This is a genomic window from Aquamicrobium sp. YD-1-mutant5 (assembly GCF_059509755.1).
In genome coordinates this window covers 1-113,684 of sequence record NZ_JCAKKP010000004.1, presented here as the reverse complement: position 1 = coordinate 113,684, position 113,684 = coordinate 1, and the positions used below count along the sequence as shown (strand labels likewise).

Below are 113,684 nucleotides of genomic sequence, written 5' to 3'. Positions count from 1 at the left end.
CGCCAGCGTGCTGTAATAGATCGCCTTCATGTTGACCGCCGTGATCAGATCGAAGGTCGGCTCGTCGACATTCAGAAGATCGCCGTTGCGATGGGTGAAGCCAGCATTGTTGACGACGATGTCGACCCGGCCGAAGGCGTTCTTGGCGGCATAGATCATCTGCTCGACATCGGCGCGCTTGGAAACGTCGGTGGTGACGGCGATCGCGTCGTTCCCGATGTCATCGGCCAGCTCGGCCGCGCCGCGCGCATTGAGATCGGCGACAACGACTTTCGCGCCCTCTTGCGCGAACCGCCGGGCGATGCCCTCGCCAAATCCTGCTGCTGCCCCGGTCACCACCGCGACCTTGTCCTTCAATCTCATGTCCTGCTCTTTCATTCTGACTGACGATTATTCATCGACTGCTGCACGCTGCTACTGGCACCATGTCGCACGTTTTCTCTGGTTCCGGCCTTGCCGCGCCCTAGAATAACAGGATGACCGGATCGCGCCGGCATCCGCTATCATCGAATTCGCTCAGCGGGATTCGTAACAATCGCAGCAATGCGACGCCATGGCACTGGCCAAATTAAATCGATTAGATTATATCAGCGTAATCGCCCGACGCGAGACAGAACGGATATGTCATGACCAGTCAGATCATCCCCGTCGATCCCTTCGATTTCATCATCTTCGGCGGCACCGGCGACCTGTCGGAGCGTAAGCTCCTGCCCTCGCTCTATCACCGGCAGCGCGACCACCAGTTTTCCGAGCCGACGCGGATCATCGGCACCTCGCGCACGAAGATGAGCGACGACGAGTTCCGCACCTTTGCCCGCAAGGCCATCGAAGAGCATGTCGCGCCCGAATATATCGACAAGGCGGAACTGGACGAGTTCCTTGCCCGCCTCTCCTATGTAGCGGCTGATGCAGTCAGCGGCGATGGCTTCGACGACCTGAAGGCCGCAATCGGCGACAGCAAGACGATCCGCGCCTTCTATCTGGCGGTGGCGCCGTCCCTGTTCGGCGACATCTCGCGCAACCTGAAATCACACGACCTCATCACCCCTGCCTCGCGCATCGTGCTGGAAAAGCCGCTCGGACGCGACCTCGATTCGGCGCGGGAGCTCAACGACCTCGTCGGCGAGAACTTCCGTGAAAGCCAGATCTTTCGTATCGACCACTATCTGGGCAAGGAGACGGTCCAGAACCTGATGGCGCTGCGCTTCGCCAATGCGCTCTACGAGCCCCTGTGGAACTCGGCCCATATCGACCATGTGCAGATCACCGTGGCCGAGACGGTGGGGCTTGAGGACCGGGTCACCTATTACGACAAGGCCGGCGCGCTGCGCGACATGGTGCAGAACCATCTGCTGCAGCTGCTCTGCCTTGTCGCCATGGAGGCGCCCGCCTCGATGGAGGCCAATGCCGTGCGCGACGAGAAGCTGAAAGTGCTGCGCGCGCTGAAGCGCATCAACGGCAACGAGGCCCCAAGGCACACGGTGCGCGGACAATACCGCGCCGGAGCTTCCGCCGGCGGTCCGGTGAAAGGCTATGTCGAGGAGCTGGGCAGCGAGAGCGGCACCGAAACCTTCGTTGCCATCCGTGCCGAGATCGAGAACTGGCGCTGGGCGGGCGTGCCCTTCTATCTCCGAACCGGCAAGCGGCTGGCCACCCGCGTCTCCGAGATCGTCATCGAGTTCAAGCCGATCCCGCATTCCATCTTCGGCGACGGGGCGGGACCGATCTTCGCCAACCAACTCGTCATCCGCCTGCAGCCGGACGAGGGCGTCAAGCAGTTCATTATGATCAAGGACCCGGGTCCGGGCGGCATGCGTCTGCGCCAGATTCCCCTCGACATGAGCTTCGCCCAATCCTTCAAGGGCCGCGCCCCGGACGCCTATGAGCGCCTCATCATGGATGTTGTGCGCGGCAACCAGACCCTGTTCATGCGCCGCGACGAGGTCGAGGCGGCGTGGAGCTGGATCGATCCGATCCAGCAGGCATGGGAAGGCTCGCGGCAGGAGGTGCAGGGCTACACCGCCGGCACCTGGGGTCCGTCCGCCTCCATCGCGTTGATCGAGCGCGACGGGCGCACCTGGCATGAAAGCACCTGACGATGACGGCGCAGGAGATAGCACAAGCGGCGACACAGGGCTACGACTGGACCGCCTTTTCGGACCGCGAGGCACTGGCCGAAACTCTGGCCGATCGGGTGGCGCAAACACTTAGCGCAGCCATCGAACGCCGCGGGGCTGGTTTTCTCGCCGTCTCCGGCGGCACCACGCCGGGGCGCTTTTTCGCAGCACTTTCCAGCCGCCCGATCGCATGGGACAAGGTGACGGTGACGCTGGTGGACGAGCGCTTCGTGCCGCCATCCTCGCCGCGCTCCAATGCGGCGCTGGTGGCCGATACGCTCCTGCGCAATGCGGCCTCCGCCGCCCGCTTCGCGCCGCTTTATCATGCCGCAGACAGTGCGGACGCGGCGGCGATTGCCGCCGAAGCGGAACTCGCCGCGCTGCCATGGCCGCTCGACGCAGCCGTGCTCGGCATGGGAACGGACGGCCACACCGCGTCGTTCTTCCCCGACGCCGACACGCTCCCAGACCTGCTCGACCCGCACAATGCGCGCATCGTGCTGCCGGTCGAAGCAGCCAGTGCGGGCGAGCCGCGCCTGACATTGTCCATGCCCCAGCTGACCGGAGCAGGCTTTCTCGCCCTGCACATCGAGGGACCCGAAAAGCGCGCGGTCTTCGAAGCGGCCATGCAGGCGGCCATTCAGGGCGACGACAGAAAACCGATCCGGGCGGTGATCGAGGCATCGCCGCGCCCGGTCAACGTGTTCTGGGCCCCCTGACCGCGACAAGGGCCAGGTGCATGCCGCCGGCACAGGGCGGCCCACGAAAGGATCAATCCGATGACAGCCAGAAGCGACATCCAAGCCATCACGGACCGGATCAGGGAGCGCTCGCGCGCCAGCCGCGAGGCCTATCTCGGCCGCATCTCCGACGCAGCCGGCAAGGCCGCCAACCGTTCGGTGCTCTCGTGCGGCAACCTTGCCCACGGCTTCGCCGTCTGCAGCCCGCAGGAAAAGACCGCGCTTTCGGGCGACGTGGTGCCGAACCTCGGCATCGTCACCGCCTATAATGACATGCTCTCCGCCCACCAGCCTTTCGAGACCTTCCCCGCGCTGATCAAGCAGGCGGCCCGCGAGGCCGGCGGCATCGCACAGGTGGCGGGCGGCGTGCCGGCCATGTGCGATGGCGTGACACAAGGCATGCCCGGCATGGAGTTGTCGCTGTTCTCGCGCGACGTGATCGCCATGGCGGCGGCCGTCGGCCTGTCGCACAACATGTTCGACGCCGCCGTCTTCCTCGGCGTCTGCGACAAGATCGTGCCCGGCCTGCTGATCGCGGCACTCACCTTCGGCCATCTGCCGGCCGTGTTCATTCCGGCCGGACCGATGACCTCGGGCCTGCCCAATGACGAGAAGGCGCGCGTGCGCCAGCTCTATGCAGAAGGCAAGGTCGGCCGCGCCGAGCTGCTGGATGCCGAATCAAAGTCCTACCACGGGCCCGGCACCTGCACCTTCTACGGCACCGCCAATTCCAACCAGATGCTGATGGAGATCATGGGCCTGCACACGCCGGGCGCCTCCTTCGTCAACCCGGGCACACCGCTGCGCGACGCACTGACCAGGGAAGCGGCCAGGCGCGCGCTCGCCATCACCCGGCTCGGCAACGACTATATTCCGGCCGGGCGCATGATCGACGAGCGCGCCATCGTCAACGGCGTGGTCGGACTGCACGCCACCGGCGGCTCGACCAACCACACCATTCACCTCATCGCCATGGCGGCGGCGGCCGGCATCCGGCTGACATGGCAGGACATTTCCGATCTTTCCGAAGCCGTGCCGCTCTTGGCGCGGGTCTATCCGAACGGGCTTGCCGACGTGAACCATTTCGCGGCCGCCGGCGGCATGGGCTTCCTGATCCGCGAGCTGCTCGACGCCGGCCTGCTGCACGAGGACGTGCAGACCGTGTGGGGCGAGGGTTTGCGCGGCTATACCGTGGAGGCCCGGCTCGGTCCCGACGGCTCGGTGGTGCGCGATCCCGCCCCGCGCGACAGCGGCGACGAAAAGGTGCTGGCCCCCTTCGCCAGGGCATTCCAGCCGACCGGCGGCCTCAAGGTTCTGGCCGGCAATATCGGCCACGCCATCATCAAGACCTCCGCCGTCAAGCCGGAACGGCATGTGATCGAGGCGCCGGCGCGCGTCTTCGACAGCCAGCAAGGCCTCAACGACGCCTTCAAGGCCGGCGCGCTGACCGGCGATTTCATCGCCGTCATCCGCTTCCAGGGCCCGAAGGCCAACGGCATGCCGGAACTGCACCGGCTCACCACCGTGCTCGGCATATTGCAGGACCGCAGCCAGCGCGTCGCGCTCGTCACCGACGGGCGCATGTCGGGTGCTTCCGGCAAGGTGCCGGCGGCCATTCACGTCACGCCCGAGGCGCTGGAAGGCGGGGTGATCGGAAAGATCCGCGACGGCGACGTCGTGCGACTCGACGCGACCACTGGCACGCTGGAGCTTCTGGTGTCCGCCGCCGATCTGGCACTGCGGCCCGAACCGCATCCGGACCTGTCCGGAAACGAATTCGGCTTCGGGCGCGAGCTGTTTGCCGGCTTCCGGCATCTGGCCGGACGCGCTGATCAGGGAGCCAGCGCCTTCGGAAACGCGGCCTGATCGGACAGATCAGAATTCCGGCCGGGCAAGCCCCGCAGCGAGACAGGCCGACACCACCGTGTTGGCCATCAGCATGGCGATGGTCATCGGGCCGACGCCCCCCGGAACCGGCGTGATCGCGCCCGCGACTTCTGCGGCTTGCGCATAGTCAACGTCTCCGACCAGTCTTGTCTTTCCCTCGCCCTTTTCGGGCGCGGGAATGCGGTTGATGCCGACATCGATCACCGTGGCGCCGGGCTTCACCCAGTCGCCCTTCACCATTTCCGGCCGCCCGACCGCCGCCACCAGAATATCGGCCGTGCGGGCAAGCGCGGGCAAATCCTTCGTGCGCGAATGCGCGACCGTCACCGTGCAATTGGCGGCCAGCAGAAGATTGGCCATCGGCTTGCCGACTATGTTGGAGCGGCCGATGACGACCGCGTTCAGGCCGGACAGATCCCGGCCGCGCACGCGCTCGATCAGCAGCATGGAGCCGGCCGGGGTGCAGGGCACGAAGGCGGTCGCCGATTCGCCGGCACCAAGCTTGCCAACATTGACGTAGGTGAAGCCGTCGACGTCCTTTTCCGGCGCGATGGCCTGAATGACCTTGCCGCTGTCGATATGGCCGGGCAGCGGAAGCTGCACCAGTATGCCGTGGATGGCCGGATCGGCGTTCAACTCGCCGATCAGCTTCAGCAGATCGGCCTCGCCTGTGTCGGCGGCCAATGTATGCTGCACCGAATGGAAGCCGCATTCCTTCGCGGTGCGCGACTTGTTGGCGACATAGACCTGACTGGCGGGGTCTTCGCCGACGATCAACACTGCAAGTCCGGGCACCACGCCAAGACCGGACGCGGAAAACCCTTTCGCGGCGAGATCACTGGTCAGCGCCTTCACCTTTTCGACCACCTCGGCCGCCGTTTTCCTGCCATCGATGACTGTGCTCATGCCCTTCTCCACTGGTTCGGCCGCCGGTCGCGCCAGGATGCAGCGCGACGCAGTGCCGATGCGTCGGGGGATGCCTAAACCCGAAAGGCGTGTTTCGGAAGACCGGAAATCAGCGCGGGTGGCGCCGGCGGGCCAGATCCTGCGTCGCTGCGCGGAACTGGCGCAGGCTGGCACGGATTTCTTCCACGGAAGGCGGTTGTGCCGTGGCATAGGCGGCCCTGCCGGATGTGTAAGGTTCGTCACCGACCGGCTGAGGGCGGAAAGCGCTCGCCAGGCCGGATGATTCGTCGTCGCCAAGAGGCAGCGGCGGCACAGATCCGGGGGAGGACGGCATGGCGGGCGACACGCTCAAAGGCTCTGCCTCTTTTTGCATTCCGCGCACGATTGCAAGCAGGAGCCCGGCGGCAAGGCCGATGATCACGCCCAGCAGAGGCAGAAACGCCATCAGCGCTCCATATTGCTTCCACAGCAGCACAGCACAGGCCACGCCGAGGACGGCTCCCAGCAGCGTCAGCCGATAGATTGCCGGCTTCGAGCGGAAAATGCCCTCCCTGAGGCCGATGCGCCGCACGCTCTCCGCCTGCGCCGGCGGTGGAGCGGCAGGCTCCCGAGGGGCATCGCGGTCCCCGGAAGCCGGATTTTCCGGCGCCACCCCGTCGGCGCTCTGCACTTCGGCAACGGAGGCTTCGGAAAAAGGCGGCTCAGGAACAAAGGCACCTGTGCGAAACGGTGGAACGGACGCTTCGTGATGGTGAGAACGAATCGGCTCTTCGGCATCCGCCACCGGCTGCCCGGTGTCGCTGCGGCCGGCCTCGCGCCGCAGGCGCGCCAGACGATGGCGTTCGGCAGCCATCGCGCGCCACTCGGCATCGTCTTCCATGGCCGTTTTCGCTGCCTCCGCAGGCGGAGCCATCGACAGAAGCGAACCCGTCGACGGAGGCTGCCCCTTCTGCAGAACCGAACGCTCGGGGCTGTCATCGTCCTCGCCACGCATGGCGCGTGCCAGCGCCGCCAGGGCGCGCTCGCGTCTCCAGTCCTCGGGGCTCAGTCGGTCACTCATCGCGCTTGCCAGTTCATGACCGTCCGCAGCGGCCGGCCAAAGGTTAAGACACGCTAAATGTACAGGGCAAATAAAAGGTTAATTTTTGACGGAACATGCTCAAGGCACCACTTTCCGATGCCCGACCGGACAATCGCAACCGACTTTGCGCATCCTTCCATCCACGTCACCGGCTAAATCTCGCCAAGGTCGAAAAAGCGCGTTGACAGGATCATCCGGCCCGCTTACATGAGCGCCACCAGCCCAGATGGCGGAATTGGTAGACGCGCACGGTTCAGGTCCGTGTGCCGCGAGGCGTGGAGGTTCGAGTCCTCTTCTGGGCACCATTCCCTTTTCAACCGACAGGTGCGGAACTGCACCTTGAAGTAGTTGAAGGTTTCTCCCGATCTTAGTTCTGAAAGACGACTGAAGGCTTCTGCCCAAAAGGGAAAAGCATTTCAGCCCGATCGCCCAGCTTTCCTCCTTACAGGTGGGGATTGCGCGATCGATATCGCGCGATGAGGCTTTCGTTGACCTCCGCGGCGCCGGGCATGTTGGCGCTGAGATAAACGGGTGCTGCCGCCTGCGCGGATTGCACGCGCACGGAAACCTCCGCGAATACCGCATTCAGAAGCGCCGCGCCGATGGACGTGGAGATCGGCCCGACCCGCAGCTTCGAGCCGGGGACGCCGACGACGGCATCGCCGGGCGGTGCGCCATTGTCGAGCACGATGTCGGCAATGTCGGCAACGCGCACGCGCCCATTTGCCGCCTGCCGGGAATAGTCCTGCGAGGTTATGGCAATGACGATTGCCCCGTGCGCCTTGCCAATCTGGGCCGCCTCGATGGTGGCCGCGTTGACGCCGCTGTTCGACACGATGAACAGAACATCCTTCTCACCGATCGGATAGCGGCTCAGAACCGGCGCAACCGCGCCCGGCAAACGTTCCAGCGCCGTGCTGGCAACGGCCCCTTCATGCAGCATCATCGATGACGACAGAATCGGCACCGTCAGGGCAAGACCGCCCGCGCGGTAATGCGCCTCCTCGGCCAGCATATGGCTGTGGCCGGTACCGAAAATATAGGCGAGCCCATCGGCCATCGCGGTGCGCTCCACGGCATCGGCGGCAGCGTCTATGGCATCGGCATTGAGATGCATGAGCTGCGCCATGCGCTGGGCAAGCTCGGCAAGATAGGCGGCGGCAGTCGGCGTGTTGCTCATGAAATTTCCGCGTCCGGCATTTCACGGCATAGTGTGCTGAATGGCACACGCCATCAAGAGGCGGGCGAGATCAGTTTCGCCATCTGGAGCCAGAAAAAGCAGCGGGACGGCACGGCCTCCTGAACCATCCTTCCTTGCCGGAGTTGCGCCATCACCGGAAAGGAACCCGGCTTCCGGGCTATGATCTGCGCAAAAACAACAGCCTACGGCGTGAAGAGCGAATCTGAAGAACCGCGGGATGCTTCGATAAAAGAGAGGACGACCTGCCGGCAGCCTCTGTCATGGGAGACACAAAATAACCGGAGCGTATTCATATTTTACTGGTTTCTAATACGACTTCCGTCTCATAAGCCGTTTCCGGTGGCGGCTGCCGCCTTCATCCTTCCCTCAGGAGGTGATTCATGCGCAAGACACTCGCCATCTGCATCGCCTTCTGCTTCGGGCTTCTGGCCTCCCCGCTTATCACTTCTGGACAATCCATGCAGGAAACTGAACTTTTCATCGCCGCCGCCGGCAACGACACGGACACCATCGACCGGCTGCTCGGACAGGACGTCGACATCGATGCGCGCGACAGCGAAGGGCGCACCGCGCTGCTGGCCGCGACCCATGCTAACGCCATCGAGGCTGCACAGGTGCTGATCGAGGCGGGCGCCGACGTCAACGCAAAGGACCGGATCGACGACAGCCCCTATCTCTATGCAGGCGCGCGTGGCCATCTGGAGATCCTCAAGATGACGCTGGTGCACGGAGCTGACCTGAAAAGCACCAACCGCTTTGGCGGCACAGCGCTTATTCCGGCGGCCGAGCGCGGTCATGTCGAAACGGTTCGCACCCTGATCGAGGCCGGCGTCGATGTCGATCATGTCAACAATCTCGGCTGGACCGCCTTGCTGGAGGCGATCATTCTCGGAGACGGAGGTCCGCGTCACCAGCAGATCCTCGACCTGCTGGTCAGGGCAGGCGCCGATGTCAACCTCGCGGACGGAAACGGCGTGACGCCTTTGCAACATGCCCGCAACGCCAGCTACCGGGAGATGGAGCAGGCGCTCGCCGCAGCGGGCGCGCGGTAGGGCAACATTGCGACTAAGGAAAAGGCCGGGACCGGCGCTTCAGTTCCCGCTGTCGCGCAGATAGTTGTAGACGGTCGCCCGGCCCATCTGCAGCACCCGCGAGATATAGGCGGCCGCATGCTTGCCGCTGAAGGCGCCGTCCTGAGCCAATTCGCGCACAAGCTGCTGCTTCTGCATGCGGGTCATGTCCGCGATGGCGACGCCATGGCGGCGCGTCCAGCCGCTGACATATTCGTTGATGCGCTCGTGCCAGTCGTCCTTGAACAGCGCCGTGGGCTTGCCCTGATCGGTCGCCACGCCGGAAAATGTGCTCAGCATCTCGATGGCGGCGTGAATGTGCGACACGTCCATGTTGATGCACAGCACGCCGACCGGCCTGCCTTCCGGCGACCGCAGGACCGCGCTGATCGACTTGATGCGCCTGCCGTCCCAGTTGACCTTCTCATAGGGGCCGATCATCCGGTCTTCCGGGCGAAAGTCGATCTCCTGCAACAGCGACGGCTCGCCCAGCGCGCGGCGGGAGAAGTTGTTGGCGATGTAGGCGACGGTCTCGGTGGCCAGATCGTGCAGAACCACTTCGGCATGCGGCTGAAGCAGCAGCGCAAACGCGTCGCAGACGGGATGGAAGATGGCGAGATGCCCTGCCGCGTCGGAAGAAGGTCGTGGCGCTTGCGGCATGGTTTTCGTCCTGAATTCGCCCTTGCCCGCCCCGAACGCGCTATGACATGCAGCCATAGCGGGATCGCGGACGATGCAGGCATCGGCTTGGATTTTGTACCCGTATATGCAAATTGGACAGAAAAGTACATCCGGAGTTGTTCCCGTGTCTCACCCGCCCATGTCTCACCCGCTTGCCGAAGATCGTGAAAAACTGGTCGCCATCCGCCATGCGCTTCACGCCCATCCGGAGATCGCGCGCGAAGAGGCATGGACCGCCGCCTATGTGGCCGACAGGCTGCGTGAAGCGGGCATTCCGTTCGAGGCGAATATCGGCGGCCACGGCATCGTCGCCACGATCAGGGGACGGGGCGAGGGACAGGGCGACGGGCAGGCAGTGGCCCTGCGCGCCGACATGGACGCGCTGGAAATCACCGAACTGTCACAACTGCCCTATGCCTCGCAACAGGCAGGAAAGATGCATGCCTGCGGGCATGACGGCCACATGACCATATTGCTGGCGGCCGGCATGCATCTGGCGCGCAGCCGCGCCTTTGCCGGCAAGGTGCATCTGGTCTTCCAACCCGCCGAAGAGCGTTACGGAGGCGCGCGCGAAATGGTTGCGGCCGGCATGCTCGACCGTTTTCCGGTGCAGCGCATTTTCGGGCTGCACAACTGGCCGGGGCTGACGGCTGGCGAAGTCGTGGTGCATGACGGTCCGGTGATGGCCGGCACCTGCGAATTCACCGTCACCTTCCGGGGTGAAGGCGCGCATGGCGCGATGCCACACATGGCGGGCGACCCGCTGCTTGCCGGCGGCCACTTCATGACCGGCATCCAGCAGGCGGTGGCACGCGCCGTCGATCCGCATGAAAGTGCTGTGGCAACTGTCGGCTCTTTTCAGGGCGGTCATGCCCAGAACATCATCCCGCAGGAAGCGCGGCTGACCGGGACGCTGCGCGCCTATCGCACCGAAACGCTCAAACTTCTGCGCTCGCGCGTCGAAAGCGTCGCCGCCGCTGCCGCCGCCATTGCCGGCTGCCGCAGCGCGGTCGAATTCGATGAGTTCCTGTGCCCGCCCGTGGTCAACACAGCGGCCGAGCGCGACATCATGCGGCAGGCGGCCAGCGCTGCCGGCCTCACCCTTGCGCCCGGCGACACGCGACCCAGCATGGCGGGCGACGATTTCGGCGACTTCCTCGTCCATCTGCCCGGCGCCTATGCGTGGATCGGCAACGGGCCGCTCAGACAGGATGCCGGCCTGCACCAGCCGCTCTACGACTTCAATGACGACATCATTTTGCCCGCAGCCATGCTTCTGGCTCGCTCGGCCGAACTTGCCCTGTCGCAGGCGGGATAATGGACTAAAAAATTTATTATAGACAACTTAGTCCAAGACTTGTTAGAAACTGTGTGCAAGGGAGGCACGGGCTCTGCAAGAGCCGATTTTTCAATCATCCGGGACCATCATGATCCAGCTTTCGCGCGCCGAAATCGAACAACTCGTCACGGTCGATGAAGGGGCCGTCGCCGCCGTGCGCGACGCCTATGTCGCCATCACCGACGGGCGCGGCAACGTTCCTCCTGTCGGTCACATCGCCTTCCCCGCCACCAATGGCGATTGCCACATCAAGTATGGGCACATTGCCGGCGACCCGATTTTCGCGGTGAAGATTGCCGCCGGCTTCTACGACAATCCGGCCAAAGGCCTGCCCTCCTCCACCGGCATCATCCTCGCCATCTCGGCCGAGACCGGCGAAGTGCGCGCCATCCTCAATGACGAGGGCTACCTGACCGATCTGCGCACCGGCATCGGCGGCGCGGTGGCCACGCTGGCGCTGGCGCGCGCCGATGCCGGCAACGTGCTGATCGTCGGCACCGGCATACAGGCGCGCTACCAGAGCCGTGCGCTGGCAGCCCTTGCCGGCCGGCCGCTCTCCTTCCGCATCTGGGGCCGTTCGCCTGAGAAAACCGCTGCGATCGTCGCCGAACTGGCGCAGGACGGGCTCGATGCCGCGCCCGCCGCCGACCTCGAAGCCGCCTGCCGCGCGGCCGACATCATCGTCACAACCACCCCGTCGACCGAACCGCTGGTCAGGTCGGACTGGGTGCGGCCGGGCACCCACATCACCGCCATGGGCGCCGACGGCCCCGGCAAGCAGGAACTGGAGACGGCGCTCGTCGCGCGCGCCGACATCCGCGCATCCGACATGAAGACGCAGAGCCTGGGGCACGGTGAGTTTTCGCATGCCTGTTTAGCGGGTTTGATCGGCCGTGACGATTGCATCGAGCTCGGCGCCGTATTAGCAGGAACGACAGCGGGACGCCGCGCGGCAGAAGACATCACCATTGCCGACCTCACCGGCGTCGCCACACAGGATATCGCCATGGCCCGGACCGTTCTGGAACGAGCCACGGCGACGCAGCACGGTCGGAGCTGACCGACGTTTCAACAGGAACCAGATCATGAAGACGCTTGCCCTTTCTTCCCTTCTCGCCTGCCTGCTGGCCGGCACCGCGATGGCGGACAATCTGCGTGTCGGCACCAGCGCCGACTTCCCGCCATGGGAATCGGTCAATGAGGCCGGCGACGTCATCGGCTTCGACCGCGACGTGATCGATGAAGTGTGCAAGCGCATCGAAGCCGAGTGCACCGTGACCAACCAGGCGTTCGACGGCCTGCTGCCGGCTCTCCAGGTCGGCAAGTTCGACATGGTCATCTCCGGCATGTCGATCACCGAGGAGCGCGCCGAACAGGTCGATTTCTCCAGCGCCTATGCCGAGCCGCCCTACCGCTTCGCCGTTGCCGCCGGCAGCGACCTCGCCAAGATCGAAAAGCGCGAAGACCTTGAAGCAGCACTTGAAGGCAAGGTCATCGGCGTGCAGACCGGCTCCACCCACGAAGCCGTGGTGCGCACCAATCTGCCGAAGTCGGAGCCGCGCCTCTACGAGCGCAACGAGCAGATCGCCGACGACCTCAATGCCGGCCGCATCGACGCCGGCCTGCTGGAGCAGTCGGTCTGGGAACAGCTGATGGAAGCACGCAAGGACCAGCTTTCGCTCGCGGGTCCGCTGCTGTCGAGCGCCGACTACGCCGAGTTCGGCAACGGCACCGCCATCGCCATGCGCAAGGGCAGCGACGAGCTGAAGAAGCGCGTCGATGATGCCGTGACTTCCATGCTGGCAGACGGCAAGATCGCCGAGCTGTCCAGCAAGTGGTTCGGTTACGACCTCTCCTACAAGGCCAAGTAATCCTTGCTGCCTGCGCCGCCTTCACGGCGGCGCAGGCACGGGACAGGAGCGCCGATGTCCGTGATCCTCACCTATCTGCCGCACCTTCTTCAGGGCCTGGTGGTGACCCTGCAGGTTGCCGCCGGCAGCTTCGTGATCGGCCTGCTGATCGCCGTTCTCGCGGTGTTCGGCTGGAATTTCGGTCCGCGCCCGCTCAGATGGTTCATCTCCGCCTATGTCACCATCGTGCGTGGCCTGCCGGAGCTGCTGATCATCTTTCTGGTGTTCTACGGCGGCACGGTGCTGCTGAGCGGTGCCTTCGGCACCTATGTCGAGGTCAATGCGCTCACCGCCGGCATCTGTGCGCTGTCGGTGGTGTCCGGAGCCTACCTCACCGAAATCCTGCGCGGGGCGCTGCTGACGGTGCCGCAAGGCCAGTGGGAAGCCGCCACCAGCCTTGGCCTCGGCCGCATGACCGCCTTCCGCGACGTGGTGCTGCCGCAGATGCTCTCCTACGCGGTGCCGGGACTTGGCAATCAGTGGCTGGTGATCCTGAAGGAAAGCGCGCTGGTGTCGATCATCGGGCTGGAGGAACTGATGCGCAAGGGCGTGGTCGCAGCCGGCGCAACCCATTCGCCGATGACCTTCTATCTGACGGTCGGCGCGCTCTATGTCGCCATCACCGGCGTTTCGACACTGATCATCGGCGCCGCCGACCGGCGCGCGGCGAGAGGCAGGTAGACGATGTCGCCGGATATTTTCATCAAGGCCGCGCCGGTCGTCCTGCAGGGGCTGCAGCTCACCCTGATCATAACGATCGCCTCTTTCCTGCTCGGCCAGATCCTCGCCCTGCCGCTGGGGCTTGCGCGTCAGGCCAGCTCGCCGCTGCTGCGCTGGCCGGCCGCCATCTACACATTTCTCATCCGCGGCAGCCCGCTGCTGGTGCAGCTCTTCATCATCTATTACGGGCTCGGCCAGATTCCGGCGATCCGCAACAGCATTCTGTGGCCGATCCTGCGCGAACCGCTCTATTGCGGCATCATCGCCATCAGCCTGAACTCGGCCGCCTACATGGCCGAAGTCGTTGCCGGTGCGCTGCGCCGCGTACCCAAAGGCCAGACTGAGGCCTGCATTTCGCTCGGCATTTCACGCCGGCATCGCTTTACCGACGTGCTGCTGCCGCAGGTCTACCGGGAACTTCTGCCCAATATCGGCAATGAAATCATTCTGGTTCTGAAATCCTCGTCGCTGGCAAGTGCTGTCACCATCATGGAGATCACCGGCGTGGCGCGGGCGTTTACCGCGCGCACCTTCGCACCGTTCGAGGTGTTCATCACCGCCGGCATTCTCTATCTCGCCATCGGCTTCGCCTTCACCTTCCTCTTCCGCCTGCTCGAACGCCGCTACGGCATAACCGGCACACGCACCCCCGCACCGGAGGCCAGCGCATGATCAAGGTCCGCAACCTCGTCAAATATTACGGGCAGACAAAGGTGCTGGACGGCATCAGCCTCGAGGTCGCCAAGGGCGAGCGCATCGTGCTGTGCGGCCCTTCCGGCTCGGGCAAATCGACGCTGGTTCGCTGCATCAACGGGCTGGAGCAGCGCAGCGCCGGCGACATCGAAATCGCCGGGCACGTGCTGAAGCCGGATTGCTCCAACGTGCTGGAACTCGGCGGCGATGTCGGCATGGTGTTCCAGCAGTTCAACCTGTTTCCGCACATGAACGTGCTCGACAATCTCACGCTGGCCATGCGCCGGGTGCGCAGGACGCCGCGCGCGGAAGCCGAAACACAGGCCATGGCGATGCTGGAGCGCATGCAGCTCGGCGCCAAGGCGAAATCCTATCCGCGCGAACTGTCGGGCGGGCAGCAGCAGCGCGTCGCCATCGCACGCGCGCTGTGCATGAAGCCGAAGGTGATGCTGTTCGACGAACCCACCTCGGCCCTCGATCCGGAAATGGTGCAGGAGGTGCTGGACGTGATGACCGCCCTCTCGCGCGAAGGACTGACCATGATCGTCGTGACCCACGAAATGGGCTTCGCCCGCAACGTGGCCGACCGCATCGTGTTCATGGATGGCGGCGTGATCCTTGAGGAGGCGGCTCCCGATGCCTTCTTCGACCACCCGCAACACAACCGCACCCGCGAATTTCTACGTCAGATCGGGCCGCGGACACACTGAAGGACCATTGCAATGACCGACATCGTTTTCGCCTCGGCGGCGCGATCCATGCAGGCGCGCGCCCGCATCCGTGACCACGTCTACCGCACCCCGCTGATTCCGGCACGCGGCAGCTATGGCCCCGAAGGCACACAGCTTCTGTTCAAGGCGGAGAATTTCCAGCTGACCGGCTCATTCAAGATCCGTGGCGCCGCCTCGGTAATGACCGCCGCCGCACCCGGCCAGAAGCTGATCACCGCCTCCTCCGGCAATCACGGCATCGGCGCTTCGCGCGCCGCCCGCTCGCTCGGTCAGGATCTCGTGGTGGTGCTGCCGGAATCGGTGGTGCCGTCCAAGCTGGAAAAGATCCGCTCCTACGGCGTCGAGGTCATCCTGCATGGCGCCGAGACCGGCCTTGCGGAACTGCATGCCCAGAAGCTGGCCGCAGAAAAGGGCTGGCGCTACATCTCGCCCTACAATGACGCCGACGTCATCGCCGGCCAGGGCACGATCGGCATCGAGTTGCTCGAACAATGCGCCGGCGTCGACAACGTCTTCATCGCCATGGGTGGCGGCGGCCTGATCAGCGGTATCGGCGCTGTGCTGAAAGCCTTCAGCCCGCGCACCCGCGTGTGGGGCGTGGCAGCAACCCATTCGCAGGCGCTGGCCCTGTCGATGGCGGCGGGACGCGTGGTCGAATGCGAGCATCTCGACACGCTGGCCGATGCGGTCGCCGGCGGTATCGACGATGACACGCTGACTCTGCCGATGGCGACAGCCGTGGTGGACGAGGTCGTAGCCTGCTCCGAGGACGAGATAGCGGCAGCGCTGCGCGTCATGGCACAGGATGAGAACATGCTGGTCGAAGGCTCGGCGGCGCTGGCGCTGGCAGGTTTCAGCAAGGTAGCGGAACGCTGCGCCGGCCAGACCAGCGTGGTGCTGCTGTGCGGTGCGAATTTCGATCGCCAGACCATCCATCGCGTCGCGCTTGGCTGACCCGGAAGGGATGCCGCAACGGCAGCCCGCCTGAGCATCGCAAACGTCAACCTTTTCCGAACTTGCCGGCGACGAGGCGGGCCTGACTGGCCCGCCTCTTCTGCGTTTTGTGGCGGCTTGTCCCCAATCGGGACGGTCTGAGCGTCAGGACCATCGATATTTTGCGACTGCGGGCCTCTCAGGAAGGACCTGTTAACCATCGGTTCCTATTGCTTGGGGTGCAGTCAATCGGCGAGTCTTGAAATGTCATCCATGCGTCTATCCCGGGCTAACTTTTCGAACATGGTTTCGCAGGATGAAGATCCGCAGCCCGTTCGGCAGGAACAGCGCGCGCCCGCATATCAGCAGGCCGCCCCGCAGCCGCAGGCGCCGCGCATGACCAGTCTGCACGGCACCGGCACCAGCTACGTTCAGGCGCGCGGCAACGGAGAGGTGTTCCCGACCTTCGGCGCAGCCGATGGCGAATTCGCCCGCCCCACCTATCAGAACTATTTCTTCCTCGCCCCCAATGTGCGCTTCACCCGCACGCCGGATCGTGAAATCCGGAAGATTCGCGATGACGAGGACCGCACGTACCCTGAAGCCCACGCGGCGGAGTCCCGGCAGCCCGCACCCGTCGCACCAGCACGTGCGCCGGAGCCCCGGCCCGCACCGCAACCTGCCGCTGCGACACCTGCCGTGAACACCCGTCAGGCCGTGGCCGCCGGTCGGATCGTCGAGCCGATCCCGGACATGGCCCCGGCGCCGCAGCCGGTCGCGGGTGAGCCACAGACGCGGACTGAGCCGGAACCCACACAGGCCGGTGTCTGGGCTCATCTATCCGACCACGCCTTCTTCGAGTTCGCGGCTGAATTCCCCGCAGGCGAAAGCACCGGCGGCGCGGCAAGACCCCACGCGGCTGCACCAGCCACCGCATCCGCTGCACCGTTCACACCGATGGCGCGCAGACAGCAGCCCGAACGTGCTCACATCACCGCTTCCGCGCTGCGCAATGCCGACATCACCACGCTTTATCGGGTGATCGAATGTGCGGTGACGGCCAACACGTTCAACGTTCAGTTCCAGCCGGCCGAAGCACCGGCGGAACAGGTTGCGGCCCCTGCCCCCGTGGCTGTGTCCGCTGAGCCCGGCGCCGTGGCTCCCGTTACTGTGGAAGCGGCACCCGCATCGCCGGCTGAAGCGGCATCAGAGCCCGTCGCGAAGGCTGCCCCGCAGCCTGCGGCATCGGTGCAGGAAGCGCCTGCCCGCACGCCGCGCTCGGTCGAGATCACCATGCCGGCCCCGCGCGCACCGACGCTGCCGATGGCCGGGCGCGTGACGCAGGCAATCTCCGGCGATGTCTATGAGTTCCCCTCCGAGGATCTGCTGCAGGAAGCGCCTGAAGGTCAGGGCTTCTACATGTCGCAGGAGCGTCTGGAGCAGAATGCCGATCTTCTCGAAAGCGTGCTGGAGGATTTCGGCGTGCGTGGCGAGATCATCCATGTCCGCCCCGGCCCGGTCGTCACGCTGTATGAATTCGAGCCTGCGCCGGGCGTGAAATCTTCCCGCGTGATCAATCTCGCCGAGGACATCGCGCGTTCGATGTCGGCCATTTCCGCGCGCGTCGCCGTCGTTCCCGGCCGCAACGTGATCGGCATTGAGCTGCCCAACGAAACCCGCGAGACGGTCTATTTCCGCGAGATGATCGAATCGGAAAGTTTTCGCGAGAGCAGCGCCAAGCTGGCGGTCTGCCTCGGCAAGACCATCGGCGGGGAACCGGTGATCGCCGAGCTTGCCAAGATGCCGCATCTGCTGGTCGCCGGCACCACCGGCTCCGGCAAGTCGGTGGCCATCAACACCATGATCCTGTCGCTGCTCTACCGGCTGAAGCCGGAGGAATGCCGCCTCATCATGGTCGATCCCAAGATGCTCGAACTGTCGGTCTATGACGGCATCCCGCATCTGCTCACCCCGGTCGTGACCGACCCGAAGAAGGCGGTCACGGCGCTGAAATGGGCCGTGCGCGAGATGGAGGACCGCTATCGCAAGATGGCGAAGCTCGGCGTGCGCAACATCGACGGCTACAACCAGCGCGCCGCCGCCGCCCGCGACAAGGGCGAAAGCGTGGTCATGCAGGTGCAGACAGGCTTCGAGAAGGGCACGGGCGAACCGACCTTCGAGGAGCAGGAGATCGACCTGTCGCCGATGCCCTATATCGTCGTCATCGTCGACGAGATGGCCGACCTGATGATGGTCGCCGGCAAGGAGATCGAAGGCGCGATCCAGCGCCTCGCCCAGATGGCGCGCGCCGCCGGCATCCACCTGATCATGGCGACGCAGCGCCCCTCGGTGGACGTCATCACCGGCACCATCAAGGCGAACTTCCCGACCCGCATCTCCTTCCAGGTCACCTCGAAGATCGACAGCCGCACCATTCTCGGCGAGCAAGGCGCGGAACAGCTGCTCGGACAGGGCGACATGCTGCACATGGCAGGCGGCGGGCGCATCGCGCGCGTGCACGGCCCCTTCGTCTCCGACGACGAGGTCGAGCAGGTCGTAGCTCATCTGAAGACGCAGGGCCGTCCCGAATATCTGGAAACTGTGACCGCCGACGAAGACGAGGAAGAACCCGAGGTCGACGAAGGCGCCGTCTTCGACAAGAGCGCCATGGGTGCGGAAGATGGCGACAGCCTGTTCGAAGAGGCGGTGAAGGTGGTGATGCGCGACAAGAAGTGCTCCACCTCCTATATTCAGCGCCGCCTCGGCGTCGGCTACAACCGCGCCGCCTCGCTGGTCGAACGCATGGAAAAGGAAGGGCTTGTCGGTGCGCCGAACCATGTCGGCAAGCGCGAGATCCTGATGGGCAAGCGCGACCATGCCGATCAGGGCGGCTTCGACTGATCCGCAACACGCTGCGAGAAACAGTTCGGCCGGAAGCGCTTCACCGCTGCCGGCCGAATTGCTTTCAGAGCATTTTGCAGTCGGACGGAAGCGTCTGACGTCGCACAAATGCGGCGGGAGAAAACAAGCTGGAGCAGCGGGGTTGCGTTCGTCAGAACGCCCGCTGCTCTAGCGGGCGGCGAGGATCATGTCGGATGCCTTTTCGGCGATCATCACCGTCGGCGCATGGGTGTTGCCGGAAACGATAGTGGGCATGATCGAGGCGTCCACGACGCGCAGCCGTTCCAGCCCCCGCACCTTCAGCTGCGGATCGACCACGGCGTCGTCATCGCTGCCCATGCGCGCCGTGCCGACCGGATGGAAGATGGTGGTGGCGATGTCGCCGGCGGCGCGCCACAATTCCTCCGGCGTCGAGATATGCGCGCCGGGCTTGAACTCCTGCGGCCGGAATTCGCTCATGCGTTTCGTCGCCATCAGCCTTCGCGCCTGCTGCACGCATTGCACCGCCACTTCGCGGTCGCCATCGGTGGACAGATAGTTCGGCGCGATCCGCGGCGGCTGGCGCGGATCGGCGGAACTGATGCGCACATGGCCGCGTGATTCCGGGCGCAGATTGCACACCGAAACGGTGACCGCCGGGAAATCGTGCAGCGGCTCGCCGAAGGTCTCCAGCGACAGCGGCTGGATGTGGAATTCGATGTTGGGCGTGTCGAAGCGCGGATCGGAGCGCATGAAGATGCCGTACTGGCTGGGGGCCATCGCCATCGGGCCCGCGCGCTTCAGCGCATATTCCAGCGCGATGCCGGCCTTGCCCCACAGGCTCGCCTGCCGTTCGTTCAGCGTGCGCGCGCCCTCGATGCGAAAGGCCGTGCGGATTTGCAGATGGTCCTGCAGATTTTCGCCGACGCCCGCCATCTCGTGACACACCTCGATGCCGTTGGCCTTCAGCAGCCCCGCCGGGCCGACACCGGACAGTTGCAGAAGCTGCGGTGAGTTGATCGCGCCCGCCGACAGAAGCAGCTCGCGCCCGATGCGGGCGCTGCAAAGCCGCCCGTCGCGCCCCCGATAGAGGAGCGCCGTTGCCTTCTTACCGTCGAAGAGGATGCGCTCGGCGGCTGCGTGGGTAACGATGCGCAGATTGGGCCGCTTGCGGATGGGCTTCAGGAAGGCGCGGGCGGCGCTGAAGCGCACGCCGTTCTTCTGGTTGACCTCGAAGTAGCCGGCGCCCTCATTGTCGCCGGCATTGAAATCGTCGCTTGCCGGAATTCCCAGTTCGGCGGCGGCTTCAGTCACCGCATCGAGGATCGGCCAGCTCAGACGCTGGCGCTCGACGCGCAACGGCCCGCCACGGCCGTGGCTTGCATTGTCGTGGAGATAGTGATCCTCCGAGCGGCGAAACAGCGGCAGCACATCGTCCCAGCCCCAGCCGGGATTGCCCATCTGGCGCCAGCGGTCGTAGTCGCGCGCCTGCCCGCGCATGTAGATCATGCCGTTGATGGAGGAACAGCCGCCCAGAACCTTGCCCCGCGGGTAGAGCAGCGAGCGGCCGTTGAGGCCTGCCTCTTGAGCCGTGCGATAGCACCAGTCGGTGCGCGGATTGCCGATGCAGTAGAGATAACCGACCGGGATATGCACCCAATGGTAATTGTCGCTGCCGCCGGCCTCCAGCAGCAGCACCCGGTTTTTCGGATCCGCGCTCAGCCGGTTGGCGAGGACGCAGCCGGCCGAGCCGGCGCCGACCACGATGTAATCCCATTCCCCTTGGTCGGCCCCCTGGTCGGCAGCATCGAGGCCGCCCGGCATGCGATCTGTTTCCATGCCGAATTCTTGGTCGAGAACCGATCATCGCGCAAGCCGAAGCGCAACGGAATTCAGCCGCTGGCCCATAACGGGCACCGTCTTCCGGCATCTTCATTTCTGTCCGGAGCGCAGCTTCCATATTATTTTACTTTTGGATGGTAAAATTACCATAAGGTAAGTAAAGTGCGCTGAATGGCCGAAACGAGCGCGGAATTCCAGCGATCAGAAAGACCGCTCACGGCTAATATTCCACAATGCGGAATTAAATTCCGCAATATTGACGAAAAGTCGGTTCGTTTCTATAGAACCGTCTGAAGCCATAGGGAGAAGGCGAACAGCCATGGATAATCCGGTCAGTTTCGAGCGCCGCGCGCGCATCGGCATCATCACCATCGACAGCCCCCCCGTGAACGCGCTTGGACATGCGGTGCGCGTGGGACTGGTCGCCGCGCTGGAAGAAGCCGAACGCGACCCGCAGGTCGAAGCCATCGTGCTCAACTCGGCCGGACGCATCTTCACTGCCGGGGCCGACATCCGCGAGTTCGGCAAGCCGTCGCAGACGCCCACCCTTCCCGAGGTGATCGCCGCTTTCGACCGGAGCGCGAAGCCGATCGTGGCGGCATTGCATGGAACCGCTTTCGGCGGCGGCCTTGAGCTGCCGATGAGCTGCCACTACCGCGTGGCGCTTGCGGGAACCAAAATCGGCTTGCCTGAGGTGAAACTCGGCCTATTGCCGGGAGCCGGCGGCACGCAGCGTCTGCCACGCCTGACCGGCGTGGAGCGCGCACTGGACATGATTCTCACCGGCAACCCGGTCGAGGCAAATGAGGCGCTGGGCCTCGGCATCCTCGATGCCGTTTATCCGCAAGGCAGCGCGCTGGATGCCGCACTCGACTTCATCGAAAAGACCGGGGTGGACAAGTTGACGGCTGCGCCGGTTAGCAGCCGCAGCGACAGGATCGCCAACACCGATCCGGCCGTGTTTGCCGCCGCCCGCGCAAAGCTCGCGAAGGAAAAGCCGAACCTGTTTTCGCCACAGCGCTGTGTCGATGCGATCGAAGCGGCTGCAACGCTTCCCTTCGCCGAAGGCATCGCCCGTGAGCGCGCCCTGTTTCAGGAATGCATGGCCTCGCCGCAGCGCGCCGGCCTCATCCACGCCTTCTTCGGCGAGCGCGAAGTGGCCAAGATCCCCTCGCTGCCGGCCGGAACGCCGCTGCGCAAGGTGGAAAAGGTCGGCGTCATCGGCGCCGGAACCATGGGCAGCGGCATCGCCATGTGCTTTGCCAGCGCCGGCATTCCCGTCACGCTGGTCGACGCCAAGCCCGAAGCACTTCAGGCAGGCCTTGCCAATGTGCGCCGCACCTATGAGGGCAACGCCAAAAAGGGCCGCATCAGCGCCGAAGAGGCGGAGCGCCGCATCGCACTCGTTCAGCCGGCGGAATCGGTCAATGCGCTGTCAGACGCCGATCTGGTGATCGAGGCCGTGTTCGAGGATATGGAGCTGAAGAAGAAAATCTTCGCCGCGCTCGACAAGGTCTGCAAGCAGGGCGCGATCCTGGCCACCAACACCTCGACGCTCGACGTCGACGCCATCGCCGAAGCCACCTCGCGTCCGCAGGACGTGTGCGGCATGCACTTCTTCAGCCCGGCCAACATCATGCGCCTGCTGGAGAACGTGCGCGGCGAAAAGACCAGCGACGATGTGATCGCCACGATCATGGATGTGGCCCGCCGCATCGGCAAGGTCGGCGTTCTGGTCGGCGTCTGCTACGGCTTCGTCGGCAACCGCATGCTGCACCAGCGCGGTCGCGAGGCGATGGCGCTGGTCGAGGAAGGTGCGGCACCCGAGCAGGTCGATGCCGTGCTCAAGGGCTTCGGCTTCCCCATGGGCCATTTCGCGATGAGCGATCTTGCCGGCGTCGATGTCGGCTGGCGCATAAGGCAGGAGCGCCGCAAGGCCGGCGCGCCGGACGCCATCGCCCCCAACTGGCTGGACCGGATCGCCGAACTCGGCCGCTACGGCCAGAAGACCGGAGCCGGCATCTACCGCTACGAGCAGGGCGACCGCACGCCCCGCCCCGACCCTGAAGTGGCGAAGATACTGGAGGATTACCGCCGCGAAGCCGGCATTGCACCGCGCCCGATCGACGATCAGGAAAGTCTCGAACGCTGCCTCTACGCAATGATCAACGAAGGGGCACGCATCCTTGAGGAAGGCGTCGCCCTGCGGGCGGTCGACATCGACGTCATCTGGCTGCACGGCTACGGCTTCCCGGCCTATCGCGGCGGACCGATGTTCTGGGCCGATCAGGTGGGTCTCGGCAAGATCCATGACACGCTTGTGGCGCTGCATGAGAAGACCGGCGAGCCGCACTGGAAGCCATCGCCCCTGCTGGAGCGGCTTGCCAAGGCCGGCCAGACCTTCGCCTCGCTGTAACCCTCGCCGGAGCCACATGCCATGACCGAAGCCGTCATCGTTTCCACTGCCCGCACCCCGCTCGCCAAGTCGTTCCGGGGCGCGTTCAACAACACCCACAGTCTCGAACTGGGCGCGCATGTCGTCAGCAATGCCGTGGCACGCGCAGGCATCGACAAGGATGAGGTCGAGGACCTCGTTCTCGGCGCCACCTTCCATGAGGGGCCGCAGGGCAAGAACATGGCGCGCCTGTGCGCCCTGCGCGCCGGACTGCCCGATACCGTTGCCGGGCTCAGCATCAACCGCTTCTGCTCGTCGGGCCTGCAGGCCATCGCCATCGCCGCCCAGCGCATCATCGTCGACAAGGTGCCGGTGATGGTCGCCGGCGGTCTGGACTCGATCAGCCTCATCCAGAACGACGTCAACAAGCATCTCGGCATCGAGCCGTGGCTCGGCGAACACCGGCCGGACGTCTATCTGCCGATGATCGAGACCGCCGACATCGTCGCCGAGCGCTATGGCGTAAGCCGGCAGGCGCAGGACGAATACGCCCTCGTCAGCCAGCAGCGCACGGCCGCCGCGCAGCAGGCCGGGCGCTTCGACGACGAGATCGTGCCGCTCGCCACCACCAGGCTGGTGTTCGATAAGGCAACCGGCACCACCTCGCAGCAGGAGGTCATGCTCCATCAGGACGAGTGCAACCGGCCCGACACGACCATCGAGGGTCTCGCAAAGCTGGAGCCGGTGCGAGGGCCCGAAAAATTCGTCACCGCCGGCAATGCCAGCCAGCTGTCCGATGGCGCATCGGCCTGCGTGGTGATGGACGCGAAGCTTGCCGAGAAGCGCGGCCTGCAGCCGCTCGGCATCTTCCGTGGCTTCGCCGTCGCCGGCTGCAAACCTGATGAAATGGGCATCGGTCCCGTCTATGCGGTCCCCCGCCTTCTGGAGCGCAATGGCCTGACGATCGACGACATCGACCTGTGGGAGCTCAATGAAGCCTTCGCCAGCCAGGTCGTCTACTGCCGCGATACGCTCGGCATTCCGATGGAGAAGCTCAACGTCAATGGCGGCTCCATCGCCATCGGCCATCCCTACGGCGCCACCGGCTCGCGTCAGGTCGGCCATGTGCTGATCGAGGGCAGGCGGCGCAAGGCCCGCTATGCGGTCGTCACCATGTGCGTGGGCGGCGGCATGGGCGCGGCCGGGCTGTTCGAAGTCGCATGACAGCCGGCTAGTCATGTGGGCAGGCTTACGGCCTGCCCCTTCTTCCCAAGCGACGATCCCGAACCCGAACTCGCGCCAAGGTGCGCCAGCGAGACCCTTCATGGCCCTTCAGGAAAATGCACTGGCCGTCATGGCCGATGAACTCGAATTCCTGCTGTTCGACCTGCTTGACGTGCAGAAGCTGACGGAACGGCCGCGCTTTGCCGACCATTCGCGCGAAACCTTCGCCGCCGTGCTGCGCACCGCGCAGGATGTGGCCGGCCAGCACTTCGCCCCTCATGCCCGCAAGAGCGACGAGAACGAGCCGCGTTTCGAGAACGGCAAGGCGGTGGTGATCCCGGACGTGAAGGAGGCGCTGCGCCATTTCGCCGAAGCCGGCTTTTCCGCCGCAACCGCCGATTACGAGGACGGTGGCATGCAGTTGCCGTTCACGGTGCATATGGGCGCCGGGGCGCTGTTTGCCGCCTCCAACATCGCCACCAAGAGCTACACCTCGCTGACGGCGGCAGCCGCCAACATCATCGCTTCCTTTGGCACGCCGGAGCAGAAGCGGCTGTTCGAGCGGCCAATGCGCGAGGGCCGCTATTTCGGCACCATGGTGCTGACCGAGCCGCAGGCCGGCTCCTCGCTGGCCGATGTGCGCACCACGGCGTCGCCGGCCGGCGACGGCACCTACCGGATCAGCGGCAACAAGATCTTCATCTCCGGCGGCGACCACGAAATGGGCGAGAACATCATCCATCTGGTGCTGGCGCGCCTGCCCGATGCGCCCGCCGGCGTGCGCGGCATCTCGCTGTTCATCGTGCCGAAGACGCTGGTCAATCAGGACGGCACGCCGGGCGAACGCAACGACGTGGCGCTTGCCGGGCTGATCCACAAGATGGGCTGGCGCGGCACCACTTCGGCGATGCTGAACTTTGGCGAGAAAGGCGGTGCGACCGGCTACCTGATCGGTGAGCCCAATCGCGGCCTCGTCTACATGTTCCACATGATGAACGAGGCCCGCATCAATGTCGGCAGCGGCGCGGCCGCGCTCGGTTATGCCGCCTACCGCCATGCGCTGGATTATGCGCGCGAACGCCGGCAGGGTCGGCCAGTCGAGGCGAAGGACGCCACCCGGCCGCAGGTGCCGATCATCGCGCATGCCGACATACGTCGCATGCTGCTGGCCCAGAAGGCCTATGCCGAGGGTGCTGTAGCGCTGTGCATGTTTGCAGCGACGCTGATCGACGACAAGCACACGGCAGCCTCGGAAGCTGCACGAAAGGACGCCGACGACCTGCTCGAAATCCTGACCCCGATCGTCAAGAGCTGGCCAAGCCAATGGTCGCAGGAAACCATCTCGCTGGCGATACAGGTGCATGGCGGCTACGGCTACACCCGCGAATATCCGGTCGAGCAGCTTTACCGGGAAAACCGCCTCAACGCCATTCATGAGGGCACGCACGGCATTCAGGGCATGGATCTGCTCGGGCGCAAGGTGGTGATGAATGACGGCCGGTCCTTCGAGCTTCTGTGCGCGCGCATTTCCGCAAGCGCCAACCGCGCCATTGGCACCCCGGCACTGGTGGAGGAAGGCCGGGCGCTGGTGGAGGCACTGGCGCGCGTGCGCGCCGTAACCGCGCAGCTCACCCGGCAGATGGCCGATGGCAGGCGTGCCGAAGTGCTCGCCAATGCCTCGGTCTATCTGGAGGCGCTGGGCCATATCGTGGTCGCATGGATCTGGCTCGATCAGGCGCTCTGTGCCCGGAAGCTTCTGGATGCGGGCGATCCCCGGCAGGCCGCTCTCAACGGCAAGCTGCATGCCTGCCGGTACTTCATGCGATGGGAATTGCCGCGCATCGGCCCGCAGCTCGACAGGCTCGAAGCGGGTGACGACACATGGTCGGCCATGCCCGACGACTGGTTCCACTGACCCCGAAAACACTTCTCACGGGAGACCCCGATGGCTCTGGACAACGAAACACTCGACCAGCTGCTCGAAACGATCAGGCGCTTCGTGCGCGAGCGGCTGGTGCCGCTCGAACATCAGGTGGCCGAGAATGATGCCATTCCGGCCGAAATCGTCAACGCGATGCGCGAAATGGGCCTGTTCGGCCTGTCGATCCCGGAGGCGCATGGCGGCCTCGGGCTGACCATGGAAGAGGAGGTGCGCGTCGCCTTCGAACTCGGTCGCACTTCGCCCGCGTTCCGCTCGCTGATCGGCACCAACAACGGCATCGGCTCGCAGGGCATCGTCATCGACGGCACCGAGGAGCAGAAGCGCAAATATCTGCCGCGGCTGGCAAGCGGGGAACTGGTCGGCTCCTTCGCGCTCACGGAACCGGAGGCCGGCTCCGACGCGGGCTCTCTGCGCACCTCGGCGCGTCGTGACGGCGACTTCTATGTGCTGAACGGCACCAAGCGCTTCATCACCAATGCGCCGGTGGCCGGGCTGTTCACGGTCTTTGCCCGCACCGATCCCGCCAGCACGGATGCGCGTGGCGTCAGCGCCTTTCTCGTCGAGGCCGGAACGCCCGGCCTGTCCTTCGGCCCGCCCGACCGCAAGATGGGCCAGAAGGGCGCACATACCTGCGACGTCATCTTCGAGGATTGCCGCATTCCGGCCGACGCCATTCTGGGCGGCAGGGAAGGACAGGGCTTCAAAACCGCCATGAAAGTGCTCGACCGCGGGCGCCTGCACATCTCGGCGGTCTGCGTGGGGGCCTCCAAACGTCTTATCAACGACAGCCTGCGCTATGCGGCCGAGCGGCGCCAGTTCGGCAAGCCGATCGCTGAATTCCAGCTCGTGCAGGCGATGCTTGCCGACAGCCGGGCCGAATCCTACGCCGCCGAGTGCATGGTGATGGAAACGGCGCGCCGCAAGGATGCCGGGCAGGACGTCTCCACTGATGCGGCCTGCTGCAAGATGTTCGCCTCGGAAATGGTGGGTCGCGTGGCCGACCGCGCCGTGCAGGTGCATGGCGGCGCCGGCTATATTGCGGACTACGGCATCGAGCGCTTCTATCGCGATGTGCGCCTGTTCCGCATCTATGAGGGCACGACGCAGATCCAGCAGATCGTCATCGCCCGCAACATGGTTCGTGAACTGACGCAATAATTCAGCAGGCAGGCGCAAAGGAAAAGGGCAGGAGTTCACCTCCTGCCCTTCCTTTTGGTTCTGCAACCCGGATTATTTGCCGGCTATCATGTCGGCAGCGGTTCTGCCCAGAACCTTGCGGCGGCCGGCAACGGAGATGGCATTGGCTGAGCTGGCATTGCCCTGCAGAGCGCGTGCATAGACACCCTGCAGAATGGCGATCAGGCGAAACAGCGAAAAGACGAGGTAGAAGGTCCAGTCGTTGATCCCACTTCGCCCTGTCGCCGCTCCATATGTGGCTAGCAATTCTTCCTCACGCGGAATGCCAAGTTCCTTCAGGTCGAGCCCCAGCAGACCCTTTGCATTTTCTCCATCGGCCGGCAGGTGATAGGGCAGGCAGCAATAGGCGAGATCGCCCAGCGGATCGCCAAGCGTCGAAAGCTCCCAGTCGAGCACGGCGCGCACAACCGGCTCCTGCCGGTCGAACACCAGATTGCCCAGCCGGAAGTCGCCGTGGGCCAGCGTGGTTCTTGCCTCCGCCGGCAGGTTCTTTTCCAGCCAGGCGATGATGTCCTCGACCAGTGGATCGGCATCACCGCCGGCGGAATCGCGATATTGCTTCGACCACCTGTCGAGCTGGCGCACGATGTAATTGCCCGGCCGGCCGAAATCGGCCAGCCCCGCCGCCGCCCAGTCGACATTGTGAAGAGCGGCCATGGTGGAAATCATCGCCTGATAGCAGGCGGTGCGCTCATGTGGTGAACTGTCGGGCATATGCGGCATGTCGAAGACACGACCCTCGACATAGTCCATCAGGTAGAAGGGCGTGCCGATGACCCCTTCATCCTCACACAGCAGGAAACTGCGCGGCACCGGCACAGCCGAGCCTTGCAGGGCGCTGATGACGCGGTATTCACGCTCCACCTGATGCGCCGATTTCAACAGCGTGCCGGACGGCTTCTTGCGCAACACTATGCGCCAGCTCTCGCCTTCCAGCAGAAAGGTCGGGTTGGACTGGCCACCCTGAAATTGCCGAACACGGAACGGGCCGGAGGCTTCAGGGAGGTTTGCGGCAAGATAGTCCTGCAGCGCTGCCTCGTTGAAGCGATGAGAGGGCAGTGGATCGACAAGCAATGACATGGTCAGGACGCCATTTCGCCGCCATCAGCCACCAGAACCTGCCCCGTGACATAGGATGACAGGTCGGAGGCGAGGAACAGAGCGACGCCGGCTATTTCTTCCGGACGGCCGATGCGCCGCAGCGGCGTGCGGCTCTCGACCCGCGCCAGCCGCTCCGGATCCTCGATCAGCGCCCTGGCGAAATCGGTGGCGATCAGCCCCGGCGCGATGGCGTTGACGCGGACATTCGACGGCCCCCATTCCAGTGCCAGATTGCGCGCCAGTGCCGCCTCCGCCGCCTTGGACATGCCGTAGCAGCCGATAGTGGTGGTACCGCGCAGGCCGGCAATGCTCGACAGCAGGATGACAGATCCGCCGCCGCGCTGCGCCATCTGCGGGATGACCATGTTGCACAGCCAGAACGTGCCCTTCACATTGGCATCCATGATCTTGTCGAAGGCCTCGTCGGTCAGCTCCGCCATGGTGCCGTAGACGGGATTGACCGCTGCATTGCACACGAGAATGTCGATCGGTCCGAAATGCGCCTCGGTGGCGTCTGCCAGACCCTGCAGATCCTCCTTGCGTCCGATATGACACGCATGGGCAAACGCCTTATGGCCATCAGCACGCAGCGCAGCCGCCACCTCCTCGCATGCATCGGCCTTGCGGCTGGAGATCACAACGGAAGCTCCAGCCTTCGCATACGCCTCTGCGATCGCCTTGCCGATGCCACGGCTCGACCCCGTGATGACGGCAACTTTCCCATTCAGATCAATCATGATGTTCCTGCATCGTTGGGGTGTGTTTTATCCATCGGCGCTCGGCGCGCCGCTTCAACCCGGATAAAAAATCAGCGTCTTACTTAGCCGGCGTTTTATTCTCAGATTTTCCGGAAGACGATTTCCGTCCTGCCGGCGGAGCAGCGCCCGCCTTATCCGGCATTTGCTGCCCAGCGCCTTCATTCGCCATGGAACCGGCAAAGCCGTCGATCAGCCTGTGGCGATCGCGCTCGAAGGCGCCCTGCAATTCCCTGACCTGCTCGCTCAGCGCATCCAGGCGGGCAGCCGTCTCGACCATGGCGTCGGTGGTTTCCGCATATCGGGGCCAGGCACCGACGCGCCTGCTGCCGTCATCGATGAAACCGCGTTCCAGAATCTCGCAGACCACTCCGGTGATTTCGTCCTTCGGGAACGGCGCGAACTTTATCCAGTGATGGACGTAGTTGCACATGCCGAACAGCGACAGCACCATGAGGCGCGTCGGCATCGGCTTGAACAGGCCGGACGCCTGACCTTCGCGCACCACCGCCTCGAATTTCTTTTCAAAGGCCCGCTTGCGGCGCAGCGTTGCCTCGTAGCTGGCGGCAGGCAGCGCATTCTGCTGGAAGTGGATCAGCGACCACATATCGGCCTGCTCGATCATCAGCCCGATATAGCTGGAAACCATGCGACGCAGCCGCTCGTCCGGCGAGAAAGGCTCATCCGCGATCGGCAGCACCTCGGCCTCGGCCTTCGTGAGCATCCGGTCGTAGATCTCGACCAGTATGTCCTCCTTGCTGCGGACATAGTGATAGAGCGCAGCCTTCTGGATGCCGAGCCGCTCGCCGATATCGTCGAGCGAAGCCCCATGATAGCCCTTGGACGAAAAAAGCTCGGCAGAGACAGTGAGGATCTGCTCCCATCGTTCCTCAGCCCTGAGGCGACGCCTTGGCTTTGGAGCCGGCTGCTCTGCCTTCCCGGCGTTTGTGGCCATGTTCCTGGTTCCCGACCTTCCGGCAGCCCCTCAGCGGGGCTGCTTCTTCCTGTGAACCGGCACAGTATCCACAGTGAAAGACTATGAACAGAACCGGCCGGTTTTTATGGGCACTTTCCCCATCGAAGGAAAGGCTCAGCGGGCAGCGTAACGCGCCGGACGGCGCTCCGCCCAGGCCTTGGCACCTTCCGTCGAATCCTCGGTCAGATGGATGAGCTTGTTCAGCTCGCGATAGATGCGCAGACCATCGTTGAGCGGCAGTTCGCGGCCGCGCAGAACGATCTCCTTGGTCATACGCACCGCCAGCGGCCCGTTGCGGCAGATCTCGTCGGCCAGATCGTCGACCGTCTTCTGAAGATCAGCGACCGGAACCACGCGATTGACGATGCCAAGCCGATAGGCCTCCTGCGCATCGAAGCGGCGGCCGGTCATCAGCAGCTCCATCACTGCTCCAAGCGGCGCCGAGCGCGGCATCATCAGCGCGCCGAAGCCATGCAGCACGCTCCACTTCACCTCCGGCGCGGCAAACGTCGCATTGTCGGCGGCGATGCGGATGTCGCAGCTCATCGCCAGCTCCATGCCGCCGGCGAGACAGAAGCCGTGAACGGCCGCGATCACCGGCTTGGACACCTGCAGCCCCATGTCGAAGCGGTCTGCCTTGAACGGCTTCCATTCAAACGGACCCGTCGTCAGCGAGCCATGCAGGAGCTCAAGATCCGCACCGGCGGAGAACGCGCGATCGCCCGCACCACGCACCACGATCACCCAGATGTCGTCGTCCGCATCATATTCCTGCAGGCCGGCCGAAATCTCCTGATACATCTTGCGGGGCATGGCGTTCAGCTTGTCTGGCCGGTTGAGGGTCACATAGCCGACGCGATCGCGGCGCTCCATCGTGATGTAGGTCTTGTCCGACATGGTCTTTTTGTCTCCGTTGGTCTGATGCCTGAGAACGCCCGCCCGCTCTCCGGGTCGCGAAGCGTCTCAAATTCTGGAAAATCGCGGAGCTATCTGAAAAGCCTCTGCACACGGAGCGCACGGCCTCCCCCACTCCTCCCGGTTAATTCCTCACCTTATTAACTTACCAAATGGTAGAATAAACAAACGTCTCAATCAACCAGCTTTTTGGAAAAACTCAAAATTAAAGGATTTTTCCCGTTTTCAGAGTTCTCCCGAGAGTTCGGCAAGCACACAAATTACCTTTTGGTAGATAATTCATGGATTTCCTGTAAGGCCGAGGCCATGCCGAAGAGCCCCGCGCAACAGCCCGGATGGAACAGGACCACAGGTGCCGGTTCGCCCTTGCGCGACGGCTTTTCTCCGGCCAGCAGCCCACCCAGCTCATGATCGATCGGGAAAACGCCGGGCACCCTGCCGGCCTCGATCATCTGCCGGGCCTGAAGGGCGTCATCGGCGATCACCAGCAGCTCGCGCGCCCCTCGCCATGGCCGCAGCATGTCGACCGAGGAAAGCAGGGCATCGGGCTTCAGCCATCCGGTCTCCAGGAAAGGCTCGACACCGAAGGATTCCGAGATCGAGGAAACGACGATGTCGCCGCCGCGCACCGCTTTCTGCGGATCATCGCAGATGACCGTCACAATGCCCCGCGCCGCGGCATAGTCAGCCAGCGCCTGCGACGAACTGCGCGAGCGCGAATGCGAAAAGATCCGCTTCAGCGGAAACATCTCTGTCAGCGCATCGAGATGAAGCCTTGCCTGCAATCCCGCACCGATGAAGGAAACAGCCTCTACGGTCTCCGGCGCGAATTTCTGCGCGGCTATAAGGGTCATCACCACCGGCAGCACGCTGCTCATCATGTTGCCGTGGATGGTCAGCAGAGGCATCGCATCGCTGGACCGGAACAGCAGCTGTGCCGAGCGATATGTGGAGCGTGCGCCTTTGACCGGCTCGCGGTCCAGACCGACCAGATTGTGAAAGAAGGCGCGGTCCTGTTGCTGCCACAGGCCATGCGTGCCGATGGCATATGCTCCGGAACCGGCCAACTGCATCCGCTTCGGTTCGACCAGCATTTCACCCAGCGCATGGGCGGCCAGCGCGCGGGACACCGGCCCCGCCAGATCGATGGCCCGCACGCCAAGTGCGGCAATCGCCGCATCGTCCATCACAAGCATGTTCAAACCTCCCTCTGCGGTCCCCTGCAGTGGCCGCGCGGCCCTCGGGCCTATTTCATGTAGCGGTCGTAGACGCGGTAAAGACGGATGGCCCCGCCCAGCAGCGCCGGCCGCCTCTGCCATGCCGGCATGGATGGCAGCGGAAGCCGGAACACGGTGTCGGCATCGGCCGCGCCCAGAATGCGACGTGCAATCTTGTGGCCGAGATAGCTCGACATGGTGATACCGGTGCCGCAGCAGCCGATCATCCAGTGCACCCTGTCGCTGTTGCCCGTATGGGGAATGAGATCGGCCGTGATGGCAAAGCGCCCGGACCAGAAGAAGTCCATGGCGAGGCCCCGCGTTTGCGGAAACCGTCTTTCAAAGGCTGCCATGATACGTCGCGCCTTTTCGGCGGTGCTGCCTTCCTGAAATCCGGCGCGGGCGCTGTAGACCAGTCTGGTTTTGCAGGGCGACAGCGCCATGTAGTTCAGCACCTTGCGCGTATCGCCGAAGATCTCCGCCCCGCGGATCACCTTTTCCAGACGATCGGGCGGCAGCTTCTCAGTGACCACGCAGAAGGCCGGCACCGCCGCGACCGATCTTGCCAGTTGCGCCGACAGGGGCGTGTCGGGCCCGGTCTCGGCATTCGTCGCCAGAACGACATGGGCAGCCGTCACCGTGCCCAGAGTTTCAAGCTCTACCTCGACACCTCCGGCAACCGGCTTCAGGCCGATCATTCTGGTGTTCTGCAACAGCCTGGCCCCATGGGCCCGCGCCACCCGGGCAAGCCCGTACTGATAGGCGGCCGGATTGACGGTGGCCGAATCCGGAACCAGCATGCCGCCACGATAGACATCGCTGCCGATGAAGCCGCGCAGTTCCTGTGCCGAAAGCAGGCGCGCCTCGGGAATGCGCGCCTTCATGGCCGGAAATTCCGATTGCAGGCGCCGCATCGACCTGTCGCTGTGAGCGGCCATGACGCGTGTACAGCGGCGAAGATCGCAGCCGATCGCATGGTCGGCGATGGTGCGCTCGGTATGGGCGCGCGCCAGAACGGCTTCGCGATAGACGGCTTGCGCCGTCTCCTGTCCATAGCTGCCGGCGAGCTCGTGCAGCCGCGCCTTCGGAACATTGGCAAGCGAGCCTGCTGCCCGTGAGGAGGCTCCGTCACCGATGCGGCGCGCCTCGACGACGAGCACATGCATGCCCTGCCGCGACAGTTCGAGCGCAGCGCTCAGGCCGCCATAACCGGCTCCCACCACCACGGCATCGAAGGCCTGACCGGGAGAGACCGCATCGCTTTCGAGAGGATCGAAACCGGCGGACCAGAACAGGCGCTCGCGTTCAGCCATTGTCATAGCGCGCCGCCTTTTCTCCGGGATGGAGCACGCGTTGCAGGAAGTCGCGAGTACGCTCGTTCTGCGGCCGCCGGAGCAATTCGGATGGCGGGCCTTCCTCCAGAATTTCGCCGCGATCGAGGAACAGGACACGGTTCGCCACCTCGGCCGCAAACCCCATCTCATGGGTCACCACCAGCATGGTCATGCCCTCACGGGCCAGATCTTCCATGACCACCAGAACGTCACCGACCGTTTCGGGGTCGAGTGCGCTGGTCGGCTCGTCGAACAGCATGGCCCTCGGCTTCATGGCCAGCGCGCGTGCGATGGCGATGCGCTGCTGCTGCCCGCCGGAAAGCTGGGAAGGGTAGCTGTCGGCCTTGTCTGCCAGCCCTACCTTGTGCAGCAGGGCCATGGCCTCCTCTTTTGCCGCCGCCTTCGGGCGCTTGCGCACCTGCACGGGGCCTTCAATGATGTTTCCCAGCGCGGTCATGTGCGGAAACAGGTTGAACCGTTGGAACACCATGCCGACCTCGGCCCGCACGGAGCCGATCGTCTTCGATGTCGTGTCCACTGTCATGCCGTCGATGGAGATGGTGCCGGAATCGTGGCGTTCGAGCCCGTTCACGCAGCGCAGCATGGTCGATTTTCCCGACCCCGACGGCCCGATGAGGCAGACCACCTCGCCGCGCGCCACGGTGAAGGACATGGACTTCAGGACCTTCAGCGCCCCGAAGCATTTTGAAACCTCTTTGACTTCGATCATCCGGTTTCGCCCCTCACTTCGCTGCAAATCGACGTTCCAGCCATGCGTTCAGCGCTGTCAGCGGCAAGCTCATGACCAGATAGATGAAGGCGACCAGCGTGAAGACCGTCATGTTCTTGAAGGTCGATGAAGCGATGAGCTGGCCGGCGCGGGTGATCTCCGAAACCGTGATGGTGGAGGCAAGCGACGAGTCCTTCAGCATCATGATGGTGATGTTTCCATAGGGCGGCAGCACGATACGCACCGCCTGCGGCAGGATGATGCGGCGCATGAGCTGCGCCTTGCCCATGCCGATGCTCATCGCCGCCTCATACTGGCCCTTGTCCACCGCAAGGATGGCGGCCCGGAAATTCTCGGCGTGATAGGCGCTGTAGGCGACACCGAGGCCGATCACGCTGGCCGTGAAGGCGCTGAGATCGACGCCGATCTCCGGCAGCACGAAATAGATGTACATCAGCTGCACAATGATCGGGATGCCGCGCAGACCGGTGATGATGGTCACCGCCGGCACATAGAGGACGGGCAGGCTCGACATGCGCATCAGCGCCAGCGCCAGTCCCAGCACCGATGACAGGGCAAGCGACAGGAAAGCCACCTGAATGGTGACATAGGCGCCCTGCATGAGGATCGGCATGAACTGCCATGCATCTTCAAAAAACTGCGTCATCCCCTGCCCCTTTCGCCAAGCGAATCCCAAAGCTGTTCCTGCCGGACCTCATCCTTCAGTCTGAATTTCTGCGGCTTGCCGGTGGGTGTCTTGGGCACGGCATCGATGACGGTGAGGTAGCGGGGCACCATGAACTTCGGCAGCAGCGCCGCGATGCGCGCATGCAGCTCTTCCATGGCCAGATGCTGCCCCGGGCGGAAGACCACGCACGCAAGCACCTCCTGCTCGGTGAGTTCGGAAGGCACGGCAACAACGGCCGATTCCAGAACTTCGGGAATGGCGTTGATGGCGTTCTCGACCTCTACCGAGGAGATATTCTCCCCGCGGCGGCGGATGGAATCCTTCAGCCGGTCGACGAAATAGTAGTAACCGTCGGCGTCGCGCCGAAAGAGATCTCCGCTGTGGAGCCACAGATTGCGCCACGCCGCCTGCGTTTCGGCCGGCCGGTTCCAGTACCCGACCATCACGATCCACGGCAGCTTCGGCCGCACCACGAGTTCGCCGACCTCGCCGACCGGCACCTCCTCATCCAGTTCATCCACCAGCCGCACGTCATAGCGGTCCGTCCGCACCATGCCGCATGTCGAGGCGTTGGGCGGAGATAAGCCCGTGCCGATGACGCCATTGACCTCGGTGGAGGCATAGGAGGTGCATACCTGCACCCCGAACTTGTCGCAGAACTGCACATATTCAGGGATGAGCGGCGACATCAGCACCTTCTTCAGCGATGTCCGCTTTTCGCCGGGCGTGGTGCGGAACAGCATGCTGCCCATGGCGCCGAGCATGAAGGTTGTGGTCACGCCAAACCGTTCCACGTCCGACCAGAAATCGGTGATGCTGAACTTCGGCTTCAGAACCGCCGTCGCCTCGCGAATGAGGCAGTTGTAGATGACCGCCCACTGGCCGGCGATGTGGAACAGCGGCAGGGGCGCGTAGTAGACGTCGCCCGGGCCGAGCTGGAGCGAATTGCCGCCCGCCGCATACTGATAGGCGTGCGCATGCGTCACCATCACCCCTTTCGAGGCGCCGGTGGTGCCCGACGTGTACATGATCGAGGCGACGCTGTTGTAGGCCGGGGCGGCTTCGTCCTTCAGCGGCGATCTGCCCGCCTCCTGAAGCAAGGATGCGTAGTCGATCAGCTGAGCGTTGCCGGGTAGCCCAGAAGCTTCCTTGCCAACCACGATCAGCGTGTCCAGCTTCGAACCGGCCGCGCCGAGCGCTTCGGTCACGGCGTGGCGAAAACTTTCATGGACGATGATGCGGGTGGCCCCGGAATCGCGCACCAGATGCTCCAGCATGGCGCCGAAATAGGCGGTGTTCACCGGCACCTGAATGGCCCGCAGCTTAGCCAGCGCTAACCAGCAATCGATGAATTCGATGCAGTTCGGCAGCATCACCAGAACCGTATCGCCCGCCGAGACGCCAAGGCCGGACAGGCCGCGCGCCAGCACCGACGAGCGCCTGTCCATGTCGGCGACCGAGAACCGGCTTTCTTCCGTGACGATCCAGACGCGCTGCGGGTCTTTCGACAGCTGGTCGCGCAGGACATGAACTACATTGCATTCCGAGCCGTAATAATCGGCCATTCTGAAAACCCCGAAGAGAAAAATCTGATGCAGGCCGCGTCACGCGCGGCAGGCGACGAGCGGAAGATCAGCCGTTGACCTGAGCCCCGGCGCGGCGGCGGCGAGCGGCCCGATGCTGTTGACCATGCGCGCCGAACTGCTGGTCATAGAGCCGGCGCCGGTCAGCACATCGCCGCTGATCTCGACCCGCATGCTGGAATTGCCGCTGAGTTCCGTCACCATTCCCGGCTCTTCCTCCGGGCCGGACGGATCAAGATAGCCGTCGACCCCGAGCGTGAGCCGGCGCTCCTCTTCGCAGATCAGCGTGACGCAGTGGCTGAAGCCGCCGACGGTTCCGGCCGCCACCCGCACATGGCGGCCCTGCCGGTCGCGCGTGGAGATGATGGGGCGTTTGTCCTCATGCTGGTCGGTCACCGCCCAGCGAAGCTCGCGGGCAACGAACCAGGCAGACTGCCACAGCGCCTTGAACAGGGTGATCTGGCCAGCCTGGTTCGCCTGATCGAACGCCTGCTGAGTGAGCCCGAAGCCATAGCGCTTCATCACGTCCGGCCCCCAGACGCTGTAGTCGGCCCGGCGCCTGAAATCGATCGAGCGCACCTGCGCGCAGCAGCCCGTCAGCATCAGCGGAACGACATCGCTGAAAAAGCCGGGAATGGCGCCAACGCCCAGAACCCGGATGCCGGCGGCACCGGCAAGGGCTTCGATTTCGGCATGAAGCTGCGGCTGCAGCTTTTCGGTGTCGACAATGCCGTTGATGGTGATCAGATTGGCGCCCGCGGAAGCTGCCGCCCGGACCACGTCGACCATGTTGCCGGCATCGAACGTGGTTGCCTGAAGAATGACGTCAGGCTTCGTCCGAGAAAGACACGCCACCAGATCGGTAGCCAGTACCGGCGGTGCGGCTTGCGCGAAATCAAATTCGCCGAGATCGATGGCGTCGATCACGTCCTGCGTATCGACAATGCCCACGACCTGATGGCGCTTGCCGAGGAGCTGGCGCACATTCTCGCGCCCCACCGCCCCGAATCCAAGCTGCAGAACTCTCATGATCAACCTCTTGCGCTGTCACATTCCATAAGGGGTAAGCACGGGGCCGGAACTGCCTGCACCTGCCGCGGTGCGCCCGGATCAGTTGACGGGCCTTGTGAGAAAAGCCCTCATTGCCAACTCCGGCCACGTGCGGGTGCCGCGAGACGCGCGCGTCCGGCGGCTGGCGGTGCTAGCGCAGGCCCCACTTGGTCTGCAGCTCCTCAAGCTTGCCGCTTTCCTTGATCTTCGCGATCCCGGCATTCAGCTTTTCGAGGAGTTCCGAATTGCCCTTCTTCACGGCCAGCGCGACCTGCCCTACATAGAAAGGCTCATAGGTCGGGACGAGCTTGATGGTCGCCGCATCGTTCTTGCTCAGGCGGTGTCGCATGATCGGTTCATCCGCAAAGCCGGCTGCGATGCGCCCCAGCTCCACGTCGCGCATGATGTCGGCAATGGCGGTATAGGTCTTGATTTCGGTGAAGCCGCCGAGCTTTTCCAGATAGTCGTAGAATGCCGTTCCGCCCTGGACGCCGATGGTCTTGCCGGCGAAATCGGCCGCCTTCGTGTAAGGCGTATCATCATCCTTTTTCACGATGACGGCATCGGTGTAGGGAAAGATGGGGTCGGAGAAATCGACGATCTCGGCGCGCACAGGGGTGATGGTCACGGCGGCCGACATGATATCGATCTTGCCCCCCTGAAGGGAAGGTATCAGCGCCTCGAACGGCACCGGCTGAATGTCGACCTTGATGCCCTGATCTTCAGCGATCGCATTCATCATGTCGACCATCATGCCGTCGATCTTGTTGGTGCTGACATCGAGGAAGGTAAAGGGATTTCCGGTTGTGGTGGAACCGACCTTGTAAACAGGCTCTGCAGCCGATGCACAGACATGCAAAAGCGAAGCCAGGATCGCACCAATGAAGGCTTTTTTGGCAAACACGTCCATTCTCCCATGTTGTTTTTGTGACTGTTCAGGACGTGCGACGGCTGTCCGGCTCGCCGGAAGATCCCGCACGCTTCCCCTTGCCGCTTTTGACGGCTTTTTATCATGACCGGCGAAGCGCATCGCGCTTCAGGCGATCAGCTTCCTGCTGATGCCGGGTGCAGGCAACATCGCCCGCAACGATGTCGGGGCCTCCCTCCCGACCAGCCATCTCTCTGCCCGATGCAGCAAGTTAACTTACCAAATGGTTGGTGAAAAGCGGTTTCCTGTCAACCAGATTCTTCACATATTTGGCGAAATAATGCGATATTGGCCTAAAATTATGATTCCTCGGCGAAATCCTTCTTGTTGTTAAATTACCATATGGTAGCTTAAAGCAAGCAGCGATTGCTGCGACACCGGGATCAAACCGCCTATGCGCAGCAAGCAGATTTTCCATGAGAATTTCATATCCCGCCCCTATTGGTGGGACGCAGCACCACCTGTGAAGCGCAATGCCCCGCCGCCGGAAACGACGGATGTCGCCGTGGTGGGCGGAGGCTATGCAGGCCTTTCGGCCGCCCTGCGCCTGGCAGGCGGCGGCACGCGGGTCGCGGTTCTGGAAGCCGGAGATTTCGGCACCGGTGCCTCCAGCCGCAATGCGGGACTGGTAAGCGGCGGCAACTATCTGGGCAAAGGGCTGAAAGGCCTTTCCGAGGCAGAGGCGGCGGCCCTGATGAGCGAGGCTTCCAGAGCGCTGGATCTGGTGGAGGAGATCATCGCCGCAGAGCGCATCGAATGCCACTATGAGCGCACCGGCCGCGTCGTCGCGGCAGCGGTGCCGGCCCACTATACGGCGCTTGCCGGCACGCTCGACCGGCTGAACCGCTTCGCCGGTTCGCAGGCCTCCATGCTGCCGCCGGAAAAACAGCGCACGGAAATCGCAACCGACGCCTATAGCGGCGGCATGATCGTCAACCGCACGGGAAAGCTGCACCCGGCCCTTTATCTGCATGGCTTGCTGCGCGCGGCGGAAGCGGCGGGCGCCAGCCTGCATTCGGATGTCACGGTTCAGACCATCGAAGGCGGCCGCGGCCATTTCGACCTCTCCACGAGCCGCGGCAAGATCAGGGCACACGAGGTGATCATCGCCACAAATGGCTATACGGGCACGCTGACGCCGTGGCTGCGCCGGCGCGTCATTCCCGTGGCAAGCTACATGATCGCCACCGAGACCCTTCCACCCGATCTCGCGGCTTCGCTGCTGCCCAATGGACGGACCCTGACGGACTCGCGTCGGGTGCTGCGGTTCGCACGCATGTCGCCGGATGGCAGCCGGATGCTGTTCGGAGGCCGCGCCAGATTTACGCCGCAGGCACCGCAAGAAGCAGCGCCCGTCCTGCACCGCTTCATGAGCGAGGTCTTTCCCCAGCTCAAAGACTTCCGCGTCTCCCATGCCTGGTGCGGAAACGTCGCCTTCACCTTCGACTTCCTCCCCCATGCGGGGGAGCAGGACGGGCTCCACTATTGCCTTGGCTGCAATGGCAGCGGCGTGGCGATGATGACCATGCTCGGGCGCAACGTCGCCGGGCGCATCCTCGGCGCCGCCAGCGCAGGTGCCTTCGAGCGTCCCGCTTTCCCGACCCGACCGCTCTACCGAGGCGATCCGCGCCTGTTCCTGCCGCTGGTCGGGGGTGCCTACAAGCTCGGGGACTGGCTGGACCGGAAGCGGGCCCGCTGAAATCAGAAAGCCGCGCCCGAACGGGCGCAGTCTGGGCGGATGGAGGACACTGGCTGCCTGCGAGTGTCCCTGCACCATCCTGCTATTGCGCCTCCCGCGCAGCTCTCGAATAGACGAAGGCGGCGGCAGGATTGAAACGGATCACCGCCGGCCCCGGCCGGGCTGCTTCGAAGCCCTGCCCGGCAGGAAGCTTGCAGATCATGCTGTGGGGGCCGACCCGCAAGGTGACACGCTGGTGATCACCCATGAACACCGCATCGCTGATGTCCACTCTGAGGCGGTTTTCATCGGCATGGGCAGCCGCGCCGTTGTTGTCTGCGGCAATCCTCAGCGCCTCCGGGCGTACCGTCAGCACGGCTTCATCGCCGGGGGCGATGCTGCAGCGCGCATTGCCGCGCACGGTCTGGCCGTCATCCAGCTGCGCCTGAGCCACGCCCTCGCTGACCTGCGAAATGCGCACGTCGAGAGAATTGGTTTCGCCGATGAAGGTGGCGACAAAATGCGAGGCGGGGTCATTGTAAAGCGCTTCGGGATCCGCCACCTGCAACAGCCGGCCGGAATTGAACACCGCGACACGATCCGACATCGACAGCGCCTCACCCTGATCATGGGTGACATAGACCATGGTGACGCCCAGCTCGCGCTGCAGGCGCTTGATCTCGAACTGCATGTGATGGCGCAGGTTCTTGTCCAGCGCCGCCAGCGGCTCGTCCATCAGCACCAGTCCCGGATCGAACACCAGCGCCCGCGCCAGAGCCACGCGCTGCTGCTGGCCGCCGGAAAGCTGAGCCGGGTAACGTTCCGCATATTGCTCAAGCCGCACCAGTTGCAGCGCATTGCGCACACGCCCGGCAATGTCGGCCGAAGCGCATTTTCGCGCCTTCAGCGGAAAGGCCACATTCTGCGCCACGGTGAGATGCGGAAACAGGGCATAGTTCTGGAAGACGACCCCAAAATTACGGCGGTTGGCCGGCACGCTTTCGACCGACCTGCCCTGATACAGGATCGAGCCGCCACTTGGCTTGTCGAAGCCCGCCAGCAGCATAAGCGCCGTGGTCTTGCCGGATCCCGAAGGTCCGAGCAGCGTCAGGAACTCGCCATTGCCGATTTCGAGGTCGATCCCGCTCAGTGCGGTAAAGGCACCATATCGCTTGGCCACATCGCGGAATTCGACAAGTGGCGTGGCCGCAGCAACCATCAGTCCTCCAGACAAACATTGAAAAGCACAACCACCCGCAACGACGGGCGCGGATCCTGTTTCCGGCTCCGGATTTTGCGCAGCGCGGATACTTGCATCTCGCATAAAGCTGCTATACGGTCAAGCCATTATCAAAATATGGGACATAATCCCAAAATACAGGACAATGAAAAATGGGTGCAGGTCTTTCGCTCAAAAACTCCGCTGCTCTTTATGAGCAGGCAAAATCCTTCCTGCCCGGCGGTTCGACGCGCGCCACCCTGTTCCGCAAGCCTCACCCGTTTTATGTCAGCCATGGCGAAGGCGCTTACATCTGGGATGCCGACGGCAACCGCTATCTGGATCTGGCCAACAACTTCATGTCGCTGATCCACGGCCATGCGAATCCCCGCATCATCGAAGCGGTTTCGGCGCAGCTGGCGCGCGGCACATGCTTCTCGATGTCGACCGAGTCCGAAATAGCGATGAGCGCGGCCCTGCAGGCCCGCGCGCCCAGCTTCGAGCGCATCTGCTTTGCCAACACCGGCACCGAGGCGGTGCTGTTCGCGCTGAAGGCGGCGCGCGCCTATACCGGCCGCACGCTCGTGGCCAAGGTGGAGGGCTGCTATCACGGCCTGTCCGATTTCGCCGAGGTCAGCGTCGCGCCGGAACCCGACGCCTGGGGCGAAACGGCACCCGCCTCGGTGCCCTACAGCATCGGCGCCCCGCAGGCGGTTCTGGACAATGTGGTGGTGCTGCCCTTCAACGATCTGGAAAAGGCCCTGTCGGTCCTCAGCGACGTCGGTGACCGGCTTGCCTGCATTCTCGTCGATCCGGTGCCGAGCCGTGCCGGCCTGGCGCCGGCTCAGGCCGACTATCTGCAGGGGCTGCGCGATTTCTGCACCCGCTCCGGCGCCTTGCTGATCTTCGATCAGGTGATGTCCTTCCGCCTCGCCTATGGCGGTGTCGAGGAATATTTCGGCGTCACGCCCGACCTTTCGTGCCTCGGCAAGATCATCGGCGGCGGCTTCCCTATCGGCGCGCTTGCCGGACGCGTCGATGTGATGGACGTCTTCAATCCCGAAAGCGGCCGCCCGAAGGTGTTCTTTGGCGGCACGTTTGCCGCCAATCCGATCAGCATGACGGCGGGTCTGGTCGCACTCGATCTCTACGGACGGCAGGAAGTCGCCCACACCAATGCGCTTGGCGACAGGCTGCGCGACGAGATGAACGAGTGGATGCGCGCCAGCGGCATCGAGGCCTGCGTGACCGGCGCCGGTTCGCTGTTCAAGTTCCATCTGGGGCGCAGCGAAGTCCGCGACTACCGGTCGGCCTGGGTGGACGTGGCGCAACGCAAGGTCACCGCTGTTTTCGTCGATGCACTGGCCGCGCGCGGCTTCCACATTATTCCTTCAGGGCTCGGCTGCCTGTCCACGGCCGTCACGCCGGAAGACGTCGATGCGATGATCGAAGCCAGCAAGGAAGCGCTCAGGGCGATGCACTGAAGCCGGATTGTCTACGCCGCACACAAGGAGGCCTGTTGGAAAAGCGATCCGCCACTTTCCATGCCCCGCCAGAGGCCAGCGATCCGGCAGGGTCGCGGCCGAAGCCCGGAGGCATGGATTTTTGCCACCGTCTGCGGGTCCGCTTTTCGGAAGTGGATGCCCAGAAGGTCGTCTTCTTCGGCAACTATTTCACTTATTTCGATGTCGCGCTGACCGAATTCAGTCGGGCGCATGGCATCCGGTCCCTGCTCCCGCAGGATCATGAGTTTCACGTCGTGCATGCCAGCACGGATTATGTCCGGCCGATCCGGTATGATGAGGAGATCGACGTCGCCATCCAGCCGGAGCGCGTCGGAACGTCTTCCATCACCTTCCGGACGGTCATTTCCGGCAGCAGCCGGCAGGACGTGAGAGCCCGGGGTCTGATCGTCTGGGTTCTGACCGATCAGTCTTCCGGGCGCGGGGCGCCCTTGCCTCAGCCCATAAGGCAGGCGCTGCCCGCTTCCCATCCCGCCCCTGAGCAGAGCAGCGAGGGAGCAGGGCGGGCAGTCCGCACTTGAAAGATAACTTTCCAAATAGTATTAAAATCAACCGGACGGTAGAAAAATGGCAAAAGCCCACGTTCGCCCACTCAGGGAGGAAGTCATGAAGTTCTCATTCACAAGCTGGCTCACAGCCGCCATTGCCGGCGTCACAGCTGTTTCGGCCATACCGGCCGCGGCCCAGCAGCAGCTCACCATCGCCTCATGGGGCGGCACATATCAGGAAAACCAGAAGGAGGTTCTCTTCACCCCCTTCACTGCCGAAACGGGCATCGCCATCCGTGAAGACAACTACCTCGGAGGCTGGGCTCCTTTTCAGGCCATGGCTGACACCGGCACCTACAAGTGGGATGTGGTGCAGACGGAAGGTCCCGAATTGCTGCGCGGCTGCGAGGAAGGTGTTTTTCTGAAGCTCGACTGGTCGAAGATCCCGAATTCGGACAGGCTGATCCCTGAAGCGAAAGGCGAATGCGGCCTCGGCGTCGTCACCATCGGCTCCATCATCATCTACAACACCGGCGCGTTCCCCACGCCGCCGCAGAAGATGACGGACTTCTTCGATCTGGAAAAATTCCCCGGCAAGCGTGGCATCCGCAAGGGACCGAAGATCAATCTCGAATATGCGCTGATGGCGGCAGGCATCGACCTCAACGACATCTACAAGACACTGAGCACGCCCGAAGGGCTGGATCTCGCATTCAGCAAGCTGGACGAGATCAAGAGCGAGCTTGTTACCTGGGAAGCGGGCGCACAGCCAATCGACATGGTTTCCGGCGGCTCCGTCGTCATGTCCATCGCCTATAACGGACGCTTCGCCGTCGCCAGGGAGGATGGCCGCCCGATCGATGCGATCTGGGACAAGGGCACCTATTCGATGGACTACTGGGCAGTCCCGGCCGGAACGAAGGACGCGGAAGCGGCCTACAGCTTCCTCAACTTCTATGCCGATGACGAGCGGCAGGCGGAGTTCGTGAAGAGGACCAATTACGGGCCGACCGCACGCGGTGCGGAAGATCTGCTCACACCGGAAAAGCGTGAGATGGTTCCGACGGTCGGCAGGCTGAAGACGCATCTCTTCTCCTCCAACACGGAAGCCCTGAATTTCTGGCTCGACAACTATCCGTCGCTGCTCGAACGCTGGAACGCCTGGATTTCCTCCAACTGAAATCAACTGGGACGATCGCGATGAACGGCCACCGCTCGCCATTTTCCGCCAACCCGCTGGCGGCGACCGGCTTCCTCATTCCCGCGATCGTCGCCGCGCTGCTGCTGGCGGCCCTGCCGCTCGCTCTGGTGCTGTCAAAAGCCTTCTACGACACACAGGTGCGTGATGCATTTCCGCAAACGCTTGAGGCGCTGGCCGGCTGGGAGGCTTCGGCACCGCTTCCGGACAGTGCGCCCGACGCCCTCGCTCACGACCTGAAGAGGGCCTATGCGGACCAGACGCTTGCCGGCGCCGCCACCAAGCTCAACGAACGCAGCAGTGGCCTGCGCTCGGTGATCATGGGCACCGCCCGGCGTCTGGCGCGCGAGGATGGCGCGGACATCGCGGCAACCCTTCAGCAAAGCTCGCCGCTCTGGGCGGAGCCACAAATCTGGGCGACCATACAGGCGGCCGGAAAGCCGTTCAGCCTCGTCAATCTCGGCCGCGTCTTTGCCCCTTCAGTCTCAGCTGCCGACGGCGCGGCGCGGACCATCGGCGTTTACGGCGACATGCTGGTGCGCACGCTCGCCATCAGTCTCGGCGTCACCCTGCTGACCATTCTGATCGGCTATCCGCTGGCCTACACGCTGACCTTCGCCCCGCCCGGCCTCAAACGTCCGCTGTTCCTGCTCAGCTTCATTCCGCTGTGGATGTCGCTGCTCGGGCGCGCGGCGGCATGGGTCATTCTGCTGCAGAAAAACGGCGTGGTGGACACGGTGGCGCAGACGCTCGGCCTCGCCAGCGAGCCGCTCGGCCTGCTTTATTCGCGCGCCGGTGTCTACATCGCCATGACCCATGTGCTGCTGCCGTGCTTCGTCTATCCGTGCTACTCGGCCATGGCCAACATCCCGCGCAACCACGTCACCGCCGCCCTGTCGCTCGGGGCTTCCGGCTGGCGCAGCTTCCGCATCGTGTTCCTGCCGCAAACCCTGGGCGGGGTCGCTGCCGGAGCCACTCTGGTCTTCGTCCTGTCGATGGGCTTCTACCTCACGCCCGCGCTGGTCGGCGGGCCGGCGGACCAGATGCTGAGCTACATGGTCTCCGAAATCACCCTCAAGATCGGCGATGCGGGCATGGCAAGCACGCTCGCCGCGCTGCTCATCCTGACCATGCTAGTCGGCGCCCTTGCGATCCATCTGGCCGTGCATCTGCTGCGCCGCCTGCTGCTTCTGGGAGCCTGAGCACCATGAAGAGCCATACAGTCCTGAAACAGAGCACTCGCAACATTCCCAAAATTAGACTTCATGGAGGGCGCCCATGAAACAGGTCAATGCCATCATGGGGCTGCTTACCGCCGGCGCCCTGCTTTTCCTGCTGATGCCGATCGTCACCATCCTGCCGATCGCGCTGTCGTCCGGCGATTACATCAGCTACCCGCTGCCCGGCCTGTCGCTGCGCTGGCTGAAGCAGGTGGCCCTTCATCCGGGCTGGCGGGAAGCACTCGCCAACAGCATCTTCATCGCGCTGGGTTCGGCCATGCTCGCGACCCTTTTCGGCACGCTCGCCGCCGTCGGCCTTGTGCAGGCAGCGCCGCGACAGGCGCAAGCCCTGCGCGGCCTGCTGATGCTGCCGGTTGCCATTCCCTCGGTCGTTCTGGGACTGGGCCTCTATTTCCTCCTCGCCCGCGCCGGGCTGCTCTCGACCTATACGGGCCTTATCCTCGCCCATGCCACCATCTCCTTCCCGTTGGTGATGGTGGTCGTCGGGGCAAGTCTGGCCACCACCGATCTGGTCGTCATCCGCGCCGCCCAGAGCCTTGGTGCGGGATGGCGGATGATCTTCCTGAACGTGCTGGTGCCGATGCTCTATCCGGCCATCCTTGCCGGCTTCATCCTGGCGTTCCTGAATTCGTTCGACGAAGTGATCGTCACGATGTTCATTGCCGGGCCGGAACAGAACACCGTGCCGCGGGTGCTGTTCGCTAATCTGCGTGACCGGCTCGATCCCTCGGTGGTCGCCGTCACCGTGCTTATGCTGCTGCTGTCGGCGTTGCTTGGCCTGTTGCTCCAGTTGCTTGCCCGCTGGACGCAACGGCGCCCCGCCGATCAATAGAATCACGAGGAGGAAACATGTTCGACTATACCGAGAGAACCGCCGGGCTTCGCCAGCGCCTGCTGGCTTTCATGGATGAACATATCTACCCGAACGAGGCGGCACTGCTCGCCCACGAGCATGGTCCGGAGCGCTGGCAGACAGCACCCCTCATCGAAACGCTGAAGGAAAAGGCAAAGCAGCAGGGCCTGTGGAACCTGTTCCTGCCCGAAAGCGAGCTCGGCGCGGGGCTCTCCAATCTCGACTACGCGCATCTGTGCGAGATCATGGGCCGCTCGCCCTTCGCACCGGAAGTCTTCAACTGCGCCGCCCCCGACACCGGCAACATGGAAGTGCTGGCCCGCTACGGAACGGAGGAGCAGAAGCAGCGCTGGCTGCTGCCCCTGCTGGCAGGCGAGATCCGTTCCTGTTTTTCCATGACCGAGCCGGCGGTGGCCTCGTCCGATGCCACCAACATCGAGTGCTCGATCCGCCGCGACGGCGACGACTATGTCATCAACGGCCGCAAGTGGTGGTCATCCGGAGCCATGGATCCGCGCTGCCGCATCGCCATCGTCATGGGCAAGACCGATCCTTCCGAGAAGCGCTACCGGCAGCAATCGATGATCCTCGTGCCGCTCGACACGCCCGGCGTGAAGATCGAACGGGCGCTGACCGTGTTCGGCTACGATCACGCGCCCCATGGCCATGCGGAAATCAGCTACGACAATGTGCGCGTGCCGGCATCGAACATCCTGCTTGGCGAAGGACGCGGTTTCGAGATCGCACAGGGCCGTCTCGGGCCCGGCCGCATCCATCATTGCATGCGCACCATCGGCATTGCCGAGCGCGCGCTGGAGACGATGGTGGAGCGCGCCCGCTCGCGCACCGCCTTCGGCCGCACGCTGCTCGAAATGGGGTCCGTGCGCGAGCAGATTGCACAGTCCCGCATCGAGATCGAGCAGACCCGCCTGCTCACGCTCAAGGCCGCCGACATGATGGACAGGGCCGGCAACAAGGTCGCGCGTCTGGAAATCGCCATGATCAAGGCGGTGGCGCCGGCCATGGCCTGCCGCGTCATCGACAGGGCCATTCAGGTGCATGGCGCGGCCGGCGTTTCGCAGGACACCTTCCTGGCTTCGGCTTATGCACGCGTGCGCTCATTGCGGCTTGCCGACGGGCCAGACGAGGTTCACCTCGAAACCATCGCCAAGCTCGAAATCGGCAAGAACGCCGAACGCGCAGCCTGAGGCAACATCGCTCCCGGATTCACGCCCGGCGCTCCTGCATGTTCAGGAGTGCCGTGAGCGTTCAGGACCACACATGGCACATCTCACTCCCCCGCAAGACACCGCCCATGCAAGCTGGCTTCGCCACTGGCCGCCCGGATTGCCAGCGGATCTGCACGTTCCCGAAACGACCGTCCACTACAATCTGGAAGTATCTGCGAAGCGCTATCCCGACCTCGACTGCCTGATCTTCTGCGGCGTTCATCTCACCTATGTCGACGTGCAGCGGAAGGTGGAGAGCCTCGCCGGCTTCCTGCAGAGCGAATTTCATCTGGCGCGGGGCGAGCGGGTGCTGCTGTGCCTGCAGAACAGCCCGCAATTCGTGATCGGCTATTACGGCATATTGCGCGCCGACGCCGTGGTGGTTCCGGTCAACCCGATGAGCAAGGCGTTCGAGATCGAGCATCTGGTGGGCGACACCGGGGCCCGCATTGCCGTTGTCGCGCGCGATCTCGTGCCGGTGATCCGGCCGCTGGTCGAGGCCGGGCTGATCGACCATGTGGTGGTCGCCGACTATGCGGACTATGTGGCGCCGGGCTTCGACCTGCCGCTGCCTTTTGCCGCCGCGCCCGACCCGGCCCCGCTTCCCGAACGCATGATGGCATGGCGCGATGCGCTTTCGGCCGGCCACTTTGCCGCCCCTTCGCTTGCCGGACCCGACGATCTGGCCCTTTTGCCCTACACGTCCGGCACCACCGGCAACCCGAAGGGCTGCATGCACACGCACCGCACCGTGATGGTCACGCTGGTCGGCGGGGTGCGCTGGATGCCGGCTTCGGTCGGCGCGGTGAACCTCGCCACCCTGCCCCATTTCCACGTCACCGGCATGCAGAATTCCATGAACATCCCGATCTATGCAGCCGGAACGCTGGTCATCATGCCAAGATGGGACCGCAAGGTGGCGGCCGAACTGGTGCGCCGTCACCGGGTCGAGCGATGGCGGCTGATCAGCACCATGGCGATCGATCTGGTCAACGATCCGGATTTCGACGGTTACGATCTTTCCAGCCTTCGCTATATCGGCGGCGGTGGCGCGCCCATGCCGGAAACCGTGGCGACGAAGCTGCGCGAAAAGACGGGGCTTGCCTATATCGAAGGCTATGGCCTCTCGGAAGCCATGGCAGCCACCCACATCAACCCGACCCAGCGCCCCAAACCCCGCTGCCTCGGCATTCCGGTGTGGGGCGTCGATTGCCGCATTCTCGATGTGGACGGCGGCGCATTCCTGCCCGATGGTGAAGTCGGCGAGATCGTCATGGACGCGCCGCAGCTTTTCAAAGGCTACTGGCGGAACCCGCAGGCGACGCAGGCGGCTTTCATCGAAGCTGGCGGCAAACGCTTCTTCCGCACCGGAGACATCGGCTATCGGGACGAGGACGGCTATTTCTTCATTGTCGACCGTTCCAAGCGCATGATCAATGCATCCGGCTTCAAGGTATGGCCCTCGGAAGTGGAAACGCTGATGCTGCGCCATCCGGCCATTGCTGAGGCCTGCATCATCTCCATGCCGGACGAAAGGCGCGGTGAAAGCGTAAAGGCGCTTGTCGTTCTGCGCCGCGATTATCATGGCAAAACGAGCGCACAGGAGATTTCGGACTGGTGCCGCCAGAACATGGCGAGCTACAAATGCCCGCGCCATATCGGATTTCTCGACGCACTGCCGCGCTCTTCAACGGGCAAGATATTGTGGCGGGAACTTCAGGCGCGGGAATGGGAAGGGCACTGAAGCCGGCGCCGCGGCTCATCCCTTGTCTTGAAAGACGGCGTCCTTCGTGGGAAACGCATTGTGCAAGGTCACGCAAGGGGAACAGCCGGCCATGAACCGGTGCGCACATGAACGCTAAGGCAGACAAGCCAGACAGATCCGTAGCCACTTCGCTGCGCAAGGCGCTGGCCATCCTCGAAGAGGTGGCAGACGCCGACGGGCCGCTGACCGGCCAGCAGATCGCCGTGCAGGTGGGCCTTTCCCGGTCGACCGCCTCGCGGCTGGCGCTGGACCTGTGCGAGCTGGGCTATCTTGCCCCCCTTTCCAACGGCCAGGGCTTCGAGCTGGGGACGGCCGCACTCAGGCTTGGCCTGCGCAAGTTCTCCAGCATCGACATTCGCAGGGTCGCGGCGCCCTTCATGCGCACCATCAGCGACGACACCGGCCTGATGGTCGATCTCGCGCTCGCCCATGGCGACGAGATGCTCTATTTCGAGGTGTCGCGCAAAAGCGGGTCCGTGGTGCTGGCGACCGAGCTGGGCAGCCGCATGCCGATCGAGAAGACCGCCGGCGGCCTTGCCGCGATCTCCGCCTTCATGCCTTTGGAGCGCGAGCAGGTCCTGGCGCGGCTGAAGATGAAATATGGCGCAGACTGGCCGCAGGTCGAAGCCAGAATCCTGCGTGCGATGGAAGAGATCGCCACATATGGCTTCTGCACCGCGATCGGTACATGGCGGCCGGATGTTTCCGCCGTCGGCCTGCCCTTTATAGACCCCAGAACCGGACGGACCTTCAGCTTCAGTTGCTCGGGCATCGGCTACACGATAGAGGAAGATCGTCTCCGTAGAGAGATCGGCCCGCGCATGGTCGAGCTGGTCCATAACGTCGCTTCTGCCATGGGAACAGCCCCAAGGCCCTGAGGCCACAGGGACAAAGGCTCTTCCGCGGCGCGCGGTCGGGGGCGGGTTCAGCCCCGCGGCAGGCAGCTTGCCGCCCTCAGCGGGCGGGTTCGTGGAGAGATAATTGAAGAAGCGCGCCAAACAGACGGATGCCGGCACCGAGCCTGATGCCTCCGCCTCCGGGGATCGCCAGTTCGTGACCGCGCTGCAGCGCGGGCTGGATATTCTGCGCTGCTTTCGCCCCACCGACGGCGCGCTCGGCAATCAGGAGCTTGCACAGCGTTGCGGCCTGCCCAATTCCACCGTCTCGCGCCTGACCTATACGCTGTCGAAGCTCGGCTATCTCGTTTATCTGGAAGACATCGGCAAATATCGTGTGGGCGTACCGGTGCTCGGCCTCGGCTATGCCTGCCTCAGCGGCCTGAAGGTGCGCGAAGTGGCACAGCCCTATCTGGACGAGCTGGCACAGCACGCCGGCAACGGCCTGCTGGTCGCCATGGGCGGGCGCGATCAGTTCAGCATGATATATGTCGCATGCGCACGTTCGGAAGGCATCGTATCGCTGCAGCTGAATGTCGGCTCACGCATTTCACTGGCCCGTTCCAGCATGGGCCGCGCCTATCTCGCGGCGGCCGCCCCGCAGGAGCGGGAGGCAATCCTGCGCGGCATCGAGGCCCGCACGGACAAGGAGCGCTGGCCGCAGCTTCAGTCCGAGATCCTGCGGGCGATCGAGGAAATCAACACGCGCGGTTTCTGCCTGAATTCCGGCGAGTGGCAAGCCGATGTCAATTCGGTGGGCGTGCCGCTGCCGCCCCTGCATGGCAGCGGGCCGATCCTTGCCCTGAACTGCGGTGGGCCGGCCTATCTGCTGCCGCGGGAGAGGCTGGAAAACGACATCGGTCCGCGCATGGTCGAGGCGGTGCGAAAAATCCGCTATGCGGGCGAAGGTGGCGGCAGGTAAGCCCATCGGCTCCGCAACCGCCGCTGAGCGCATACGGACAGAACTCGGCTCACCCCCACGAAAACGGAGAGCTTCCGGCTGCAAGTCCCGAAATGAAGGTGACTGAAGACAAGAAACGGCGCTGATTTGCGCCGTCTGTCATTTCGCTTTCACGGATGGCCTGCGCTTCTTTTGCGGCACCGCATTTTCTTCCGGCTTCCCCGCCGCGATAGCCTCCATCTCCAGACGTGCGGCCTTCAGGCGCTCTGTCTTGGCATTTCGCTTCGCAACCTCGGTGTCAATAATCTGGCGCGCCACGCGGGCCGAGATATCTGCCTTCGTCTCCATCTTCGTGAGAGCGGGTCTGAAAACAGCGTTGACCGCATCATGGTTCATTTCGGTACTCCTTTACGAAAACGAAAAAGGCCGGGAAATCCCGACCTTCTCCTGTCCGCCTCAATGGTCAGTGCCAGTACATCCGTGGTCAAAGACCAGAGGCGTCATTCATCAGGCAGCCTGCAGGTTTTCAGCCGCGCTCTTGCCGCTGCGATTGTCTCTCACAACGTCGAAGCTCAGCTTCTGGCCTTCGGCGATGGTATGCATGCCGGCGCGTTCGACGGCAGAGATATGGACGAACACATCCGTGCTGCCATCCTCAGGTGCGATAAACCCGTAGCCCTTGGTGCTGTTGAAGAACTTTACGGTTCCAATAGTCATGACGATCTCCTTATCAATCGGCACAGAAATCCAACGCCCGGCCGCATGCCGAACGTCGCAGTCGTCGAAATTGAGAGGGGAATATCGTCAGAGCGCTTCTGCGCGGAAACAAACTTCGTCAGCAATATCGATGCTCAATACATATGATGCAATTGTGATGAATGCAAGGCGCCACGCCAACAATTTATCTTAAGGCGAGTTAAATCCGGAACAGCCGGCAAAAGAGGCAGTTTTTATCTATCTGTACTTACCCATATCCAGATAATATTCGCAGTCATAAATCATTTGCCGAAGCGCAACCGTATTGAACCCGGTCAGTCCCTCAGTACTGCCATCCTGCCAACGGAAAACAGATAGCAGGATGAAGACGGTGCCACCGCAGATGCGCGACCGGATTTCCCTCTCCCGACATGGAACCGAAGCCTGTGCCCCGGCCGAATCGAATTGATGCAAGAGCGGTTTCCTCATGCCATTATGTGTGCGTGCTGTGACTGAAGGAGGAGTCGGTCATGCTCGACAAAGCGCTTTTATACGACATGGCGGGGCGGCCGATCGTCCAGCATGGACGCACCACGTCTCAGGACTGGGACGAGGTGCAGGATTTTTGTCGCCGCGTTTACATGCCCTACCGGGTCAGGCCGCTGGGTCATCTGCTCAACCCCGACGCGACGATGCGGCGCGCCAATATAAGGCGCATCACGCTCACGCGTTTTTCCTATGGCGTGCCGATCCATCTCGATGAGTTCGATCCCGCCGCCGGCAATATTCTGGTGCTGAACACGCTGCGCGGTGCGCTGCGTCACAAATATACGGCTGAGGCGGATGCCATGACAGGTCCCGGCGAAAGTTTCGTCGTGGATTGCAGCCGCACCGAATACTGGCTGGACGGCGATGCCGAACACATGCAGCTCAACCTCACCATTCCCCATGACGTGATGGCGGAGGTGGCGCATCGCTGGTTCGGCTTCATTCCCGACGACCGGCTGTGGACCCGGCGCGTCGCGTTCGGCGGGGATGGATCGCGCTGGCAGGCGCTGCTCCACTATGCCTGCCAGTCGATACAGGCCAACGGGCAGGTTGCGGACAACGGCATCATGGGGCGGCATCTGGAAGAGCTGATCTGTGCCGAACTGCTGATGCTGTGGGCGCAGGGTGCCGGTGTGTCGCTGAAGGACGGTGCACGATCCGCCGCGCCGCATTATGTGCGCGAGGCCGAGGCCATCATGACCGAGATGGCGCAGGATCCGCCCACCATCGGCGAAATCGCCAGCCGGCTTGGCGTGTCGGTGCGCACGCTTTCGGGTGGTTTCAGGCAGTTCCGCGGCATTTCGCCAAGGGATTTTCTGCGCGAGCGGCGACTGGAAGGTTTGCGCAATGCGCTGCGCAATGCCCGGCCCGAAGAGACCGTCACCTCCATCGCCGCCGAATGGGGCTATGTGAATTTCGGAGCCATGGCCGGAACCTACAGGGAAAGGTTCGGAGAATTGCCCTCGCAGACGCTGGCCTTCGCCAGATCGCGCCACTGATCCGTTTCCGATTGCGGACAACCAATACCGATGGCGGATAGCAGGCGCTTTCGGCAGGCCGCATTCTCGCGATAACATTCGTGTTGCCAGGGAGGATAGGCATGGGTGAGTTGAAATCGGCCTGTGATGCGGTGCTGTCGCGGGTCACGCAGGGCGACAGCCGTGTTCCGGGCGTCGTCGCCATGGTCACGGACCGCAAGCAGGACATCTATTCGGGCGCGGCAGGCGACCGGCGCCTCGGCGACGGGGCGATGAGCGAGGACACGGTCTTCGCCATTTTCTCGACCACCAAGGCGATCGCCGGAACCACCGCTCTGCAATGTGTGGAAGAAGGCCTTCTCGATCTCGATGCGCCGGCGCGCGACTATGTTCCGGCCATCGGCAAGCTGCAGGTTCTCGATGGCTTCGACAGCGCCGGCAAGCCCATGCTGCGGGCGCCGAAATCGGATGTGACCACCCGCCAGCTGATGCTGCACACGGGCGGCTTCGGCTATGACTTCTTCAACGAGAAATACAGGCGCATGGCCGAGGAACATGGCCAGCCAAGCATCGTCGCCGCCACACGTGCCGCCATCGAAACACCACTTCTGTTCGATCCGGGCGAGAAGTGGGAATATGGTTCGAACATCGACTGGGTGGGTCAGGTGGTCGAGGCCATTCGCGGCAAGCGTCTTGGCGAGGTTATGCGCGAGCGCATCTTTGCGCAGCTCGGCATGCAGGAGATCGCCTTCACCCGCACGCCTTCGATGAAGGAGCGTTCGGCCACCATCCATGCCCGCACCGCCGATGGCGGCCTCAGCCCCATGGACGGCTTCGAACTGCCCGACAATCCCGAAGTCGACATGGGCGGGCACGGCCTCTATGCGACGATCCCGGAATATATGAAGTTCATCCGCATGTGGCTGAACGACGGCGACGGTCCCTATGGCCGCGTGCTGAAGCCGGAAACCGTGGCCTGGGCGGTCAGAAACGGCCTGCAGGAGCACCAGAAAGTGGGCATGCTGCCGGGCGTCATCGCTTCCCTGTCGAACGATGCGGAATTCTTCCCCGGCCTCAAAAAATCGTGGTCCTATACTTTCATGGTCAATGACGAGGAGGCGCCGACGGGTCGCCCGGCGGGCGCCATCGGCTGGGCGGGACTGGCCAACAGCTTCTACTGGATCGATCGCCAGAATGGCGTCGGCGGCTACTGGGCAACGCAGATCCTGCCCTTTGGCGACCCGGTCTCCTTCGGCGGCTATCTCGACTTCGAGACCGCTGTCTATCAGACCGTGGCCTCCGCGCGGGCGGCCTGACAGGCAGGCCCGCAACAGCTGACGCACTGACGTGCCGGGGCATTCCGCCCCGGCCCTTTCGGCACCGAAAGGAGTTGATGCAATGACGGACCTTGTGCCTCCCGAACAGTTGCCCGACTGGGTGCCGGGACGCATCCTGCTGGCCAGCGACAAGCTTGGCTGGCGCCATGTGGCGCTGCGCGCCTATCACTACCATGGTCAGGACGTGATTGTTCCGGCCATGCGCGATTTCATGCTGGTCGGCTATCAGGCCGGCGACACGCCCATGCAACGCCGCTTCGAGGGACGCTGGAGCCGCGACCGGCTGGGTCCCGGCGCGGCCTCGCTGCTCACCCGGGCGCAAAAGGCGCACTGGACATGGACCGAGCCGATCGACGTCACCCATGTCTATCTGTCCGGCGCACTGGTGGCTTCCGTCGCCTCGGAGGTGATGGACTGCCACGTTTCCGACGTTCAGCTCGCCGACGTGCTGCGCACCGACGACCCGGTGATGACGGCGGCCATGCACGCCATTTCCGAAGAAGCCCGCCATCAGGCTATGGGCGGAGCGCTCTATGTGGAATCGGTGGCGCGGGCGCTCAGCGTTCACCTTTTGCGCCGCTACGCCTCGATCCGCGCCAGACCGGTGTCACCTTCCAGCGGACTGGCGCCCGGCCAGATGCGCCGTATCGAGGATTTCATCGCCTCCAACCTCGGGCAATCGCTCGATCTCAGCCAGATGGCTGCGGAACTCGGGCTGACGCCCTGCCTGTTCGCGCGCCAGTTCCGGCACAGTTTCGGCAAACCACCCTATGCCCATGTCATCGACAGGCGGCTTGCCTGCGCGCGCCATATGCTGGCCACTACGACGCTTCCGATCAAGGAGATCGCGGCCTCCTGCGGCTTCACCGATCAGGCGCATCTGACCCGGCTTTTCGCGCGCTCCTGTGGAACCACCCCCGCCGCTTTCCGCCGCAGCGCTCAATAGGGTGCCGCGCAAAAAGGGGGCCGCAGACGCAAGTCCGCGACCCCTGTTTCAATCAGAAACGCATCACGCCATCTGCACGCCCTGATAGCCGGAGGCTGCAAGCTCGTCGCATTTCTGGCGATAGGTGCCGACACCGCCCGTATAGGACAGAACCCTGCGCGGCTTGCCCGGAATGTTGGAGCCGACATACCAGGAATTGGTGCGGGCGATCAGCGTGGCATTGGCCGTTTCGTCATGGTGCTGAACCCATTCCTCCTCCAGCTCCGCTGACGCCTCCATAACCGTCTTACCGGAGGCGCGCATGTGCGACACCAGCGCCGAAATCCACTCGGTCTGCTGTTGCAGGCAGGTCGTCATGTTGCACAGCGCGGCCGAGGGCGAGAGCGGCGAGCCGGTGATCAGCAGGTTCGGATAGCCATGCACCATCGTGCCGTAGGCGGTGCGGATATCGCGGCTCCAGTCATCCTTCAGCGTGCGCCCGCCCTTGCCCTTGATGTCGATGCGCGTCAGCGCACCGGAGCCAGCATCGAAGCCGGTTGCCAGAATGATGACGTCCAGCTCGTGCACGGTTCCGTCTTCCAGCCGGATGCCTTCCGGCACGACCTCGGCGATCGGATTGTCGCGCACGCTGACCGGCTCGACATTGTCGCGATGGTAGACCTCCAGATAGTTGGTCTCCAGCGGCACGCGGTGGGTGCCGAAGCCATAGTCGTCGGCGTTGGGAACCAGAAGGTCGATCAGCTTCGGATCCTTCAGGCGGGCGATCATCTTGCCGCGCACGAACTCCGAAATCTCGCGCGAGACATCTTCCTCGAAGAACATTTCGGAGAAGGAGGCCAGCCACAGCTTGAGCGAGCCGTCGGCATAAATTTCCTCCATCACGGCAAGGCGTTCATCTGGGGTCAGCTCCGCCCATTTCTTCGTGAAGTCATATTCGAAGCCGCTGAAGGTGTGGGGCAGGTTCTGGCGCAGCTCGTCAAAACGCGCCTTGTAGGCCTTCGCTTCCTCGGGGCCGTATTTCGGGTTCTTCATCGGCAGCACATATTGCGGGGTGCGGATGAAGACTTTCAGCTCGCCAACCCTGTCGGCGATGGTCTGGATGACCTGAATGCCGGTGGCGCCGATGCCGATCACGCCAACACGCTTGCCTTCCAGATCAAGCGGCTCGCGCGGCCACCGCGCGGTGTGGAAGATCCGGCCCCGGAAACTGGACTGGCCCGGGAAACGGTTTTCCAGCGGTGCCGAGAGCATGCCGCAGCAGCCGATCAGGAACTGCGTGTCGAAATTGTCGCCACGATCCGTGTGCACCGTCCAGCGGCCGCGTTCCTCATCATATTCGGCGGACGTCACCGTCGTGCCGAACAGGATATCCGGGCGCAGCTCCAGCCGGTCGGCGATGTAGTGCATCCAGCGCTCGATTTCGGGCTGGGCGGGAAAGCGCTCGCTCCACGTCCAGTCCTTGTAGAGGGCTTCGTCGAACAGATACTGGTAGATGTAGCTCTCGGAATCGAATTTGGCGCCGGGATAACGGTTCCAGTACCAGGTTCCGCCCACATCGTTGGCGGCGTCCACGGCCTGAACCTTCAGCCCCTGTTTGCGCAGCTGGTGAAGCTGATACATGCCGGCCACACCGGCGCCGATGATCAGTGCATCCAGCACTTCCGGTTTATCTGACGGCGCACGGCGAAGCGCGCCCTGAACGGCGATATTCATAGTGGCATTCCTCCCTTTCGGATCGCGAGGGTTCCTCCTCCCCGCCGGGGAGCCTGCGCTCCCTCGCAGAAAAGCTAGGAGAAGGGTGCCGTCACGGTCTTGTACGATCCGGAAGGAAGTCTTGTATGATCCTGACGCCGGTGCGGGCGGCCGGTGCTCAGTGTCCCCCGCCGCCGCCAACCGTTGCTGGCGGCTTGCGGATGAACAGGGCGAAGACGGCCAGCGAGGCAAACAGCACCGTCAGCAGGTAGAACACATCCATGAAGGAGAGCAGTGCCGCCTGCTGGTGCACCATTGCCGAAAGTCTTGAAAGGGCTGCCGCCGAGCCGTCGATGCCGCCATGCGTCTCGAAATTCCGGGAAAGGCTTTCGAGCTTTTCGGTGGCGGCAGGATTGCCCCACTGCACATGTTCCGACAGGCGCGCATAGTGGAAGGCGTTGCGGTGCGTGAGCATGGTGTTGATGATGGCAAGTCCCACCGCGCCCCCCAGATTGCGCGTCAGGTTGAACAGGCCGGACGCGTTCTTCAGCCTCTCGGGCGGCAGGGTGCCGAGCGCGATGTTGTTGATCGGCACCATGCACAGCATCATCGACACGCCGCGCAGGATCTGCGGCACGAACAGCTCCCAGAAATCCCAGTCCGCCGTCAGGTTCGTCATCTGCCAGGTGCCGGCGGCAAAGCCGAGAAACCCGATCATCATCATCACGCGCGGGTCCATCCTGCGCGACAGCATGCCCGAAATCGGCGCGGTGAAGAACATGGCCAGTCCGCTGACGAACAGCGCTTCGCCGATCATCATGGAATCATAGCCGCGAATGCGTCCCAGATAGATCGGATAGAGATAGGTCAGCCCGTAAAGGCCAATGCCGATGACGAAGGAAAACAGCGAGCCGAACGCGAAATTGACGTTGGTGAAGGCCCGCAGGTCGACGATCGGCTCTTCAGCCCTGAAGGCACGCCAGAAAAACAGCACCGCGCCTACCACCATCACCACGGTGAAGACGAACACCGTCTCATCCTGCATCCAGTCGTTGCCGGGGCCTTCCTCCAGAACATATTCGAGCGAGCCGAGAAAAGCGGCCATGCCGGCAAGCCCCCACCAGTCGAACTTCTTCCACAGGGACAGGTTGGGCTTGTCGAAATCGATCAGCGTCCAGGCGGCGCTTGCCACCAGAATGCCGGGCACGATGTTGACGAGGAACAGCCAGTGCCACGACATCGCATGACTGATATAGCCGCCGACCGTCGGGCCGATGGTGGGCGCCAGCGTCGCCACCAGACCGATCATCGGCGAGACGACCGCGCGGCGCGATGGCGGGAAGATGGTGAAGGCGGCTGCGAACACACTGGGGATCATGCCGCCGCCGATAAACCCCTGTATCGCCCGATAGACGATCATCTGGTCAATGTTGGTGGCGGTGGCGGCCAGCGCCGAGGCGGCGGTGAAACCGGCGGCCGCCGCGGTGAACAGAACCCGCGTCGACAGCATCCGCGACAGGAAGCCCGACAGCGGGATCATGATGACCTCCGCGATCAGGTAGGAGGTCTGCACCCATGGAATTTCGTCGGAACTCGCGCCAAGACCCGCCTGAATCTCGGCCAGGGACGCTGACACGATCTGGATGTCCAGGATGGCCATGAACATGCCGAACACCATTGCCAGAAAGGCGATGATGCGGCGCGGCTCTATATAATCGGCGGGCCTTTCACCGGCGGTGATCGCTGCACCTGACATCTGGAAGGCTCCCGCCGGAGCATCGGGTCGAAAAGTGAATTCCGGCTTTCGGACCGATGCTCCATCAATAGTTCAGATTGCGACTTGTGCGGCCGAACGGACGCATGGCGATCCCGTACAGGGCGCGCGGCTCAGCTTGCCGGGGCGGTGCGGCTGTCGACGTCGACCACCACCGAAAGCCCCGCGCGCAGCTTGCCGCCTTCCAGCACCTGCGCGGGCAGATCGATGCGCACCGGCACGCGCTGCACCACCTTGGTGAAATTGCCGGTGGCGTTTTCCGGCGGCAGCATGGAGAACACCGCGCCTGAAGCCGGTGCCAGCGACGACACCGATCCCTCGAAACCTTCACCACCCATCGCGTCAACGGCGATGTGGACCTTCTGGCCGGGCACCAGTGCCGCGAGCTGGGTTTCCTTGAAATTGGCGATGATATGGAGACGGTTCACCGGCACGACCACGGCGAGCTTCTGGCCAGGGCTGACGAGATCTCCCTTTTGGACCGAACGATTACCGACCACGCCGTCATAGGGCGCGCGCATGACGGTGAAGCCAAGGTCGCGCCCGGCCTTTTGCCGGGCAAGTTCCAGCGACGCGAGCGTGCTGGCCGTTTCGGCCTTCTGGGCTTCGAGAACGCCGACATTGGCTTTTGCGGCGGCAATCTGCGCCTCTGATCCGGCCAGGGCGGCTTTGGCCTGATCCGCTGCGGCGCTGGCGTCGTCGAGCTGTGCCTGCGTGGCCACACGGGTCCTGAGCAGTTGCGTGGCGCGATCCTGCGTTCGCACCGCATTGTCGAAGGCTGCCTGCGCCGACGCCTTTTGTGCCTCGGCCTGCTGAAGCGACGCGTGAGCGGCCACGATCTGCGCGTCGATGCGCTCCAGCGTCCGCGAATGGGTGGCGATCTCGGCCTCCGCCTGCGCGACAGCGATTTTATAGTCGCCGTCATCGACCACGAAGAGCGGATCGCCTGCCTTCACATGCTGGTTCTCGGCGACCTTCACCTCGGCGATATAGCCCGAAATCTTCGGCGATATGAACGCCATGTCCGCCTGCACATAGGCATCGTCGGTCGAGATCATGAAGCGGCCGTCCGTCCAGTAGCCATAGCCATACCAGGCGCCAGCGCCGAGAAGCAGCGCACCGATGATGGGCAACAGCATGGAACGAGCCGAGCGCCTGCGGGGCGCGGCAGGAGGCTGCGCCTGCGCCGGGGCCTCCGCGTGATGCGGCGCTTCGGCCGCAGGTGCGGCGCGGGTGGTCGGGAAAGGATGAACTTCAGCCTCGGAGGATGCTGAGCTGGACGACATGGATCATCTCTCCAAATAGAACTGAACCGTTCGGTTCGATGTTGACTTAGCGCTCCCAAAAGCCCATATCAAGAGAAAATCGAACTCATCGGTTCGATTTCTTATCATGCGCCGGCAAACGGCCGAGACGGCATAAGGGACATTCACGCGAAGAGATGAGCGGGGCCACCTCGAACAAGGACAGAACCGGGCAGTATAGTTCTGATGCCCCGACGAACCGTCGCCGTCCCTCGGCAGGAAACGATCCGGTCAAGCGCCAGCAGATCATCGACGGCGCGCGGCGCGTGTTCATGAGGCTGGGCTTCGATGCCGCCTCGATGAACGACATCACCCGCGAGGCAGGCGTTTCCAAGGGCACGATCTATGTCTACTTCATCAGCAAGGAAGAGCTGTTCGAAGCGCTGGTCGAGGAAGAACGCACGGCCATCTTCCGCAATCTCTATGAGACGCTGGACAATCCGGGCGATCTGCGCAGCACGCTGACGCGTTTCGGAACCGGGCTTGCACTCAGGATCACTTCCAAAAAGGTGATCCTCGCCCAGCGTGTCGTCATCGGCGCGGCCGACCGCATTCCCGAGCTTGGCCGGCGTTTTTACGAGAGAGGCCCCAAGCACGGACATGAGCGTCTGGTGGCCTTCCTGTCGAAGGCGGTGGAGCGGGATCTGCTCGACATCAGGGACGTCACGCTGGCAGCCTATCAGTTGACCGAGCTGTGTCTGGCGGGCCTCGCGCGGCAGCGTCTGTTCGGCTTCCGCCCCGACGCCCCCACGCAGGAAGAGGTCGAGCGGATCGCAAGTGCCGGCGTCGACATGTTCCTGAAAACCTATGGCACGGCGAAACTGGCCGCGCTGGAGCGGGCACGCGAAAGCTGACGACCCGCCCTTGCGCGGCTCCGGAAACTCAGCCCCCACTCATCCTTTTGTACCGCGCCGGCGCCAAAGTGCTGCGGCTTCATCTCGCAGGTCATCGAAGGCCGTGTGTTGCGGGCGCATGCTCAGCAGAGCGGCAGCGGCGGTGTCGATGACTATTTGCCGGGGCCGCTCATCCCGCACCCGGTTTTCCCAAACGCCCTGCCAGTATTCCAGACTGGTCAGTCCGGTCGAACCATCGAGCCTGGGCTCGGGAATGGATGGAACGAAAACTTCTGAAGGCTTGCCATCGACAAGCCGGTATATCGTCGTTGGCCTGTAAGGGTTGAACTCGCCGACATCACGAACACTGCCGAGAATGGCGAGATTCCGCAATCCGGCGGCATGTGCCGTATCGCGATGCAGCAACTGGTTGGCCGGCTGCGCCACGCCGAGCAGGCTGGCGGGGGCTCCAAGCGGATTGAGGAGATGCAGCATCAGGTTGACCGGCGTGCGCATCTGGAAAAGCCGGTAAAGGAAAGGCAGATGCGGCATGCGCTGCGCCATGGCCGTCAAAGGCATAAAGCCGATGCCATGCGTGTCGAGCGCCTGCGGCGCCGCCTCCATGGATGTGCAGACAGGAATGCCGATGCCATTGGCGGCAGATTCCAGCTTGCCCTGATCAGTTTCTTTCCCAAAGCCGTGCAGCAGAACGCGAATGCCCGATTGCGCGAGCAGCTTTCCCGCCTGCATGAGCCAGGGCATGGCTGTGGAGCGCGGCGACAAATAGATCGGCAGATCCAGATCCACGATACCGGCGCCCACATCGGGCGCTTCGATATGCTGGCGACTGGCCCGCACGAAACCTGCCAGTTCTCCGGCGGTCAGGCCGCGATAGTGCATGGTTGCCAGCAGCGCGCCCGTCTGGGCCGGGTCAGCGTTACCCTCAAGGATAATGGAAAACGCTTCCTGCGCCTCGTCGGCGTCAAGCGGACGTGAACTTCCGACGCCCGCCGCGGTCGTGGCGATATGCTTGGCCAATCTTTGCATCGGATCGGCGTTATGCCCGATACTCGCCAGCCGGCGGGCATGGTGGATGGGCAGGGGCTGGCCTTCCAGAGGGTTTTTCGGCCGATAGCCGAGAGGAACCACATCGACGATCGGCCCGGCTTTCCACTCCGGGATCTGCCGCGACAGGCGTTCCGTGACAGGGCTGGTCAGGTCTTCCGCCTCGGAAGCGACAGCCCGCACCCGCAGGCGCAGCGATTCCGCAAAAGGCGTGGGGATCATGCCCTGCGCCGTCCTGACAAGGATCTGGTCGCCATACAGCTCGCGAATCTGCTTGAGCAGCCGGCTCATGGCCGGCGCGCCCAGACCGAGGCGCGCAGCCGCCCCGTTCACGGATTTTTCAACAAGCAGCGCATCGAGCGCAAGGATCAGCCGCAACCTGCCGAGAGGCGCCTCGACCTGCGCTTCCTTGGCGGGAGACGTCCGGCTGCCCGGAGGGTGCCCAATTTTAGCCGATTTTGTCGTTGAATTTCCTATGATCCTGCTCCTGCAAGCGCCCGTATTTGCGCACGTCCGCGCCTTCCCTCCCCAAATTGCGTTTTTCTGAATTTAGTATCGTTCAAAAACATCGGCATTGACCCTGTGAGCGCCAGTTCTGAATAGGACTATTAAGCTCATATTTTATAAAGGGGTTATCCGCATGTGGCGAGAGGGTTCGACAGAACGCAGTTGCGAGGGCAATGCTGCGGGCTCGGTGATGCGCTGGAAACGGGCTCTTGCAGCATGTTCCTGCCTTGTCGCGGCAGGCGCACTCAGTGCTCCGGGCACTGCTTTCGCACAGACTGCGGAAGATGAGGAGAACGGCGTTACGGTTCTCAAGCAGATCGTGATTACGGCCACCGGCTTCGAGCAGAACGTCAAAGACGCCCCTGCAAGCATCACCGTGGTTTCCCGCGAAGAACTGGAAAAAGGTTCGTTCCGCGACCTGACCGATGCGCTGCGCGAGGTTCAGGGCGTGGCGGTGACTGGCGTTGCCAACGAGAAGGATATTTATATCCGTGGCCTGCCGGGTGCCTACACCCTGATCCTTGTCGACGGAAAGCGCCAGAGCACGCGCGATGCCCGCACCAACGGCAATTCGGGCTTCGAGCAGAGCTTCATTCCGCCGATCAGCGCCATCGAGCGCATCGAGGTCGTACGTGGTCCGATGTCTTCGCTCTATGGTTCCGACGCCATGGGCGGCGTCATCAACATCATCACCCGCAAGGTCGCCGACGTGTGGTCGGGCTCTGTCACTGTCGATGGCACCGCTCAGCAGCATTCACAGTTCGGCAATAACGGACAGGTCTCGTTCTACGGCTCAGGCCCTGTGATACAGGACAAGCTCGGCATGCAGATCTGGGGCCGTGGCTACAAACGTGGAGAAGATAGCTTCCTCGGTGGCGTCAGCGGCGCGAGGGAGGGCGACATCACTGGTCGGCTGACCTTTACGCCCAACGAAGATCACGATTTCGTCCTCGAAGGCGGGGTTACCCGCGTCAAGCGCGAAGCCGAGCAGGGCGAAACTCTGGCCTTTAACCCCCGAACCCCAACCACCTACAACCATAATGACAGGAATCATTGGTCGGTCTCACACACCGGCCGGTGGGGCTGGACCACTTCCGAGATCTCCTTCTCTCAGGAGTGGGCAAAACGTACCAGTTTCAACTGGGAGCCGGCGCAGAACGCTTTTGAGGAGCAGCAACGCTCTCCTGAAATCCGTAATTCGGTACTGGATGCCAAGTTCACAACACCATTCGAACTCGGCGGTTTGCATACGATGGTGATTGGCGGACAGTATTTTGATGCCACGCTTACGGACCAGAATCCTGGCCGGCGCACGGGCGTGGATGAAAAATTTCAGATCGAACAGTGGGCCCTTTTTGCTGAAGACGAATGGAAGCTCAGCGATACATTCGCCCTCACAGGTGGCCTGCGAATGGACCATCATGAAGTTTACGGCTCTCACTACAGCCCACGCCTCTACGGTGTTTGGAACGCAACCGAGCAGCTGACCGTAAAAGGCGGTGTTTCTACTGGCTTCCGTGCACCTGACATACGCTCGATAGCACCCGGCTATGCCTATACCACCGGTGGCGCCACCTGTACCTACGGTCCCAACGGAACCTGCGGCGTTATCATCGGTGATCCGAATCTGAAGCCAGAGAAAAGCACGAGTTACGAGATCGGCGCGATCTGGGACAATTTCAGCGGCCTGTCTCTGGGCGCAACGTACTTCTATACCGATTTCAAGGACAAGACCCAGAATGCTCAGGTGTTCAAGAAAGACAGTAACGGGAACGTAATTATTGGCTCTGACGGAAAGCCTGTCCCGGAGCGTTGGCCAGAAGATGACAATTATCGTCTCTGGTACAATTACAATGTTGATGATGCAGTGGTCCAGGGCGTGGAGTTGACGGCCACATGGGAGGCGACCCCGACCCTCACATTCCGTGGCAGTTACACCTATACGGATTCCAAACAGAAAACGGGTGCCTACAAAGGCTTCCCGTTGGCGCGCACGCCCGAACACATGGCAAATCTGCGCGCTGACTGGATCACGCCTATCGACGGGTTCACCACATGGGCGTCCCTCAATTACCACGGCTCTGAAATCAATGCGGGACTGCGCCTCACAGACAATGGAAAGCCCGTCGCATATAACGCGACCGGACAAGTCATCGCCCGCAAATACGGCGACTACGCAACGGTCGATTTCGGTGCATCCTACGCCTTCAATGAAAATGTCGTGCTGAAGGGTGCGGTCTACAACCTCTTCGACAAGAAGGTGGAGGCGACCGACTACAACACCACCATGGAAGGTCGTCGCCTGTGGGTCAGCCTGACCACGAACTTCTGAGCGTCGGGGCTCTGAAACGGCTGCTTTTGCGGCAGTGAAGAAACATGGTCCGGGCACGAAACCGTGTCCGGGCCAGCTTTGTATCATTTGAACGGGAACTCGGGATGAAGCTGGACAGACGCTCTATATTGTTCTCACTCGCGCTTGGCGCGCTTTCCCTGCAAATGGCTCCTGTGGTTGCCGTTGCGCAGGACATCACCGTCAAGCATACGCAGGGTGAGATTTCGCTGCCCGCGGCCCCGAAGACGGTTCTTGTCTTCGACATGGCCTCGATCGACACGCTCGATGCGCTGGGTGTGGAGATCGCGGGCGTTCCGGCGTCCAACTTCCCGCCCTATCTGGCGAAGTACGCAGGCGACGAATATGCGAAGATCGGATCGCTGTTCGAGCCCGATCTGGAAGCCGTCAATGCCGCCGATGCCGACCTGATCATCGTCGGCGGCCGTTCCAGCGCCAAATTCGCCGAACTGTCGAAGATCGCGCCGACCATCGACCTGACCGTCGACAACGCCAACCTTGTCGACAGCGTGAAGTCGAACGTGTCACTGCTGGGCGAAGTGTTCGGCAGGGAAAAGGAAGCCGCGGACAGGATCGCGGCGCTCGATGCGTCCATCGCCGCCGCGCGCGAGGCGGCCAGCGGCGCCGGCAAGGGCCTGCTGATCCTGACCACCGGCGGCAAGATGAGCGCCTATGGTCCGGGCTCGCGTTTCGGCATGCTGCATTCGGTGTTCGGCGTCGAGCCGGCGCGCGCAGACCTGCAGGCCGGCAATCATGGTCAGGCGATTTCCTTCGAGTTCATCCTAGAGGCCAATCCCGACTGGCTGTTCGTCATCGACCGCGACGCGGCGATCGGCCGCGAAGGATCGGCCGCGCAGCAGATGCTCGACAATGATCTCGTCGGCCAGACCAATGCGTGGAAGAACGGGCATGTCGTCTATCTCGACCCGGTGAACTGGTATCTGGTCGGCGGCGGCATCACCGCGCTGAGCGCCAGCGCCGATCAGATTGCAAAGGCGTTGCGCAAGGAATAAGCCCCCGCAACAGGGTTTTTTGCCCTTCATCCTGTCGATGCAGCGCTTCATTTGTTTGGGGCGCTGCATCGTCCGTTTTACAAGTTCGGTGCCATGAAAGCCTCCGGCCTCGCATTTTCCGCGCTTCTGGTCCTCGTGCTCGCCGTTGCCAGCCTGTTCGTCGGCGTCAGCGATGTTTCGCTGGCGACCCTTTTTTCGGGCGAAGCCGATGGCAGGGCACTGCATGTGCTGCTGGCAAGCCGCCTGCCGCGCACGGTTGCGCTCATTCTGGCGGGGTCCGCCATGGCGGTGTGCGGAACCATCATGCAGATGCTGGTGCGCAACCGCTTCGTCGAACCCTCGACGGCGGGCACGGTGGAATCGGCCAGCCTCGGCTTTCTCGTCATCGTGCTGGTGGCGCCCGGCCTGCCGGTGATCGGACGCATGGCAGTTGCGGCCCTGTTCGCGCTGGCCGGCACGATGCTGTTTCTCGCCATCCTGCGCCGCATTCCGCTGCGCTCCACCCTGATGGTGCCGCTGGTCGGCATCATGCTTGGCGGGGTGATCAGCGCCGTCACCTCCTTCCTTGCCTACCGCTTCGACATGCTGCAATCGCTGGGCGCATGGACCACCGGCGATTTCTCCGCCGTGCTCAGGGGCCGCTATGAGCTCCTGTGGATCGCCTTCGGCCTCACCTGCCTCGCCTATTTCGCCGCCGACCGCCTGACCGTCGCCGGCATGGGCGAGGATTTCACCACCAATGTCGGGCTGAACTATCGCCGCATCGCCCTGTTCGGGCTGTCGATCGTCTCGGTGGTCACGGCAGTTGTCGTCGTCACCGTGGGCATGATCCCGTTTCTGGGGCTGATCGTGCCCAACATCGTCTCCATGATCGTCGGCGACAATCTGAGGCGTTCGTTGCCATGGGTGGCCGTCCTCGGCTCCGGCATCGTGCTGGCCTGCGACATCATCGGGCGCATCGTGCTCTATCCGTTCGAGATCCCGATCGGAACTGTGGTCGGCGTGTTCGGCAGCGCGGCCTTCCTCTACCTGCTGCTGAGGAGAAACGCCCGTGTCTTCTGAGCGGCTTTCCCGGCGCAATCTTTTTGTCCTGCTCGCCCTCGCCGGAGTGATGTGCGCGGCCATCGCCGTGTTCATGACCATCGGCGCAAAGGGCCGCTGGGATTTCGTGCTGCCGTTCCGGGGCCGGAAACTCGCCGCGCTGGTGCTGGTCGCCTATGCCATCGGCGTGTCGACGGTGCTGTTCCAGACCGTTGCCGCAAACCGCATCCTCACCCCGTCGATCATGGGCTTCGATGCCTTTTACGTGCTGATCCAGACGGTGCTCGTCTTCACGCTGGGCGCCGCCCGCGTCTCCACGCTCGACCCGCGACTGATGTTCCTGATCGAAGTCGGGCTGATGGTGGCGTTTTCGGTGGCGCTTTATCGCTGGCTGTTTGCCAGAACCGCGCGCAGCCTGCATCTGCTGATGCTGGTCGGTGTGGTGTTCGGCGTGCTGTTCCGCAGCCTGTCGAACTTCATGCAGCGCATCATCGATCCCAACGAATTCGTGGTGCTGCAGGACCGCTTGTTTGCATCCTTCAATGTCGTCGACCAGCACTTGCTGATCAGCTCGGCACTCCTCGTCCTCATCGCCTCGGTGATCGGCTGGCGCATGCTGCCGAAGCTCGACGTGCTGGCGCTCGGCCACGACATCGCCGTCAATCTCGGCGTCGATTACCGCAGGACCGTGTCTGTGGTGCTCATCGTCGTCGCCATTCTGGTTTCGGTTTCGACCGCGCTGGTCGGTCCCGTCACCTTCTTCGGCCTGCTCGTTGCCAGCCTTGCCTACCAGCTGGTGCCGGGCGGACGGCATGTCATGGTGCTGCCCGTGGCCGTGATGCTCGGCATCATCTTTCTGGTCGCCGGCCAGACCATTCTGGAACGGGTCTTCTCCTTCAATTCCGCCCTCAGCATCGTCATCGAATTCGTCGGCGGGCTGGTGTTCCTGTTCCTGCTCGTCAAAGGTGTGAAGCGATGATCGAGATCCGCGACGTTTCCAAGGACTATGGCGGCAAGCTGGTGGTGGACGGCGTGACGCTGTCGCTTCCCGCCGGTGGCATCGTGTCGGTGATCGGGCCGAACGGCGCCGGCAAGTCGACGCTGCTGTCCATGATCAGCCGGCTGATGCCGATGAGCGCCGGCTCGGTGACGGTCGACGGTATGGACGTCACAAGAACGCCGAGCGACGTTCTGGCCAAGCGCCTGTCGGTGCTGCGGCAGGACAATCAGCTGATGGCCAAGCTGACCGTACGCGATCTGGTCGCCTTCGGCCGCTTTCCCCATTCGCGCGGCAGGATCACCGCCGAGGACGACCGACACATCCGGCAGGCGCTTGAGTTTCTGGATCTGGAAGCGCTTTCCGACCGCTTTCTCGACGAGCTTTCCGGTGGGCAGCGCCAGCGCGCCTTCGTCGCCATGGTGCTGTGTCAGGACACCGATTATGTGCTGCTGGACGAGCCGCTCAACAATCTGGACATGAAACATGCCGCAGGCATGATGCGGCTGTTGCGGCGCGCCGCGGACGAACTGGGCAAGACCGTCGTGGTGGTGCTGCACGACATCAATTTCGCCTCCTGCTATTCCGATCACATCGTCGCCATGCGCGACGGCAGGGTGGCTGCACAGGGCGCGCCGGAAGAGATCATGGAAAGCGGCATCATCCGCAGCATTTTCGGCATCGACGTTTCGATCTTCCGGGAAGAAACCGGCATCTACGCCCTGTATTACAGATGACGCCCTGCAGCTGACGCAGCGCGCTGTGTGAGCCGGGAGATATACCTTCGTATATCCGCGCGATGCCAGAATATACCAATCCCGCCTCACAGCCTGATGGCGTTTCAGGGCTGCTGCGGCTAATCAGGCACCTGTCGGCCGTAGAGCTTCGATCAGCCCGCGCCCGCACCAGAAGGAACCCGAAACATGCCGAGCGACAGTAGTCGACAGAGAAGGCCGTCGCGGTCACAGGAACGGGTCTGACCTTGCCGTCTCACCCGTGACACGCTGCGGCGGCGTCAGTGAGGTGAGATATGAACATCACGAAATTCTTCCGTTTTCGCGCCGGAGCCCTTCCGGCCGTGCCCGCCCGCAGCGCGCAGATCGTGCGCTTCCAGCGTAAGGCAAAGCCCCATGATCCCTTTCGCCCGGTTGTGCGCTGGCGGGTCAATCCGGCAACCGGCCGGCTGGAATGCCGCTGGACGGTGATTGCCAACACGCCGGGAGCAGCCCGTGCAGCGGCGGGCGACACCACCCCTGCCCCACTCCATGAAATACAGCGGGGCTGACATGATGTCCGCGCAACGCCCGCCGGGCTGAAAATAAGCGGCGACGGACGCGCTCCGTCGCCGCCAGCCAGCCGTCCATTTTTTCGATTCCACCAACCGGCCCCGGACAGTGCGTGGCGCGGGCGGCCTCGTGCGCCGCCTCGCCATTGCCGGGGCACTCATTGAGGACCACAGGCGATGAACATGATCAACAAGCGGCCACCGGCCGCGACCACGCGGAAGGAAGACAGGAAACTGTCGATGCGGGCGGTGCGCGAGGCACAGAACAGCATCGAGACCACGCTCGCCAACACCAGAGGCAATCTGCAGGGGCTGACGGAAGCCGAAGCCCGCATCCGCCTTGTCGAGGATGGGCCGAACCGGGTTGCGCATGACAAGCGTCCATCCGCCTTCATCCAGTTCCTGCAGGCATTTCAGAACCCGTTCATCGCCGTTCTCGCCGTTCTGGCGGCAGTCAGCGCTGTCACCGACATCGTATTGCCGCTGCGCGACGGCGAGGCCGCCGACTACACGGGCGTCGGCATCATCGTCACCATGGTGGTGCTGAGCGCCCTGCTGCGGTTCTGGCAGGAATACCGCTCCGGCCGCGCCGCCGATGCGCTCAGGGCCATGGTCCGCACCACGGCCACCGTGCAGCGGCGCGCGGAGCCGGCGGCGGCGCCCACCCTGCAGGAGGTACCGATGGCCGGGATCGTGGTGGGCGATGTCATCAGGCTTTCGGCCGGCGACATGATCCCCGCCGACATCAGGCTGCTGGAATCGCGCGACCTGTTCGTCAGCCAGGCCGCCCTGACCGGCGAAGCCTTGCCGGTCGAGAAATACGACACGCTGGGCTCCGTCGCCGGAAAATCGGCAGACGCGGTGGCAGGTGACCAGATGGACCTTCTGGAGCTGCCCAATATCTGCTTCATGGGCACCAATGTCGTCAGCGGCACCGCCACCGCCGTGGTGGTGGCCACCGGCGCGCGCACCTATTTCGGCTCGCTGGCGAAGGCGATCGTCGGCTCTCGCGCCGAAACCTCCTTCGACCGTGGCGTCAACAGCGTCAGCTGGCTGCTCATCCGCTTCATGCTGGTGATGGTGCCGATTGTGCTGTTCATCAACGGCTTCACCAAGGGCGACTGGACGGAAGCGTTCCTGTTCGCACTGGCGGTGGCGGTCGGCCTGACCCCCGAAATGCTGCCGATGATCGTCTCCTCCAACCTTGCCAAGGGCGCGGTGGCGATGGCGCGACACAAGGTCGTGGTCAAGCGCCTCAACGCCATCCAGAATTTTGGCGCGATGGATGTTCTGTGCACCGACAAGACCGGAACCCTGACGCAGGACCGCATCATTCTGGAGCGTCACCTCGATCCCACCGGCACGCCGGATGAAAGGGTGCTGCGGCTGGCATGGCTGAACAGCCATCACCAGAGCGGCGTCAGAAATCTGATGGATCAGGCCGTCATCCAGTTCGCGGCGGGTACGCCCGATGTGGTGCGGCAGGCCGCCTCGTTTAGCAAGATCGACGAGCTTCCGTTCGACTTCGTGCGCCGGCGGCTCTCGGTCGTGGTCGAAGACGCTGGTGGCGAGCACCTGCTCATCTGCAAGGGCGCGGTGGAGGAGATGCTGGCCATATCCACCCATGTGCGCGAGGGAGACGCCGTGCGCGAACTGGACGAAAACGGCCGCGCCCGCCTCGCCCATCTGGCCCGGGGCTGCAATGCCGATGGCTTCCGCGTCCTCGTCGTCGCAACCCGCGAGATACCGGGTGTCCAGTCGCGAGCCAGCTATGGCGTCGCCGACGAGCGCGATCTGGTGGTGCAGGGTTTCCTCACCTTCCTCGATCCGCCCAAGGAAACGGCGCGGGCAGCCATCGCGGCACTTGCCGACTATGGCGTGGCGGTCAAGGTTCTGACCGGCGACAATGAGGTGATCACCGCCAGGATCTGCCGCGAAGTCGGCCTCGAACCCGGCCTGCCGGTGCTTGGGCGCGACTTCGAGGCGATGGATGAGGAGGTTCTGCGCGAACTGGTCGAGGAACGCACCGTCTTCGCCAAGCTCACACCGTTGCAGAAATCGCGAGTGCTGAAAGCGTTGCAGGCGAATGGCCACACGGTTGGTTTTCTCGGCGACGGCATCAACGATGCACCAGCCCTGCGCGACGCCGATGTCGGCATCTCGGTCGACAGCGGCACTGACATCGCCAGGGAATCGGCCGACATCATCCTGCTCGAAAAGAGCCTGATGGTGCTGGAAGAAGGCGTGATCAGAGGCCGCGAAACCTTCGGCAACATCATCAAATACCTGAACATGACCGCAAGCTCGAACTTCGGCAATGTGTTCTCGGTGCTGGTGGCAAGCGCCTTCATCCCCTTCCTGCCGATGATGGCCATACACCTGCTCATCCAGAACCTGATGTACGATATCTCGCAGCTTGCCCTGCCATGGGACAGGATGGACAAGGAATTCCTGCGCAAGCCACGCAAATGGGATGCGAAGAACATTGGCCGCTTCATGATCTGGATCGGACCGACCTCCTCCATCTTCGACATCACCACCTTCGCGCTGATGTGGTACGTGTTCGGGGCCAATTCGCCGGATCAGCAGTCGCTGTTTCAGTCGGGCTGGTTCATCGAGGGGCTGCTGTCGCAGACGCTGGTCGTGCACATGCTGCGCACCCAGAAAATCCCCTTCATCCAGAGCACCGCCTCGTTGCCGGTCATGGTGATGACCGTGCTGGTGTGCGTGACCGGCATCTACATCCCCTTCTCGGCCTTCGGGGCGATGGTCGGCCTGCAGCCGCTGCCGTGGGAGTACTTCCCCTGGCTTATCGCCACGCTGCTTGCCTACTGCGTCGTCGCGCAGGGCATGAAGACCATCTACATCCGCCGCTTCGGACAGTGGTTCTGACGGGCGAGGCGCAGCGCTGACGCGCTCCCCACAACCTGCAAGTCAGTCGGGCGGCACAAGCCGCCCGTCCTTGTTCCCCAGCACAGGAAAAACGCCATGACCCGCAATGAACTTCCGATGCTCCTTTTTGCCCCCGATGGCGATTTCGGCACGTCCGGTCCAGCCCGCCGCCAGAGCGGAATTCGCAGACCTCGCAGAAATCCGAAATTACGCGGCCTGCCGTTGAGGCTCCTGTGCCTGTGTCTCGTGCTGCTTGGCACCATGCTCCTGCGGCAGGCCTCGGTGCTGTTCCGGCAGGACTTCATCAGCCGCCGGCAATGGTGCGCGCTGGCCCGCTGCTCTGCCGCACTTCATGCCCGTGCGTCACGGCTCCTGCGGCGAGGGCAATGGTGAGCCCCTGCCGCACCGTCCGGAAACCGTCATGCTGGCGCAGGGTTTCGCTGCTAAGGCATCTCGTACGAGTACATGAACCGGCTTCAGTGCCGGCACGATCCAACAGAGAATGCGCAGATGAAAGCCCTGGCCACCTTCGAGCTGACAGCCTTTGCCGACACCTTTGTGGCCTTTGCGGCGGCTTTCATTCTGGGAACGCTGATCGGCGCCGAGCGACAATATCGCCAGCGGACTGCGGGCCTGCGCACCAATGTGCTGGTGGCGGTGGGCGCGGCTGCCTTCGTCGATCTCGGCCAGCGGGTAGCGGGCGATGCGGAAGCGGTGCGGGTGATCTCCTATGTGGTGTCCGGCATCGGCTTTCTGGGCGCCGGCGTCATCATGAAGGAAGGCATGAACGTGCGCGGCCTCAACACCGCCGCAACCCTGTGGTGCTCCGCTGCCGTGGGCGCCTGCACCGGAACCGGCATGGTGGCCGAGGCCACGCTCCTGACCTGCTTCGTTCTGGCCGGCAACACATTGCTGCGGCCGCTGGTCAACATGATCAACCGAATTCCCATCGATGACCGCTCCACCGAGGCCACCTATGAAGTCAGCGTCATTTCCAGCCGCGAGGCCATGCCCCAGATGCGCGACCTTCTGGTGGAACGTCTGGAGGCTGCCGACTATCCGGTCAGCGATGTGGAGATAACCGACCGGGGCAGCAACACCGTCGAGATCGTGGCGACACTGGTTTCAACCGCCGTCGATCCGCACGAGATAGAAGCGGTGACCAGCTATCTGGAACAGCAGAAGGGGGTTTCCGACGCAAGCTGGGATGGCAGCACCCGCGACTGACCGCCACCCGCCGGACAGGCCATGCGCTTTGCCCTGCGGCGTGTATAATGGGCTGGCCTCGGATCATTTCTGCTTTTCTCTGAACGGCAGGAAACGTTCTGACACATTGTTTCGACGCAAATCCAAACGCAAAGCCGCTGTGCACTTTTGCCGGAATTGCCTTAGCCACCGGATGACATGACGTTCAGGCTCTCCACCCCGTTCCGCTACAGCCAGACCCTTACCATTGCCGCACTTGCGGGGGTGATGGTGGCAATCTTCATTGGCGATACGGTCACGGATTACGCCATTGCCGCGGCGGTCTTCCACACCGCCGTCATTCTCATTGCCGCCCGCATCCTGCCGCCGCGTCTGGTCGTCATTCTGGCCGTCGCCTGCGTGGCGCTGACGGTGCTGAGCTTCGCGCTGACCCGCTCCGGCAGCTATGATGTCGGCATCGTCAACACCGGCATCAGCATCGTTGCCATCGGGGTCACCACCTATCTGTCGCTGAGACTGGTGGCGGCGGAGGCGGCCGCCCATGAAAGCCGCGAGCGGCTTCTGCGCATGGCGCGCGTCACCAGCCTCGGCGAACTGACTGCCTCGATTGCCCACGAAGTGAACCAGCCGCTGGCAGCTGCTGCGACCAGCGCCGGCGCCTGCCGCAGATGGCTGGAGCAGGAACCACCGGCAATCGACAAGGCCATCCGCGCCGCAGACCGGATGGTGGAACAGACAGAACGCGCCAGCGCGGTGATCGCGCGCGTGCGCGGACTGGCCAGCGGCAAGCCGCCCCAGAAGAGCGCCTTCGATTTCAACGCGCTGGTGCATGAAATCGTCGCCATGGCGCGCGACCAGATCGAGCGCCACGACATCCATCTCAGGCTCTGTCTTCAGGAAAGCCTGCCGCCGGTGATGGCGGATCGCGTCCAGATCGGGCAGGTGGTGGGGAACCTGCTGATCAACGCCATCGAGGCGATGGCCGTCTCCACCGGGAAAGCGCGCGAACTGGACCTCATCGCCGAGGTGGACGGGCCGGGATTTATCCGCTTCTGTGTCGCCGACAAGGGGCCGGGCTTTCGTCCGGGCGAAGCGGACCATCTGTTCGATGCCTTCTGGACCACCAAGAAGGACGGGGTCGGCCTTGGCCTCACCATCTGCCGTTCCATCGTGGAAACCAATGGTGGACGCATCTGGTCGCACAACAATGAAGAGGGCGGCGCTATGTTTCTGGTGAGCCTGCCCGCTGCTGTGGAGACCGTTTCATGAACAGGCAAAACAGCGACGCCGAACCCGAAAAAGCCGTCGTCTATGTCATCGACGATGACCGCTCGGTGCGCGAGGCCGTGGAGGACCTTCTGACCTCCGTGGCGCTTGAGGCCCGCGTGTTCGGCTCGGTGCAGGAATTTCTCGATCAGGATGTGGCGGATGCTCCCGCCTGCATGGTTCTGGATGTGCGCATGCCCGGTCAGAGCGGCATGGATTTCCTGTCCCATATGCAGGAACTCGGCCTGCATATGCCCACCATCATGATCACCGGACATGGCGACATCGCCATGGGCGTGAAGGCCATGAAGGACGGCGCGATCGAATTTCTCACCAAGCCGTTCCGCGATCAGGACCTGCTCGACGCCATCCATCACGGCATCGAAACCGACCGCGCGCGCCGGGCGCTGGAGGCGCAGGCATCGGAACTGCAAAAGCGGTGGGCAAGGCTTTCGCAGGGCGAGCGCGATGTCGCGCGGCTGGTGGCGCAGGGATTGCTCAACAAGCAGATCGCCGGCGAACTCGGCCTCAGCGAAATCACCGTCAAGGTGCGGCGCGGCCATGCCATGCGCAAGCTGGAGGTGCGCACTCTCGCCGAACTGGTGCGGGTGGCGGACCGCATCGAAGCCACCACCCGCAGTCATCAGAAGCCCGCTTCATTGTGAAGCCCGCCGGCCCCGCCTGCTATCGGGGGATCAGGGAGCCGATCGCCATGACGAGGGCTGCGCACATGGCGCAGGCGACGAACACAAGATCCAGCCTCTGGCCAAACCCGGCAGCCACCAGCCCCAACCCAAGCAGGTTGTAATAGAGCAGGCTGAGCACGGCTCCCGCGGTTCCGGGGCGATCCGTATAATTGCGCAAGGCTCCGGCGAGGATGTTCGGGATCGCAAGAGCATAAGCCGTGGCGATCACCGCCATCCCGGCCATGAAAACCGGGCTGGACGACCAGATGAACACAATCCCCGCGCCGGCGGCCAGAAGGGCGACTCCAAGCCTGACAAGGTGACCGGCGCTCCATCCCCGTCGCAGCAAGGCGGAGTTTGCCAGCGCGCCGGCCAGAGATGCGGCGGCAAGGACCAGACCGCTTTCCCCGAATTCAAACCAGCGCGTCTTCAGCCCTTCAAACAGGAAGGGTCCCATCTGGTAATAAGCGAAAATGGTGAGGTTGAAGATCGCAATCAGCGCAGCGTTGAGCCAGATATCGCGGTCCCGCAACATGTCATTCAGCTTCGGCAGAAGGCGTGCCGCCCGAGTGCCGGCGGGGCGTGTTTCAGGCCAGAATACCAAGCTGAGCCCGAGAAGAGCGATCGCCAGCAGGCCAAGAGCCGCGAAAACGCCTTGATGGCCGGCAAGCTTTGCAATCTCCTGCCCGACGAACATGCCAATGGCCGGACTGATCGCCAGCGCCATTCCAAGCAAGGAAAAAACGCGAGCGAGGTCCGGTCCCCGATAGCTGTCGCGCAGCGCCGTCTGCGTGACGATCGAGCCGACTGCCGCGCCGAAGGCTGAAATCAGCCGCGCCATGAGAAGCTGGCCAAAATCCCCGGCGATCATCGCCCAGACAGAGCCCACCGCATAAAGCGCCAGACCGCCAAGAAGTGCCGGACGACGCCCGGCAATATCGCAAAGGCGTCCCCAGGCCACCACGCCGAAGGCGAATGCGACAAACCACAGGGAGAGCGTCTGGGCCGCCTGCTGCGGCGTGGCACGATAGGCTGAGGCGATCATCGGCAGGGCCGGGCTGTAGATGGTTTCCACGATCTGAGGGAAACTCAGCAGCAGAATGACGAGCGGAAGGGGTGGGCGGCGGAACATGGATGCCTCAGCTTTCTGGTGAGGTTTCTGCTCTATCGCTGTTCCGTTTTGCTTGTTACAAACATTATGACAATTTATATCGGAAATCGGACAATCGGGATGAACTGTGGTCTGGCTCGCTCCCTCCGATCCCTTTGATGCCGACCTGATGGAGGCGCCGGTCGTGGGGATTGCCTCGCGACTGGTGCGGCACGATTCCGGCTGGCACCGCCATGGGCGCGGGCAGTTGCTCTTTGCCTATTCCGGGTCGATCCGGATCACGCTGCCGGGCGCCATCTCGATCCTGCCTCCGATCCGCGTGGCATGGATTCCGCCCCAAACCCTGCATCGCGTCCGCATCCGCGGCGAGGTGGAGTATCGGTCGATCTATCTCGACCAGACACGCATTGCGCCACCCTTTCACGCCACCGCCATCGTCACCATGACGCCTCTGCTGCGCGAGGTCTTCGAACGCATCAGCTTCCAGCCTTTCGATACCGATTGGACGCAAGGGCCCGCGCGTAACATGCTGGCGGTGTGCATAGATGAACTGCGGAGCGCATCGTACGAACCGATGTTGCTGCCAGTGCCGTCGGACCCGCGCCTCGCCCGGCTTGATCCCGAAGAGCTTCCTCCCGATCTCGAAACCTTGTCGCACAATGTTGGCGCCAGCACCCGCACGATCACGCGCATCTTCCGGCGCGAGACCGGCATGACCTACCAGACATGGCGGCAAAGCTGGCGGCTTTTGCGGGCGGTGGACCTGCTGGCCTGCGGGCAAAGCGTAACCAGCGTCGCCTCCGATCTCGGCTTCGCCAGCGACAGTGCCTTCGTCGCGTTCTTCCGGCAGATGACGGGCCAGACGCCCCGACGGTACATAGCCGGCTCCCGCTCAACAGGCGGCAACCACGGCTGATTGGCAAACGGATTTGCGCTGGCTTCGCGTGCACCATGGGACTGAAGCACCCGGGTAAAAAGTCCCGAATGGTAATTTCAGCGCGATGGCATTAAAGGGCCGAGATCAGATCGATTCCCGCTGATCCGGCAGCATGCCGGCTTTCCGAAGCGGGACATGGGCCGAACAATGTGGCAAGCGCCACCAGACCATAAAAAGGAACAAGCCGGTGAGCGAAGCGACCGTGGAAGACATCACCAACCGCATCTATGAATCTCTCAAAGCCGACAATCTCGATCTCGATATTCATATCGCAGATCTCAAGGCGGCACTGAAGCGGGAAGACCTGAAGGAAGCCGTGTTCGACCCGGCCAGACTGGCGCAGAACAACCGCTCCGGCAGAAAGCTCATGCAGGCATATTTTCGCCAGCGCGGCGTATCGGTGAAATACTCGGCTTCGTAGAGCCCTCCTGCCCGTTTGCCGCATGCCCGGCAAACGGGCGGCCAGTCCCTCATTAAGGTGCGGCTGGCACTCCCTCCTTCGCGATAATTTCGGCCTTCCCGCCAAAGAGAAGTTTTCTTCTGGCGGCTGCACGCAGGCACCGCGCTTGCTGGCCGCAAATTTCCGTGAGCGCTCAGCCGAAACGATATTGTCCCTGAGGACGCATCCCTGTCAGCCGCCCCGGATCGGGTCGTCGCCAACGGGGCAGCTGGCAGGGTCGGCTCATGTGCGGACGTTCATGCAGGCGTGCATGTCGCGGCACCCCATGAAAAGCACCGGTTCCCGGCTTGCCCTGCCTATTGCAGAGGCCATCCGGCCCTGCTAGGAAAAGTTGAGCCATGCGTTCATATTAGATGACCGGATGCTCTGTTGTCCGGGAAAACGAAAACGTCTCCGGCCACGGGCAGCCAGAAGTCATATCTGCGGCCCTTGCAAGAGCTTAAGCCTGATGACGGAGTCAGAAGACCGCCATCTCCTCTATCTTACCCATCGTGTCGCCCTGATCGACTATGCCACGCCGATTCTCGGCTCGCGGGATGCGGCGGAAGATATCGTTCAGGATGCGTTTTTGCGGTTCTCTCCCGCAAGAGCCCCGCTCGGCGCGCCCGAACTGACGCTTGCCTATCTTTACCGGATCGTACGCAACCTTGCTTTCGACGTGCTCAAGCGCCGCAAGATCGAACAGCGTGAAGGAGGCAGGAATGCCCCCTTCTGGGCAGCGCCGCGCGATGCACACACGCCGGAGCAGTCCCTGCTGTTCTGCGATCAGATCCGTGTCGTGTCGGATGTGCTGGCCACCTTGCCCGACGAAATGCGGGTGGCGGTGGAGATGTATCGCTTCGGCGGCTTCACGCTGGAGGAGGTCGCCGCCCATCTCGATATTTCAGTGGCGACGGCCCATCGCTACATTCGCACCGCCATGGTGAAAGTGGCTGCGCAACTCGATCGCTCCTGAGACAGCGGCCCCAATGAAAAAAATTCCTGTTCCGGTCGTCTTTGGATATGAACCGGGGGATATGAACCGGGTGCGAACAGGTGCGGCGGCACCGAAAGACCGCGACAGAGATGACCTTGGGCGACGAAAACCACACAGACCCCTTGCTGGATGAAGCGGCAGACTGGCTCCTGCGGCTTCAGGAAGCGCCGCGCGACGCCCGCACAGCAGAAGAATTCGAGACGTGGCTTGCGCGTTCTCCTGAACATGCGCGCGCATGGGCCAGCATCGGCAGATCCTGGCGGCTGATCGGCGAAGTTGCGCCCACGCACGAGGCGGCATGGAAGCATAGGAACCCGACGCGGAGCCGCAGGCGCCTCCCGCGGAGTACACATCCCGCATCAGGCTGGCGGCGCAGGATTGCCGGCATTGCCGTTGCCGCAGCCTGCGTGGCGTTTCTCGCTCTGTCAGCCCCCTCGCTCATGCTGCGGTTGCAGGCAGACCATCTGACAGGCACGGCGGAAAGCCGGGTGATCACCCTCGCGGATGGCTCGACCGTGACGCTTGGCGCCGACAGCGCCATTGCCGCGACTGTCGGCAGCCATGAACGGAGCGTCACATTGCTGGCCGGCGAGGCTTTCTTTGAAGTCAGGCGCGACGCTGCGCGTCCCTTCACCGTGAAGGCGGGAGAAGTCACCGTCGCAGTTCTGGGAACAGCCTTCGACGTGCAGCTTACCGCCAGCACCGCAACCGTGCAGCTCGAACATGGCTCTGTCGATGTCGGCTACAGCCGGGAAGGCACAGGCGGCAACGCGCATCTTGCTCCGGGCGAGATGATGCGCGTCGACCGGCAGACCGGCGAAATGTCGCGCAATCCCATCGCGAAGGACGATATTGCGGCATGGCGCAATGGCTACCTGTTCGTGAGCGATGCCACGATCGGTTTCGTGGCCGAACAATTGCAGCGCTATCATCCGGCCTGGATCAGCGTTCCGGACCGCGATCTGGCGGCAAGGCGCGTTACGGGTCTCTATGACCTGCGCGATCCCGAGCGTGCGTTACGCGCACTTGTCGAGCCCTATGGCGGCCGGGTGCGCGCCGTCTCGCCTTACCTGCGGATCCTGTCGCGCCTGTGAAATTTTCTTCCGGCGGCAAAAAAATGCCGTCGGATGAAAAAAAATCGCGAGCCGATCGTCTGTATCTCCGGAAACGCACGCCTTGACTGTGCGTCATATGCCGGAGACCGACAAAATGGGCGCGCACGCACATCGCCGCAGACACACCACTCGCACCCGCATCGCGCTTGCCGGACGGCTGCTGGCCACATCCGCGCTGATCGGTTTCGCGGCTCCCCTGCTTCACGTCCAGCATGCCAGCGCCCAGTCGGGCGAAGTCGCTGCCGCCCGCGCCTTCGATATTCCCGCCCAGTCCCTTGCCAGCGCGCTCAACACGTTCGGCAGGCAATCCGGATTGCAGGTGACGCTTGCTTCGTCGACCTCGGATGGCGTCACCTCGCGGGCCGTCAAAGGCACGCTCACGCCACAGCAGGCCCTGAGCCAGCTGCTGCAGGGAACCGGCATACCGTTTCGCATCAACGCCGACCGCACCGCCGTCATCGGTCTGCCGGACAGCACCGGCACATTGCCGCCGGACACCGAAGGAGCCCTCGTTCTCGATGCCATCACCGTCACCGCAGGCGGCTTTGCCCAGGCCCTTGTCGAAGCGCCGGCAAGCATCACCCTCATTCCGCGCGAAGAGCTTGAGACGAAGCCCTATCGCTCGCTGATGGATGCCGTGCGCCATGTCGAAGGCGTGACCATGGTGGGCGGCGACAATGGCGACATTTCCATCCGTGGCATGCCCCCGGCCGGCACGCTGATCATGGTCGATGGCCGCCGCCAGAACAGCACCCGCGAACTGAACCCCAAGAGCGGCAATTCCGTCGAAGACAACTGGATGCCGCCGATCGGGGCCGTGGACCGCATCGAGGTCGTGCGCGGGCCGATGTCGTCGCGCTACGGCTCCGACGCCATGGGCGGCGTCATCAACATCATCACCCGCAAGGTCGCCGAGGAATGGTCCGGCTCGGTCGGGGCGGATGTGACGCTGCAGGGCAATTCCCGTGCGGGAAATGCCTATCTCGGCGATTTCTACCTGACCGGTCCGATCGTGCCCGAACTTCTTGGTCTTCAGGTCTGGGGATACAAGACCGCCCGCGACGAGGACCAGATTCCGGGCGGCTTCAACGAGAGCGACAATCTCAACGGAACCGCACGGCTGTGGTTCACGCCGACGCCCGACCACGACATCCTGTTCGAGGCGCACAAGAGCCATCAGCGCTACTGGGAAACCGCCGGAAACAGCGCAACCGGAACGTCCGACGTCTACCGGGACTATGACAGGGAGAGCTACACGCTTGCCCATACGGGACGGTGGGATTTTGGCACCTCCCAGTTCTCCTATGTCTACGATACCGCTTCGCGGGACACTTTCACCGCAGGCGCTCCCGACACATGGATGCCCGACCTTGCCAACCACACCATTGACGGCAGCTTCGTCGCGCCGCTGGGAGACCGGCACACGCTCAGCTTCGGCGGCCAGTGGCGTCGCCAGATTCTCGACATCGGCGGCATGCGCAACGGACAACTGCCGCCGCTGCCGGACGGCAGCCCGGCAACCGGCCAGCTTTCGGCCGAAGTGGACCAGTGGGCGCTGTTCGCCGAGGACGAGTGGAAGATGACGGATACCTTCTCCCTGACGGGCGGCATCCGCTACGACAACAACTCCATCTTCGGCGATCACATCTCCCCACGCCTCTACGGCAACTGGCGGCCGAACGAGAACTGGGCCATCAAGGGCGGCGTCGCGACAGGTTTCGTGCCTCCCACGATGAAGGAGTATGTGCCCTATATCGGCAATGGCCAGCGCGGCGGCGCGACGACCTGGGGCAATCCGGAGCTGAAGCCGGAAACCAGCCTCAACAAGGAGATCGGCCTCTATTACGACAATCTGAGCAATTTCTCGGCCAATATCACCTATTTCCATACCGACTACGACGACAAGATCGCCAATACCGGATCACGCTGCCTCAACGCGCCGTCGGGGCAGCCATCCGACGGCAATGGTTGCTGGAGCGGCCCGGACGGGCGCCCGATGAGTGTGTATTTCAATGTGCCCGAAGCCATCATTCAGGGCGTGGAGCTTGCGGGGCGCTGGAATATCGATGACGCCTTCACGCTGAGCGGCAACTACACCTACACCGATTCCAAGATGAAGACCGACGGCATCAGCGTCTACGGCTTCCCCCTCGGGCAGGCCGACGGGCTGGCTCCGGTTTCCACCCCCCGTCACGCCGCCAGCCTGCGGCTCGACTGGCAGGCTTACGAGACGCTGGCCACTTATATGCGCGCCAATTACCGGGGCAAGGACAATCAGGGCGTCAACTGGGGCGGCGGCAGCAATCCCATGAACAAGAGCGCCGGCGATCTGCTGACCCTCGATGTCGGCTTCTCCTGGCAGGTGAATGACAGCTTCACTCTCAACGGTGCTGTCTATAATCTGACAGACAAGACCAACTATGATCCCGACCGCACCGGTTCCTACCAGTATATCGAAGATGGCAGGCGCTTCTGGCTCGGTGCGCGCACCACATTCTGAAGAATGACCGGCGGCATGCGGTCCCGCACCCATGCCGCCCTTCAAAGGTGATATTCATGCGTTTTGCCCTGCTGGCCTGCCTGATGTCCGCGCTGCTCGCGGGAAATGCTTCGGCCACCACTGTCGACCTGTCCGGCGAACAGCCCTATCCGCAACTTTATCAGCCAGCGGAACCCGGCGGGACGGCAACGGAAGGGCGCGGCGTGGTGCTGCTGGGCGCCGATCTGGTCGAGATCATGGTCGCGCTCGGCGCGGCGAACCGCATTCTCGCACGCCCGGCCGACATCGATCTGCCCGGCATTGACGACACCCCCCACAAGGTGCGCGAATGGGCAGGTGTGGAAGGTGTGCTGGCCATGCGCCCGCAGCTGGTGATCGGCTCCACGGTCATCAACCAGCGTCTGCTGGACGGGCTGGCCGGACTTGGCATCCGCACCGACCTGATCGACCGCACCCTGCCGGCTACGGAAAAGGTCTCCCGGCTTGCCGCTCTGCTCGGCCTGGAGGAGCGCGGCGAAAAACTGATTGCCGCCATGGAAGCCGACTACAAGTCCATGGAGCCTGTTTCCGTCGAAGGGCGGCCCCTGCGCATCGTCCATGCCTCGAAGATGGGAGCAGGCACCAGCTTCACGGCCGGCGGCGCGGAAACGGCTGTCCACAATCTGATCCTGCGGGTGGGCGCCATCAATGCAGCAGCCGAGGTCGGCCGCGACCGCTACAGGCCCGTCACCCCCGAAGGCATGGTTCTCATGGCGCCGGATGTCATCCTCATTTCCGAGGCGGAACTGCCGGCCTTCGGCGATCTGGACGGCATCTGGGATGCCTATCCGGGCGTCTCCCTGACCCCGGCGGGGCGCAACCGCAACGTCATCATCATGCGCGAATTGCATGTGCGGGCGGATGCCGCCTCTTCAGGCATCGCGACGCGTGCGCTGTCGCGCGCCCTGCACGAGATGTTCCCTTGAGCAACACGCGAACCGACCGACCGGCCGACCAACTGGCCGACCGCCCGCCCGACCGGCTGGCGCGGCCTGCCGACCGCACGCCGCTGATCGCGCTGTGCATGGGCGCCTGTCTGGTCCTTGCCTTCTTCGCCTCGATTGCCATCGGTGCCGTTTCCCTGTCGCCGGGCGATGTGTTCGACGCCGTCGTCTCACGCTTCAGCTCAGCTCCGCTCGACCAGACAGCCGCTCTCAATCAGGCCGTGGTCTGGGATCTGCGGCTGGCACGTGTGCTGACCGCCGTCATCGTCGGGGCAAGCCTTGCCACCTGCGGCGCCGCCATGCAGGGGCTGTTTGGCAACCCGCTCGCGGACCCAGGCATCGTCGGCGTCTCCAGCGGAGCCTCGCTCGGCGCCATCATGGTGGTGGTTCTCCAGATTTCCACCTTCGGCATGTGGACCCTGCCAGTCGGGGCATTTCTCGCAGGCGTCGGCACCACCTTCCTGATCTACGCGCTGGCGCGTCCCGGACAGGAAGGCAGCGACAATTCGAAACTGCTGCTGGTCGGCATTGCCGTCAACGCCATCGGCGGCGCCTTTGCCGGCTACCTGACCTATCTTGCCACCGCCGATCAGCTGCAGAGCCTCACCTTCTGGTCGATGGGGTCGCTGTCGAGCGCAAAGTGGCTTACCGTTGCCATATCCGCTCCGCCCACGATCATCGGCATCGCCCTGCTCTGCCGCTGGGCACGCCCGCTGGATCTTCTCGCGCTGGGGGAGCGGCAGGCCCGCCATCTCGGCGTCGACGTCACCCTGCTGCGCCGCAAGCTCATCTTCGTCACCGCCCTGCTGGTGGCGGCTGCCGTCTCCTTCAACGGCACCATCGGCTTCGTCGGCCTCGTCGTGCCGCATCTGTTCCGGCTGATGATCGGCCCGGCGCACCGGCTGCTCATTCCCTTTTCCGCCGCCGGCGGCGCACTGCTGGTGATGCTGGCGGACCTTGCCGCGCGCACGCTCGACCCGCCTTCCGAAGTGCCGATCGGGGTGATCATGGGGTCGCTGGGCGGGCCGTTCTTCCTGTGGATGATCTACCGCAGCCGCAGGTTCGGGATCGCGCCGACATGATCGACATTTTCGACATCACCGTTACGGTCGGCACCCGCAATCTGCTGGAGAACGTGTCTGCCCGCTGCGAACCCGGCACGCTGACAGCGCTTGTCGGACCCAACGGCGCCGGCAAGTCTACCCTGCTCTCCGTCATCGCCGGTGATCGCAAGCCGGACAAGGGATCGGTCGAGCTGGCCGGCAAGGCGGTTCACGCCTATTCGGTGCGTGAGCTGGCGCAGGTCCGTTCCGTCTTCCCGCAGGGGTCGGTGATCCGCTTCGGCTACACCGTCGAGGAGGTGGTCGCCATGGGCCGCGCCTTTCGCGACCTGCCGCCCGATGAGGACGAGCGCGCCGTGCTTGCCGCCATGAACGCTTCAGAGGTGCGGGACATGGCGTTCCGCAATGCCCAGACGCTGTCCGGCGGCGAGCAGGCGCGCACCACCTTCGCGCGCGTCGTGGCGCAGGCCACACCGGTCGTGCTGCTGGACGAGCCGACCGCAGCGCTCGACCTGCGCCATCAGGAGCGGGTTCTGGCCATGGCACGCGAGATGGCAGCCGGTGGCGCGACCGTCGTGGCCGTTCTCCATGACCTCAATCTGGCCGCCGCCCATGCCGACAAGATCGTGCTCCTGTCGCAGGGCCGCGTCGCAGCGGATGGTCCGCCATGGGAGGTGCTGCGTCAGGACCTGATCGAAAACGTCTACCGGCAGGCGGTGCGGATACTGGAACATCCGGTGCGCGGCTGCCCGGTCGTGCTCACTACCTGAAACCAAGGAGCTTCCCATGACCTGCACTCTGCATCGGGCCGACGTCGCCGCGATCCTCGCTCGCGAACATGCCGCCGCCCGCTCCATGCGCGAGGCACAGGCGGCCGCACCGCGCGACGACAGTGCGCCTCCCGTCCACACGCTGGATTTCCGCACCTCCGAACGCCACAAGACGAACTACCTGTCGATCGGGCCGCGCATGGGGCGTTTTCTCTATGCCTCGGCGCGCGCGATCAATGCCCGCAACATCGTCGAGTTCGGCACCTCCTTCGGCATTTCCACGCTATATCTCGCGGCAGCAGCGGCTGACACGGGCGGCCGGGTGACAGGTTCGGAATTCCATGAAAACAAGGTGGAAAAGGCACGCGCCAATCTCGCCGATGCGGGGCTCGCTCCGCTCGTCGAAATCCGCGCCGGCGATGCGCTGCAGACGCTGGCCGACGTGCAAGGCCCCATCGACCTGCTCTTCCTTGACGGGGCAAAGGATCTCTACATCGAAATCCTGAAAATGCTGGAAGACAGGCTTCGGCCCGGCGCGCTGGTGATTGCCGACAATGCCGATCATCTGCCGCCGGATGAAGGCTTCCTCGCCTATGTCGGTGACTCCAGCCCGCGCTACCTCACCACGCTGCTCGGCTTCCACAAGGGGCTGGCCAGCCAGTCTCTCGTGCTTTCCTGAAACCTGGATAAGGCAGATATCATGGATCAACAGACCGAAAAGGCCCCACGCAAGCGGCCTCCTTTGCCCGAATGGACGCTGAGCGTGGTCGAAGCCTTCGATGTTACGCCGCGCATGCGCCGCGTGGTGTTCACGGGCGACAATCTGGACGAGATGACTTACCGGCCGGGGCAGGCGCTGGTGCTGGCCATGCCTCTTCCGGAGGGCGGCACCGGTCGGCGCGATTACACCATCCGCAGCTTCGACAGGAAGAAACGACAGCTTGCGATGGACTTCGTGCTGCATGGCACCACGCCTTCCCCGGAGTGGGCACGTCGCGCGGCAGCGGGCGACATGCTGCAGGTGCGCGGCCCGCGTGGGCGCACGGTGATAGACGAAACCGCCGACTGGCATCTGTTCTGCGGCGACGAAACCTGCCTGCCCGCCATCCTGCATATGCTGGAAAGCCTGCCGGAAAACGCGAAGGTGCATGTTTTCCTTGAGGTTGGCGGCCCCGACGATCGTCAGAAGGTGCCGGAGGCGTTCGCGGCATCCGTGACATGGGTCGATCGCGGCGGCAAGGAAGCAGGGCCGAACACGCTGCTGCTCGACCGGCTGGCCGCTTTCGAACTGCCGCAAGGCCGTGGCCATGCCTACATCATCGGCGAGACCAGCAATGTGCGGGCGCAGCGCCGCCACCTTGTCGAGCGCGGCCTGGAAAAATCACAGATCTCGTCCGAAGGCTACTGGCGACCCGGCCGCATCGGCGGTCACGATCACGTCGACGACTGAGCGGAAGGCCGAAACCTCAAACTCTCAGTGCAGAAAGTACCTGCCCTTCATATTGCTCGTTCAGACACGCTTGCGGGTCTGAACGAGCGATCTTGTCTGGGTGCAGCGACAAAAACAAAATTGCGGCAGGAGACTCTGACGGCAGAGCAGGGTCTCTTCAGAATGAACCGCCCGTGTTCCCGCACACCGGCGTTGGCAATTCGCCTCTCCCGAGGGTGAATTGCGATGACGGCTTCTCGTTGAGCCGATCTCCATGAACAGGGTGCCGTTTGTTGAGGAAGGCGCGCTATGCCATGCGATGCCTGCGCATGGCACACCACACAGGCCCTCTGATGGGGGAAGGTCGGCAATCGGGTTTTCATGACGGGCTTGCGGGAGAAGATTTGAAATGCCGGTAATGCCAAGACGCTGGACAGACCTGCTGGCGGTCCTGACCCTTGCCACGCTCTGGGGGCTGAACTGGCCGGCGGTGAGAGTTTCTCTCTTTGCATTTCCGCCATGGACCTTTCGCGCCATCGGAATGGGGTCAGGTGCGCTTTTTCTGTTCTTCATGGCCCGTCTGTTCGGACAGCGGCTCCTGCTGAAGAGATCAGAGATGCTTCCGGTCTTCGCCGCCGGCTTCTTCACCATAACCGCGTTCAATCTCCTGCTGGCATTCGCCCAACTGGCCGCGCCGACTTCCCGCGCGGTCATCGTGACTTTCACGCTTCCCATATGGACCGTCATCCTTGCGCGTATATTTCTGGGCGAGCAGCTGAACAGGCAACGCCTGATCGGTCTCGGATTCGGCATTGCGGGACTGGTGTCGCTGGGGTGGCCGCTGATCGTGGAAGGCACATTCTCCTTTGGCCTGTTCCTGGCTCTGCTTGCCGGTATCTCGTGGGCGTTCGGTACGATTGTCATCAAACGATTTCCCACTTCCGCACCACCGATGAGCATCGCTGGCTGGCAGCTCGCAGCCGGTGCGCTGGCATCAGCCGCCGGGATGCTGATTTTTGAACCCTGGGTTCTGTCTCAGGGTCTGCCCGTGCAAAATTTCCAGCCACGGATATGGGTCGCTCTGACTTATCACATCGTGTTTTCGCAAGGTGTCGCTTACCTGATGTGGTACCGCATGCTGGCTCGCCTGCCGGCGGGTACGGTCAGCCTGTCAACGCTGATGGTGCCTGCGATCGGCGTTTTCAGCTCTGTTATTTTCCTTGGGGAGACGCCTTCGCTTGCCGATTTCATCGGCCTTGCGCTGATGACCGCAGCGGCCTGCGTGGTGGCGCTGCCACAGCGCAAGAGATAGGCTGGTTTTCATGGATGCTTGCGGTTCATGATTTCCACAGTCATTCACGCCGTGCAGGTGACGGCCTACAGCCTCCGGCGCGTGCATCCGTAAAACCGTGTCTATGAGCGCGCCAGACGCACGAAATGGCCGGGGCTGATCTCCACCAGTTCCGAAGGTTCCGGCGCCACCGTCACATCGGGTGCGGATGAGCCGTCATCGGCGAAGATCCAGCCTGCCGGGGCCTGCGCGGGACCCTCCACGACAGCTTCCCGGCTCAGGCCCAGCACCGCACCGGGATCGGGGATAGTTGCGATCAGGCGGCGCGTATAGGGATGGACCGGATCGGAGAAGATCGCCGACCATGGACCTGTCTCCACGATCTGGCCGAAGAACATGACCGCAACCCGGTCGCTCATATGTTCCACCACGCTCAGATCGTGGCTGATCATCAGATAGGAAAGGCCGAACTCCTCCTGAAGGTCGAGCAAAAGGTTGATGATCTGGGCGCGGATCGAGACGTCGAGCGCCGACACGGGCTCGTCGAGCACGACGATTTCGGGTTGCAGGATGAGCGCGCGCGCGATGCCGATGCGCTGGCGCTGGCCGCCGGAAAATTCATGCGGATAGCGCTCTGCCTGCTCGAGCGTCAGCCCCACGCTGTGCATCACGCGCTCGATCCGATCCGACAGTTCCGAACGGGCCGTGACGTTATGGAGCCGGAGCGGCTGAGCCAGCGAGTGCCACACCGTCTGGCGCGGATTGAGCGAGGCATAGGGATCCTGAAACACCATCTGTGCCGCCATGGCGCGCTCCATGCGCGATGGCGCCTGCGACCCTGAAAACGGCTTGCCGCGAAACAGGATCGATCCTTCCGACGGCTCCTGCAATCCCATCACGGAGAGCGCCGTCGTTGATTTTCCGCAGCCGGATTCGCCCACGATCGACAGGCATTCGCCCTTTGCCAGATCGAGGCTCAGCCCGTTGACGGCATGCAGCATCTTTCGCCCGCGCCCGAACCAGCTACCTGAAAGCGGAAAGCGCACATGCAGGTCTTCGACAGACAGAAGCGGCGCGCCCATCATCCTGCCTCGCCGGATACCGGGTTTCGGGGGGCAATGAAGCGCGTCTCGGTCAGCCGCGAGCGATCGGCGATGAAGCTGTCGATGTCGACCAGCCGCTGGCGCCCGTGCAGCCGGCGCGACCCCAGCTTCGGCAGCGCTCCCAGAAGACCGCGCGTATATTCATGCTGCGGGCTGACGAACAGGTCGCGGGTGGCATTCTCCTCCACCAGACAGCCCGCATACATCACACCCACCCGCTGGCACATGGTGGCTATGACGCCGAGGTCGTGGCTGATGAACAGCACCGCTGTACCGCGTTCGGCGCACAGTTCCCTGATCAGCTTCAGCACCTCCGCCTGCACGGTAACGTCGAGCGCGGTGGTTGGTTCGTCGGCGATCAGCAGTGCCGGATCGCAGGCAAGGGCCATCGCGATCATTACCCGCTGGCGCAGGCCTCCCGACATCTGGTGCGGATAGTCACGCACGCGACGCTCGGGCGTCGGCACCCGCACGCTGGCCAGCGCCTCCACCGCCATTTTCTCCGCCTGCGCCCAGCTCTTTCCCTGATGCTGGACATACATTTCGGCGATCTGCCGTCCCACCGTCTGCAACGGGTTCAGCGCACTCATCGGCTCCTGAAACACCATGGCGATGCGGTTGCCGCGCAGGCTGCGCATCTCGCGTCTGGGCAGCGCAAGCAGGTTGCGGCCTTCGAAGAAGATCTCGCCGCCCAGTATCTGAAGCGGCTTCTTCAGAAGGCCGATGATGGCCAGCGAGGTGACCGATTTTCCAGAGCCGGATTCGCCCACCAGCCCATAGGTCTCGCCGGGCATGATCTGGAACGACACGCCTTTGAGGATGCGATGGGCCTGACCGCCATGACGCAGTCCCAGTTCCAGATTCCTGACGTCGAGCAGCGGTTTCACAGCTTCCGGGTCCTCATATGCGGATCGAGCATGTCGCGAAGGCCGTCGCCAAGAAGGTTGAACCCCAGCACGGCAAAGAAGATCGCCATGCCGGGGAAGATGGCGGTCCACGGCGCGATCTGGATCATCTGGCGCGCATCGGTGAGCATCGAGCCCCAGCTTGGGAACGGTGGCTGGATGCCGAGCCCGAGAAAGGAAAGGGCAGCCTCCGACAACACCGCCGAGCCCATGCCGAGTGTTGCCATGACCAGAACCGGGCCCATGATGTTGGGCAGGATCTGCGTGAACATGATGCGCGGGTCGCTGTAGCCGAGCGTCTGCGCGGCCTGCACATAGCCGAGCGATTTCAGCGACAGCGTGGAAGAGCGCGCGATGCGGCAGGTCCAGCTCCAGTTGGTGAGGCCAAGCGCGATCAGCAGCGACACCAGGCCGGGGCCGAGCACGGCCATCACCGCCAGCGCGAAGATCAGCGAGGGAATGGCGAGCATCACATTGGTGAGGCCGTTGACGAGGTCGTCCCACCAGCCGCCCCAATAGGCCGCCGACATCCCCAGCGCGACGCCGATGATGGTGTTGATGATCTGCGAAACGATGCCGACGGTGAGCGAAATCTGCGCCCCGTAGAGAATACGCGAATAGACGTCGCGTCCCTGCGCATCGGTTCCGAACCAGTATGTGGCATCGGGAGGCAGTTCCGCGCTCATCAGGTCGGCGTCGAGCACCGGATCGAAATGGGCAAGCCATGGGGCCAGCAGCCCCGCCAGAATGACCAGCGCGGTGAGCAGCCCGCCGAGAATGAGGTTGAAGCCCAGCTTCATGCCGCTCACTCCTGCTTGATGCGCGGATCGACCAGCGCATAGACGATATCGACCGCGGTATTGATGACCAGAAACCACACGACGATGACGAGGATGGTGCCCTGCACCACGGGGATGTCGCGCATCGCAACGCTGTCGACGAGCAGCGAGCCGATGCCCGGCCATGCGAAGAGCTTTTCGATCACCACAGCCTGCCCGATCAGCGAGCCGAACAGCAGGCCGACGGTGGTGATGATGAGAACCAGCGCGTTGCGGGCAACGTGCCGGCGCACCACCTGCGCCTCGCTCAGTCCCTTGGCATGGGCCGTGCGCACGAAATCACCGTTGAGCACGTCGAGCACCCCGGCCCGCGTCGTGCGCGCCAGAAGCGCCAGCGGCGTGACGCCCAGCGTGATGGCAGGCAAAATGAGATTGCGCAGCGAGCCGTCGCCATAGCCGAAAGAGGGCAGCCAGTTCAGTTGCAGCGCAAACACATACATCAGCAGAAGGCCGAGCCAGAACTGGGGCAGCGACAGGCCGGAAACCGCCCCCACCATGGTGACGGTGTCAAGGATGGAGCCGGGCCGCAGCGCGGCGAGAAACCCCAGGGGCACGGCCACGACCACGGCGAAGATCATGGCCGCCACCGCAAGCTGGAGCGAGGCCCAGATGCGCTCGTTGATCAGTTCCAGCACCGGCCGCCGCGTGCGGAACGATGTGCCGAGATCAAGCTGCGCAAGGTCACCCACATAGGTGATGAACCGCTGATGCACCGGCTTGTCGAGGCCAAGCTGCTCGTTGAGCCGGGCCATGAGCTGCGGGTCCGGAGCCGTCTTGCCATCGGAAAGCAGACTGGTGGCGAAACTGCCCGGCACCACTGAAAATATGACGAAAATCAGCAGTGCCACGACGACGATGGTGGGAATGATCTGCAGCACCCTGCGGATGGTGAACCGAAGCATCGCTGGTCCCGATTGGTGTGAGGCTGATCCCGGATATGTCAGCCATATCCGGGAAAAGCTCTTTCGGCGGGCCGCAACCCGACCGGCGGATTACCTGCGCATCGCTATTTGCGATTGTCGGGGGCGCTGTCGTCGATCCAGATATCCTCATAAGGCTGAAGCGCCAACTCGTTTGCGTTCGGCGCCAGCCCATGCACCCATGGCTGGTAGGCCATCACCGCCTTGTTGTAGTTGAAGAACCACACCGGCGCGTCATCCTGCACAAGGTTGTTCGCCTGCCGCAGAAGGTCCGTTTGCCTGGTCGGATCGCGCTCGTCGCGCGCCGCCTCGTAGAGCTTGTCGAACTCCGGATTCGAGTAGCTGGTGTAGTTGCAGGCCGACTGCGCGGTCTTCGACCAGTAACAGCGCATGGCCGCCAGCGGGTCCGGGCCGGTCTGGTTCGACCAGATGAAGGCCTCGAAATTGTTGGTGGTCACCGCCTCGCCCAGCGCCGAGCTTTCCACCGGCTTCGGCTTGACCGTGATGCCGACCTTCTGGAGCATCGGCAGGATCGCCTCGACGATCGGCACGCCCCAGCTTTCGTTGGGGCTTGCGGTGACCTCGAACGTGAAGCCGTTTTCGTAGCCGGCCTCCTTGAGCAGTTCCTTCGCCTTGTCCGGATCGAAGGCGTAGGGCGCCTTGTCCTTGTCGAAGGCGGGCGAGGAAATCGGCAGCCAGCCGCTTGCCGGATAGGCCTTGTTCTTGACGAGGCGCTCCACGATCAGCGGCGTGTTGATCGCATGGTTGATGGCCTGTCTTACCCGCTTATCCCTGAGCGCTTCCACCTTTGGATTGAAGCCGATATTGCGCGTGAAGACTTCCGCCACTTCAAGCAGGTGATCCTTCAGCGCATCGTCCTGCTGATAGGCCTGATACTGGGTGGGGCCAAGAACCGAGACGTCGATCTCCTTGTTGCGGAAGGCAACGTCACGAGCGCTGTCCTCGCTCATCAGGATGATGTTGACGCGATCCAGATAGGGTTTGCCTTCTTCATAGAAGTCCCCGAACTTCTCCACCACAAGCTGCGAGCCGGGGATGTGTTCCTTGAAAACGAACGGACCAAGGCCGACGGGCGCCGTCGCGAAGGTCGCCTCATCCTCCACGTTGGAGGGATAGATCGCCGTTGTATTCTGCATCAGGGAAAAGCCCGGATTGACCGGCGATGCGAAGGTGATCTCCAGCGTGTTGTCATCGATCTTCTTCAGGCCGGATATGTCTTCGCTCTTGCCGGCGGCGAAGTCGTCGACCCCCTTGATGATGGCGACATAGCTGGCGCCGGGGAAGGCGTTCTTCGGGTCGGCGATGCGCTTGTAGCTGTAGATGATGTCGTCAGCCGTCAGTGCCTTGCCGTTGTGAAATTTCGCGTCCTTGCGCAGATGATAGGTGTAGACCAGACCATCCTCGGATTCATCGACGCTGGTCGCCAGTTCAGGAACAGGTGCGTTGTTGTTGGAATCCCAGGCGTAGAGCGAGCGATGGATCGCCTGCGTTATGAACTCTTCCTGAATGTTGGGGCTGGCATGCGTATCGAGCGTTGCGAAGCTCGATCCATAAGGCGCGGTGAAGTTGAAAGTGCCGCCCTGTCTGGGCTCCTCGGCCAGTGCAAGGCCCGAAACGCTGGCGCAAAGAAAGGCCGCGAGTGTGAATCTCCTGAACATGATGATTTTCCCCTTGTTGCATGCGCCGCCTTGAATGGTGGCCGCGTTTTTATGAGTTTTCAGACCTCAGCCACTTCAGCCGCGGCTGTCGAAGACCACCTTTCCACCCAGAATTGTCAGAACGCAGTGCGTGTCGTTGAGTATGGTGTGCGGTGCGACTTCCAGCAAGTTCTGATTGAAAACGGCAATGTCGGCCAGCTGGCCGGGCACCAGCCGGCCCTTCACATGCTCTGCCTTTTCCATGAAGGCGCCGCCTTCCGTGTAGGCCTGCAAGACCTCGTCCGGGGCAAGGCGCTCGGCCTCGTCCATCACCGTGCCTTTCCACGTCTGGCGGGTGATCATTGCATGGATGTTCGGGAACGGGTTGGGCGAGCAGACCGGTGAATCCGACCCCGTCGATGCGCCCAGTCCCATGCGTTTCCATGTGGCGGAAGGATAGCAGGAACGTGCACGTTCCTCATCCATGACGCTGATATAGCTGTCGCCGAAATCATGCACGAAAGCGAGCTGCGGAGCCGGATAGATGCCCGCCGCCTTCATGCGCTCGTTGAGGCCGTCAGCCAGAAAACCGCAATGCTCGACGCGGTGGCGGCGGTCCGGATCGGGCATCTGCGCCAGCGCCTTTTCATAGGCGGTGACGAGCTGGTCGATCGCCGCGTCGCCGATGGCATGGCAGGCCAGCGAATAGCCGCAGCGGTGCCATTGCATCACCAGCCGCCCGACTTCCTGCGTGGGCAGCATCTGCACGCCGATATTGTCCGGCTCGTCCTTGTAGGGCTTGCTCATCCAGGCAGTACGTCCACCTGCCGACCCGTCGAGGAACAGCTTGACGCCGCCAATGCGCATCATGTCGTCGCCCGTTCCGGTGACGAGGCCCGCGCTCCAGCAATCCTCCACGATGGAGACGCCGGGATCGCCCATCAGCGTGAGCCACACGCGCACCGGAAGCCGCCCCGCAAGCTTTGCCAGCTGGTACGCCTTCATCTCGTCGAAGCCGGTGACATGGCCGAGCGCGGCCTCCATGCAGCTTGTGATGCCGAACGAAAGCAGATGCCTGCCACCGCGTTCGATCGCCTCGATCAGTTCCTCCACCGTGGGGTGGGGTATGATTTTCGTGATCAGGTTCTGCGCGTTTTCGGCCAGAAAACCGTCGAGCCTGCCGTTCGCCTTGCCGATGACGCCGCCGTCCGGCGCTTCGGCCCCGTCGCTTACGCCGGCCTGCGAAAACGCCATGGAATTCGCCACCGAGACGTGGCCGCAGGCGCGCGTGACGAGGACCGGATGGCCGGGAACGGCGCGGTCAAGCTCCTCGCGCGTCGGATGGCGGCCGACGTCGAGCTTTGTCTGGTCGTAGCCGCGCGCGCGGATCCATGCGCCCTGCGGCAACGCCGCGGCCCGTTCGGAAAGGCGGTCGAGCAGCGCCTGCAATGTCGGCGCGGCCGCGGGCGTGACGTCCACCCATCCCATGGTCAGGCCGGTCGAGATCAGGTGAAGGTGATTGTCGTTGAGACCCGGGCAGGCAAAGCGCCCCTCAAGATCTATCGTTTTCGTTCCGGGGCCTTCCAATGCCATCATTTCGGCATCACGGCCGGCTGCTAGTACCTTGCCCTGCCAGACAGCAACTGCTTCTGCCCAGCCATCGGTGTAGCCGCACCAGATCCGACCATTGTGAAGGATCAGATCCGCCACCGGTAGAGATGTCATTCAACCTCCCCTACACTTCTGCTCAGCCCTGCCGGCATGCAGGATCACATTGAGCGTCGTTTTTCCAAGGTGCTGGTTGAAAACCGACATGGCCAATACGGTTTTGGCAAGGTATTATGCATTATTTGCATAATACATGAAAAGTATAGAAATATACGGCTTGGTGTCTGTCCGCAGACACAAGGGAAGGTACCCGGCGTGGAAATAAAGTGGCTTGAGGATTTCGTCGCGCTTGCCGATACATCAAGTTTCTCGCGCGCAGCCGAAATACGCAATGTCACGCAGCCGGCATTCAGCCGGCGCATCCGTCAACTGGAAGCATGGGTGGGCGCGCCACTGATCAACCGTGCCACGATGCCGGCAGAGCTTACACCCGCCGGGCGCAATCTTCTGCCGCTTGCCCAGGACACCATCCGCATGTTCAGCTCGGTTCGCGAAACGCTGCGCCCGCCGGCCGAGCAGGGGCTGGTGCGCTTTGCCGCTCTGCACACGCTCACCGTCACCTTCTTTCCGGGCTGGCTGCAGATGCTGCAATCGCGCGCGCGCCATTTTGGCACGTCCTTCATTGCGGACCGCGGTGGCATCGAGGCCAATCTGCAGGCGCTGACGGACGGCGAGACGGATTTCTTTCTCACCTACACCCATCGTGAAGTTCCGTTTCACCTCGATCGCGAGAAGTTCGCGTCGATCGCCATCGGGACCGACCGGCTCATCCCGGTCGCCTCACCTGAATTGCGCATAGACAGGAAAATCACCCCGATGGCCGGCCTGCTGGACCGCTCCGGTTCCTCGAAGCTGGCCGTGCCTTATCTGGGCTACGGTTACAGTTCCTTCTTCGGTGTCGCTCTGTGCCGCATGTTCGCGAAGAACCCTCCATTCCGGCGCTCCACCGTCCATGAAAGCACGATCAGTGCCAGCCTCAAGGAACTGGCGCTGACCGGGGCCGGCCTGTGCTGGCTGCCGCAGAGCCTCGTCGAGAGGGAGCTGGAACAGGGGCTGCTTGTGCTGTGCGCGGCAGACCCGGCATGGTCCCTCGATCTCGAAATCCGCCTTTACCGCAGCACCGGAAAGTCAGGCCCCATGGTGGAAGCGCTGTGGCGGGCGGCCGGCGAGCCTGCGCTCAGGAATTCATGAAGCGCAATGCCCGCTGGATCTCGAAGAAATCGGCGGAGCTGAAAGCCACCGCACGCGGGCCGCTGGCCTTCGCGCCCGGATACCAGGACGCGCGATAGGCATCGACAGGATTGTTGAACTCGATGACGACCTCGCAGCTTTGCGGAAGGGCCGGAAGATCCGGGAGGCTGGCTTTTCCCAGTGCCTTTTCCACCCCCTCGGCGATTGCCGCCCGCGCGGCTGCCGGGCTCAGCGACAAAGATGCAGCGCCGAAGCCCTGAAGCGTTTCGACCGTGGCAATTCCCGGCACCATGGCGCGTGCGTCGGCACAGATGCCGGCATCTCCGGAAATGAAGGCCACCGGCACGCCATGGCGCGCCGCGCACAGCGCATTGACGGTGAATTCGGAAGCAACTTCACCGTTCAGGATCAGGCGGGAAATGCGCAGGTTGGATGTGTGGGCGAGTGGATTGTCTTCCGTGCCCGCCTTGGAATGATAGCCCGTGCAGAGCGCGGCGCGGAAACCGGAATCCAGCCCGAACATCATGGAATCGGGATGGCCCGGCCAGCCTCTGACGATGCGTGCGCAGGCGGGCAAACGGTCGAGAATGATGTTGCGGCCGCTGTCATGCGCATCCTTGATGAGGATTTCGGTTGCGCCGGCAGCGCGCGCGCCCTCGCAGGCCGCCACGACCTCTGCGGTCATCAGCGCGCGAAACTCGGCGTAGTCGGCATGGCTGCGCTCCGCCTCGCTCCACGTCAGAATGCCGGCAGTGCCTTCAATATCGGCCGAGATGAAGATTTTCATGGTTCCGGAACCCCTCCTGCAGACGAAATTACCATCGCACGGCAGCTTACGCGCCTATGTGTCCGGGGCAAATGCCGCAAGCCAGTCGGCGAGGGAAGGGAAACGCCGGCCATCGCGCCCGATCGTCGCCCTGGCTGCGCACATGGCGTTCAGCACGGCTTCGGAAGTCGCTTCGGCCGCTGCCTGAAACAGCTTGTCGATCTGGTCGTCATCCAGACGCCCGATGGACTGGAAAGCCTGTTTCGGCTTATGGGCCACATGATCTGCCGTGGTGAAGGCAATGGCAATATCGCCGCTGCCATGGCCCCAGAACGAGCCCAGCGAGGCGATGCCCGCCCCTGCCCTGCGAGCCAGCCGCTGCAATTGCCTGTCGCCGAGCGGAATGTCGGTGGCGAGAACGACGATGATCGATCCCTTTTCGGCCTGCGACAGACGTTCAGGATCAGGCCGGCGCCCGTCGGGCAGGATCAGGTCGCCCGCCCGCCCGAAGTTGGACAGCACAAGCGCCCCGAGCACAAAGGAAGCGTCTGCGATCCCGATCTGCCGCGACGCGCTGCCGATGCCGGCCCTGAAGCCGAAGGAGGTCATGCCGCATCCCGCGCCGACGCTGCCCTGCTCCACCGGGCCGGATGCCGCGCAATCCAGCGCCGCGAAGGCATCCTGCGGCGTCACCGCCATGGCCTGAATGTCGTTGATCGCTCCGTCATTGCATTCGCAGACCAGTGCATTGACCGTGGAGGTTTCCCGCCCGATGGCCGGGTTTGCCCCGACAGCCCGCCTGATCAGCGCCTCCATGCAAGGGGCCACGGAAAAGGTGTTGGTCAGCAGAATGGGCGTTTCGATGAGCCCGAGTTCGGCCACCTGCATCAGCCCGGCCGACTTGCCGAAGCCGTTGATGATCTCCACCGCGGCCCGGACCTTGTTGCGAAACAGATCACCGCCATGCGGAAGGATCGCTGTAACGCCCGTTGCCAGACCATTGCCGGACAGCGTTCTGTGACCGACCATGACACCGGCGACGTCGGTGATGGCATTGTGCGGACCGGTGGGCAACTGCCCGACCGTAAGGCCAAAATGCCGTGCTGAGCTCATCGTGGTGACCATCCCCAATGCCGCGCCTGACAAATGCGCGGCAGATCCGGCTCAGGCACGCGCGACCTGACCGCTGTCGTCCAGCGCAATATCGACGTAGATTTTCTGGAGACGCCGTGTCAATGGACCGGGGCTGCCCTCCCCCACCAGCTTCTCGCCGATCCTCACCACCGGCGTCACGAAGCTCGACGCCGAAGTCAGAAAAGCCTCCGCCGCGCCATATGCCTCATCGGGGGAGAATGCGCGCTCCTCCATCCGGATATTCTGTTCCTCGCAAAGACGCAGGACCGCGCGGCGCGTGCAGCCCGGCAAAATCGCCTGCGAGTTCGGACGGGTGACGACAGTGCCGTCATGCGTGATGATGAAGGCGCTGGCCGATGCGCCTTCGGTGATCAGCCCGTCCTCGACCAGCCACACATCATCATAACCTTCCGCGCGCGCCGCCTGCTTGACCATGACCTGTCCGAGCAGCATCACGGTCTTGATGTCGCGGCGTACCCAGCGCGGATCGGGAGCGAGCATGACAGCAATACCATCGGTCTGCGCTTTCGTTCCGGTCAGCTTGCGTGCGGAGGTAAAGGCAAACAGATTGGGCTTCAGATCATCGGCGTAAAGGAAGTCGCGCTTTGCCACGCCCCGCGACACCTGCATGTAAATGGTTCCCTCATCCAGCGCGTTGCGCGAAATAAGCTCGTTCTGGATGGCTTCGATGTCTTCCAGCGGCATGGGCAGCGGAATGCCGATCTCTCCCAGCGAACGGCTGAGACGCTGCAGGTGCAGCTCATTGTCGATCATGCGCCCGCCGATGACAGCGGTGACTTCATAGATCGCGTCAGCGAACAGCAGCCCGCGGTCAAATATGCTGATCCTGGCTTCGTCTTCAGGCACGAAACGCTGATCACAATAGACATAGGCCATCACGGATGCTCCCTGAGAACTGCCGCGCCACCACATGGGCGCATGGTCGAGTGATGACAATCGCCGCGCGAAAAGGCCAATTCCGTTTCTGCAACTCGCGATGCCAAAAATGATATCGGAGGGCCGCTCAGTTCCCATGCAGGAGAGAACAAGCCGCGTCATCGCCAATCGCGCGGCACGAGATCAGGAGTAGAGCGCTTCGTAAACTTTCGCCGCTTTTCGGTCGATCGTCTCGACAAGGCAGTCATAGCCGGATCGGGGGATTTTCGGCGCGGGACGAATTGTCGTGCCTGCTTCTGCCAGAAGCTGCCGGAAATCTTCGACGCATCGCTTTCCCATGGCATCGGTCGAGCCGATCTCGTCAAGCAACGCTTCCTCAACCGAAGTCAAAACGGCACTGTCATTTTTCGTTGTTCGTCTGTGCTGGTCGGGAAGCGTTCCGAAAAGGTCGAACAGCAACCGCAGACCATTGTACAAGCGGTCATTTTTCAACAGTTGGCTCAGGCTGCTCTCTGCCTCTGTGCAAGTCGCGCCGCAAGATTGCCAGTGCCGGAAAACCGAGACGACAAATGCCTCGTCATCCGTCAGATCGGAAAATCCGAGCGGGATAAAATCACTGGCTTTCATAATTCCGGTCCGACACCCATGCAGGCCCTTTCTAACCGCCCGAAGCCGAATCCAAAGTACTATTTTTCAACCCACGGAAGACCTTGTCCGCAGGCTTGCGTTGGCGTACTCGGAAGCCATCGGATTTTTGGGCTGACTGGAGGTCCCGGTAAATGGGACCGATCATCAGCTTCACACAGTTCATGACGTTGGGGATGAGATGAAACTCTACGCGGATTATCTGGCCGAAATCAGCAACCGGAAAGATCAGGGGCTGGCCCCCAAGCCGATCGACGACGGTGCGCTCACCAGCGAGATCATCGCCCTGATCGAGGATGGCGGGAACCCGCACCGGGACGACGCCCTGAAATTCTTCATCTACAACACGCTGCCGGGCACGACCAGCGCGGCCGGCGTCAAGGCGGCCTACCTGAAGAAGATCGTGCTTCGCGAAACCCTCGTGCCGGAGATCACTCCCGACTTCGCGCTCGAACTGCTCTCCCACATGAAGGGCGGGCCTTCGGTTGCCGTGCTGCTCGACATCGCCCTCGGCGATGACGCGACCATCGCCGCCAAAGCCGGCGACGTGCTGAAGACGCAGGTCTTCCTTTACGACGCCGACATGTTCCGCCTGCGCGATGCCTTCAAGGCCAGCAATGCTGTCGCCACCGACATCCTCGAAAGCTATGCGAAGGCCGAGTTCTTCACCAAGCTTCCCGATGTCGAGGATGAGATCAAGGTCGTGACCTTCATCGCCGCCGAAGGCGACATCTCGACCGACCTTCTGTCCCCCGGCAATCAGGCGCATTCGCGCTCGGACCGCGAACTGCACGGCCAGTGCATGATCTCGCCGGAAGCGCAGCAGGAAATCGTCGCGCTGCAAAAGCAGCACCCGGACAAGCGCGTGATGATGATCGCCGAGAAGGGCACGATGGGCGTCGGCTCCTCACGCATGTCGGGCGTGAACAACGTGGCGCTGTGGACCGGCAAGCAGGCCAGCCCCTATGTGCCCTTCGTCAACTACGCCCCGATCGTGGCCGGCACCAACGGTATCTCCCCGATTTTCGCGACCACGGTCGACGTGACCGGCGGCATCGGCATCAACCTCAAGAACTGGACCAAGAAGCTCGGCGAGGACGGCAAGCCGATCCTCAACAACGACGGCAACCCCGTGCTGGAGCAGCAGTTCTCGGTCGAAACGGGAACTGTCCTCAAGATCGACACGAAGAACAGAAAGCTGCGCGATGAGGACGGCACCGAGCTCGTCGACGTCGCCTCCGCCTTCACGCCCCAGAAGATGGAGTTCATGAAGGCCGGCAGTTCCTACGCCATCGTCTTCGGCAAGAAGCTGCAGACCTTCGCCGCCGCCACGCTGGGGGTCGAGCCGACGCCGGTGTTCGCCCCCAACAAGGAAATCTCCGTCGAGGGTCAGGGCCTGACGGCGGTGGAGAAGATCTTCAACCGCAACGCCGTGGGGGTCACCCCCGGCAAGATTCTGCATGCCGGCTCGGATGTGCGCGTCAAGGTCAACATCGTCGGATCGCAGGACACCACCGGCCTGATGACCGCGCAGGAGCTGGAGGCGATGGCGGCGACCGTCATTTCGCCGCTGGTCGACGGCGCCTATCAGTCCGGCTGCCACACGGCTTCCGTCTGGGACAAGAAGGCGCAGGTGAACATCCCGAAGCTCATGTCGTTCATGAACAATTTCGGCGTCATCACCGCGCGTGACCCCAAGGGCGTCTATCACTCGATGACCGACGTCATCCACAAGGTGCTGAACGACATCACCGTGGACGACTGGGACATCATCATCGGCGGCGACAGCCACACCCGCATGTCCAAGGGCGTAGCCTTCGGCGCGGACTCCGGCACCGTTGCGCTGGCGCTGGCCACCGGCGAGGCGACCATGCCGATCCCGCAATCGGTCAAGGTCACGTTCACGGGCCGGATGAAGCCGTGGATGGACTTCCGCGACGTGGTCCATGCAACACAGGCGCAGATGCTCAAGCAGCACGGCGACAACGTGTTCCAGGGCCGCATCATCGAGGTGCATATCGGCACGCTGCTGGCAGACCAGGCCTTCACCTTCACCGACTGGACCGCCGAAATGAAGGCCAAGGCCTCGATCTGCATCAGTCAGGACGAGACGCTGATCGAGTCGCTGGAGATCGCCAAGTCGCGCATCCAGATCATGATCGACAAGGGCATGGACAACGCCGCCCAGACTCTCAAGGGCCTGATCGCCAAGGCCGATGCCCGCATCACCGAGATCCGCCTCGGCGAAAAGCCGGCGCTCGCCCCCGACGAGAATGCGAAATATTTCGCCGAGGTCGTCGTCGATCTAGACCTGATCGACGAGCCCATGATCGCCGATCCCGACGTCAACAATGCCGATGTGTCGCGACGCTATACGCACGACACGATCCGCCCGATTTCCTACTATGGCGGAACCAAGAAGGTCGATCTCGGCTTCGTCGGCTCGTGCATGGTGCACAAGGGAGACATGAAGATCGTCGCCCAGATGCTGAAGAACATCGAGAAGGCCCAAGGCAAGGTCGAGTTCAGGGCGCCGCTGGTTGTCGCCGCCCCGACCTACAACATCATCGACGAGCTGAAGGAAGAAGGCGACTGGGAAATCCTGCAGCGCTATTCCGGCTTCGAGTTCGACGACCTGATGCCGAAGAGCCAGGCGCGCACCGAATACGAGAACATCCTCTATCTGGAGCGCCCCGGCTGCAATCTGTGCATGGGCAATCAGGAAAAGGCGGAGAAGGGCGATACCGTGCTTGCCACCTCGACGCGCCTGTTTCAGGGGCGCGTGGTCGAGGACACCGCCGAGAAGAAGGGCGAGTCGCTTCTGGCTTCCACTCCGGTCGTGGTGCTTTCCGCCATTCTTGGCCGCACGCCGAGCGCCGAGGAATACAGGACCGCAGTCGAGGGGATCGACCTGACGAAATTCGCGCCGCCGAAAACCACTCCGATCGATTCCCTGTCGGTCCATTTCTAGGATTCCGTCTCGTTGATCATCAAAGCAGCCTGCCGACGTGGCGGGCTGCTTCCGGTGCCTGCGCAAGTTCCTTAAAAGCTGACGGTTGTGGTTCCGCCCTTCGTCGGCCTTGTGCCTTGCGGATTCATCGGCCGGTCACCTTCGCACCGGCCGATGGTTGCATCGGCAGCCGCAGGACTATATCCGGAGGAAAAGCCAGCCACGACCTGCCTCTGTCACCCCGGCCGGTCTCAGCCGTTTCTCTCAGACCCGGTTCCAGGAAGCGTAGCAGATGCATGGTGAGTACAAGGTTCCCGGCGGCAAGCTGATCGTCGCGGACATCGAAACGGCGCATGAGCGGATCGCATCGGCGCAGATATCCGGCGATTTCTTCCTTGAACCGGAAGAGGCTCTCGGCGCCCTTTCTCAGGCGCTGGTCGGTCTTGCCGGAACAGCTTCCGTGCAGGAGATCGCAGCAGCGATCCGCGCGGCTCTGCCAGAAGGCGCGCAGCTCTTCGGCTTCACGCCCGAAGCCGTGGCCATCGCCGTGCGCCGCGCCCTTGGTATCGCCAAGACCTGGCAGGATTTTGAGTGGAACATCATCGACGCCAAGGCGGTGACACCCGCCATGCATGTGGCGCTGGACGAGGTTCTGGCGCGTGAGGTTGCCAGCGGCAGGCGGGCTCCGACGCTGCGGTTCTGGACATGGGAGAGGTCCGCCATCATCATCGGATCGTTCCAGTCGCTGAAGAACGAGGTCGATCTGGAGGCGGCGAAGGAACTGGGTGTCGAGGTCGTGCGCCGCGCCACGGGAGGCGGTGCGATGTTCGTTGAGCCGGGCTCCGCGATCACCTATTCGCTCTACGCTCCCGTGGACCTTGTGGCGGACATGGGCTTTGCCGATTCCTACGCCTTCCTCGACAACTGGGTGCTGAAGGCCCTGAACGCCATCGGCATCGAAGCCGTCTATAAGCCGCTCAACGACATCAGCAGCCCGAACGGCAAGATCGGCGGCGCCGCACAGAAGCGTTTTGGCAGCACCACCGTGCTGCACCATGTGACTATGGCCTATGACATGGACGCCGACAAGATGATGCGGGTGCTGCGGATCGGCCGCGAAAAGCTGTCGGACAAGGGAACGGCAAGTGCCGGCAAGCGCGTCGACCCAGTGCGCAGCCAGAGCGGCCTGTCGCGCGACGACGTCATCGCCGCGATGAAAAACACCTTCGTGGAGCTAAACGGCGGTGTTGCGGGCGATATCACCGAGGCCGAATATCAGGCGGCAGCGGCGCTGGTTGAATCGAAATACGGCACTGAGGAATGGCTTTACAAGCTGCCCTGAGATGAAAGCCGCACAGGGCTCTGCCCCGGGCGGCTTCTGCGTTTCATCCGAAGCGGCGAAACGCTACCGCGCCGGAACCGAAGCCCAGCCGTAGTTCTGCTTCAGGAATTCGGCCGCCGCGTCCGAGCGCAGCGCCTGCACCACAGCTTTTGTCTTCGGGTCGTCCAGATCCCTTGCATTCACCGCAAAGCTGATCGCGTAAGCGTCGGTAATCCCGTTGCGCTCTTCGACATAAAGACGCTCGGCATCGCCTTCGAGTTCAAGCGAACGGGCGAAGGTCGGATACATGACCGCAAGCTTGCGCCCCGCCTCGTCATAGGCGCCGGCAGTGGCCGCAAGAGGCGTCTGGACGAATTTCAGGTTCCGGGGATTGGCGGTGATATCGGCAGGTGAGGCTTCATAGATCGCGCCCTCGCCCAGTTCGACAAGACCGGCGCTCTGCAGCAGCAGCAGGGCGCGGGCCGTGTTCACGCCATCATTGGGAATGAAGACCGTCTCACCGTCGGGAATGGCGTCCAGACTGGAATAGGCCCCGGAATAGAGCGCAAAGGTCGCGTGATAGACCGGCTGGGCGATCGCCAGCTTCGCGCCTGTGCGGTCGTTGAATATGTCCATGTAGAGCTTGTGCTGGATCAGATTTCCGTCGATCTCGCCATTGGCCAGCGCAGGGTTTGCCTCCGCGTAATTGAGAAAAACGGTCTTCTCGACCTTGTAACCCGCGGCCTCGATTTCCGGCGCGATGGCGGTGAGAATGTCCGGTTTCGTGTCGTCGGCCGAATGGAACGGAAAGAACGACACGCCCAGCCTGATCGTCTCCTGCGCCTGCGCGGCGCCTGTAAGCAGAGATAATGCAGCCAGCATGGTTGCGGCTAGTCTTGCTATGTTTTTCATGAATTCCGGGCCTTCCCTTTTCCATCGAGTTTTCTGGCGAGGGCGGACCCTGAAAGCTGGATAAATTGCACGAACAGGGTCATCAGGAGAATGATGACCCACATGAGCTGCTGGTTCCACATATAGAAACCTTCCTGCAAAGCCAGATAGCCGATTCCGCCGCCGGCAATAACCCCCACCACCGTCGAATAGGCGATCAGGCTGATGATCGCGGAGGTATAGCCCAGGATCAGCGCCGCGCGCGCTTCGACGAGAACGAATTCCGTTATCAGTTGCCAGCGGTTCGCCGAGAGGGCGTGCGCCGTGTGGTAGAGCTGCGGATTGATGTCTGCGACAGCCTGCTCGACCAGCCGTGTGACGACGGCAACCCCTACGATCGTAAGCGACACCATCGAGGCGTAGATTCCGTAGGCCGTTCCGACCAGAAACCGCGCCAGCGGGGCCACAATGATCAGCAGCAGGATGAACGGCACCGAGCGTATGAGGTTGACCGCGACGGACAGCGGAGCGGCAAGGACCGGGCTTTCCCAGATGGCGCCGCGCTGACTGAGCGACAGGAATATCCCTGCTGCCGTGCCAAGCACCGCGGCGATCGCGAAGGACACCGCGACCATGTAGAAGGTCTCGACAAACCCGGTAGCGATCTGGCCGCCGAACCGGGTCCAGGTCTGCGTGAACCAGTCAAACATCGTGCGGCGTGCCCCACAGCGCCTCGATCGGATCGACGCGGAAATCCACGGAATTTCTGATCGGGCCCATGCGCCGGACCGCACCGTCTTCAAGGTGCAGCACCCGGTCGCACATGTAGCGAACAACGTCCAGATGATGGGCCACCAGTATCATGGCCATGGAATAGTTGCGCTGCGCCTTTTTCAGAAGGTCCAGTATTTCCCTGCTGGTCTGAGCATCGAGGGCCGAGGTCGGCTCGTCCAGAAACAGCACCTGCGGATCCGTGACCAAAGCGCGGGCAATGGCCACGCGCTGCGCCTCGCCGCCGGAGAGGGTGATGGGATAAGCTTCTGCCTTCGCTTTGAGGCCGACGAAATCCAGCATCTCACGCGCCTTCTGCGTGCCTTCCGTGCGCCCCACCTTCCGCAGCTTCAAAGGCAGGGCAACATTTTCCAGAACGCTGCGATTGTAGAGCAGGCTGAACCCCTGAAATACGGTGGAGGTCCTTCGCGTTACATCGCGCACGACCGACCTGGGGGTGCTGTCTTCAATTGTGGTGGCGCCGAAATTCAGGGTGCCGCTGTCGGGGGGCATCTGCAGGCTGAGCACGCGCAGGAGCGTCGTCTTGCCCGCGCCGCTCTTGCCGACGACGCCGAGAACTTCGCGAGGGCCCACCCGGAAACTGATGTCTGAGAGCGCCGCAGTCCGGCCGCCCTTGCCGGGGGCGTGGAACGTCTTTGTGAGGTTGTGAACCTCGATGACCGGATTATCGTTCAGCATCGTTACCGCTTCGGCTTTGCGCTGTATCCATCAGACCACAAGCAGATGCGGGCCGGTCTTGCCATCGTGCCGGACCTCGCGGGGAGCCCCGCAGGAATGCCGGCGACCGAAATCCAGTGCGAGCGCCATCAGTTCCTCATCCATCTCGCCTTCGGTAAGATCGAGCAGGAAATCGTTGCCTGCCTCGACATGGTTCCTGCGCAACTGATGCAGGAGCAGGAGCAGCAGCCTCTCGTCGCGGGTCACCTCGGCCGCATGAGCGGTGTCTGCCATGTCCAGCGTCTGAAGCCTGTCGCCCTTCACCCGCAAAAGCGCGTCCGAAATATGGGCAAGGCCATAAGCCAGCGGAAGACCTGTTCGCACCCCCCAGCGGGCTGCAGCGGCGCGGTAGGCGAAATTCCACGAACCTCGCCCGGGATTACGACACGTTTCCACAAGTCCCCTCAAAAGCGGCAGAAGCGCCTGCTCAAACGCATCGCAGCCGATGACATCGAGAGGCAGCAATTCGGCATCGCTGGGATCATGATGACAGCTGATGCCCTTTTCTCGCAGCATGGCTGGCTCCGGCTTCGGTGCAATTGCGAATAATATTCCCTTACCTTGCGATCCGGACGGCTGTCGCCTGCGGGCACGAAGCCCGGCATCTGCGCTGGGTAAAGTGGTTATAGTCCGAAACAGCGCGCGGCCATACTCCTTAAAGGCACGGCCAGACGTTTTCCGGAGTGATCCCCACCCTCACGCTACTCCTCTTTCAAGCCTTCGTTCTTTGGAAACCTTCTGAAATGGGCGCTGGCCGACTCATCGGCCTCACTGATTTTCTGTCCTGATGCCTTGGGCCTGAAAGTCAGAAACCGAAAGCATCCGTGCAAACTGCAGCCATGGTGGTCATAAGACTGTCCGTTCAAATGCCGTTTTCATCCCGGCTCGATCTTTGAAATCCCATTCCTCCGGCGCCGGTCCATACGCGACGTACGTTCTCGACCCGTGCGAGCCGCATACTCTACTAAATCCATAGATTTCAGCAGCGCAAACTGTGCAGCCGGCGCGCGCGAGGTAAGGCTCCACGCTCATCCGCGTTCGCTCTGTTTCGAAATTCTATGGTGGCGCAAAGGTCCTCAATGAGGTCTCGATGGATGTCCGCAGTGGAGAGGTCCGCTGCATCATCGGGCCCTCCGGTTCCGGCAAGAGCACTTTGCTGCGCTGCCTGAATGCGCTGACGGGCTTCGACAGCGGCGCCATCGTCGTTGGCGATACACGGGTCGCCGTCTCAAGATGAGGGTTGCGGTCCGGTGCCGGATTCACGTCGAATACCGGCGACAAGCGCCACTGACCCGCCCCCACATAGAGGAAGCCGTGGTTCTTCAGGTGATCGTCTTTGTTGCACACGAGGATCGTGAAGATCAGACGCCGATAGAGTTCGCGGAAATCGTCAGAGGGATCGGGTGAGTAAGCCCGCATGAAATCAACGATCTCAATATAGGACCCCAGTTCCGCTCCTGTCTTGCCGAGTGCAGTGCGCGCGGAAATATAGGGAATCCGTGCGGCCCCACGGCGGTCGAACCGCTGGATCAGCGCAACCGGGAACGGCGTGTCCGCCAGTTCCAGCCGTGCCTCGGGCGTGCGGATACCGCAGGCCGCCGCCAAGCGCAGCGTCGCGACCTCGACGCGCTCGATCGGCTGCTGATCGTGGACCGAGGTGAACTTCGCCAGCCACAGCGCATCGCCGTCCCTGACATTGGCTTTGGGGCGAGCACCGCCGGAGCCGCCGGCGCCGGCCAGAGCCTGCATTTCCTCTGGCGAGATTTCCTTGCCTTGCTCATAGGCCCGCGCGATCGCCGTGATGGTTTCCAGATCGACCAGACGCGGAACGGCGTCCGCTGCCTTGCCGCGAATGACCTCGCCCTTGTCATCCAGAAAGCGCAACGCGCCCTGCCGGCAGGTATCGTCGGAAAGCGTCAGATATTCGAATTCGTTGAGACCATTGCCATAGGCACGTTCGAGGAGCCGGCGTCCCCAACTGTCCGGAGCCGCATCGGCGAAAACGCCGGCCAATGCGTCACGCATGTTGCCGGGCTGTCCCGAAGTGTGGAACGGGCCGGCCTCAAGAGGGAAATCGGGCTGTATGGCGAAGGCGCGCGGGTTTTCGATCCATTCTGGACCATAGGCGAAAGTAGAGAACTGCCGTGGCCCGGTATGGGTGAAACGCAACTGCCCCACCGATGCCCGGCCTTCGCCAAGCGCGACATGGGCGATGAAATCTGCCATCAGAAGGAAGCCCCGTCAGGGTCGACAACGTCCTGTCGATCCTGCCCTTCGTCCGTCTGAGCCTTCTGCTTTTTCAGCCTTGCCGCGAATGAGCGGCCACGCCGCAGTCCGTGCTCCGCCGTCAGCGCCAGGCCCAGATCGTCCTTGCGGATGTCGATCAGGTCAGCGAGCCGTTCCAGAAGGCCCAGAACAACAAGAATGTCGGCAAGCGTTCCAATGGCGACACCGGGATCACCCCGTTCGAGGCGGGCGATGGAACTCGGCGAGGTTCCTGCGCGCACGGCGAGATCCGCCACAGCGATACCACGTCGCAGACGCGCGTTGCGGATATCCTGGCCCAGTCGTTCCAGTGCGGGTTTTGCCTTAGGGGAACCCACATTAACCATCCATATCTGACGAAATACAGCTTTGAATTAGTCATATATGGCTAATTAACGCCTGGATCAAGATTTCCAGCCGTACTCCCGGCAGCGTGAGCGTTTCGTTTCGGCATCTTGGGGGAAAATCATGTTCCTGATCTTCCTAGCCATTTGCGGTCAGCGCCTCGAGATAGGGCCGCATGATCGTGCCGACCGCCCCTCGCTCAGCCTGCCTGGCAATCTCGCCCGGCGTCGTCTTGCGCTGGCGCAGCGCCTCCTGAAGGCCTTCCATTGCCACGGACAGGCCAATCTTATTCCGATACCGGAAGCAATCGGCGATCGTCTTTGTGATGCCGAAGACCTTCACGGGCACCCCCTCGACAGGGTGGGTTTCAACCTCTTCGGCAAGCAGACGATCTGTGAAACGCACCAGCCGAATGGGTGTGCCGCCAGATTTCGGGGACCAGTCCTTCTGACCCACGGCGAGCCAAACCTTCCTCGGCAGTTGATCGGTCAGCCTGTGGAACGACAGGGCCGAAACGAGGCAGACCACGCCCTTCGGAACCCGTTTAGTCACCTCAGCGAGACTGTGGTGAATGTCGAGCGGCGCGTCTGAAAGTTGATAAAGTCCTCGCGCGAGCCGAAGCACCTCGCCGTCGCGTTCCATACGGCTCATGGTGGCAGCCGTTACACCGGCCGCGCGCAGCTCTGCCAGGCGCGAAATTCCGCGCGCGGTCAGCACGGCATGGGCAATCTGGCGTTGGGACATGGATGGCAGCACGATACGTAAACTCGGAACATAGAGCCTATTATCCGAGGATTTGTATCACTCTTCGTAGGGCGAGGAAAGGACCAGAGTACGTTCGCACCGGGTGGGGGAAAGCCTTCCCCTGCGCCCGAGCCCACGGTCTCGGCCGACCCCTTCTGCGGGGAGACCCCGCAACGCCCCCTGAGAGTGAGAGTGCGGAGGGATTTTCCGTGACGGGTTGAGGGCTGGAGAAGAGGTGTCCGGCGCCCGTCATGGAGATTGGTCCCATGACCCAGGTTTCAGTTCTCGATGCGCGCCGCGACGACAGTGGCGGTTACAAGGTCGATGTCGGCCGCGGCGAGCGGATCGGCCGTGTTTCGTCGAAGTGGTTTTCCCGGCCGGCAGACGAGCGGTATCTGTCGTTGTCCGAACTGGCGCACTCCGTTCGCGACCGGACGCGCGTGGTGGAAAGCGCGCTCATCCATGTGGAGGCAAACCGCAGCGACGCAGAGCGATTTGCGCTCATTCTGCCAGGCACGGATACGCCCATCGCCCCCACCAATTGGAGCTTCGGCCAACTGGCCAGCCTAGTCGGGGCGCCGGCCGCCTATCTGCGCCAGCTCCCGGCGCCGCTCGCCGCGATCAACCTGCAATATGGCCTGACGTCCAATCGGGCGGAGCAGATCAAGACGCTCGAAACCGATAGCGGCCGCGTCGAGCTGCGCGCCGTCATCGGCCCGGAGGCTCGCCTCGGTCTCTCAGGCGCTCCTCGACGTCTACGCCGAGAATGACATGACGCCGGAGCAACTCATGGCGTTCACGGTTTCCGACGACCATGCTCGCCAGCAGCAGGTCTGCGACGCGATCAAGGAACCCTATCAGATCCGGCGCATGCTGACCGAGACGACGGTGCGCGCTTCCGACAAGCTCCGCTCAAGCGCCATCTCTACGCCCGATCAACTCCGCCGGGATTAAAGCTGCTTGACTCCGAGCCGTCACCCCTCGCCAGCAAGGCGGCGTCTCAGATGCGGACGGCGTCATAGCCGCCATCTCCGAGCAGCCACTGCGACAATGACGGTACGTCCAGCAGCGCTGCCGCCCGCCCGCTGTAGCTAAACACATACACTTGCAGACATATATATATTGGCGTATGTTTAGCTATGACAAGCACTGTGCAGCAGCGGTTGATGGTGATTTCTGAGCCAAACCGCTTCCAAATCGTCGAATTACTGAGAGATGGCCCACGCTCCGTCGGCGCCATTGTCGATGCCCTTGTTATGGGACAGCCGCAGGTATCTCGACATCTGCGGCTGCTCGCGGAGGCAGAGGTGGTCGAGGCCGCGAGACACGCAAGGCGTAGAATTTATCGGCTCCGACCAGACACGATGCTCGAGCTCAGCGATTGGGCGCAGCAGTTCGCCAGCCTGTGGTCCGAACGGATGGACCGCCTCGGCTCCTTCCTTGAAGGAACGGAACAGTGATGGCTCAGCGCTTCTCCGAAGACGGCGTTGTGATCGACCGAGCACGTAACACCATCGGCATCATTCGCATCTACGCCGCCAATGTTAGCCGAGCGTGGTGGGCATGGACCGATGCTGAGGCGATCACACAGTGGTGGGGTCCGGCAGGCTGGGCCGCAACTGTATACGAGATGGACGTTCGCCCTGGCGGTCGTTGGCGGTTCCAGCTCGCCCCGGTCGACGGATCGGCGAAACCGGTCCGCGGCGTCGCTATCTATGAGCGTGTCATCCCGAATGCTGAACTGGCTTACGAAGACGCCTTCGCGGATGAGGCGTGGCAGCCGGACGGCAGCGGCTCCTTCCCGACTTCGGTCACCTTTGCCGCCGCCGACGCAGGATGCCGCGTCGAGATAATCGCGAGCTTCCCGGACGGAGAGGCATTGCGGCGAGCTGTCCGGTTGCGGATGGCCGAAGGCTACGCGGAGGCCTTGGACCGGCTCGGCCACTTGCTTGGAACATTGGAGGCACACACTGCCATGAAGACCATCACGTCCGCAGACGGGACCACGATTGCCTACGAGAAGATAGGGGCCGGCCCGGCCATCATCGTAATCAGTAACGTTGCGGAGGATCACACCGGCGTCGCCGGCCTAGCCGAGGCCCTCTCTAAGCACTTCACCGTGGTCAGTTTTGATCGGCGGGGCCGCGGCGCCAGCGGTGACCCTCAGCCGTACGATCCGTCCCGCGAACTCGAAGACATCGCGGCGCTGATCGAGATAGCAGGCGGCTCCGCGGCCCTGACCAGCGGTTCTGGCGCTTGTGCAATCACGCTCGACGCAGCGAGCGCTCTAGGCTCAGGACTCATTGGTCAGATCCAGAAGATGACGGCTGCGGCGATGCATATCGCTGAGAAGAAGGTGTGAGCGCATCGGTCGTAGCGTGTGGCGATGCGGCGCCAGTCCTTGAGCTTGGCGAACAGGTTCTCGACCTTGTGGCGCTGACGGTAGAGGGTCTTGTCGTAATCGAACGGGACTTTGCGACTGCGGCTCGATGGGATGCACGGCTCGATGCCCCTGGCTTTGAGTTCAGCGCGGAACCAGGCGCTGTCGTAGCCTCGGTCGGCGATCAGATGCGACGCGGTCGGTAATGCATCGAGCACGAGGCGGGCACCCTTGTGATCGCTCATCTGACCTTCCGACAATAGCAGGATGATCGGCCGGCCGTCGCCGTCGCAGACAGTGTGAAGCTTGGAGTTCAGTCCGCCCTTGGTTCGCCCGATACGACGGGGAACATCCCCTTTTTGAGCAGGCTCGCCGCCGTGCGGTGGGCCTTCAGGTGTGTCGCATCGATCATGATGCGCTCTGGCTTCGGCCCTTCGCCCGCCAGCCCGGCGAAGATGCGATCGAAGACACCCAATCGGCTCCAGCGGATGAAGCGGTTGTAGAGCGTCTTGTGCGGGCCGTAATCCTTCGGCGCGTCCTTCCACTGCAAGCCGTTGCGGATCACGTAGACGATCCCGCTCACAACCCGCCGGTCATCTACTCTCGGAACCCCGTGCCACAACGGGAAGTACGGCGATATGCGCGCCATCTGGCACTCGCTCAGCAGAAACAAATCACCCATCACGGCCTCCTTCAGCAAAGACCGTGAATCACAGATCAAACCAAATTAATAGGTCCTGAGCCTAG

100 protein-coding genes, 1 tRNA gene and 3 pseudogenes (1 of these 104 running past the window's edge) are annotated in these 113,684 nt (G+C 63.1%); 61 read left to right on the top strand and 43 right to left on the bottom strand.

The features are described from left to right. Positions 1-363, bottom strand: partial view of an SDR family oxidoreductase gene (locus AC5XE7_RS08265; protein ID WP_495365627.1) — the start only. It extends 384 nt beyond the left edge of the window; the window shows 363 of its 747 coding nt (coding positions 1-363); its start codon is at positions 361-363; its stop codon lies beyond the left edge, outside the window. 263 nt (positions 364-626) lie between these two features. On the opposite strand from AC5XE7_RS08265, the gene zwf reads away from it, so the two are divergent. The 3 genes from zwf to edd are packed head-to-tail and all read left to right on the top strand — an operon-like array spanning position 627 to position 4,723. Then, entirely contained in the window at positions 627-2,096 is a 1,470-nt protein-coding gene (gene zwf, locus AC5XE7_RS08260; protein WP_280199002.1) for a glucose-6-phosphate dehydrogenase, read from the top strand. Positions 2,097-2,098: 2 nt separating this feature from the next. Then, positions 2,099-2,836 carry a 6-phosphogluconolactonase gene (gene pgl, locus AC5XE7_RS08255; protein WP_495365626.1) on the top strand — a complete coding sequence of 246 codons (738 nt, stop codon included), beginning with the start codon at positions 2,099-2,101 and terminating at the stop codon, positions 2,834-2,836. 60 nt (positions 2,837-2,896) lie between these two features. Then, entirely contained in the window at positions 2,897-4,723 is a 1,827-nt protein-coding gene (edd, locus tag AC5XE7_RS08250; RefSeq protein ID WP_495365624.1) for a phosphogluconate dehydratase, read from the top strand. Positions 4,724-4,732: 9 nt separating this feature from the next. On the opposite strand, the gene AC5XE7_RS08245 is transcribed toward edd, so the two are convergent. Together AC5XE7_RS08245 and AC5XE7_RS08240 are read right to left on the bottom strand one after the other, a co-directional pair. Further along, positions 4,733-5,650: a bifunctional methylenetetrahydrofolate dehydrogenase/methenyltetrahydrofolate cyclohydrolase gene (locus tag AC5XE7_RS08245; protein ID WP_495365623.1), complete on the bottom strand. Its 918-nt coding sequence runs from the start codon at positions 5,648-5,650 to the stop codon at positions 4,733-4,735. 109 nt (positions 5,651-5,759) lie between these two features. Further along, positions 5,760-6,710 carry a hypothetical protein gene (locus AC5XE7_RS08240; RefSeq protein ID WP_495365622.1) on the bottom strand — a complete coding sequence of 317 codons (951 nt, stop codon included), beginning with the start codon at positions 6,708-6,710 and terminating at the stop codon, positions 5,760-5,762. 241 nt (positions 6,711-6,951) lie between these two features. Between AC5XE7_RS08240 and AC5XE7_RS08235 the strand changes: the two genes are divergently transcribed. Then, a tRNA-Leu gene (locus AC5XE7_RS08235) sits at positions 6,952-7,036 on the top strand. A 137-nt stretch (positions 7,037-7,173) separates the two neighbouring features. On the opposite strand, the gene AC5XE7_RS08230 is transcribed toward AC5XE7_RS08235, so the two are convergent. Beyond that, positions 7,174-7,911 (bottom strand): SIS domain-containing protein, encoded by a 738-nt coding sequence (locus tag AC5XE7_RS08230; RefSeq protein WP_495365621.1) that lies wholly within the window; start codon positions 7,909-7,911, stop codon positions 7,174-7,176. Positions 7,912-8,312: 401 nt separating this feature from the next. Between AC5XE7_RS08230 and AC5XE7_RS08225 the strand changes: the two genes are divergently transcribed. Beyond that, the gene (locus tag AC5XE7_RS08225) at positions 8,313-8,984 is read left to right on the top strand and encodes an ankyrin repeat domain-containing protein (protein ID WP_495365620.1); all 672 of its coding nucleotides are present in this window, start codon (positions 8,313-8,315) and stop codon (positions 8,982-8,984) included. A 39-nt stretch (positions 8,985-9,023) separates the two neighbouring features. Here the strand turns inward: AC5XE7_RS08225 and AC5XE7_RS08220 are convergent, their stop codons facing one another. After that, positions 9,024-9,662, bottom strand: a complete 639-nt coding sequence (locus AC5XE7_RS08220; protein ID WP_239800154.1) for a helix-turn-helix transcriptional regulator — start codon at positions 9,660-9,662, stop codon at positions 9,024-9,026. A gap of 145 nt (positions 9,663-9,807) precedes the next feature. On the opposite strand from AC5XE7_RS08220, the gene AC5XE7_RS08215 reads away from it, so the two are divergent. From AC5XE7_RS08215 to AC5XE7_RS08180, 8 genes are all read left to right on the top strand, one after another. After that, positions 9,808-11,001, top strand: a complete 1,194-nt coding sequence (locus AC5XE7_RS08215) for a M20 metallopeptidase family protein (protein WP_495365619.1) — start codon at positions 9,808-9,810, stop codon at positions 10,999-11,001. Positions 11,002-11,110: 109 nt separating this feature from the next. Next, complete coding sequence (locus AC5XE7_RS08210) at positions 11,111-12,082, top strand: ornithine cyclodeaminase family protein (RefSeq protein WP_495365618.1); 972 nt, start codon at positions 11,111-11,113, stop codon at positions 12,080-12,082. 25 nt (positions 12,083-12,107) lie between these two features. Continuing rightward, positions 12,108-12,893, top strand: coding sequence for a transporter substrate-binding domain-containing protein (locus tag AC5XE7_RS08205; RefSeq protein WP_183826187.1), 786 nt, complete (start codon positions 12,108-12,110; stop codon positions 12,891-12,893). 54 nt (positions 12,894-12,947) lie between these two features. Then, a complete protein-coding gene (locus AC5XE7_RS08200) occupies positions 12,948-13,613 on the top strand; it encodes an ABC transporter permease (protein ID WP_239800151.1) in 666 nt (221 codons plus the stop codon). Positions 13,614-13,616: 3 nt separating this feature from the next. Beyond that, positions 13,617-14,324: an ABC transporter permease gene (locus AC5XE7_RS08195; protein WP_495365616.1), complete on the top strand. Its 708-nt coding sequence runs from the start codon at positions 13,617-13,619 to the stop codon at positions 14,322-14,324. Then, positions 14,321-15,055 carry an amino acid ABC transporter ATP-binding protein gene (locus AC5XE7_RS08190; protein ID WP_495365615.1) on the top strand — a complete coding sequence of 245 codons (735 nt, stop codon included), beginning with the start codon at positions 14,321-14,323 and terminating at the stop codon, positions 15,053-15,055. Before AC5XE7_RS08195 ends, AC5XE7_RS08190 begins: the two co-directional genes overlap by 4 nt. Positions 15,056-15,067: 12 nt before the next feature. Next, the gene (locus AC5XE7_RS08185; RefSeq protein WP_495365614.1) at positions 15,068-16,030 is read left to right on the top strand and encodes a threonine ammonia-lyase; all 963 of its coding nucleotides are present in this window, start codon (positions 15,068-15,070) and stop codon (positions 16,028-16,030) included. A gap of 252 nt (positions 16,031-16,282) precedes the next feature. Continuing rightward, positions 16,283-18,910, top strand: a complete 2,628-nt coding sequence (locus AC5XE7_RS08180; protein WP_495365613.1) for a DNA translocase FtsK — start codon at positions 16,283-16,285, stop codon at positions 18,908-18,910. A 168-nt stretch (positions 18,911-19,078) separates the two neighbouring features. Here the strand turns inward: AC5XE7_RS08180 and AC5XE7_RS08175 are convergent, their stop codons facing one another. Next, positions 19,079-20,728, bottom strand: a complete 1,650-nt coding sequence (locus AC5XE7_RS08175; RefSeq protein ID WP_495365612.1) for a GMC family oxidoreductase — start codon at positions 20,726-20,728, stop codon at positions 19,079-19,081. Positions 20,729-21,050: 322 nt separating this feature from the next. Between AC5XE7_RS08175 and AC5XE7_RS08170 the strand changes: the two genes are divergently transcribed. The 4 genes from AC5XE7_RS08170 to AC5XE7_RS08155 all read left to right on the top strand — a co-directional run bounded on the left by AC5XE7_RS08170 (position 21,051) and on the right by AC5XE7_RS08155 (position 27,450). Further along, a complete protein-coding gene (locus tag AC5XE7_RS08170; protein WP_495365611.1) occupies positions 21,051-23,147 on the top strand; it encodes a 3-hydroxyacyl-CoA dehydrogenase NAD-binding domain-containing protein in 2,097 nt (698 codons plus the stop codon). Between the two features lie 21 nt (positions 23,148-23,168). Beyond that, positions 23,169-24,350, top strand: coding sequence for an acetyl-CoA C-acyltransferase (locus tag AC5XE7_RS08165; RefSeq protein ID WP_495365610.1), 1,182 nt, complete (start codon positions 23,169-23,171; stop codon positions 24,348-24,350). Between the two features lie 100 nt (positions 24,351-24,450). Next, on the top strand, positions 24,451-26,265 hold the full coding sequence (locus tag AC5XE7_RS08160; protein WP_495365609.1) for an acyl-CoA dehydrogenase family protein: 1,815 nt from the start codon (positions 24,451-24,453) through the stop codon (positions 26,263-26,265). Positions 26,266-26,295: 30 nt separating this feature from the next. After that, complete coding sequence (locus AC5XE7_RS08155) at positions 26,296-27,450, top strand: acyl-CoA dehydrogenase family protein (RefSeq protein WP_495365608.1); 1,155 nt, start codon at positions 26,296-26,298, stop codon at positions 27,448-27,450. Positions 27,451-27,522: 72 nt separating this feature from the next. Here AC5XE7_RS08155 and AC5XE7_RS08150 read toward each other — a convergent pair whose 3' ends face one another. From AC5XE7_RS08150 to AC5XE7_RS08100, 11 genes are all read right to left on the bottom strand, one after another. After that, positions 27,523-28,569, bottom strand: coding sequence for a phosphotransferase (locus tag AC5XE7_RS08150; RefSeq protein WP_495365607.1), 1,047 nt, complete (start codon positions 28,567-28,569; stop codon positions 27,523-27,525). Positions 28,570-28,571: 2 nt separating this feature from the next. Next, complete coding sequence (locus AC5XE7_RS08145; RefSeq protein WP_495365605.1) at positions 28,572-29,327, bottom strand: SDR family NAD(P)-dependent oxidoreductase; 756 nt, start codon at positions 29,325-29,327, stop codon at positions 28,572-28,574. A 79-nt stretch (positions 29,328-29,406) separates the two neighbouring features. Continuing rightward, positions 29,407-30,300: a TetR/AcrR family transcriptional regulator gene (locus tag AC5XE7_RS08140; protein WP_495365604.1), complete on the bottom strand. Its 894-nt coding sequence runs from the start codon at positions 30,298-30,300 to the stop codon at positions 29,407-29,409. A gap of 135 nt (positions 30,301-30,435) precedes the next feature. Beyond that, on the bottom strand, positions 30,436-31,218 hold the full coding sequence (locus AC5XE7_RS08135; protein ID WP_287945421.1) for an enoyl-CoA hydratase/isomerase family protein: 783 nt from the start codon (positions 31,216-31,218) through the stop codon (positions 30,436-30,438). Positions 31,219-31,496: 278 nt separating this feature from the next. Next, positions 31,497-32,432: a hypothetical protein gene (locus AC5XE7_RS08130; protein ID WP_495365603.1), complete on the bottom strand. Its 936-nt coding sequence runs from the start codon at positions 32,430-32,432 to the stop codon at positions 31,497-31,499. Between the two features lie 50 nt (positions 32,433-32,482). Next, on the bottom strand, positions 32,483-33,772 hold the full coding sequence (locus tag AC5XE7_RS08125) for an NAD(P)/FAD-dependent oxidoreductase (RefSeq protein WP_495365602.1): 1,290 nt from the start codon (positions 33,770-33,772) through the stop codon (positions 32,483-32,485). Beyond that, on the bottom strand, positions 33,759-34,517 hold the full coding sequence (locus AC5XE7_RS08120) for an amino acid ABC transporter ATP-binding protein (RefSeq protein ID WP_495365601.1): 759 nt from the start codon (positions 34,515-34,517) through the stop codon (positions 33,759-33,761). Before AC5XE7_RS08120 ends, AC5XE7_RS08125 begins: the two co-directional genes overlap by 14 nt. 13 nt (positions 34,518-34,530) lie before the next feature. Further along, complete coding sequence (locus AC5XE7_RS08115; RefSeq protein WP_495365600.1) at positions 34,531-35,184, bottom strand: amino acid ABC transporter permease; 654 nt, start codon at positions 35,182-35,184, stop codon at positions 34,531-34,533. Then, entirely contained in the window at positions 35,181-36,770 is a 1,590-nt protein-coding gene (locus AC5XE7_RS08110; RefSeq protein WP_495365598.1) for an AMP-binding protein, read from the bottom strand. The genes AC5XE7_RS08115 and AC5XE7_RS08110 overlap by 4 nt, the downstream gene beginning before the upstream one ends. 39 nt (positions 36,771-36,809) lie before the next feature. Beyond that, positions 36,810-37,817: a hypothetical protein gene (locus AC5XE7_RS08105; RefSeq protein WP_495365597.1), complete on the bottom strand. Its 1,008-nt coding sequence runs from the start codon at positions 37,815-37,817 to the stop codon at positions 36,810-36,812. 172 nt (positions 37,818-37,989) lie between these two features. Continuing rightward, the gene (locus AC5XE7_RS08100) at positions 37,990-38,742 is read right to left on the bottom strand and encodes an ABC transporter substrate-binding protein (RefSeq protein ID WP_239800131.1); all 753 of its coding nucleotides are present in this window, start codon (positions 38,740-38,742) and stop codon (positions 37,990-37,992) included. 418 nt (positions 38,743-39,160) lie between these two features. Between AC5XE7_RS08100 and AC5XE7_RS08095 the strand changes: the two genes are divergently transcribed. Then, a complete protein-coding gene (locus AC5XE7_RS08095; protein ID WP_495365596.1) occupies positions 39,161-40,465 on the top strand; it encodes an NAD(P)/FAD-dependent oxidoreductase in 1,305 nt (434 codons plus the stop codon). A gap of 82 nt (positions 40,466-40,547) precedes the next feature. Here AC5XE7_RS08095 and AC5XE7_RS08090 read toward each other — a convergent pair whose 3' ends face one another. Beyond that, positions 40,548-41,663 (bottom strand): ABC transporter ATP-binding protein, encoded by a 1,116-nt coding sequence (locus AC5XE7_RS08090; protein WP_495365595.1) that lies wholly within the window; start codon positions 41,661-41,663, stop codon positions 40,548-40,550. A 173-nt stretch (positions 41,664-41,836) separates the two neighbouring features. Here AC5XE7_RS08090 and AC5XE7_RS08085 point away from each other — a divergent pair, with 173 nt between their 5' ends. From AC5XE7_RS08085 to AC5XE7_RS08045, 9 genes are all read left to right on the top strand, one after another. Next, on the top strand, positions 41,837-43,147 hold the full coding sequence (locus tag AC5XE7_RS08085) for an aspartate aminotransferase family protein (protein ID WP_495365594.1): 1,311 nt from the start codon (positions 41,837-41,839) through the stop codon (positions 43,145-43,147). A 35-nt stretch (positions 43,148-43,182) separates the two neighbouring features. Next, positions 43,183-43,707, top strand: coding sequence for an acyl-CoA thioesterase (locus AC5XE7_RS08080; protein WP_495365593.1), 525 nt, complete (start codon positions 43,183-43,185; stop codon positions 43,705-43,707). 85 nt (positions 43,708-43,792) lie between these two features. Then, positions 43,793-44,854: an ABC transporter substrate-binding protein gene (locus AC5XE7_RS08075; protein WP_495365592.1), complete on the top strand. Its 1,062-nt coding sequence runs from the start codon at positions 43,793-43,795 to the stop codon at positions 44,852-44,854. A gap of 20 nt (positions 44,855-44,874) precedes the next feature. After that, complete coding sequence (locus AC5XE7_RS08070) at positions 44,875-46,074, top strand: ABC transporter permease (protein ID WP_495365591.1); 1,200 nt, start codon at positions 44,875-44,877, stop codon at positions 46,072-46,074. Between the two features lie 76 nt (positions 46,075-46,150). Next, positions 46,151-46,945 carry an ABC transporter permease gene (locus tag AC5XE7_RS08065; protein ID WP_495365590.1) on the top strand — a complete coding sequence of 265 codons (795 nt, stop codon included), beginning with the start codon at positions 46,151-46,153 and terminating at the stop codon, positions 46,943-46,945. Between the two features lie 17 nt (positions 46,946-46,962). Continuing rightward, positions 46,963-48,174, top strand: a complete 1,212-nt coding sequence (locus AC5XE7_RS08060) for an acyl-CoA dehydrogenase family protein (protein WP_495365589.1) — start codon at positions 46,963-46,965, stop codon at positions 48,172-48,174. A 73-nt stretch (positions 48,175-48,247) separates the two neighbouring features. Next, positions 48,248-49,939, top strand: coding sequence for a long-chain-fatty-acid--CoA ligase (locus AC5XE7_RS08055; RefSeq protein WP_495365588.1), 1,692 nt, complete (start codon positions 48,248-48,250; stop codon positions 49,937-49,939). 107 nt (positions 49,940-50,046) lie between these two features. Further along, positions 50,047-50,838, top strand: coding sequence for an IclR family transcriptional regulator (locus AC5XE7_RS08050; RefSeq protein WP_495365587.1), 792 nt, complete (start codon positions 50,047-50,049; stop codon positions 50,836-50,838). 103 nt (positions 50,839-50,941) lie between these two features. Beyond that, complete coding sequence (locus AC5XE7_RS08045) at positions 50,942-51,778, top strand: IclR family transcriptional regulator (RefSeq protein ID WP_183826095.1); 837 nt, start codon at positions 50,942-50,944, stop codon at positions 51,776-51,778. A gap of 138 nt (positions 51,779-51,916) precedes the next feature. On the opposite strand, the gene AC5XE7_RS08040 is transcribed toward AC5XE7_RS08045, so the two are convergent. Both AC5XE7_RS08040 and AC5XE7_RS08035 read right to left on the bottom strand, forming a co-directional pair. Beyond that, complete coding sequence (locus tag AC5XE7_RS08040; RefSeq protein ID WP_495365586.1) at positions 51,917-52,153, bottom strand: hypothetical protein; 237 nt, start codon at positions 52,151-52,153, stop codon at positions 51,917-51,919. 111 nt (positions 52,154-52,264) lie between these two features. Continuing rightward, a complete protein-coding gene (locus AC5XE7_RS08035) occupies positions 52,265-52,474 on the bottom strand; it encodes a cold-shock protein (protein WP_183826093.1) in 210 nt (69 codons plus the stop codon). Positions 52,475-52,983: 509 nt separating this feature from the next. Here AC5XE7_RS08035 and AC5XE7_RS08030 point away from each other — a divergent pair. From AC5XE7_RS08030 to AC5XE7_RS08020, 3 genes are all read left to right on the top strand, one after another. Continuing rightward, entirely contained in the window at positions 52,984-54,000 is a 1,017-nt protein-coding gene (locus AC5XE7_RS08030) for a helix-turn-helix transcriptional regulator (RefSeq protein WP_280198959.1), read from the top strand. Between the two features lie 101 nt (positions 54,001-54,101). After that, positions 54,102-55,295 (top strand): methyl acetate hydrolase AcmB, encoded by a 1,194-nt coding sequence (acmB, locus tag AC5XE7_RS08025; RefSeq protein ID WP_495365585.1) that lies wholly within the window; start codon positions 54,102-54,104, stop codon positions 55,293-55,295. Between the two features lie 82 nt (positions 55,296-55,377). Then, positions 55,378-56,262 (top strand): helix-turn-helix domain-containing protein, encoded by an 885-nt coding sequence (locus AC5XE7_RS08020; RefSeq protein WP_495365584.1) that lies wholly within the window; start codon positions 55,378-55,380, stop codon positions 56,260-56,262. Positions 56,263-56,325: 63 nt separating this feature from the next. Here the strand turns inward: AC5XE7_RS08020 and AC5XE7_RS08015 are convergent, their stop codons facing one another. The 3 genes from AC5XE7_RS08015 to AC5XE7_RS08005 all read right to left on the bottom strand — a co-directional run bounded on the left by AC5XE7_RS08015 (position 56,326) and on the right by AC5XE7_RS08005 (position 61,014). Next, complete coding sequence (locus AC5XE7_RS08015) at positions 56,326-57,975, bottom strand: flavin-containing monooxygenase (RefSeq protein WP_495365583.1); 1,650 nt, start codon at positions 57,973-57,975, stop codon at positions 56,326-56,328. A 157-nt stretch (positions 57,976-58,132) separates the two neighbouring features. Further along, positions 58,133-59,710 carry a DHA2 family efflux MFS transporter permease subunit gene (locus tag AC5XE7_RS08010; protein WP_495365582.1) on the bottom strand — a complete coding sequence of 526 codons (1,578 nt, stop codon included), beginning with the start codon at positions 59,708-59,710 and terminating at the stop codon, positions 58,133-58,135. 131 nt (positions 59,711-59,841) lie between these two features. Next, positions 59,842-61,014, bottom strand: a complete 1,173-nt coding sequence (locus AC5XE7_RS08005; RefSeq protein ID WP_495365581.1) for an HlyD family secretion protein — start codon at positions 61,012-61,014, stop codon at positions 59,842-59,844. Positions 61,015-61,169: 155 nt separating this feature from the next. Between AC5XE7_RS08005 and AC5XE7_RS08000 the strand changes: the two genes are divergently transcribed. Next, complete coding sequence (locus tag AC5XE7_RS08000; RefSeq protein ID WP_495365580.1) at positions 61,170-61,886, top strand: TetR/AcrR family transcriptional regulator; 717 nt, start codon at positions 61,170-61,172, stop codon at positions 61,884-61,886. Positions 61,887-61,925: 39 nt separating this feature from the next. Here the strand turns inward: AC5XE7_RS08000 and AC5XE7_RS07995 are convergent, their stop codons facing one another. Then, entirely contained in the window at positions 61,926-63,308 is a 1,383-nt protein-coding gene (locus tag AC5XE7_RS07995; RefSeq protein WP_495365579.1) for a glycosyl transferase family protein, read from the bottom strand. 319 nt (positions 63,309-63,627) lie between these two features. Here AC5XE7_RS07995 and AC5XE7_RS07990 point away from each other — a divergent pair, with 319 nt between their 5' ends. The 11 genes from AC5XE7_RS07990 (at position 63,628) to AC5XE7_RS07940 (ending at position 76,152) form a co-directional block, all read left to right on the top strand. After that, complete coding sequence (locus AC5XE7_RS07990; protein ID WP_495365868.1) at positions 63,628-65,769, top strand: TonB-dependent receptor domain-containing protein; 2,142 nt, start codon at positions 63,628-63,630, stop codon at positions 65,767-65,769. Positions 65,770-65,873: 104 nt separating this feature from the next. Beyond that, on the top strand, positions 65,874-66,800 hold the full coding sequence (locus AC5XE7_RS07985) for a siderophore ABC transporter substrate-binding protein (protein ID WP_495365578.1): 927 nt from the start codon (positions 65,874-65,876) through the stop codon (positions 66,798-66,800). Between the two features lie 93 nt (positions 66,801-66,893). After that, positions 66,894-67,862, top strand: a complete 969-nt coding sequence (locus AC5XE7_RS07980) for an ABC transporter permease (protein WP_280198947.1) — start codon at positions 66,894-66,896, stop codon at positions 67,860-67,862. 49 nt (positions 67,863-67,911) lie between these two features. After that, on the top strand, positions 67,912-68,820 hold the full coding sequence (locus AC5XE7_RS07975; RefSeq protein WP_495365867.1) for an iron chelate uptake ABC transporter family permease subunit: 909 nt from the start codon (positions 67,912-67,914) through the stop codon (positions 68,818-68,820). Beyond that, positions 68,817-69,575 carry an iron ABC transporter ATP-binding protein gene (locus AC5XE7_RS07970; RefSeq protein ID WP_280198946.1) on the top strand — a complete coding sequence of 253 codons (759 nt, stop codon included), beginning with the start codon at positions 68,817-68,819 and terminating at the stop codon, positions 69,573-69,575. The genes AC5XE7_RS07975 and AC5XE7_RS07970 overlap by 4 nt, the downstream gene beginning before the upstream one ends. A 293-nt stretch (positions 69,576-69,868) precedes the next feature. Continuing rightward, on the top strand, positions 69,869-70,123 hold the full coding sequence (locus AC5XE7_RS07965) for a hypothetical protein (protein WP_495365577.1): 255 nt from the start codon (positions 69,869-69,871) through the stop codon (positions 70,121-70,123). A 183-nt stretch (positions 70,124-70,306) separates the two neighbouring features. Then, the gene (gene mgtA / locus AC5XE7_RS07960; RefSeq protein ID WP_495365866.1) at positions 70,307-73,015 is read left to right on the top strand and encodes a magnesium-translocating P-type ATPase; all 2,709 of its coding nucleotides are present in this window, start codon (positions 70,307-70,309) and stop codon (positions 73,013-73,015) included. A 96-nt stretch (positions 73,016-73,111) separates the two neighbouring features. Further along, positions 73,112-73,408 carry a hypothetical protein gene (locus AC5XE7_RS07955; RefSeq protein ID WP_495365576.1) on the top strand — a complete coding sequence of 99 codons (297 nt, stop codon included), beginning with the start codon at positions 73,112-73,114 and terminating at the stop codon, positions 73,406-73,408. 117 nt (positions 73,409-73,525) lie between these two features. Continuing rightward, complete coding sequence (locus AC5XE7_RS07950) at positions 73,526-74,242, top strand: MgtC/SapB family protein (protein ID WP_495365575.1); 717 nt, start codon at positions 73,526-73,528, stop codon at positions 74,240-74,242. Between the two features lie 177 nt (positions 74,243-74,419). Beyond that, a complete protein-coding gene (locus AC5XE7_RS07945; RefSeq protein WP_495365574.1) occupies positions 74,420-75,490 on the top strand; it encodes a sensor histidine kinase in 1,071 nt (356 codons plus the stop codon). Beyond that, positions 75,487-76,152 carry a response regulator transcription factor gene (locus AC5XE7_RS07940; RefSeq protein WP_495365573.1) on the top strand — a complete coding sequence of 222 codons (666 nt, stop codon included), beginning with the start codon at positions 75,487-75,489 and terminating at the stop codon, positions 76,150-76,152. Before AC5XE7_RS07945 ends, AC5XE7_RS07940 begins: the two co-directional genes overlap by 4 nt. A 19-nt stretch (positions 76,153-76,171) precedes the next feature. Here AC5XE7_RS07940 and AC5XE7_RS07935 read toward each other — a convergent pair whose 3' ends face one another. Continuing rightward, the gene (locus tag AC5XE7_RS07935; protein ID WP_495365572.1) at positions 76,172-77,305 is read right to left on the bottom strand and encodes an MFS transporter; all 1,134 of its coding nucleotides are present in this window, start codon (positions 77,303-77,305) and stop codon (positions 76,172-76,174) included. Between the two features lie 106 nt (positions 77,306-77,411). Here AC5XE7_RS07935 and AC5XE7_RS07930 point away from each other — a divergent pair, with 106 nt between their 5' ends. The 11 genes from AC5XE7_RS07930 to AC5XE7_RS07880 all read left to right on the top strand — a co-directional run bounded on the left by AC5XE7_RS07930 (position 77,412) and on the right by AC5XE7_RS07880 (position 88,827). After that, the gene (locus AC5XE7_RS07930) at positions 77,412-78,200 is read left to right on the top strand and encodes an AraC family transcriptional regulator (RefSeq protein ID WP_495365571.1); all 789 of its coding nucleotides are present in this window, start codon (positions 77,412-77,414) and stop codon (positions 78,198-78,200) included. Between the two features lie 208 nt (positions 78,201-78,408). Then, complete coding sequence (locus tag AC5XE7_RS07925; RefSeq protein ID WP_183826031.1) at positions 78,409-78,642, top strand: hypothetical protein; 234 nt, start codon at positions 78,409-78,411, stop codon at positions 78,640-78,642. 487 nt (positions 78,643-79,129) lie between these two features. Beyond that, positions 79,130-79,636, top strand: coding sequence for an RNA polymerase sigma factor (locus AC5XE7_RS07920; protein ID WP_495365569.1), 507 nt, complete (start codon positions 79,130-79,132; stop codon positions 79,634-79,636). 110 nt (positions 79,637-79,746) lie between these two features. Continuing rightward, the gene (locus AC5XE7_RS07915) at positions 79,747-80,751 is read left to right on the top strand and encodes a FecR family protein (protein ID WP_495365568.1); all 1,005 of its coding nucleotides are present in this window, start codon (positions 79,747-79,749) and stop codon (positions 80,749-80,751) included. A 115-nt stretch (positions 80,752-80,866) separates the two neighbouring features. Next, positions 80,867-83,272, top strand: a complete 2,406-nt coding sequence (locus AC5XE7_RS07910; protein ID WP_495365567.1) for a TonB-dependent receptor domain-containing protein — start codon at positions 80,867-80,869, stop codon at positions 83,270-83,272. A gap of 56 nt (positions 83,273-83,328) precedes the next feature. After that, on the top strand, positions 83,329-84,237 hold the full coding sequence (locus AC5XE7_RS07905; protein ID WP_495365566.1) for an ABC transporter substrate-binding protein: 909 nt from the start codon (positions 83,329-83,331) through the stop codon (positions 84,235-84,237). Beyond that, positions 84,234-85,337, top strand: coding sequence for a FecCD family ABC transporter permease (locus AC5XE7_RS07900; RefSeq protein WP_495365565.1), 1,104 nt, complete (start codon positions 84,234-84,236; stop codon positions 85,335-85,337). Before AC5XE7_RS07905 ends, AC5XE7_RS07900 begins: the two co-directional genes overlap by 4 nt. Further along, entirely contained in the window at positions 85,334-86,086 is a 753-nt protein-coding gene (locus AC5XE7_RS07895; protein ID WP_495365564.1) for a heme ABC transporter ATP-binding protein, read from the top strand. Before AC5XE7_RS07900 ends, AC5XE7_RS07895 begins: the two co-directional genes overlap by 4 nt. 16 nt (positions 86,087-86,102) lie before the next feature. Further along, entirely contained in the window at positions 86,103-86,765 is a 663-nt protein-coding gene (locus AC5XE7_RS07890) for an O-methyltransferase (protein ID WP_183826013.1), read from the top strand. A gap of 21 nt (positions 86,766-86,786) precedes the next feature. Then, on the top strand, positions 86,787-87,536 hold the full coding sequence (locus AC5XE7_RS07885) for a siderophore-interacting protein (protein ID WP_495365563.1): 750 nt from the start codon (positions 86,787-86,789) through the stop codon (positions 87,534-87,536). A gap of 388 nt (positions 87,537-87,924) precedes the next feature. After that, on the top strand, positions 87,925-88,827 hold the full coding sequence (locus tag AC5XE7_RS07880; RefSeq protein ID WP_495365562.1) for a DMT family transporter: 903 nt from the start codon (positions 87,925-87,927) through the stop codon (positions 88,825-88,827). Positions 88,828-88,928: 101 nt separating this feature from the next. Here AC5XE7_RS07880 and AC5XE7_RS07875 read toward each other — a convergent pair whose 3' ends face one another. The 6 genes from AC5XE7_RS07875 to AC5XE7_RS07850 form a co-directional block, all read right to left on the bottom strand. After that, positions 88,929-89,888, bottom strand: a complete 960-nt coding sequence (locus AC5XE7_RS07875; RefSeq protein ID WP_495365865.1) for an ABC transporter ATP-binding protein — start codon at positions 89,886-89,888, stop codon at positions 88,929-88,931. After that, a complete protein-coding gene (locus tag AC5XE7_RS07870; RefSeq protein WP_495365561.1) occupies positions 89,888-90,796 on the bottom strand; it encodes an ABC transporter ATP-binding protein in 909 nt (302 codons plus the stop codon). The genes AC5XE7_RS07875 and AC5XE7_RS07870 overlap by 1 nt, the downstream gene beginning before the upstream one ends. Beyond that, entirely contained in the window at positions 90,793-91,614 is an 822-nt protein-coding gene (locus AC5XE7_RS07865; protein ID WP_495365560.1) for an ABC transporter permease, read from the bottom strand. The genes AC5XE7_RS07870 and AC5XE7_RS07865 overlap by 4 nt, the downstream gene beginning before the upstream one ends. Before the next feature lie 5 nt (positions 91,615-91,619). Next, positions 91,620-92,555: an ABC transporter permease gene (locus AC5XE7_RS07860; RefSeq protein ID WP_183825998.1), complete on the bottom strand. Its 936-nt coding sequence runs from the start codon at positions 92,553-92,555 to the stop codon at positions 91,620-91,622. A 104-nt stretch (positions 92,556-92,659) separates the two neighbouring features. After that, positions 92,660-94,252, bottom strand: a complete 1,593-nt coding sequence (locus AC5XE7_RS07855) for an ABC transporter substrate-binding protein (RefSeq protein ID WP_495365559.1) — start codon at positions 94,250-94,252, stop codon at positions 92,660-92,662. Between the two features lie 75 nt (positions 94,253-94,327). After that, positions 94,328-95,956 carry an amidohydrolase gene (locus AC5XE7_RS07850; protein ID WP_495365558.1) on the bottom strand — a complete coding sequence of 543 codons (1,629 nt, stop codon included), beginning with the start codon at positions 95,954-95,956 and terminating at the stop codon, positions 94,328-94,330. 198 nt (positions 95,957-96,154) lie between these two features. Between AC5XE7_RS07850 and AC5XE7_RS07845 the strand changes: the two genes are divergently transcribed. Beyond that, complete coding sequence (locus AC5XE7_RS07845) at positions 96,155-97,090, top strand: LysR family transcriptional regulator (protein WP_280198907.1); 936 nt, start codon at positions 96,155-96,157, stop codon at positions 97,088-97,090. Here the strand turns inward: AC5XE7_RS07845 and AC5XE7_RS07840 are convergent. The 4 genes from AC5XE7_RS07840 to AC5XE7_RS07825 all read right to left on the bottom strand — a co-directional run bounded on the left by AC5XE7_RS07840 (position 97,077) and on the right by AC5XE7_RS07825 (position 100,514). Then, the gene (locus AC5XE7_RS07840) at positions 97,077-97,877 is read right to left on the bottom strand and encodes a M55 family metallopeptidase (RefSeq protein ID WP_495365557.1); all 801 of its coding nucleotides are present in this window, start codon (positions 97,875-97,877) and stop codon (positions 97,077-97,079) included. The two genes, AC5XE7_RS07845 and AC5XE7_RS07840, sit on opposite strands and share 14 nt — an antisense overlap. 54 nt (positions 97,878-97,931) lie before the next feature. Then, a complete protein-coding gene (locus AC5XE7_RS07835; RefSeq protein ID WP_495365556.1) occupies positions 97,932-98,969 on the bottom strand; it encodes a DmpA family aminopeptidase in 1,038 nt (345 codons plus the stop codon). 51 nt (positions 98,970-99,020) lie between these two features. Continuing rightward, positions 99,021-99,887, bottom strand: a complete 867-nt coding sequence (locus tag AC5XE7_RS07830; protein WP_495365555.1) for a D-amino-acid transaminase — start codon at positions 99,885-99,887, stop codon at positions 99,021-99,023. A 183-nt stretch (positions 99,888-100,070) separates the two neighbouring features. Then, positions 100,071-100,514, bottom strand: a complete 444-nt coding sequence (locus AC5XE7_RS07825; RefSeq protein WP_495365554.1) for a hypothetical protein — start codon at positions 100,512-100,514, stop codon at positions 100,071-100,073. Positions 100,515-100,713: 199 nt separating this feature from the next. Here AC5XE7_RS07825 and AC5XE7_RS07820 point away from each other — a divergent pair, with 199 nt between their 5' ends. Then, positions 100,714-103,503, top strand: a complete 2,790-nt coding sequence (locus AC5XE7_RS07820) for a bifunctional aconitate hydratase 2/2-methylisocitrate dehydratase (protein ID WP_495365553.1) — start codon at positions 100,714-100,716, stop codon at positions 103,501-103,503. Between the two features lie 271 nt (positions 103,504-103,774). Further along, positions 103,775-104,824 (top strand): lipoate-protein ligase LplAB, encoded by a 1,050-nt coding sequence (gene lplAB / locus AC5XE7_RS07815; protein ID WP_495365552.1) that lies wholly within the window; start codon positions 103,775-103,777, stop codon positions 104,822-104,824. A 63-nt stretch (positions 104,825-104,887) separates the two neighbouring features. On the opposite strand, the gene AC5XE7_RS07810 is transcribed toward lplAB, so the two are convergent. From AC5XE7_RS07810 to AC5XE7_RS07795, 4 genes are read right to left on the bottom strand one after another with little or no spacing between them, the layout of a single operon-like run. Beyond that, a complete protein-coding gene (locus AC5XE7_RS07810) occupies positions 104,888-105,715 on the bottom strand; it encodes a MetQ/NlpA family ABC transporter substrate-binding protein (protein WP_495365551.1) in 828 nt (275 codons plus the stop codon). Continuing rightward, the gene (locus AC5XE7_RS07805; protein WP_495365550.1) at positions 105,712-106,404 is read right to left on the bottom strand and encodes a methionine ABC transporter permease; all 693 of its coding nucleotides are present in this window, start codon (positions 106,402-106,404) and stop codon (positions 105,712-105,714) included. The genes AC5XE7_RS07810 and AC5XE7_RS07805 overlap by 4 nt, the downstream gene beginning before the upstream one ends. Next, positions 106,397-107,164: an ATP-binding cassette domain-containing protein gene (locus AC5XE7_RS07800; RefSeq protein WP_495365549.1), complete on the bottom strand. Its 768-nt coding sequence runs from the start codon at positions 107,162-107,164 to the stop codon at positions 106,397-106,399. Before AC5XE7_RS07800 ends, AC5XE7_RS07805 begins: the two co-directional genes overlap by 8 nt. 30 nt (positions 107,165-107,194) lie before the next feature. Beyond that, on the bottom strand, positions 107,195-107,719 hold the full coding sequence (locus AC5XE7_RS07795) for a hypothetical protein (RefSeq protein WP_495365548.1): 525 nt from the start codon (positions 107,717-107,719) through the stop codon (positions 107,195-107,197). Positions 107,720-108,293: 574 nt separating this feature from the next. Between AC5XE7_RS07795 and AC5XE7_RS07790 the strand changes: the two genes are divergently transcribed. Then, complete coding sequence (locus AC5XE7_RS07790; protein ID WP_495365864.1) at positions 108,294-108,440, top strand: ATP-binding cassette domain-containing protein; 147 nt, start codon at positions 108,294-108,296, stop codon at positions 108,438-108,440. On the opposite strand, the pseudogene AC5XE7_RS07785 reads toward AC5XE7_RS07790, so the two are convergent. The 3 genes and pseudogenes from AC5XE7_RS07785 to AC5XE7_RS07775 form a co-directional block, all read right to left on the bottom strand. Further along, a pseudogene (locus AC5XE7_RS07785) lies at positions 108,428-109,429 on the bottom strand (type II toxin-antitoxin system HipA family toxin); the annotation flags it as partial. The gene AC5XE7_RS07790 and the pseudogene AC5XE7_RS07785 overlap by 13 nt on opposite strands. Further along, positions 109,429-109,815 (bottom strand): helix-turn-helix domain-containing protein, encoded by a 387-nt coding sequence (locus AC5XE7_RS07780; RefSeq protein WP_495365547.1) that lies wholly within the window; start codon positions 109,813-109,815, stop codon positions 109,429-109,431. The gene AC5XE7_RS07780 and the pseudogene AC5XE7_RS07785, both read right to left, overlap by 1 nt. A gap of 136 nt (positions 109,816-109,951) precedes the next feature. After that, positions 109,952-110,557 carry a type IV toxin-antitoxin system AbiEi family antitoxin domain-containing protein gene (locus AC5XE7_RS07775; RefSeq protein WP_495365546.1) on the bottom strand — a complete coding sequence of 202 codons (606 nt, stop codon included), beginning with the start codon at positions 110,555-110,557 and terminating at the stop codon, positions 109,952-109,954. Positions 110,558-110,823: 266 nt separating this feature from the next. On the opposite strand from AC5XE7_RS07775, the pseudogene AC5XE7_RS07770 reads away from it, so the two are divergent. The 4 genes and pseudogenes from AC5XE7_RS07770 to AC5XE7_RS07755 form a co-directional block, all read left to right on the top strand. Then, positions 110,824-111,279, top strand: a pseudogene (locus AC5XE7_RS07770) (DUF932 domain-containing protein); the annotation flags it as partial. Next, positions 111,278-111,463, top strand: a pseudogene (locus AC5XE7_RS07765) (hypothetical protein); the annotation flags it as partial. The pseudogenes AC5XE7_RS07770 and AC5XE7_RS07765, both read left to right, overlap by 2 nt. A 233-nt stretch (positions 111,464-111,696) precedes the next feature. Continuing rightward, on the top strand, positions 111,697-112,017 hold the full coding sequence (locus AC5XE7_RS07760) for an ArsR/SmtB family transcription factor (protein ID WP_495365545.1): 321 nt from the start codon (positions 111,697-111,699) through the stop codon (positions 112,015-112,017). After that, positions 112,017-112,919 (top strand): SRPBCC domain-containing protein, encoded by a 903-nt coding sequence (locus AC5XE7_RS07755; RefSeq protein WP_495365544.1) that lies wholly within the window; start codon positions 112,017-112,019, stop codon positions 112,917-112,919. The genes AC5XE7_RS07760 and AC5XE7_RS07755 overlap by 1 nt, the downstream gene beginning before the upstream one ends. Here the strand turns inward: AC5XE7_RS07755 and AC5XE7_RS07750 are convergent. Continuing rightward, positions 112,865-113,619, bottom strand: a protein-coding gene (locus AC5XE7_RS07750; protein WP_495365543.1) for an IS5 family transposase whose coding sequence is annotated in 2 segments (ribosomal slippage) — positions 112,865-113,286 and positions 113,286-113,619 — 756 coding nt in all. Because the reading frame shifts where the segments join, the coding sequence is not laid out codon by codon here. The genes AC5XE7_RS07755 and AC5XE7_RS07750 overlap by 55 nt on opposite strands. Positions 113,620-113,684 lie beyond the last annotated feature (65 nt).

Excerpts from the sequence above, each read along its gene's own strand:
- zwf (WP_280199002.1), top strand. The coding sequence starts at position 627 with ATGACCAGTCAGATCATCCCCGTCGATCCCTTCGATTTCATCATCTTC.
- pgl (WP_495365626.1), top strand. The coding sequence starts at position 2,099 with ATGACGGCGCAGGAGATAGCACAAGCGGCGACACAGGGCTACGACTGG.
- edd (WP_495365624.1), top strand. The coding sequence starts at position 2,897 with ATGACAGCCAGAAGCGACATCCAAGCCATCACGGACCGGATCAGGGAG.
- AC5XE7_RS08245 (WP_495365623.1), bottom strand. The coding sequence starts at position 5,650 with ATGAGCACAGTCATCGATGGCAGGAAAACGGCGGCCGAGGTGGTCGAA.
- AC5XE7_RS08240 (WP_495365622.1), bottom strand. The coding sequence starts at position 6,710 with ATGAGTGACCGACTGAGCCCCGAGGACTGGAGACGCGAGCGCGCCCTG.
- AC5XE7_RS08230 (WP_495365621.1), bottom strand. The coding sequence starts at position 7,911 with ATGAGCAACACGCCGACTGCCGCCGCCTATCTTGCCGAGCTTGCCCAG.
- AC5XE7_RS08225 (WP_495365620.1), top strand. The coding sequence starts at position 8,313 with ATGCGCAAGACACTCGCCATCTGCATCGCCTTCTGCTTCGGGCTTCTG.
- AC5XE7_RS08220 (WP_239800154.1), bottom strand. The coding sequence starts at position 9,662 with ATGCCGCAAGCGCCACGACCTTCTTCCGACGCGGCAGGGCATCTCGCC.
- AC5XE7_RS08210 (WP_495365618.1), top strand. The coding sequence starts at position 11,111 with ATGATCCAGCTTTCGCGCGCCGAAATCGAACAACTCGTCACGGTCGAT.
- AC5XE7_RS08205 (WP_183826187.1), top strand. The coding sequence starts at position 12,108 with ATGAAGACGCTTGCCCTTTCTTCCCTTCTCGCCTGCCTGCTGGCCGGC.
- AC5XE7_RS08200 (WP_239800151.1), top strand. The coding sequence starts at position 12,948 with ATGTCCGTGATCCTCACCTATCTGCCGCACCTTCTTCAGGGCCTGGTG.
- AC5XE7_RS08195 (WP_495365616.1), top strand. The coding sequence starts at position 13,617 with ATGTCGCCGGATATTTTCATCAAGGCCGCGCCGGTCGTCCTGCAGGGG.
- AC5XE7_RS08190 (WP_495365615.1), top strand. The coding sequence starts at position 14,321 with ATGATCAAGGTCCGCAACCTCGTCAAATATTACGGGCAGACAAAGGTG.
- AC5XE7_RS08185 (WP_495365614.1), top strand. The coding sequence starts at position 15,068 with ATGACCGACATCGTTTTCGCCTCGGCGGCGCGATCCATGCAGGCGCGC.
- AC5XE7_RS08180 (WP_495365613.1), top strand. The coding sequence starts at position 16,283 with ATGCGTCTATCCCGGGCTAACTTTTCGAACATGGTTTCGCAGGATGAA.
- AC5XE7_RS08175 (WP_495365612.1), bottom strand. The coding sequence starts at position 20,728 with ATGGAAACAGATCGCATGCCGGGCGGCCTCGATGCTGCCGACCAGGGG.
- AC5XE7_RS08170 (WP_495365611.1), top strand. The coding sequence starts at position 21,051 with ATGGATAATCCGGTCAGTTTCGAGCGCCGCGCGCGCATCGGCATCATC.
- AC5XE7_RS08165 (WP_495365610.1), top strand. The coding sequence starts at position 23,169 with ATGACCGAAGCCGTCATCGTTTCCACTGCCCGCACCCCGCTCGCCAAG.
- AC5XE7_RS08160 (WP_495365609.1), top strand. The coding sequence starts at position 24,451 with ATGGCCCTTCAGGAAAATGCACTGGCCGTCATGGCCGATGAACTCGAA.
- AC5XE7_RS08155 (WP_495365608.1), top strand. The coding sequence starts at position 26,296 with ATGGCTCTGGACAACGAAACACTCGACCAGCTGCTCGAAACGATCAGG.
- AC5XE7_RS08150 (WP_495365607.1), bottom strand. The coding sequence starts at position 28,569 with ATGTCATTGCTTGTCGATCCACTGCCCTCTCATCGCTTCAACGAGGCA.
- AC5XE7_RS08145 (WP_495365605.1), bottom strand. The coding sequence starts at position 29,327 with ATGATTGATCTGAATGGGAAAGTTGCCGTCATCACGGGGTCGAGCCGT.
- AC5XE7_RS08140 (WP_495365604.1), bottom strand. The coding sequence starts at position 30,300 with ATGGCCACAAACGCCGGGAAGGCAGAGCAGCCGGCTCCAAAGCCAAGG.
- AC5XE7_RS08135 (WP_287945421.1), bottom strand. The coding sequence starts at position 31,218 with ATGTCGGACAAGACCTACATCACGATGGAGCGCCGCGATCGCGTCGGC.
- AC5XE7_RS08130 (WP_495365603.1), bottom strand. The coding sequence starts at position 32,432 with ATGCTTGTGATGGACGATGCGGCGATTGCCGCACTTGGCGTGCGGGCC.
- AC5XE7_RS08125 (WP_495365602.1), bottom strand. The coding sequence starts at position 33,772 with ATGACAATGGCTGAACGCGAGCGCCTGTTCTGGTCCGCCGGTTTCGAT.
- AC5XE7_RS08120 (WP_495365601.1), bottom strand. The coding sequence starts at position 34,517 with ATGATCGAAGTCAAAGAGGTTTCAAAATGCTTCGGGGCGCTGAAGGTC.
- AC5XE7_RS08115 (WP_495365600.1), bottom strand. The coding sequence starts at position 35,184 with ATGACGCAGTTTTTTGAAGATGCATGGCAGTTCATGCCGATCCTCATG.
- AC5XE7_RS08110 (WP_495365598.1), bottom strand. The coding sequence starts at position 36,770 with ATGGCCGATTATTACGGCTCGGAATGCAATGTAGTTCATGTCCTGCGC.
- AC5XE7_RS08105 (WP_495365597.1), bottom strand. The coding sequence starts at position 37,817 with ATGAGAGTTCTGCAGCTTGGATTCGGGGCGGTGGGGCGCGAGAATGTG.
- AC5XE7_RS08095 (WP_495365596.1), top strand. The coding sequence starts at position 39,161 with ATGCGCAGCAAGCAGATTTTCCATGAGAATTTCATATCCCGCCCCTAT.
- AC5XE7_RS08090 (WP_495365595.1), bottom strand. The coding sequence starts at position 41,663 with ATGGTTGCTGCGGCCACGCCACTTGTCGAATTCCGCGATGTGGCCAAG.
- AC5XE7_RS08085 (WP_495365594.1), top strand. The coding sequence starts at position 41,837 with ATGGGTGCAGGTCTTTCGCTCAAAAACTCCGCTGCTCTTTATGAGCAG.
- AC5XE7_RS08075 (WP_495365592.1), top strand. The coding sequence starts at position 43,793 with ATGAAGTTCTCATTCACAAGCTGGCTCACAGCCGCCATTGCCGGCGTC.
- AC5XE7_RS08070 (WP_495365591.1), top strand. The coding sequence starts at position 44,875 with ATGAACGGCCACCGCTCGCCATTTTCCGCCAACCCGCTGGCGGCGACC.
- AC5XE7_RS08065 (WP_495365590.1), top strand. The coding sequence starts at position 46,151 with ATGAAACAGGTCAATGCCATCATGGGGCTGCTTACCGCCGGCGCCCTG.
- AC5XE7_RS08060 (WP_495365589.1), top strand. The coding sequence starts at position 46,963 with ATGTTCGACTATACCGAGAGAACCGCCGGGCTTCGCCAGCGCCTGCTG.
- AC5XE7_RS08055 (WP_495365588.1), top strand. The coding sequence starts at position 48,248 with ATGGCACATCTCACTCCCCCGCAAGACACCGCCCATGCAAGCTGGCTT.
- AC5XE7_RS08050 (WP_495365587.1), top strand. The coding sequence starts at position 50,047 with ATGAACGCTAAGGCAGACAAGCCAGACAGATCCGTAGCCACTTCGCTG.
- AC5XE7_RS08040 (WP_495365586.1), bottom strand. The coding sequence starts at position 52,153 with ATGAACCATGATGCGGTCAACGCTGTTTTCAGACCCGCTCTCACGAAG.
- AC5XE7_RS08035 (WP_183826093.1), bottom strand. The coding sequence starts at position 52,474 with ATGACTATTGGAACCGTAAAGTTCTTCAACAGCACCAAGGGCTACGGG.
- AC5XE7_RS08030 (WP_280198959.1), top strand. The coding sequence starts at position 52,984 with ATGCTCGACAAAGCGCTTTTATACGACATGGCGGGGCGGCCGATCGTC.
- acmB (WP_495365585.1), top strand. The coding sequence starts at position 54,102 with ATGGGTGAGTTGAAATCGGCCTGTGATGCGGTGCTGTCGCGGGTCACG.
- AC5XE7_RS08020 (WP_495365584.1), top strand. The coding sequence starts at position 55,378 with ATGACGGACCTTGTGCCTCCCGAACAGTTGCCCGACTGGGTGCCGGGA.
- AC5XE7_RS08015 (WP_495365583.1), bottom strand. The coding sequence starts at position 57,975 with ATGAATATCGCCGTTCAGGGCGCGCTTCGCCGTGCGCCGTCAGATAAA.
- AC5XE7_RS08010 (WP_495365582.1), bottom strand. The coding sequence starts at position 59,710 with ATGTCAGGTGCAGCGATCACCGCCGGTGAAAGGCCCGCCGATTATATA.
- AC5XE7_RS08005 (WP_495365581.1), bottom strand. The coding sequence starts at position 61,014 with ATGTCGTCCAGCTCAGCATCCTCCGAGGCTGAAGTTCATCCTTTCCCG.
- AC5XE7_RS08000 (WP_495365580.1), top strand. The coding sequence starts at position 61,170 with ATGAGCGGGGCCACCTCGAACAAGGACAGAACCGGGCAGTATAGTTCT.
- AC5XE7_RS07990 (WP_495365868.1), top strand. The coding sequence starts at position 63,628 with ATGCGCTGGAAACGGGCTCTTGCAGCATGTTCCTGCCTTGTCGCGGCA.
- AC5XE7_RS07985 (WP_495365578.1), top strand. The coding sequence starts at position 65,874 with ATGAAGCTGGACAGACGCTCTATATTGTTCTCACTCGCGCTTGGCGCG.
- AC5XE7_RS07980 (WP_280198947.1), top strand. The coding sequence starts at position 66,894 with ATGAAAGCCTCCGGCCTCGCATTTTCCGCGCTTCTGGTCCTCGTGCTC.
- AC5XE7_RS07975 (WP_495365867.1), top strand. The coding sequence starts at position 67,912 with ATGTGCGCGGCCATCGCCGTGTTCATGACCATCGGCGCAAAGGGCCGC.
- AC5XE7_RS07970 (WP_280198946.1), top strand. The coding sequence starts at position 68,817 with ATGATCGAGATCCGCGACGTTTCCAAGGACTATGGCGGCAAGCTGGTG.
- AC5XE7_RS07965 (WP_495365577.1), top strand. The coding sequence starts at position 69,869 with ATGAACATCACGAAATTCTTCCGTTTTCGCGCCGGAGCCCTTCCGGCC.
- mgtA (WP_495365866.1), top strand. The coding sequence starts at position 70,307 with ATGATCAACAAGCGGCCACCGGCCGCGACCACGCGGAAGGAAGACAGG.
- AC5XE7_RS07955 (WP_495365576.1), top strand. The coding sequence starts at position 73,112 with ATGACCCGCAATGAACTTCCGATGCTCCTTTTTGCCCCCGATGGCGAT.
- AC5XE7_RS07950 (WP_495365575.1), top strand. The coding sequence starts at position 73,526 with ATGAAAGCCCTGGCCACCTTCGAGCTGACAGCCTTTGCCGACACCTTT.
- AC5XE7_RS07945 (WP_495365574.1), top strand. The coding sequence starts at position 74,420 with ATGACGTTCAGGCTCTCCACCCCGTTCCGCTACAGCCAGACCCTTACC.
- AC5XE7_RS07940 (WP_495365573.1), top strand. The coding sequence starts at position 75,487 with ATGAACAGGCAAAACAGCGACGCCGAACCCGAAAAAGCCGTCGTCTAT.
- AC5XE7_RS07935 (WP_495365572.1), bottom strand. The coding sequence starts at position 77,305 with ATGTTCCGCCGCCCACCCCTTCCGCTCGTCATTCTGCTGCTGAGTTTC.
- AC5XE7_RS07920 (WP_495365569.1), top strand. The coding sequence starts at position 79,130 with ATGACGGAGTCAGAAGACCGCCATCTCCTCTATCTTACCCATCGTGTC.
- AC5XE7_RS07915 (WP_495365568.1), top strand. The coding sequence starts at position 79,747 with ATGACCTTGGGCGACGAAAACCACACAGACCCCTTGCTGGATGAAGCG.
- AC5XE7_RS07910 (WP_495365567.1), top strand. The coding sequence starts at position 80,867 with ATGGGCGCGCACGCACATCGCCGCAGACACACCACTCGCACCCGCATC.
- AC5XE7_RS07905 (WP_495365566.1), top strand. The coding sequence starts at position 83,329 with ATGCGTTTTGCCCTGCTGGCCTGCCTGATGTCCGCGCTGCTCGCGGGA.
- AC5XE7_RS07895 (WP_495365564.1), top strand. The coding sequence starts at position 85,334 with ATGATCGACATTTTCGACATCACCGTTACGGTCGGCACCCGCAATCTG.
- AC5XE7_RS07890 (WP_183826013.1), top strand. The coding sequence starts at position 86,103 with ATGACCTGCACTCTGCATCGGGCCGACGTCGCCGCGATCCTCGCTCGC.
- AC5XE7_RS07885 (WP_495365563.1), top strand. The coding sequence starts at position 86,787 with ATGGATCAACAGACCGAAAAGGCCCCACGCAAGCGGCCTCCTTTGCCC.
- AC5XE7_RS07880 (WP_495365562.1), top strand. The coding sequence starts at position 87,925 with ATGCCGGTAATGCCAAGACGCTGGACAGACCTGCTGGCGGTCCTGACC.
- AC5XE7_RS07875 (WP_495365865.1), bottom strand. The coding sequence starts at position 89,888 with ATGGGCGCGCCGCTTCTGTCTGTCGAAGACCTGCATGTGCGCTTTCCG.
- AC5XE7_RS07865 (WP_495365560.1), bottom strand. The coding sequence starts at position 91,614 with ATGAAGCTGGGCTTCAACCTCATTCTCGGCGGGCTGCTCACCGCGCTG.
- AC5XE7_RS07860 (WP_183825998.1), bottom strand. The coding sequence starts at position 92,555 with ATGCTTCGGTTCACCATCCGCAGGGTGCTGCAGATCATTCCCACCATC.
- AC5XE7_RS07855 (WP_495365559.1), bottom strand. The coding sequence starts at position 94,252 with ATGTTCAGGAGATTCACACTCGCGGCCTTTCTTTGCGCCAGCGTTTCG.
- AC5XE7_RS07850 (WP_495365558.1), bottom strand. The coding sequence starts at position 95,956 with ATGACATCTCTACCGGTGGCGGATCTGATCCTTCACAATGGTCGGATC.
- AC5XE7_RS07840 (WP_495365557.1), bottom strand. The coding sequence starts at position 97,877 with ATGAAAATCTTCATCTCGGCCGATATTGAAGGCACTGCCGGCATTCTG.
- AC5XE7_RS07835 (WP_495365556.1), bottom strand. The coding sequence starts at position 98,969 with ATGAGCTCAGCACGGCATTTTGGCCTTACGGTCGGGCAGTTGCCCACC.
- AC5XE7_RS07830 (WP_495365555.1), bottom strand. The coding sequence starts at position 99,887 with ATGGCCTATGTCTATTGTGATCAGCGTTTCGTGCCTGAAGACGAAGCC.
- AC5XE7_RS07825 (WP_495365554.1), bottom strand. The coding sequence starts at position 100,514 with ATGAAAGCCAGTGATTTTATCCCGCTCGGATTTTCCGATCTGACGGAT.
- AC5XE7_RS07820 (WP_495365553.1), top strand. The coding sequence starts at position 100,714 with ATGAAACTCTACGCGGATTATCTGGCCGAAATCAGCAACCGGAAAGAT.
- lplAB (WP_495365552.1), top strand. The coding sequence starts at position 103,775 with ATGCATGGTGAGTACAAGGTTCCCGGCGGCAAGCTGATCGTCGCGGAC.
- AC5XE7_RS07810 (WP_495365551.1), bottom strand. The coding sequence starts at position 105,715 with ATGAAAAACATAGCAAGACTAGCCGCAACCATGCTGGCTGCATTATCT.
- AC5XE7_RS07805 (WP_495365550.1), bottom strand. The coding sequence starts at position 106,404 with ATGTTTGACTGGTTCACGCAGACCTGGACCCGGTTCGGCGGCCAGATC.
- AC5XE7_RS07800 (WP_495365549.1), bottom strand. The coding sequence starts at position 107,164 with ATGCTGAACGATAATCCGGTCATCGAGGTTCACAACCTCACAAAGACG.
- AC5XE7_RS07795 (WP_495365548.1), bottom strand. The coding sequence starts at position 107,719 with ATGCTGCGAGAAAAGGGCATCAGCTGTCATCATGATCCCAGCGATGCC.
- AC5XE7_RS07790 (WP_495365864.1), top strand. The coding sequence starts at position 108,294 with ATGGATGTCCGCAGTGGAGAGGTCCGCTGCATCATCGGGCCCTCCGGT.
- AC5XE7_RS07780 (WP_495365547.1), bottom strand. The coding sequence starts at position 109,815 with ATGGTTAATGTGGGTTCCCCTAAGGCAAAACCCGCACTGGAACGACTG.
- AC5XE7_RS07775 (WP_495365546.1), bottom strand. The coding sequence starts at position 110,557 with ATGTCCCAACGCCAGATTGCCCATGCCGTGCTGACCGCGCGCGGAATT.
- AC5XE7_RS07760 (WP_495365545.1), top strand. The coding sequence starts at position 111,697 with ATGACAAGCACTGTGCAGCAGCGGTTGATGGTGATTTCTGAGCCAAAC.
- AC5XE7_RS07755 (WP_495365544.1), top strand. The coding sequence starts at position 112,017 with ATGGCTCAGCGCTTCTCCGAAGACGGCGTTGTGATCGACCGAGCACGT.